This window comes from Pseudomonas putida (assembly GCF_001976065.1).
Taxonomy (GTDB): domain Bacteria; phylum Pseudomonadota; class Gammaproteobacteria; order Pseudomonadales; family Pseudomonadaceae; genus Aquipseudomonas; species Aquipseudomonas serbica.
The window spans coordinates 1-115,343 of record NZ_MNAH01000001.1 but is presented as its reverse complement, the minus strand read 5'-3'; the positions used below and the strand labels follow the sequence as shown (position 1 = coordinate 115,343).

The 115,343-nt window shown below is 58.0% G+C and carries 87 protein-coding genes, 3 tRNA genes, 2 rRNA genes, 1 other RNA gene and 4 pseudogenes (1 of these 97 running past the window's edge); 40 read left to right on the top strand and 57 right to left on the bottom strand.

Annotated features, from left to right (window positions below; genetic code table 11):
* From BKX96_RS00500 to BKX96_RS00485, 4 genes are all read left to right on the top strand, one after another.
* Positions 1-865 carry the 3' portion of a glycine betaine ABC transporter substrate-binding protein gene (locus BKX96_RS00500; RefSeq protein WP_046820594.1) on the top strand. The gene continues 29 nt to the left of window position 1, outside the view, so only the last 865 of its 894 coding nucleotides appear in the window; the start codon falls outside the window, past its left edge; its stop codon occupies positions 863-865.
* Positions 866-877: 12 nt separating this feature from the next.
* Positions 878-1,531, top strand: a complete 654-nt coding sequence (locus BKX96_RS00495; RefSeq protein ID WP_046820595.1) for an ABC transporter permease — start codon at positions 878-880, stop codon at positions 1,529-1,531.
* Complete coding sequence (locus BKX96_RS00490) at positions 1,528-2,685, top strand: osmoprotectant ABC transporter ATP-binding protein OsmV (protein ID WP_046820596.1); 1,158 nt, start codon at positions 1,528-1,530, stop codon at positions 2,683-2,685. The genes BKX96_RS00495 and BKX96_RS00490 overlap by 4 nt, the downstream gene beginning before the upstream one ends.
* Positions 2,686-3,129: 444 nt before the next feature.
* Complete coding sequence (locus BKX96_RS00485) at positions 3,130-4,293, top strand: type III PLP-dependent enzyme (RefSeq protein ID WP_046820597.1); 1,164 nt, start codon at positions 3,130-3,132, stop codon at positions 4,291-4,293.
* Positions 4,294-4,436: 143 nt separating this feature from the next.
* On the opposite strand, the gene BKX96_RS00480 is transcribed toward BKX96_RS00485, so the two are convergent.
* The gene (locus tag BKX96_RS00480) at positions 4,437-5,201 is read right to left on the bottom strand and encodes a tetratricopeptide repeat protein (RefSeq protein WP_046820598.1); all 765 of its coding nucleotides are present in this window, start codon (positions 5,199-5,201) and stop codon (positions 4,437-4,439) included.
* Positions 5,198-5,878: a Fe2+-dependent dioxygenase gene (locus BKX96_RS00475; protein WP_046820599.1), complete on the bottom strand. Its 681-nt coding sequence runs from the start codon at positions 5,876-5,878 to the stop codon at positions 5,198-5,200. Before BKX96_RS00475 ends, BKX96_RS00480 begins: the two co-directional genes overlap by 4 nt.
* A gap of 208 nt (positions 5,879-6,086) precedes the next feature.
* On the opposite strand from BKX96_RS00475, the gene BKX96_RS00470 reads away from it, so the two are divergent.
* On the top strand, positions 6,087-8,420 hold the full coding sequence (locus tag BKX96_RS00470) for a TonB-dependent receptor (protein ID WP_046820600.1): 2,334 nt from the start codon (positions 6,087-6,089) through the stop codon (positions 8,418-8,420).
* A 245-nt stretch (positions 8,421-8,665) separates the two neighbouring features.
* Positions 8,666-11,194, top strand: a complete 2,529-nt coding sequence (locus tag BKX96_RS00465) for a PepSY domain-containing protein (RefSeq protein ID WP_077182432.1) — start codon at positions 8,666-8,668, stop codon at positions 11,192-11,194.
* Between the two features lie 96 nt (positions 11,195-11,290).
* Here the strand turns inward: BKX96_RS00465 and BKX96_RS00460 are convergent, their stop codons facing one another.
* The 4 genes from BKX96_RS00460 to ptsP all read right to left on the bottom strand — a co-directional run bounded on the left by BKX96_RS00460 (position 11,291) and on the right by ptsP (position 18,536).
* Positions 11,291-12,835 carry an alkaline phosphatase D family protein gene (locus tag BKX96_RS00460; protein ID WP_077182431.1) on the bottom strand — a complete coding sequence of 515 codons (1,545 nt, stop codon included), beginning with the start codon at positions 12,833-12,835 and terminating at the stop codon, positions 11,291-11,293.
* Positions 12,836-12,982: 147 nt separating this feature from the next.
* Positions 12,983-14,722 carry a PTS fructose-like transporter subunit IIB gene (locus BKX96_RS00455; protein WP_046820603.1) on the bottom strand — a complete coding sequence of 580 codons (1,740 nt, stop codon included), beginning with the start codon at positions 14,720-14,722 and terminating at the stop codon, positions 12,983-12,985.
* Positions 14,723-14,733: 11 nt separating this feature from the next.
* Positions 14,734-15,675: a 1-phosphofructokinase gene (gene pfkB / locus BKX96_RS00450; protein ID WP_046820604.1), complete on the bottom strand. Its 942-nt coding sequence runs from the start codon at positions 15,673-15,675 to the stop codon at positions 14,734-14,736.
* Positions 15,675-18,536, bottom strand: a complete 2,862-nt coding sequence (gene ptsP, locus BKX96_RS00445; RefSeq protein WP_077182430.1) for a phosphoenolpyruvate--protein phosphotransferase — start codon at positions 18,534-18,536, stop codon at positions 15,675-15,677. Before ptsP ends, pfkB begins: the two co-directional genes overlap by 1 nt.
* 294 nt (positions 18,537-18,830) lie before the next feature.
* Between ptsP and cra the strand changes: the two genes are divergently transcribed.
* Together cra and BKX96_RS00435 are read left to right on the top strand one after the other, a co-directional pair.
* Positions 18,831-19,826, top strand: a complete 996-nt coding sequence (gene cra, locus BKX96_RS00440; RefSeq protein ID WP_046820606.1) for a catabolite repressor/activator — start codon at positions 18,831-18,833, stop codon at positions 19,824-19,826.
* A 3-nt stretch (positions 19,827-19,829) separates the two neighbouring features.
* A complete protein-coding gene (locus tag BKX96_RS00435; RefSeq protein ID WP_046820607.1) occupies positions 19,830-20,606 on the top strand; it encodes a TatD family hydrolase in 777 nt (258 codons plus the stop codon).
* On the opposite strand, the gene BKX96_RS00430 is transcribed toward BKX96_RS00435, so the two are convergent.
* The 6 genes and pseudogenes from BKX96_RS00430 to BKX96_RS00410 form a co-directional block, all read right to left on the bottom strand.
* Entirely contained in the window at positions 20,607-20,996 is a 390-nt protein-coding gene (locus BKX96_RS00430; RefSeq protein WP_077182429.1) for a hypothetical protein, read from the bottom strand. It lies immediately after the preceding gene.
* Positions 20,997-21,116: 120 nt separating this feature from the next.
* A pseudogene (locus BKX96_RS33450) lies at positions 21,117-21,632 on the bottom strand (methyl-accepting chemotaxis protein); the annotation flags it as partial.
* A 342-nt stretch (positions 21,633-21,974) separates the two neighbouring features.
* A pseudogene (locus BKX96_RS33445) lies at positions 21,975-22,178 on the bottom strand (HAMP domain-containing protein); the annotation flags it as partial.
* Positions 22,179-23,698: 1,520 nt separating this feature from the next.
* Entirely contained in the window at positions 23,699-24,535 is an 837-nt protein-coding gene (ampE, locus tag BKX96_RS00420; RefSeq protein ID WP_046820610.1) for a regulatory signaling modulator protein AmpE, read from the bottom strand.
* Entirely contained in the window at positions 24,535-25,092 is a 558-nt protein-coding gene (gene ampD, locus BKX96_RS00415; protein WP_046820611.1) for a 1,6-anhydro-N-acetylmuramyl-L-alanine amidase AmpD, read from the bottom strand. The genes ampE and ampD overlap by 1 nt, the downstream gene beginning before the upstream one ends.
* Positions 25,093-25,155: 63 nt before the next feature.
* Positions 25,156-27,111 carry a DUF1631 domain-containing protein gene (locus tag BKX96_RS00410; RefSeq protein WP_077182427.1) on the bottom strand — a complete coding sequence of 652 codons (1,956 nt, stop codon included), beginning with the start codon at positions 27,109-27,111 and terminating at the stop codon, positions 25,156-25,158.
* A gap of 230 nt (positions 27,112-27,341) precedes the next feature.
* Here BKX96_RS00410 and nadC point away from each other — a divergent pair, with 230 nt between their 5' ends.
* A complete protein-coding gene (gene nadC / locus BKX96_RS00405) occupies positions 27,342-28,190 on the top strand; it encodes a carboxylating nicotinate-nucleotide diphosphorylase (protein WP_046820613.1) in 849 nt (282 codons plus the stop codon).
* 51 nt (positions 28,191-28,241) lie between these two features.
* Here the strand turns inward: nadC and BKX96_RS00400 are convergent, their stop codons facing one another.
* From BKX96_RS00400 to rlmE, 17 genes are all read right to left on the bottom strand, one after another.
* Entirely contained in the window at positions 28,242-28,547 is a 306-nt protein-coding gene (locus BKX96_RS00400; protein WP_046820614.1) for a DUF6388 family protein, read from the bottom strand.
* A 134-nt stretch (positions 28,548-28,681) separates the two neighbouring features.
* Positions 28,682-28,757, bottom strand: a tRNA-Thr gene (locus BKX96_RS00395).
* 181 nt (positions 28,758-28,938) lie between these two features.
* Positions 28,939-31,044 carry a polyribonucleotide nucleotidyltransferase gene (gene pnp, locus BKX96_RS00390; protein ID WP_007915263.1) on the bottom strand — a complete coding sequence of 702 codons (2,106 nt, stop codon included), beginning with the start codon at positions 31,042-31,044 and terminating at the stop codon, positions 28,939-28,941.
* Between the two features lie 209 nt (positions 31,045-31,253).
* Positions 31,254-31,523 (bottom strand): 30S ribosomal protein S15, encoded by a 270-nt coding sequence (gene rpsO, locus BKX96_RS00385; protein ID WP_046820615.1) that lies wholly within the window; start codon positions 31,521-31,523, stop codon positions 31,254-31,256.
* A 117-nt stretch (positions 31,524-31,640) separates the two neighbouring features.
* Positions 31,641-32,558 (bottom strand): tRNA pseudouridine(55) synthase TruB, encoded by a 918-nt coding sequence (truB, locus tag BKX96_RS00380; RefSeq protein WP_020796537.1) that lies wholly within the window; start codon positions 32,556-32,558, stop codon positions 31,641-31,643.
* A gap of 3 nt (positions 32,559-32,561) precedes the next feature.
* A complete protein-coding gene (rbfA, locus tag BKX96_RS00375; RefSeq protein ID WP_008057429.1) occupies positions 32,562-32,963 on the bottom strand; it encodes a 30S ribosome-binding factor RbfA in 402 nt (133 codons plus the stop codon).
* Positions 32,964-33,122: 159 nt separating this feature from the next.
* Positions 33,123-35,648 (bottom strand): translation initiation factor IF-2, encoded by a 2,526-nt coding sequence (gene infB, locus BKX96_RS00370; RefSeq protein WP_077182426.1) that lies wholly within the window; start codon positions 35,646-35,648, stop codon positions 33,123-33,125.
* Between the two features lie 27 nt (positions 35,649-35,675).
* Positions 35,676-37,157 (bottom strand): transcription termination factor NusA, encoded by a 1,482-nt coding sequence (nusA, locus tag BKX96_RS00365; protein ID WP_007988680.1) that lies wholly within the window; start codon positions 37,155-37,157, stop codon positions 35,676-35,678.
* A 59-nt stretch (positions 37,158-37,216) separates the two neighbouring features.
* Entirely contained in the window at positions 37,217-37,675 is a 459-nt protein-coding gene (gene rimP / locus BKX96_RS00360) for a ribosome maturation factor RimP (protein ID WP_007973115.1), read from the bottom strand.
* Positions 37,676-37,813: 138 nt separating this feature from the next.
* Positions 37,814-37,890, bottom strand: a tRNA-Met gene (locus tag BKX96_RS00355).
* Positions 37,891-37,987: 97 nt separating this feature from the next.
* Positions 37,988-38,073, bottom strand: a tRNA-Leu gene (locus BKX96_RS00350).
* A 22-nt stretch (positions 38,074-38,095) separates the two neighbouring features.
* Positions 38,096-38,479 (bottom strand): preprotein translocase subunit SecG, encoded by a 384-nt coding sequence (gene secG, locus BKX96_RS00345; protein WP_017336473.1) that lies wholly within the window; start codon positions 38,477-38,479, stop codon positions 38,096-38,098.
* Between the two features lie 4 nt (positions 38,480-38,483).
* Positions 38,484-39,239, bottom strand: a complete 756-nt coding sequence (tpiA, locus tag BKX96_RS00340; protein ID WP_077182425.1) for a triose-phosphate isomerase — start codon at positions 39,237-39,239, stop codon at positions 38,484-38,486.
* A 66-nt stretch (positions 39,240-39,305) separates the two neighbouring features.
* Complete coding sequence (gene glmM, locus BKX96_RS00335) at positions 39,306-40,643, bottom strand: phosphoglucosamine mutase (protein WP_046820618.1); 1,338 nt, start codon at positions 40,641-40,643, stop codon at positions 39,306-39,308.
* A 16-nt stretch (positions 40,644-40,659) separates the two neighbouring features.
* On the bottom strand, positions 40,660-41,511 hold the full coding sequence (gene folP / locus BKX96_RS00330; RefSeq protein ID WP_046820619.1) for a dihydropteroate synthase: 852 nt from the start codon (positions 41,509-41,511) through the stop codon (positions 40,660-40,662).
* Positions 41,512-41,519: 8 nt separating this feature from the next.
* The gene (gene ftsH, locus BKX96_RS00325) at positions 41,520-43,430 is read right to left on the bottom strand and encodes an ATP-dependent zinc metalloprotease FtsH (protein WP_046820620.1); all 1,911 of its coding nucleotides are present in this window, start codon (positions 43,428-43,430) and stop codon (positions 41,520-41,522) included.
* Positions 43,431-43,632: 202 nt separating this feature from the next.
* Complete coding sequence (gene rlmE / locus BKX96_RS00320; RefSeq protein WP_046820621.1) at positions 43,633-44,262, bottom strand: 23S rRNA (uridine(2552)-2'-O)-methyltransferase RlmE; 630 nt, start codon at positions 44,260-44,262, stop codon at positions 43,633-43,635.
* 101 nt (positions 44,263-44,363) lie between these two features.
* Here rlmE and BKX96_RS00315 point away from each other — a divergent pair, with 101 nt between their 5' ends.
* Complete coding sequence (locus tag BKX96_RS00315) at positions 44,364-44,672, top strand: YhbY family RNA-binding protein (RefSeq protein ID WP_007942889.1); 309 nt, start codon at positions 44,364-44,366, stop codon at positions 44,670-44,672.
* Positions 44,673-44,681: 9 nt separating this feature from the next.
* Here BKX96_RS00315 and BKX96_RS00310 read toward each other — a convergent pair whose 3' ends face one another.
* The 8 genes from BKX96_RS00310 to grpE form a co-directional block, all read right to left on the bottom strand.
* Positions 44,682-45,086: an MFS transporter gene (locus BKX96_RS00310; RefSeq protein WP_077182424.1), complete on the bottom strand. Its 405-nt coding sequence runs from the start codon at positions 45,084-45,086 to the stop codon at positions 44,682-44,684.
* Positions 45,087-45,114: 28 nt separating this feature from the next.
* A complete protein-coding gene (greA, locus tag BKX96_RS00305; RefSeq protein ID WP_046820623.1) occupies positions 45,115-45,591 on the bottom strand; it encodes a transcription elongation factor GreA in 477 nt (158 codons plus the stop codon).
* Complete coding sequence (carB, locus tag BKX96_RS00300; protein ID WP_046820624.1) at positions 45,588-48,809, bottom strand: carbamoyl-phosphate synthase large subunit; 3,222 nt, start codon at positions 48,807-48,809, stop codon at positions 45,588-45,590. Before carB ends, greA begins: the two co-directional genes overlap by 4 nt.
* Positions 48,810-48,927: 118 nt before the next feature.
* Positions 48,928-50,064: a glutamine-hydrolyzing carbamoyl-phosphate synthase small subunit gene (carA, locus tag BKX96_RS00295; protein WP_046820625.1), complete on the bottom strand. Its 1,137-nt coding sequence runs from the start codon at positions 50,062-50,064 to the stop codon at positions 48,928-48,930.
* A gap of 259 nt (positions 50,065-50,323) precedes the next feature.
* Positions 50,324-51,127 (bottom strand): 4-hydroxy-tetrahydrodipicolinate reductase, encoded by an 804-nt coding sequence (gene dapB / locus BKX96_RS00290; protein WP_046820626.1) that lies wholly within the window; start codon positions 51,125-51,127, stop codon positions 50,324-50,326.
* A 10-nt stretch (positions 51,128-51,137) separates the two neighbouring features.
* Complete coding sequence (dnaJ, locus tag BKX96_RS00285; protein ID WP_046820627.1) at positions 51,138-52,262, bottom strand: molecular chaperone DnaJ; 1,125 nt, start codon at positions 52,260-52,262, stop codon at positions 51,138-51,140.
* A gap of 296 nt (positions 52,263-52,558) precedes the next feature.
* The gene (gene dnaK / locus BKX96_RS00280; protein WP_046820628.1) at positions 52,559-54,475 is read right to left on the bottom strand and encodes a molecular chaperone DnaK; all 1,917 of its coding nucleotides are present in this window, start codon (positions 54,473-54,475) and stop codon (positions 52,559-52,561) included.
* Between the two features lie 102 nt (positions 54,476-54,577).
* On the bottom strand, positions 54,578-55,144 hold the full coding sequence (gene grpE, locus BKX96_RS00275) for a nucleotide exchange factor GrpE (RefSeq protein WP_046820629.1): 567 nt from the start codon (positions 55,142-55,144) through the stop codon (positions 54,578-54,580).
* Positions 55,145-55,384: 240 nt separating this feature from the next.
* On the opposite strand from grpE, the gene recN reads away from it, so the two are divergent.
* Complete coding sequence (gene recN / locus BKX96_RS00265; RefSeq protein ID WP_077182422.1) at positions 55,385-57,058, top strand: DNA repair protein RecN; 1,674 nt, start codon at positions 55,385-55,387, stop codon at positions 57,056-57,058.
* Between the two features lie 76 nt (positions 57,059-57,134).
* On the opposite strand, the gene fur is transcribed toward recN, so the two are convergent.
* Positions 57,135-57,539 carry a ferric iron uptake transcriptional regulator gene (gene fur / locus BKX96_RS00260; protein WP_003197684.1) on the bottom strand — a complete coding sequence of 135 codons (405 nt, stop codon included), beginning with the start codon at positions 57,537-57,539 and terminating at the stop codon, positions 57,135-57,137.
* A 97-nt stretch (positions 57,540-57,636) separates the two neighbouring features.
* Here fur and BKX96_RS00255 point away from each other — a divergent pair, with 97 nt between their 5' ends.
* Positions 57,637-58,164, top strand: a complete 528-nt coding sequence (locus BKX96_RS00255; protein ID WP_046820631.1) for an outer membrane protein assembly factor BamE — start codon at positions 57,637-57,639, stop codon at positions 58,162-58,164.
* 59 nt (positions 58,165-58,223) lie between these two features.
* Here BKX96_RS00255 and BKX96_RS00250 read toward each other — a convergent pair whose 3' ends face one another.
* From BKX96_RS00250 to BKX96_RS00240, 3 genes are read right to left on the bottom strand one after another with little or no spacing between them, the layout of a single operon-like run.
* Positions 58,224-58,538 (bottom strand): RnfH family protein, encoded by a 315-nt coding sequence (locus BKX96_RS00250; RefSeq protein ID WP_046820632.1) that lies wholly within the window; start codon positions 58,536-58,538, stop codon positions 58,224-58,226.
* Positions 58,531-58,965, bottom strand: a complete 435-nt coding sequence (locus BKX96_RS00245; RefSeq protein WP_046820633.1) for a type II toxin-antitoxin system RatA family toxin — start codon at positions 58,963-58,965, stop codon at positions 58,531-58,533. Before BKX96_RS00245 ends, BKX96_RS00250 begins: the two co-directional genes overlap by 8 nt.
* Positions 58,966-58,972: 7 nt before the next feature.
* Entirely contained in the window at positions 58,973-60,376 is a 1,404-nt protein-coding gene (locus BKX96_RS00240) for a sodium-dependent transporter (RefSeq protein ID WP_077182421.1), read from the bottom strand.
* 118 nt (positions 60,377-60,494) lie between these two features.
* Here BKX96_RS00240 and smpB point away from each other — a divergent pair, with 118 nt between their 5' ends.
* Positions 60,495-60,977, top strand: coding sequence for an SsrA-binding protein SmpB (gene smpB, locus BKX96_RS00235; RefSeq protein WP_008057382.1), 483 nt, complete (start codon positions 60,495-60,497; stop codon positions 60,975-60,977).
* Positions 60,978-61,103: 126 nt separating this feature from the next.
* Here the strand turns inward: smpB and BKX96_RS00230 are convergent, their stop codons facing one another.
* Positions 61,104-61,871 (bottom strand): GntR family transcriptional regulator, encoded by a 768-nt coding sequence (locus BKX96_RS00230; RefSeq protein ID WP_077182420.1) that lies wholly within the window; start codon positions 61,869-61,871, stop codon positions 61,104-61,106.
* Between the two features lie 263 nt (positions 61,872-62,134).
* On the opposite strand from BKX96_RS00230, the gene BKX96_RS00225 reads away from it, so the two are divergent.
* The 8 genes from BKX96_RS00225 (at position 62,135) to BKX96_RS00190 (ending at position 72,153) form a co-directional block, all read left to right on the top strand.
* Positions 62,135-63,829 (top strand): lactate permease LctP family transporter, encoded by a 1,695-nt coding sequence (locus BKX96_RS00225; RefSeq protein WP_046820636.1) that lies wholly within the window; start codon positions 62,135-62,137, stop codon positions 63,827-63,829.
* 151 nt (positions 63,830-63,980) lie between these two features.
* Positions 63,981-64,805, top strand: a complete 825-nt coding sequence (locus BKX96_RS00220; RefSeq protein ID WP_077182419.1) for a (Fe-S)-binding protein — start codon at positions 63,981-63,983, stop codon at positions 64,803-64,805.
* Positions 64,802-66,256, top strand: a complete 1,455-nt coding sequence (locus BKX96_RS00215; RefSeq protein ID WP_077182418.1) for a LutB/LldF family L-lactate oxidation iron-sulfur protein — start codon at positions 64,802-64,804, stop codon at positions 66,254-66,256. Before BKX96_RS00220 ends, BKX96_RS00215 begins: the two co-directional genes overlap by 4 nt.
* The gene (locus BKX96_RS00210; protein ID WP_077182417.1) at positions 66,256-66,927 is read left to right on the top strand and encodes a LutC/YkgG family protein; all 672 of its coding nucleotides are present in this window, start codon (positions 66,256-66,258) and stop codon (positions 66,925-66,927) included. Before BKX96_RS00215 ends, BKX96_RS00210 begins: the two co-directional genes overlap by 1 nt.
* Entirely contained in the window at positions 66,924-69,734 is a 2,811-nt protein-coding gene (locus BKX96_RS00205; protein ID WP_077182416.1) for an FAD-binding and (Fe-S)-binding domain-containing protein, read from the top strand. The genes BKX96_RS00210 and BKX96_RS00205 overlap by 4 nt, the downstream gene beginning before the upstream one ends.
* 210 nt (positions 69,735-69,944) lie before the next feature.
* Entirely contained in the window at positions 69,945-70,220 is a 276-nt protein-coding gene (locus BKX96_RS00200) for a PA2433 domain-containing protein (protein WP_046820641.1), read from the top strand.
* 95 nt (positions 70,221-70,315) lie between these two features.
* Positions 70,316-70,712, top strand: a transfer-messenger RNA (tmRNA) gene (ssrA, locus tag BKX96_RS00195).
* Between the two features lie 184 nt (positions 70,713-70,896).
* The gene (locus BKX96_RS00190) at positions 70,897-72,153 is read left to right on the top strand and encodes an integrase domain-containing protein (protein ID WP_057025031.1); all 1,257 of its coding nucleotides are present in this window, start codon (positions 70,897-70,899) and stop codon (positions 72,151-72,153) included.
* Between the two features lie 50 nt (positions 72,154-72,203).
* Here BKX96_RS00190 and BKX96_RS00185 read toward each other — a convergent pair whose 3' ends face one another.
* Positions 72,204-73,871 carry a hypothetical protein gene (locus BKX96_RS00185; RefSeq protein ID WP_231988998.1) on the bottom strand — a complete coding sequence of 556 codons (1,668 nt, stop codon included), beginning with the start codon at positions 73,869-73,871 and terminating at the stop codon, positions 72,204-72,206.
* A gap of 96 nt (positions 73,872-73,967) precedes the next feature.
* Positions 73,968-75,131: a dsDNA nuclease domain-containing protein gene (locus BKX96_RS00180; protein WP_179092116.1), complete on the bottom strand. Its 1,164-nt coding sequence runs from the start codon at positions 75,129-75,131 to the stop codon at positions 73,968-73,970.
* An 834-nt stretch (positions 75,132-75,965) separates the two neighbouring features.
* On the opposite strand from BKX96_RS00180, the gene BKX96_RS00170 reads away from it, so the two are divergent.
* From BKX96_RS00170 to BKX96_RS00155, 4 genes are read left to right on the top strand one after another with little or no spacing between them, the layout of a single operon-like run.
* Complete coding sequence (locus BKX96_RS00170; protein ID WP_077182415.1) at positions 75,966-78,155, top strand: coiled-coil domain-containing protein; 2,190 nt, start codon at positions 75,966-75,968, stop codon at positions 78,153-78,155.
* 11 nt (positions 78,156-78,166) lie between these two features.
* On the top strand, positions 78,167-79,873 hold the full coding sequence (locus tag BKX96_RS00165) for a LeoA/HP0731 family dynamin-like GTPase (RefSeq protein ID WP_057025035.1): 1,707 nt from the start codon (positions 78,167-78,169) through the stop codon (positions 79,871-79,873).
* A gap of 7 nt (positions 79,874-79,880) precedes the next feature.
* Positions 79,881-80,558, top strand: coding sequence for a cysteine peptidase family C39 domain-containing protein (locus BKX96_RS00160; protein WP_057025036.1), 678 nt, complete (start codon positions 79,881-79,883; stop codon positions 80,556-80,558).
* Positions 80,559-80,565: 7 nt separating this feature from the next.
* A complete protein-coding gene (locus BKX96_RS00155; protein ID WP_057025037.1) occupies positions 80,566-80,904 on the top strand; it encodes a YkvA family protein in 339 nt (112 codons plus the stop codon).
* A gap of 211 nt (positions 80,905-81,115) precedes the next feature.
* Here BKX96_RS00155 and BKX96_RS00150 read toward each other — a convergent pair.
* A pseudogene (locus BKX96_RS00150) lies at positions 81,116-81,480 on the bottom strand (IS66 family transposase); the annotation flags it as partial.
* Between the two features lie 324 nt (positions 81,481-81,804).
* Here BKX96_RS00150 and BKX96_RS00145 point away from each other — a divergent pair.
* The 5 genes from BKX96_RS00145 to BKX96_RS32755 all read left to right on the top strand — a co-directional run bounded on the left by BKX96_RS00145 (position 81,805) and on the right by BKX96_RS32755 (position 88,820).
* Complete coding sequence (locus BKX96_RS00145) at positions 81,805-84,630, top strand: ATP-dependent DNA helicase (protein ID WP_057025039.1); 2,826 nt, start codon at positions 81,805-81,807, stop codon at positions 84,628-84,630.
* Positions 84,627-86,522 (top strand): tetratricopeptide repeat protein, encoded by a 1,896-nt coding sequence (locus tag BKX96_RS00140; RefSeq protein ID WP_077182414.1) that lies wholly within the window; start codon positions 84,627-84,629, stop codon positions 86,520-86,522. Before BKX96_RS00145 ends, BKX96_RS00140 begins: the two co-directional genes overlap by 4 nt.
* 114 nt (positions 86,523-86,636) lie before the next feature.
* Positions 86,637-87,257 carry a hypothetical protein gene (locus BKX96_RS00135; protein WP_057025041.1) on the top strand — a complete coding sequence of 207 codons (621 nt, stop codon included), beginning with the start codon at positions 86,637-86,639 and terminating at the stop codon, positions 87,255-87,257.
* An 83-nt stretch (positions 87,258-87,340) separates the two neighbouring features.
* Positions 87,341-88,342, top strand: coding sequence for a restriction endonuclease (locus BKX96_RS00130; protein ID WP_077182413.1), 1,002 nt, complete (start codon positions 87,341-87,343; stop codon positions 88,340-88,342).
* 322 nt (positions 88,343-88,664) lie between these two features.
* Positions 88,665-88,820: a hypothetical protein gene (locus BKX96_RS32755; RefSeq protein ID WP_156786506.1), complete on the top strand. Its 156-nt coding sequence runs from the start codon at positions 88,665-88,667 to the stop codon at positions 88,818-88,820.
* Positions 88,821-88,881: 61 nt separating this feature from the next.
* On the opposite strand, the gene BKX96_RS00125 is transcribed toward BKX96_RS32755, so the two are convergent.
* The 4 genes from BKX96_RS00125 to BKX96_RS00105 form a co-directional block, all read right to left on the bottom strand.
* Entirely contained in the window at positions 88,882-91,425 is a 2,544-nt protein-coding gene (locus tag BKX96_RS00125; protein ID WP_082240434.1) for an AAA family ATPase, read from the bottom strand.
* 9 nt (positions 91,426-91,434) lie between these two features.
* Positions 91,435-92,688: a DUF1269 domain-containing protein gene (locus BKX96_RS00120; RefSeq protein ID WP_231988999.1), complete on the bottom strand. Its 1,254-nt coding sequence runs from the start codon at positions 92,686-92,688 to the stop codon at positions 91,435-91,437.
* Positions 92,689-93,058: 370 nt separating this feature from the next.
* Complete coding sequence (locus tag BKX96_RS00110; protein WP_057025044.1) at positions 93,059-94,111, bottom strand: ADP-ribosylglycohydrolase family protein; 1,053 nt, start codon at positions 94,109-94,111, stop codon at positions 93,059-93,061.
* 10 nt (positions 94,112-94,121) lie between these two features.
* Positions 94,122-94,379: a hypothetical protein gene (locus BKX96_RS00105; RefSeq protein ID WP_057025045.1), complete on the bottom strand. Its 258-nt coding sequence runs from the start codon at positions 94,377-94,379 to the stop codon at positions 94,122-94,124.
* 119 nt (positions 94,380-94,498) lie between these two features.
* On the opposite strand from BKX96_RS00105, the gene BKX96_RS00100 reads away from it, so the two are divergent.
* A complete protein-coding gene (locus BKX96_RS00100) occupies positions 94,499-95,374 on the top strand; it encodes a BrxR family helix-turn-helix transcriptional regulator (protein WP_057025046.1) in 876 nt (291 codons plus the stop codon).
* A gap of 51 nt (positions 95,375-95,425) precedes the next feature.
* Here the strand turns inward: BKX96_RS00100 and BKX96_RS00095 are convergent, their stop codons facing one another.
* From BKX96_RS00095 to BKX96_RS00085, 3 genes are all read right to left on the bottom strand, one after another.
* Positions 95,426-96,094, bottom strand: coding sequence for an ankyrin repeat domain-containing protein (locus BKX96_RS00095; protein ID WP_057025047.1), 669 nt, complete (start codon positions 96,092-96,094; stop codon positions 95,426-95,428).
* 45 nt (positions 96,095-96,139) lie between these two features.
* Positions 96,140-99,541, bottom strand: coding sequence for a TM0106 family RecB-like putative nuclease (locus BKX96_RS00090; protein WP_077182412.1), 3,402 nt, complete (start codon positions 99,539-99,541; stop codon positions 96,140-96,142).
* 63 nt (positions 99,542-99,604) lie between these two features.
* Positions 99,605-101,086: a hypothetical protein gene (locus BKX96_RS00085; protein ID WP_077182411.1), complete on the bottom strand. Its 1,482-nt coding sequence runs from the start codon at positions 101,084-101,086 to the stop codon at positions 99,605-99,607.
* Positions 101,087-101,305: 219 nt separating this feature from the next.
* Between BKX96_RS00085 and BKX96_RS00080 the strand changes: the two genes are divergently transcribed.
* From BKX96_RS00080 to BKX96_RS00065, 4 genes are all read left to right on the top strand, one after another.
* A complete protein-coding gene (locus tag BKX96_RS00080) occupies positions 101,306-101,953 on the top strand; it encodes a HEPN domain-containing protein (protein WP_057025050.1) in 648 nt (215 codons plus the stop codon).
* A gap of 187 nt (positions 101,954-102,140) precedes the next feature.
* The gene (locus tag BKX96_RS32750; protein ID WP_077182410.1) at positions 102,141-102,911 is read left to right on the top strand and encodes a hypothetical protein; all 771 of its coding nucleotides are present in this window, start codon (positions 102,141-102,143) and stop codon (positions 102,909-102,911) included.
* A 16-nt stretch (positions 102,912-102,927) separates the two neighbouring features.
* The gene (locus BKX96_RS00070) at positions 102,928-104,424 is read left to right on the top strand and encodes a DUF262 domain-containing protein (RefSeq protein WP_057025052.1); all 1,497 of its coding nucleotides are present in this window, start codon (positions 102,928-102,930) and stop codon (positions 104,422-104,424) included.
* Entirely contained in the window at positions 104,414-106,444 is a 2,031-nt protein-coding gene (locus BKX96_RS00065) for a DUF262 domain-containing protein (RefSeq protein WP_057025053.1), read from the top strand. The genes BKX96_RS00070 and BKX96_RS00065 overlap by 11 nt, the downstream gene beginning before the upstream one ends.
* 415 nt (positions 106,445-106,859) lie before the next feature.
* Here the strand turns inward: BKX96_RS00065 and BKX96_RS00060 are convergent, their stop codons facing one another.
* From BKX96_RS00060 to BKX96_RS00050, 3 genes are all read right to left on the bottom strand, one after another.
* Positions 106,860-107,495, bottom strand: coding sequence for a hypothetical protein (locus BKX96_RS00060; protein WP_077182409.1), 636 nt, complete (start codon positions 107,493-107,495; stop codon positions 106,860-106,862).
* 68 nt (positions 107,496-107,563) lie between these two features.
* On the bottom strand, positions 107,564-108,850 hold the full coding sequence (locus BKX96_RS00055; protein WP_057025055.1) for a hypothetical protein: 1,287 nt from the start codon (positions 108,848-108,850) through the stop codon (positions 107,564-107,566).
* Between the two features lie 522 nt (positions 108,851-109,372).
* Complete coding sequence (locus BKX96_RS00050) at positions 109,373-109,606, bottom strand: hypothetical protein (RefSeq protein ID WP_138233665.1); 234 nt, start codon at positions 109,604-109,606, stop codon at positions 109,373-109,375.
* 913 nt (positions 109,607-110,519) lie between these two features.
* Here BKX96_RS00050 and BKX96_RS00035 point away from each other — a divergent pair.
* From BKX96_RS00035 to BKX96_RS00015, 5 genes and pseudogenes are all read left to right on the top strand, one after another.
* Positions 110,520-110,849, top strand: a complete 330-nt coding sequence (locus BKX96_RS00035; protein WP_077182406.1) for a hypothetical protein — start codon at positions 110,520-110,522, stop codon at positions 110,847-110,849.
* A gap of 77 nt (positions 110,850-110,926) precedes the next feature.
* Positions 110,927-111,895 carry a DUF932 domain-containing protein gene (locus tag BKX96_RS00030; protein WP_057025058.1) on the top strand — a complete coding sequence of 323 codons (969 nt, stop codon included), beginning with the start codon at positions 110,927-110,929 and terminating at the stop codon, positions 111,893-111,895.
* 73 nt (positions 111,896-111,968) lie between these two features.
* On the top strand, positions 111,969-112,973 hold the full coding sequence (locus BKX96_RS00025; RefSeq protein WP_057025059.1) for a YqaJ viral recombinase family nuclease: 1,005 nt from the start codon (positions 111,969-111,971) through the stop codon (positions 112,971-112,973).
* Positions 112,974-113,051: 78 nt separating this feature from the next.
* Complete coding sequence (locus BKX96_RS00020) at positions 113,052-113,978, top strand: recombination directionality factor (protein ID WP_057025060.1); 927 nt, start codon at positions 113,052-113,054, stop codon at positions 113,976-113,978.
* Positions 113,979-114,024: 46 nt separating this feature from the next.
* A pseudogene (locus tag BKX96_RS00015) lies at positions 114,025-114,548 on the top strand (JAB domain-containing protein).
* A 211-nt stretch (positions 114,549-114,759) separates the two neighbouring features.
* Here BKX96_RS00015 and rrf read toward each other — a convergent pair.
* Both rrf and BKX96_RS00005 read right to left on the bottom strand, forming a co-directional pair.
* A 5S ribosomal RNA gene (rrf, locus tag BKX96_RS00010) occupies positions 114,760-114,875 on the bottom strand.
* A gap of 156 nt (positions 114,876-115,031) precedes the next feature.
* Positions 115,032-115,343 (bottom strand): 23S ribosomal RNA (locus BKX96_RS00005); the annotation flags it as partial.

Here is a 115,343-nt window from a genome sequence, read left to right as displayed (position 1 = left end):
CGTCCTGCTGTTCGCAGGATTTGCCCAAGCCGCGGAAAAACCGCTGATCCGCATCGGCGCCCGGGTGTTCACCGAACAGACACTGCTGGCGGAAATCACCTCCCAGTACCTGCGATCCAAAGGTTATGAAACCCAAGTGACCGCAGGCCTGGGCAGCAACCTTGCCCGCAGTGCCCAGGAAAGCGGTCAGTTGGACATGCTCTGGGAATACACCGGCGTGTCGTTGGTGGCCTACAACCATGTCGACGAAAAACTCGACAGCGAACAGTCCTACGCCCGAGTCAAAGAACTCGACGGCAAAAAAGGACTCGTCTGGCTCACTCCGTCGAAATTCAGCAACACCTACGCTCTCGCCCTGCCGAAAAACGTCGCGGATGAGTACCCGCAGATCAACACCATCAGTGAACTGAACACAGTGCTGCGCAAAGAAGCCGAGACCAACAATCTGGTGGCGCTGGATACCGAATTCGCCAACCGTTCGGACGGTCTGGATGGCATGGTCAAGCTCTACGACATGAACCTGACCCGCAAAAACATCCGCCAGATGGACGCCGGTCTGGTCTACACCGCCCTGCGCAACGGCCAGGTGTTTGCCGGCCTGGTCTACACCACCGACGGTCGCTTGAACGCCTTCAAGCTCAAGCTCCTGGAAGACGACAAGCATTACTTCCCCGACTACACCGCAGCGCCCGTGGTTCGCCAGGCTTACCTCAATGAGCATCCGCAACTGGCCGAACAACTCAAGCCCCTGGCTGAACTGTTCGACGACAACACCATGCGCGAGCTCAACGCGCGGGTCGATGTCGATCACCAGAGCCCTTCGGCCGTTGCCGCAGATTTCCTGCGCCAGCATCCAATCAAATAAGGAGGAAAAGCCATGGAATTTCTCAACGCCTTTTCCCACCTCGACTGGGCACAGGTCCTGCACCTGACCGGGCAACACATCACCCTGGTGGGCATCGCCGTGACCCTGGCGATCGTGGTCGGCGTGCCGCTGGGCGTGCTGATGACGCGCTTCCCGACGCTCGCCGGCCCGCTGCAGGCCAGTGCCACGGTGCTATTGACCGTGCCGTCGATTGCGCTGTTCGGCCTGCTGCTGCCGTTCTACTCCAAGTTCGGCCAGGGCCTGGGCCCGATGCCAGCCATCACCGCCGTGTTCCTGTATTCGCTGCTGCCGATCATGCGTAACACCTACCTGGCCCTGACCAACGTCGAACCAGGCATCCGCGAAGCCGCGCGCGGCATCGGCATGACCTTCGGCCAGCGCCTGCGCATGGTCGAGTTGCCCATCGCCGTGCCGGTGATCCTCGCCGGCGTGCGCACTGCCGTGGTCATGAACATTGGCGTCATGACCATCGCCGCGACCATCGGCGCCGGTGGCCTCGGTGTACTCATCCTCGCTTCCATCAGCCGCAGCGACATGTCGATGCTGATCGTCGGCGCCGTGCTGGTCAGCTTGCTGGCCATCTTCGCCGACCTGCTTCTGCAATGGCTGCAACGCTCGCTGACTCCAAAAGGACTGCTCAAATGATCGAACTTCAAAACCTCAGCAAGACCTTCCAAAGCAACGGCAAAGACGTGAAAGCCGTGGACTCGGTAAGCCTGACCGTCAATGAAGGCGAAATCTGCGTATTCCTCGGGCCATCGGGTTGCGGCAAAAGCACCACGCTGAAGATGATCAACCGCTTGATCAAGCCGACCTCGGGCAAGATCCTGATCAATGGCGAAGACACCACAGGCCTCGACGAAGTGACCCTGCGCCGTAACATCGGTTATGTGATCCAGCAGATCGGCCTGTTCCCCAACATGACCATCGAAGAGAACATCGTGGTGGTGCCCAAGCTGCTCGGCTGGGACAAACAGAAATGCCACGACCGCGCCCGCGAGTTGATGAGCATGATCAAGCTCGAACCCAAGCAATACCTGCATCGCTACCCTCGGGAGCTGTCCGGCGGCCAGCAACAAAGGATCGGCGTGATTCGCGCGCTGGCAGCCGATGCACCGCTGTTGCTGATGGACGAACCCTTCGGCGCGGTCGACCCGATCAACCGCGAAATGATCCAGAACGAGTTCTTCGAGATGCAACGGGCGCTGAACAAGACCGTGATCATGGTCAGCCACGACATCGACGAAGCGATCAAGCTGGGCGACAAGATCGCGATCTTCCGCGCCGGCAAGCTGTTGCAGATCGATCACCCGGACACCCTGCTGGCGCATCCGGCGGATGATTTTGTCAGCAACTTCGTCGGCCAGGACAGCACGCTCAAGCGCCTGTTGCTGGTCAAAGCCGAGGATGCGGCGGACAACGCGCCGTCGGTGAGCCCGGAAACGCCGGTGGCCGATGCACTGGAATTGATGGACGAGCATGACCGTCGCTACGTGGTGGTCACCTGCGCCGACAACAAGGCCCTGGGCTATGTACGCCGGCGCGACCTGCACCGTCAGAGCGGCACGTGCGGGCAATACCTGCGCGAATTCAACGCCACGGCGGCGTATGACGAGCATCTGCGCATCCTGTTGTCGCGGATGTATGAGTTCAACCGTTCGTGGCTGCCGGTGATGGATGCGGAGCGGGTGTTTCTCGGGGAAGTGACGCAGGAGTCGATTGCCGAGTATCTGAGTTCGGGCAAGTCCCGTGGGGGCAAGACCAGTATCGTTTCGCCAGCAGAGACTGCTGTGGCCTGATCCCTTCACTGATCGTTCCTACGCTGCGCGTGGGAACGCCTCCCTGGACGCTCTGCGCCCGCCCTTTGAGACGCGGAGCGTCTCTTGATGCATTCCCACGCGGAGTGCGGGAACGATCATTCAGGGGAACATCACACCGTCACACAGGTCCGTTACATCAGTAGTTGTAAGGGACCGCACGACGGATGCGTGCAAAAACGCGACATTTTTTGTTGATCTCAAGCCCCTCACGCCCTAAAGTTCGCGCCGAACGTCCATGCTGGAAACGATCCATCCGGCTCAAGTACTGACGACGAGACAGCAAGGCCAAGGGAAAGCAGCGCTTCCCATGGCCTTTTTGCTTTCGGCGACATGCCTTGGGAAGTAGGCGAACCAAAGTGGGGATACGGAGGACGTTCATTTGCACCCATTGATAATTTCAGTTTGCCAGTAGGAGTTCCCAGCATGTCGATCCAGGTCGAAGACTATTTCGCGCGCGAAACCTTCCAGAAAATGAAGGCGTTCGCCGACAAGCAAGAAACCCCGTTCGTGGTGATCGACACCGCGATGATCAGCCAGGCCTACGATGACCTGCGCGCCGGTTTCGAATTCGCCAAGGTCTACTACGCGGTCAAGGCCAACCCGGCTGTGGAAATCATCGACCTGCTCAAGGAGAAAGGCTCGAGCTTCGACATCGCCTCGATCTACGAGCTGGACAAAGTGCTGAGCCGCGGCGTCAGCGCCGACCAGATCAGCTACGGCAACACCATCAAGAAATCCAAGGACATCCGCTACTTCTACGAGAAGGGCGTGCGCCTGTATGCCACCGACTCCGAAGCTGACCTGCGCAACATTGCCAAGGCCGCACCGGGTTCGAAAGTCTACGTACGGATCCTGACCGAAGGCTCGACCACCGCCGACTGGCCTTTGTCGCGCAAATTCGGCTGCCAGACCGACATGGCCATGGACCTGCTGATCCTCGCCCGTGACCTGGGCCTGGTGCCGTACGGCATCTCCTTCCACGTTGGCTCGCAGCAGCGCGACATCAGCGTCTGGGACGCGGCGATTGCCAAGGTCAAGGTGATCTTCGAGCGCCTGAAGGAAGAAGACGGCATCGTCCTCAAGCTGATCAACATGGGCGGCGGCTTCCCGGCCAACTACATTACCCGCACCAACAGCCTGGAAACCTACGCTGAAGAAATCATTCGCTTCCTCAAGGAAGACTTCGGCGATGACCTGCCGGAAATCATCCTGGAGCCGGGCCGTTCGCTGATCGCCAACGCCGGCATCCTGGTCAGCGAAGTGGTGCTGGTCGCGCGTAAATCCCGCACCGCCGTCGAGCGTTGGGTGTACACGGACGTGGGCAAGTTCTCCGGCCTGATCGAAACCATGGACGAAGCCATCAAATTCCCGATCTGGACCGAAAAGAAAGGCGAGATGGAAGAAGTCGTCATCGCCGGCCCGACCTGCGACAGCGCCGACATCATGTACGAGAACTACAAGTACGGCCTGCCACTGAACCTGGCCATCGGTGATCGCCTGTACTGGCTGTCGACCGGTGCGTACACCACCAGCTACAGCGCCGTCGAGTTCAATGGCTTCCCGCCGCTGAAATCTTTCTACGTGTAAGTACTGCACGCAGAAATCAAAAATGCCCATGCTCTGTCATGGGCTTTTTTGTGGGTGATCTGTAGGAGCCGGCTTGCTGGCGATCAACGATCACGCGGTGGGTCTGGTTAACAGCGGCGCCTGAATTACCGGCAAGCCGGCTCCTACAGGGTCGAGGCGAGTTCGAGTTCAGTGCAGCGTCGGCGGTAATCGTCCGCCAGCACCTGGATGCGCGGATCGGTGGCGCTCATCAGCGCCTCGCTCGCCACCCGCAGAAAATTCAGGTTCCCGGTGATCAGCGCCGTGCGTAGCCAAACCAGCGCTTGATCGACATTGCCTTCATCAGCCAACACCGCTGCAAAGCTGAACTGCCCGCGAAAGTCCCCACCCTTAGCCGAACGCCGATACCAATCGCGCGCGGCTTGCAGGTCTTTCGCGCAGATCCGCCCTTCTTCCAGGTAGCGCCCCAGCAGGTTCATCGATTTTGCATGGCCCATTTCGGCGGCCTGTTGATAAAACCTCAATGCCTGTTGCTGATCCTCAAGCACCCCACGCCCGGTCGCCAGCAGGTTGGCGAAGTTGTACATCGCCCAATCCAGTCCGGCTTCGGCTGCGATGCGATAGTGCCTGGCGGCTTTCGCGGCATCGGCCTCGCAGCCCCAACCATGCTCATGACAGCGGCCGAGCATGTTGCGCGCCATCAAATGCCCGCGCCGCGCGGCGATGTCAAACCAGCGCACGGCCAGCGGCTGATCCTGGGCGATGCCCTGCCCGTCCAGCAGAATCTGCCCAAGCAACGCCTGGGCATCGAGGACATCTTCGCCGGCGGCCATCAAAATGGCTTGGGCCGCACGGGCCGGGCTTTCTTCGAGCATGGACTTGAGCGTATCGCCGTCGAGGATTTCCTCACGGCGCAATTGAAAACTCATACCTCGACCCAGCGCCGCAACAGGTTGTGATAGGTGCCGGTCAGGCGAATCAGCGAAGGGTGATCAGGCACATCTTCGGTCAACTGCCGGATCGCCCCGTCCATCTCGAACAACAGGGCACGCTGGCTGTCTTCGCGCACCAGGCTCTGGGTCCAGAAAAACGAAGCGTAGCGTGTGCCACGGGTGACGGCGTTGACCTTGTGCAGGCTGGTGCCGGGGTACAGCACCATGTCCCCAGCTGGCAGCTTCACGCGCTGGGTGCCATAGGTGTCCTGGATTTCCAGTTCGCCGCCGTCGTAGTCCTCGGGCTCGCTGAAGAACAGCGTGGCCGAGAGGTCGGTGCGCACCCGTTCGATACTGCCCTTGGGCTGGCGCACGGCGTTGTCGATGTGAAAGTCGAAACTGCCGCCGGCTGTGTAACAGTTCAGTAACGGAGGAAACACCTTGTGCGGTAACGCCGCCGACATGAACTGCGGGTTTTTCCACAGCCGCTCCAACATGGCCGCGCCGATCTCCTTGGCCAGCGGATGACCTTCCGGTAACTGCAGGTTGTGCTTGGCCTTGGCCGATTGATAGCCGGCGGTGATCTTGCCATCGGCCCAATCGGCCTGTTGCAGAGCCTCGCGAATGCGCTGCACTTCTTCTTTTTCGAACAAGCCGGGAATGTGCAGCAGCATGGGGGCAAGCACCTGAAAGCAAAGGGGTGCCAATGATATTGATTCTTATTGCCTGTGTAAAACCCGACAGACGAATGAAACAGCAAAAACCGTAAGGTTAAATTGTAAAGAATGTAAATTCAGTGCGAATAGTAATGTTTCGCAATTGATACGAATACGTGTTTACACTATATTCCGCCGCCTCAAATCCTTGGGGAGGGGAATAAAAATGTCACGTCAGCACCCACAACTACCGGTCAGTTCACCACGTCTGCTCGCCTCCGCCATTGGCGTGGCTATCACTGCCGGCTCTGCGGGCCACATGGTTTTCGCCGCTGAAAAAACCAACGAGAAAGCGCCAAGCAACACCATTTCCCTGGGCGCTACCGCAATCACCGGCGAAGCCCAGGACGAGACTTCCTACAACGTCGAGACAGCCTCCTCGCCCAAGTACACCGCGCCGCTGGTGGACACTCCGCGCTCGATCACCGTCATCCCGCAGCAGGTCCTCAAGGACACCGGCGCCCTGAACATGCAGGACGCGCTGCGTACCGTTCCGGGCATCACCTTCGGTGCTGGCGAAGGCGGCAACCCCCAGGGCGACCGTCCGTTCATCCGCGGTTTCGATGCCCAGGGCGACACCTATCTGGACGGCGTGCGCGATACCGGTTCGCAAAGCCGCGAAATCTTTGCCGTTGAATCGATCGAAGTCAGCAAGGGCCCCAACTCGGCCATTGGCGGTCGCGGCGCTGCCGGCGGCAGCATCAACCTGGTGAGCAAGAAAGCGCACCTGGGCGACTCGTTCGACGGTGGCTTTACCTGGGGTTCGGACCAGACCCAGCGCTACACCATGGACGGCAACTACCAGTTCTCCGACACCGCTGCCGGTCGTTTGAACCTGATGAGCCACGAAAGTAATGTCGCCGGCCGTGAAAGCGTCGATTACGATCGCTGGGGTGTCGCGCCATCGCTCGCCTTCGGCCTGGGCACCGACACTCGCGTCAACCTCGACTACTACCACCTGGAAAGCAACGACACGCCGGACTCGGGTATTCCCTACACCATCCCGGCCGGTGGCTCGGCTGCCCGCACCAAGTCCAATCCGGACAAGCCTTACGCCGGTGGCGACAGCAGCAACTTCTACGGCCTGACCGATCGTGACTTCCGCAAGGGTCGTACCGACACGGCGACCATCGCCGTCGAGCACGACCTGAACGACGCGCTGACCGTCAAGAACACCCTGCGCCACGGCAGCAGCATGCAGGACTACATCCTGACCCAGCCGGACGACAGCAAGGGCAACGTCAACAATGGCACCGTCTGGCGTCGGGCCAATACCCGTGTCAGCAACACCGATACGACCACCAACCAGACCGACCTGTTCGGTGACGTCTACATCGCCGGCTTCAAGAACAGCTTCGCCACCGGTATCGAGTTGAGCCGCGAGGAAAGCAAGAAGTCCTCGTACACCGTCAACACCGACACCACGCCTCTGACTCCGATTACACCAGCGACTCCATCAGGCTCCAACTGCAGCCCAGCAACTATCGGCGCGCCAAGTGGCTACAACTGCACCTCACTGTCGAACCCGAACCCGAACGATCCATGGAACGGTTCGATCAGCCGCAACTACGCCGGTACCGACACCACGGGTAAAACCTACGCGCTGTACGTGTTCGACACCCTGACGTTGTCCGAGCAGTGGCTGGTGAACATGGGCCTGCGCTACGACCATTTCGACACCGACTACAAGACCTACAACGCCGCCGGCACCACGACCTCCAAGGGCGATGACGTCAGCGAGTTCGTCACCGGTCAGCTCGGTGTGGTCTACAAACCCGCGGAAAACGGCAGCATCTATGCGTCCTACGCAACCTCCGCGACACCTCCGGGCTCCACGCTTGGCGAAGGTCAGGACGGCAACCCGCTGGGCGGCACCCCGGATCGCAACGGCAACCTGCTCAAAAGCGATTTGGAGCCGGAAACCACCAAGAACTACGAAATCGGTACCAAGTGGGATCTGCTGAACGATCGTCTGTCCTTGACCGCGGATATCTTCCGCACCGAGAAAGACAACGCTCGCGTCCAGGTCGATACCACCACGTACGAAAACGCCGGCAAGACCCGCGTCCAGGGTGTCGAGCTTTCGGCCACCGGCAAGCTCACCGACAAATGGCAAGTCTTCGCCGGTTACGCCTACATGGACAGCGAGCAGGTTGATGGCGGTCCGATGGGCGCAGCCAACGATGGCAACGAACTGCCTAACACCCCGAAAAACAGCGCCAGCCTGTGGACGACCTATCAGGTCACGCCGAAGCTGACCATCGGTGGCGGTGCGTTCTATGTCGACGACGTGTTCGGCAGCGTGGCCAATACCACCATGGTCAACGACTATGTGCGTTACGACGCGATGGCCGCCTACAAGCTGACCAAGAACGTCGACCTGCAGCTGAACGTGCAGAACCTGACCGACGTCACCTACTACGACAAAGCGTTCTCCACGCACTTCGCCAATCAGGCGGCGGGCCGGACTGCGCTGCTGAGCACCAACTTCCACTTCTGATAGGAATTTGCAGGAGCGAGCTTGCTCGCGAAAAACTCAAGGGCGACACGGGCTGCCAGACAGGCCGCGTTATCGTTGACGACCATCGCGAGCAAGCTCGCTCCTACAGACAAACAGACATTGGCGGTGGCCAGCCCCGTTCATCCAGATGAGCGGGGCTTTTGTGTGTAAAGGGAATGTTTCTCGACAACCCACGGCATAATGCGCGCCGTGATGATTATTTTTGAACGAACAAGGCGAGCGACGTGTTGAAGAAAACCCTGTTCCAGTTGCACTGGTTTTTTGGCATCAGCGCCGGACTGGTCCTGGCCCTGATGGGCATCACCGGTGCGACGGTCTCGTTCCAGGATGAGATCCTGTATGCGCTGAATCCTTCCGTGTTGCAGGTCCAGAAGCAAGTCGCCGGCGTCCTGCCACCCGCCGAACTGGTGGAGAAGATCGAAGCGACGACGCAAATGAAAGTCGCGATGCTCTCGGTCGGCATCGACAGCGACACTGCCGCCAAAGTGTTCTTCACCCCGCCGGCGGGTGAGCGTCGCGGTCCCATGCGTTACTTCGACCCCTACACCGGTGAACTGCTGGGCGACGCCACCGGCCAGGGCTTCTTTGGCCTCATGCTGCAACTGCACCGTTTCCTCGCCATGGGCGATACCGGTCGGCAGATCACCGGTGCCTGTACCCTGATCCTGGTGTTCTTCTGCCTGTCCGGCCTGTACCTGCGCTGGCCCCGCCAGTGGAGAAGCTGGCGCGCCTGGCTGACCCTCGACTGGAAGAAAAAAGGCCGCAGCTTCAACTGGGACCTGCACTCGGTTGCCGGCACCTGGTGCCTGGTGTTTTACCTCCTGGCCGCGCTGACCGGGTTGTCCTGGTCCTACGAGTGGTACAACAAGGGCTTGACCCGACTGCTCTCCGATTCGCCGCAGAACGAACGTGTGCGCGGTGGACGCGGCCCGGCGCCAAGCGGCCCGGCGCCGACGGCCAATTACTCGGCGATGTGGAGCAGCATCTACAGCGCCGCCGGTCCCGACCTGAGCTTCTACAACACCCGCATGCCGCCCGTGGCCGGGCAACCGGCGACCGTTTTCTACCTGTTGAAAAACTCGCCCCACGACCGTGCGCTGAACCAGATCAGCCTCGACCCGGTGACCGGCGCGATCAAGCGGCATCAGCGCTACAGCGACAAGAGCCTCAAGGCGCAACTGCTGACCAGCATCTATGCACTGCACGTGGGCAGCTACTTCGGCATCGTCGGGCGCATCATCCTGACACTCACGGCGTTGAGCATGCCGCTGTTCTTCATCACCGGCTGGCTGCTGTACCTCGATCGCCGGCGCAAGAAACGCCAGATCAAGGACGCCCGCAAAGGCCTGGCCCAATCCGGCAGCGACGCCCCGGCCTGGCTCATCGGTTTCGCCAGCCAGAGCGGCTTTGCCGAGCAACTGGCCTGGCAGACCGCCGGCCAGTTGCAGGCGGCCGGTTTGCCAGTGAACGTGCAGCCGCTGGCGGATGTCAGCGAGCAGCAACTGCAGGGTTCGAGCAATGCGCTGTTCGTGGTCAGCACCTTCGGCGACGGCGAAGCGCCGGACAGCGCCCGGGCTTTCGAACGCAAGGTGCTGGGCCGGGCGTTGAGTCTCGATAGCTTGAACTATGCCGTGCTTGGACTCGGCGACCGGCAGTATCAACACTTCTGCGGCTTCGCCCATCGCCTGCACAACTGGTTGGGCGAGCACGGCGGCAAGACCTTGTTCGCCCCGGTGGAAGTCGACAGCGGCGACCCCTATGCCTTACGCCACTGGCAGCAGCAACTGGGCCAGTTGACCGGCCAGGCGCCGATCGACACCTGGCAGGCGCCGCGCTACGACAACTGGACCCTGATCCGTCGGGAGCTGCTCAATCCGGACAGTAGCGGTTCGCCGGTGTACTTGCTTGGCCTCGCCGCCCCCTCCACCAGCAGTTGGCTGGCCGGTGACCTGGTGGAAGTGCTGCCACGCAATTGCCCATGGGCCATCGAGCATTTCCTCGACGGCCTGGGGATCGACGGCCGGGCCACCATTGAACTCGATGGCTTGTCGCAAACCCTGGAACAAGCTCTCGCCAGTCGCCAGCTGCCCGAGAACCGCAGCCATCTGGTCGGCTTGCATGCCCAGGCGCTGGTGAGTGCGCTGGTGCCATTGGCGATGCGCGAATACTCCATTGCCTCGATTGCCGCAGACGGCGTCCTGGAATTGATCGTGCGCCAGGAAGTGCATCCCGATGGCAACCTTGGCATCGGTTCCGGCTGGCTGACCGAACACGCCCCCGTAGGCGGCAGCATCAACCTGCGGGTGCGGCGCAATAGCGGCTTCCACCTGCCCAATGAACCGGTGCCAATGATTTTGCTGGGCAACGGCACCGGGCTGGCGGGCTTGCGCAGCCTGCTCAAGGCGCGCATTGCCGATGGCCAACAACGTCACTGGCTGTTGTTCGGCGAGCGCAATCGAGAGCACGACTACCTGTGTCGCGATGAGCTGCAAGAGTGGTTGATTGCCGGCGATCTCGAGCGCCTGGACCTGGCGTTCTCACGCGATCAGGCCGAGAAGATTTACGTGCAGGATCGCTTGCGTGAATCGGCCAGCGAACTGAAGAAATGGCTGGCGGAGGGCGCGGTGATCTATATCTGCGGCAGCCTGCAGGGCATGGCCGCGGGTGTCGACCAAGTGCTCAACGATGTGCTCGGCGCTGCCGAGGTCGAGCGCCTGATCGAACAGGGCCGCTACCGCAGAGACGTCTACTGACCCCCGCGCCCTGTAGGAGCGAGCTTGCTCGCGAAAGCGGTCTGACAGGCAACACAGATGTTGAATGTCAGTCAGTCTTCGCGAGCAAGCTCGCGCCTACAGGGCTGGTTGTAACGTCTGCTCGAACACCGCCACTCCCTCCAGATCCCGCAACACCACACTCAGCTCCCCGTTCTGCCCGTCGATGTTTACCTCGCCAAAAAACTGGAATCCGCCAAACGGCGACATGTTGTGCACCGGTGGCGCTTTCTCGAACACCACTTCGGGACCGAAGGTCATGTCCAGCGTGTCCGGGCCGAAGCTCCCCGCATTCAACGGCCCCGCAACGAACTCCCAGAACGGTTCGAAGTCCTGGAACGCGGCCCGGTCCGGGTGATAGTGATGCGCTGCGCAGTAGTGCACATCCGCCGTCAGCCAGACAAAATTGCGCACCTGCTGCGCCCGCAGGAAACCCAGCAATTCGGCCATTTCCAGCTCCCGCCCCTGGGCCGGTCCGGGATCTCCGTTGGCCACCGCTTCCCAGCGCATCACGCCGGGGCTGACCTCGCCATCCGGTGCGCCCAGGCCAATCGACATGTCGGCGGCAATGACTCTCCACTGGGCCCTGGACGCTTTCAACGAAGCCTTCAGCCAGTCCAGTTGTTCGCGCCCTAGAAACGGCTTGGCATCACCAAGATTGGCGTCATTGGCCCCGCGATAACTGCGCATGTCGAGCACGAACACATCGAGCAACGGCCCGTAACTGAGCTGGCGATAAATCCGTTTGCCACCCTCGGCGCTCTGCCAACGCATCGGCGCATATTCAAGCCAGGCCTGACGTCCGCGATTGACCAGGCTGTGGATATCTTTGAGGGTGTAGCGCTGATCCAGCAACTTCCCTGGTGACCAGTTGTTCACCACTTCGTGGTCATCCCATTGCCAGATCTGCGGGACCTCGGCGTTAAAGCGGCGGACATGTTCATCCATCAGGTTGTAACGGTAATTGCCACGAAAATCGTCGAGGCTTTCGGCGACCTTGCTCTTCGCCTCGCTGGTGATGTTGCGCCACACCCGGCCGCTCTCGGTGGTGAGTTGCGCCGGTATGGGGCCGTCGGCGTAGATGGTGTCGCCGCTGTGGATAAAGAAGTCCGGCAGGCGCAGGCGCATGGCTTCGTAGATGCGCATGCCGCCGATGTCCGGGTTGATACCGTAGCCCTGGCCGGCGGTGTCGCCGCTCCAGACGAAGCGAACATCGCGGCGGGTCTGGGGCACGCTGCGCAGGTGGCCGAACCAGGGTTCGCTGGCGACGCCGCTCTGGGCGTCTTCGAATTGCACGCGGTAGAAAATCGCCTGGTCGGCGGGCAGCCCGGTGAGTTCGACCCGCGCCGTGAAGTCGCTGCGGGCGTCTGTCAGCGCCGAGACCAATCGCCGGGGGTTGGGAAAGAGGCTGCGGGTGTCCCACTCCACCACCATGCGTGCAGGGCGGTCGCAGCGGCTCCAAATGATCGCTTTATCGCCCAGCAAGTCGCCGGACTGCACGCCATCGGTGAGTTGCGGACGATCCTTGACCGAGGCGATCACCGCCGGAGCCAGGCCTGGCATCAGCAAGCCGGCACCGACGGCTTGCATGACACGCCGGCGACCGAGGTCAAATTCGCTCATGGTGTTCTCCCTGAAAAAAGGAAAACCAAATCACCGCAGATCCTTGTGGGAGCGGGCTTGCTCGCGAAAGCGGCCTTGCAGCCACATCAATGTTGACTGATGCGCCGCCATCGCGAGCAAGCTTGCTCCTACAGGGTCTTGGGGGTGTCAGGCGCTGACGGGTTCTACCGCCAACTCCACCACCTCCGGCCGCTTGACCAGCGCATATACCACCGCCGTCAACAAACTCCCCGCAACAATCGCCAGCAGATACAGCAGCGCATGGTTGATCGCATTCGGGATCGCCAACACGAACAACCCTCCGTGGGGCGCCATCAACTTGCAGCCGAAATACATCGACAAGGCACCGGTCAGCGCACCGCCGGCAATGCTCGCCGGGATCACCCGCAGCGGGTCTTTCGCGGCAAAGGGAATCGCGCCTTCGGAGATAAAGCACAGCCCCAGCACCAGCGCCGCTTTACCCGCCTCGCGCTCGGTCTGGGCGAACTTGCGCCGGGCGATGAAGGTGGCGATGCCCAGGCCGATCGGTGGCACCATGCCGGCGGCCATGGTCGCCGCCATCGGTGCATAACTCTGCGACGCCAGCAACCCGACCGAGAACGCATACGCGGCCTTGTTGATCGGCCCGCCAAGGTCGACACACATCATGCCGCCCAGCAGCACACCGAGCAGAATCGCGTTGGTGGTGCCCATGCTGTCGAGGAAGTGTGTAAGCCCGCCGAGCATGCCCGCCACCGGCTTGCCAACCACGTAGATCATCACCAGGCCGGTGAACAGGCTCGCCAGCAACGGGATGATCAGAATAGGTTTCAGCGCCTCGAGACTCTGTGGCAACCGTGCATAACGATTGATCGCCTGGGCCGCGTAACCGGCGATAAACCCGGCAATGATCCCGCCAATAAACCCGGCGCCCAGGGTGCTCGCCAGCAGCCCGCCGATCATCCCCGGCGCCAGGCCAGGGCGGTCGGCAATGGAGTAGGCGATATAGCCCGCCAACAGCGGCACCATCAGCTTGAACGCGGTCTCGCCGCCGATTTGCATCAGTGCAGCGGCGAGTGTCCCCTCTTCCTTGAACGCGGTGATGCCGAACACGAAAGACAGGGCGATCATCAGGCCGCCCGCCACTACCATTGGCAGCATGAACGACACGCCGGTGAGCAGGTGCTTGTAGACCCCGGTCTTCTCTTGCCTGGCCGGTCCCTTGGCACCGGTCGAAGCGGTTTCCTGCTTGCCTTCGGCCAGCGCTTTTTTCAGCGTCGCCTCGGCCTGCTTGAGGGCAATGCCGGTGCCGCAGCGGTAAATCTTCTTGCCGGCAAAACGTTCGGTGGCAACTTCGATGTCCGCCGCCAGCAGCACCACATCGGCGTCGGCAATCGCTTCGGCGCTCAGCGGATTGCGGGCGCCGACCGAGCCCTGGGTTTCCACTTGCAGGTCGTAGCCCAGACGCTTGGCTGCCTGCTGCAAGGCTTCGGCGGCCATGAAGGTGTGGGCAACCCCCGTCGGACATGCCGTCACGGCAACCAGTCGCGGCGCGTTCTTGGCCACAGCAACCGGCTCGACCACGGCATCAGGCGCGACATACACCTGAGCGTCTTCAGCACCACGGCGCAACACCGCTTCAACATCCTGCAGCGCTTGGGCAGGCGTGCTCTGGAACAATCGTTTGCCGACGAAACGCGACATATCCACAGGCACGCTGGTCACCAGCAACACCCACTCGGCCGCGTCGATCGTTGCCGCCGACAATTGGCGCTCGGGGTGCGCCGTATCAATGATTTCGACGCTCGTGCTCCAGCCCTGACGCTGGGCTGCTGCCTCGAGCAAACGGGCACACAGCACACTGGTGACCATGGCGCTCGGGCAGGCAGTAACAATGGCTAACTTCATGACCAACCCTCTTATTGTTCTGTCAGGGGGCGTACGCGCACCCCCTGCTCGAGCTGCGCCAGTTGCGCCGCATCGCCGATACCGAAACCGATCTGGGTGACCGCCATCGCGGCGATCGCCGTGGCCGTGCGCAACGTCTGTTCAGGCGTGTCGGCACTGACCAGGCCATGCAGCATCCCCGCCAGCAGAGAATCACCCGCCCCAACCGTGCTGGCGATGCTGACCCTGGGTGGCGTGGCGTGCAGCGCCGAGCCGACACTGAACCAGTTCACGCCTTCGGCGCCGTGGGAGATCACCACATGCTCGATGCCCTGAGCGTGCAGACGGCTCGCGGCTTCAGCTTGAGCCATGACCGACACCACCTCGCCACCGAGCACTTCAGCCAGCTCCTGGGCATTGGGCTTGATCAACCAGGGGCCGGCCTTGAGCGCGGCCCGCAAGGCCTGCCCGCTGGTGTCGAGGGCCACCTTCAGGCCCAGGCCTTTCAAGCGCACGATCAACGCCTGCAACCACTGCGGGCTGATGCCCTGGGGCAGGCTGCCGGCCACCACTACCGCGTCATGCCCCGGCGCAATCCGGTCGAGACGTTCGAGCAATGCCTGCTGCGCCGCCGCGCTGACCAGCGGCCCCGGTCCATTGAGGTCGGTGATGCGCCCATCGCTTTCCGCCAGTTTGATATTGCTGCGTGTTTCACCGGGCACCCGGATGAAGGCATCGACAAAACCGCGTTTGGCGAACAGGGTTTCAAACGCTTGCAGATTGTCTTCGCCGAGGAACCCGCTGACCGTCAGTTGATGCCCCAGGTCAGCCAGCACTTGTGCCACGTTCAGCCCTTTGCCGGCGGCATGGGTGTGCATGGCATCGCTGCGGTTGACCTGACCGGGCTCAAGGCGCGACAACTCGACCGTAAGGTCCAGCGCAGGGTTGAGGGTCAGGGTTAAAATCTTGGCCATTACAGGGCCTCCACTAATGCGCGCACTTCATTTGCGCTGCCCACGATCAGGGCTTGTTGGGCCAACGTCCTGGCTTGGGCGAGACTGAGTTCGCGAATCCGCGCCTTGACCTCGGCAATGCTGCGTCCGCCGACACTGAGCTCATCCACACCCAGGCCGACCAGCACCGGCACCGCCAGCGGATCGGCCGCCAGCTCGCCGCACACGCCGACCCACTTGCCATGGGCATGGGCCGCGCGCACGGTGATGTCGATCAGTTGCAGCACCGCCGGATGCAAACCATCCGCCTGGGCCGACAAGGTTGGGTGACCACGGTCGATGGCCAGAGTGTATTGCGTCAGGTCGTTGGTGCCGACGCTGAAAAAGTCGACCTCCCTGGCCAGTACCGGCGCCAGCAGGGCCGCCGATGGCACTTCGATCATGATCCCCAACTGCAGGTCCGCCACCGGTATTTCCAGGCGCAGGCGTTCGGTCATGTCCCGCGCCTGGCGCCACTCGTCGACGCTGCCGACCATAGGGAACATGATCCGCAGCGGACGGTTGTCGGCGGCTCGCAGCAAGGCGCGCAACTGCGCTTCCATGATCTGCGGCCGCTGCAGGGTCAAGCGAATGCCGCGCACCCCGAGGAACGGGTTTTCTTCCTTGGCGATCGGCCAATACGGCAGCGGTTTGTCGCCGCCCACGTCCAGGGTGCGCACCACCAGCGGCCGGCCGGCCAGGCCATCGAGTACGCGGCGGTATTCGGTTTCCTGGGTCGCTTCGTCCGGCGCTTGCGGGTGGGCCATGAAAATCAGCTCGGTGCGCAGCAGACCGATGCCTTCGGCGCCCTGCTCGACCGCGCTGGTGACGCCGGCACTTTCGCCGATATTGGCGAACACTTCGACGGCGTGACCGTCAGTGGTCAACGCCGGTTGATGGCGTTGTTCGGCGGCGGCCTTGAGGCGTTGTTCGCGGGTGTCGCGCTCCACGATAGCGCGTTGCAAAGTGGCTGCATCGGCGTCCACATGCAAGCGACCGCGCTGGCCATCGATCAACAACGGTGTACCCGGTGCCAGCAGCAACACCGCCGCGCCGGCACCCACCAGCGCTGGAATTCCCAAGGCCCGCGCCACAATCGCGCTATGGGCGGTGGCGCCCCCCCGGGCGGTGAGAATGCCGGCGACCCGGGTCGGATCAAGCCGGGCCACGTCGGAGGGGCCGACTTCGTCCATCACCAGAATGTACGGCTGTTCAGGTTCACTCGGGGTTTCGACACCACTGAGTTGCGCCAGCACTCGACGGCCAATGTCGCGCAGATCGGCTGCGCGCTCGGCGAGCAAGGCGTCCTGCAAGGATTCCTGTTGCGTGGCGGCGGCTTCGATCACGGACATCCACGCCGCTTCCGCACTTTCGCCCTGCTTGAGACGAGTGTCGACTTCGTCGGTCAATTCCGGATCGTCGAGCATTTCCTGGTGGGTGATGAAAATCTCGCGGATAGCCTTGGCCTTGCTGCGCTCGATCAAGCCACCGATATCCTGGCGCACATGAGCCAACGCTTGCTTGAGACGCTCACGCTCGATGGCGGCGGATTCTCCGCGCAGCGGGTAATCGATGGTTTGCAGCACCTGGATATGCGCCGGGCCGATGGCGATTCCCGGGGCGGCGGCAATGGCCTGCACCAAGCTGCCGGCTGCCGGGGCGAGCAGCACCTGGGCCACCTCGACAATCTCTTCACGCGCCTGGCTCACCGGTGGCAACGGCTCGACCTCTTCACCGAGACCTTCTTCGATGGCGGCCAACAAGACGGGCAAGGCATCGGCAGCGATGCTTGGCTCGGCGATGATTTCCAACACCTGGCCGCGACGGGCGCCGAGGCTGAGCAGCTTGCTCAAGCTCTTGACCGACACCGCGCTGTCCTGGCCATCGACAATGCGCACACGAATCTCGCCTTCAAAACTTTTCGCCAGTTGCGCCAGGATTTTCGCCGGACGGGCATGCAGGCCGTGGGCGTTGGCCAGCGCAATACGCGCGCTCGGCCAATCGGCGGGCAGTTCACCACCCAGCACTTCAAGCACGGCGCGGCAACTGGTGGCACGGCCCAGTTCATGGCCGCGACCTTCTATCAGCAACGCACACAGGCGCTCGAGCAACGCTTGGTGGGCCTCGCCAAGACTGGCCAGACAAAATAAACCGTTCAGCGGCTGCCCCAGGTAACGCAGCGGTTTGTCCGGGGTGACGAATGCCAGGCCAGGGCGTTTTACCGTTTGTTCACTGTGCAACCACCACAGGCCATCGCCCAGCGGCAGCGCTTCGACTTGCTGCAACACGGCGGAGAATCCGTTGCTGACGCAATCGGCCTGGCGCAGCAAACGCGCGCCGCGCCAGACCAGTTCTTCGAAATCTTCGGCGGCAACGCCCAGGCCGATCATCTGCGCATCCAGCGCCAATTCCTGCGGCGCGCCTTGCAACAGTTTCAGCAAGGCTTCGGCGGATCCGGCGCGGCGCAAGGCCTGGCCCAGATCGGTTTCACCGAGGGCACGGGTCAGCAGTTGCAACAGGCGCAGGTGTTCGTCGGACTTGGCGGCAATACCGATCGCCAGGTAGACGATCTGTCCGTCGCCCCAATCCACGCCATCGGGGAATTGCATCAGGCGCACACCTGTGGAAAACACCTGATCGCGGGTTTCGGGCGTACCGTGGGGGATGGCAATACCTTGACCGAGAAAGGTCGAGCCCTGGGCTTCGCGAGCCTGCAAACCGGCGAGGTAGCCCTCGTCAACCAGGCCATCGGCAACCAGGTGCCGGGCCAGCAGTTGCAGCGCGGCGGACTTATCCACAGCCGACTGGCCCATGGATATCTGCTCTATGGTGAGCTCGAGCATGCTTTCTCCTGTTGGCACCCTTGGGGCGCCAGGTATTGTTTTTGAATGATTCAGCTTAGGCCTTTGTCTTCAAACAATCTTTGGTGGTTTCGCGGCAGAACCGTCCAAAGCAGCCATTAACGTAGAAAATACGCCTGCTGAAACGTTTAATCTAGAGTGATTGGCACGTTACTCGATAATGTTCCATCCTTGAAGTCCAACTTGTCGGATGCGTTGTGACCAAGGTCGCCTGCCTGAATCGGGTAGGATTGGTGAAAATGTCGAGGCAAGCTCGAAAAAACAAGGAATAGCGGGTTGAAACTCAGTGATATAGCCCAGTTGGCCGGTGTGTCCGTCACCACCGCCAGCTACGTCATCAATGGCAAGGCCGAACAACAACGCATCAGCAGCGCCACCGTTGAGCGCGTGCGCGCGGTCGTCGAAGAACATGGCTTCACGCCTAACCCTCAGGCGGCCGGCCTGCGCAGTCGCCACACCCGGACCCTGGGCTTCATTCTGCCGGACCTGGAAAACCCCAGTTACGCGCGGATCGCCAAGCTCCTGGAACAAGGCGCCCGGGCGCGTGGCTATCAGCTGTTGATCGCCAGCTCAGACGATGCACCTGACAGTGAACGGCAACTGCTTCAACTGTTCCGCGCCCGTCGTTGTGATGCCCTGATCGTCGCCAGTTGCCTGCCACCGGGGGACGACAGCTATCGCTTGCTGCAAGCCAAAGGCATTCCAATTATCGCCATCGACCGGGTCATGGAGCCTGAATACTTCTGTTCGGTGATCAGCGACGATCGCGAGGCCAGCCTGCACCTGACCCAAAGCCTGCTTGATCCAGTGCCCAGGCAGATTGCCTTGATCGGTGCCCGACCCGAGTTGAGCATCAGCCAGGAACGGGCCGCCGGTTTCAAGGAGGCCCTGGTCGGGTACGACGGCGAGGTATTGATCGAACACGGTGATTCGTTCAGCCGTGAGTGCGGGAAACAGTTGATGGAAGAATTACTCCAGCGCGTAGGACACTTGCCCGAAGCCCTGGTGACGACGTCCTATGTCCTGCTCCAGGGCGTGTTCGATGCCTTGCACGACTTTCCGCTGAAAACCCGCCCGCTGCGCCTCGGCACCTTTGGTGACACCCAGTTGCTGGATTTCCTGCCGCTGCCGGTGAACGCCATGGCCCAGCAACACCAATTGATTGCCGATAAGGCACTCGCACTCGCGCTGGCGGCCATCGAGCAATCCGATTACCAACCCGGTGTGCAGGCCATCGCGCGGACGTTCAAGCAACGTATTCGCCAGGACTGAGCCATGGACCTGATCGACACCCACACTCATCTGGACTTCCCCGACTTCGACGCGGATCGTCAGGCGCTGATGGCCCAAAGCCGTGCACTCGGGGTGCGGCAGATGGTGGTGCTGGGGGTTTATCAGGGCAACTGGCAGCGTGTCTGGGAACTGGTGCAAAGCGACCCCGACCTGCATGCGGCGCTCGGCTTGCACCCGGTGTATCTGGAGGATCATCGTCCCGAGCACCTCACCGAACTGGGCGACTGGCTGACGCGACTGGCCGGCCATCGCCAGTTGTGCGCGGTGGGTGAGATCGGCCTGGACTACTTCATCGAAACCCTGGACCGCGAACGCCAGCAAGCGTTGTTCGACGCGCAACTGCAACTGGCGGTGGATTTCCAGCTGCCCGCGCTGATCCATGTACGCCGCAGTCATGCCGCGGTGATTGCCACGCTTAAACGCTTCAAGCTCAAACGCGCCGGGATCATCCATGCCTTCGCCGGCAGCGAGGAAGAAGCTCGCGAATACATGAAGCTCGGTTTCAAGCTCGGTCTCGGTGGCGCGGCGACCTGGCCTCAGGCACTGCGCATGCACCGCGTGCTTGCCCGGCTGCCACTGGCGTCAGTGGTGCTGGAAACCGACTCGCCGGACATGGCGCCCGCGATGTTTCCCGGCCAGCGCAACAGCCCGGCGCACTTGCCGGCGATCTGCACGGCACTGGCGGCAATCATGTCGCTCGCGCCCGAACAACTGGCCGCCGCCAGCAGCGCCAATGCCCGTGAATTGTTCAACTGGTAATCAGTCGACGTGGGCCTTGGCGGCCTCGAGAATCAGGGTCATGTGTTGACGCTGACGGGCAATTCGAAGGGCAACGAAGTAGACGAAAATCGCCACCAGCGAAACATTCAGCTGCTCCACGACGCTGAGTATTCCAATCCATTCCAATACCAGCGCCACCAACAATGTGCTGCAAATCGTGACCAACAGGCTTGCCTTCAACATGGCTATCGAGTCCAGGGACCTGAAGCGCCTGATCTGTTTCGGGTCGCACAGTTGCAGGTTTTTCTGACAGTGAGAACAGGTGAATGCTTCGTTGATTGCAATGGCATTGAGTTGCCAGGGCTTGAGTAACAGCGTGCGCTGGCAATGTGCACAGCGCCCCTGGATTCCTAGTGTTGCAACAGCCATGACCGCGCCTCCTCCTTGTACTCAGTGAAGTGGATACTCCTACATTGAAGACGAAAAACCAGAAGCTATAGGAAAACCGGAGCTTTCCTACAAGAACTGGGCAGTATTACTACATACTTTTCAGACCCTGAACGCACTGATCAGCTGCTTCAGCTCCACCACCTGCGCCGACAGCGCGCGACTGGCGTCCTCCGTTCGGTGCGCACCTTCGGCCGTGCGTTCTCCGGCACGATTGATCTCGACAATGTTCTGGTCAATGTCGTGGGCAACGGCAGTCTGCTGCTCCACAGCCGCGGCGATCTGCTGATTTTGGTCGACGATCATTCCTACAGCACCAAGAATATTTTCCAAGGCCTGCTGGACCTTTTCCGACTGCCCCACCGTACCATTGGCCATCTCATGGCTGACGCCCATCGCCTTGACCGCCGCCCCGACACCGCCGTGCAGCTTGGCGATCATCTGTTCGATCTCTTCGGTCGATTGCTGGGTGCGCTTGGCGAGCGTGCGGACTTCATCCGCTACCACCGCAAAGCCGCGCCCCTGTTCCCCCGCCCTGGCGGCCTCGATGGCGGCATTGAGCGCCAGCAAGTTGGTCTGTTCGGCGATGCTCTTGATCACTTCCAGCACACGGCTGATGGACTGACTGTCGCTGGCCAACTGGTTGATCACCTGCACCGACTGATCGATTTCGCTGGCCAGTGCAGCGATGCTGCCCTGCTGCGACTCCACCAGTCCACGACCGCTCACCGTTTCGTCGTTGACGCTGTGGGCGCTGCTGACGGCAGCGGCGGCGCTGCGCGCCACCTCCAGGGAGGTGGCTGACATCTGGTTCATCGCCGTGGCGACCTGCTCGATCTGCGAGCGTTGCCCGGCCACCGCCTGGTTGCTTTGCGCCGAGACGCTCTCGACTTGCCCGGCCTGGCGCTCGACCTCGCCGACGGTCTGGCCGACACGCTCGATCAAGTCATGGATCTTCTTCACGGTACCGTTGAACACCTCGCCCAACTCGCCCAGTTCGTCACGGCTGTGGGCGTTGAAGGTGACCGTCATGTCACCGGCCGCCACCTTGTCCATGACCGCGCCAAGACGCCTGAGGGTGGTGCGGGTGGAGGCGTAGAAGGCACCGTAAAGATAAAAGATCAGCACGAACACCACCGACAGCGCCAAGGCTTGCAGAATCATGTGCGTGCGGTTCTGGTCCAGGCGCTGTTGCAACTGGCTACCGAGAAATTTCAAGGTGGCTTCGTTGAGCTGGTAGGTCTGGCCCATCAACGCCGAAACCTGATCGTAAAAGGCCTGCCACGGTGCATCGAGCGTGTCTGCCATCACCACCTGCTCTTCGAACAGCTCACTGGCCTGCTTCAACGAGGCCTTGCTGCTGTCAGCCTGGGCCGCCAAGGCTTCGCGCGCGGCGTTGCTGGAGCCCGTGGCGTCCTGCAGCTTCAGGCCATACTCGGCATGGAGCTTGTCGATCTGCGCCAGCAACTCATCGAAACGCGTGCTCGACGACGAATTGAGAAAACCCTGGCCCAGCGAAGCGGAGCCCAATGCCCGCCCTTCGCCGAGCAGCTGGGTAATGCGCGGGGTGATGTTGGTGACGAGTTCGCTCAGCTGACGCATATCACTTTGGCTGTCATGGCTGAGGCCGGCCTGGCTGGCGATGACCTGGCCGAAGACCTGGGCATTGCCGACCAGTTTGCCGATCAGTGCGCTTTTACTTTGCAGGGACTTTTCCGTCTGCTGAGCCTTGATGGCGCTGATCATTTCATCGCGCTTGCCATCGAACAGTGCGATCTGCTCCGGGTCAGTGGCCATCGCACTCAAGCCCTGCAAGCGTGCCAGCACGCCCTGTTCCAGCGTGCCGATCTGCGCCTCGACATTCCCCGCCTTGCCGGATTGACCCAGGGCGACGTTGATTTGCACAAGATTGTTCAGGGTTTCCAGATCACGTCGCAGTGCGAGGCTGCTGCCCAACAGGTCGAGGCTTTGCAGTTCGACCCGGGTGCCCTGGAATTCGCGATAGGAGTCACGCACCAGATAGAAGTTGGTGACCAGCATCGGCACCAGGAACAATACGCTGATCAGGCTGAACTTCATGCCAAAACTCAGGCGGTTCATCAACGCGACGGCGGGATAGAGCAAGCTCTTCACTGGAAGTCTCCCTTGGATTTCTTATTTTTATGGTGGGCGCAGCGAGAGAGCAGATAGCCACTATTCGGCGCTATCCCTGTATAGCGTAAATCAGGGGGATGTTTTGTAACTTAAGGTTAACGGTGAAGAGAACGCGTACCACCAAACAATAGGTCGAGCGTTAGCTCGCCTCGCTTTGGTTTTTGATCTTCTTGCCCCATCGTGAGGCCGAGTGGAGGTTCTGCGCAGTGGGTAAACCGGCATGGATGCCGGTTTAGCCGCCCTCGGCCATGGATGGCCGATGGCGGCGGGCCCACGGAGCAGGACCGGAGCGAGGGGATGCCGAGCATTAGCGAGGCACCGAACGCCAGGGGCAAGAGCGTTTGGTTACTTTGCGCTTTTCAAAGTGACCCGCTGTAAGAGCGGAACCCTAGGTGGCCGTTACCGCAGGAATGGATATGTACGCGGCCAACAAATAATAGGTCGGCTGTCAGGTCGCCATCGCTGGCAAGCCAGCTCCTACACTGGGTCGGGTACCTCCGCGAGCATGCGGCGACCCGACAAGCCAGCGCCTACGGCAACACTGTCCACAACGCAAACCCCGCATACCAAAGCACTGCCGCCCGCAGCAGCAACTCCCAGATACGGTCTAGATTGTGGATGCCCTCAGGCCCAACGACCGGCGCTGGAATTTCACCCGCCACCAGTCCGACCTTTTCGATCAGTTGGGCCGCGCTGATATTCCAGTTCAACAGCTCGTGCAACATCACCCGGCTGACCGCGACAAAGTTGCCGACCAGGGCAAAGCTGGCGGCCAACAGGCGTACCGGCACCCAGTCGAATGCATGACGCAATTGCGCCGCGCGTTCGACCACGGCCGGGTTTTGCCCGTGCTCTTCGGCCAGGGCCAGCAAGCGATAGCTCAACGCGGCGACCGGCCCCAGAAGGAAGTACCAGAAAATGATCGCGAAAAAGCTCTGGTAGGCCTCCCACAATAAATGCCCTTCCACCCGTTCCAGCAGTTGCTCGGCATTGTCGGCGCAGATGTCCAGGTCTCGTTTGGCCACATGGGCCGCCGCTTGCAGGTCTTCGCGGCGCCAGGCATCGCGGAAGGGCCCGAGACCGCCGAGCAGATCACCGCGACCCAGACTGTAGATCACCACCAGTAGATGCACCGGCAGCGCCAATAAGCCGTAGGCGACAGGGTCGAGCACCACCAGCAGCAAGCCCAGCAGCGCCACCGGAAACAGCACCAACACAGCCAGGACCAACCACGGACGGTTCACCAGGCGCGGGCTGAGCTCAAGCTTGTGCAGCTCGCGAACCCAGCCAGCGTCGTGTTGAACCCGGTGGCGCAGGGCCGAAAATTTCTCGATCCACACCGCCAACAGCAACACCAGAAAACTCATTATCCTTCCTCTTGTGCCAGGGCTGCGCGGTAGCGTGCCCAGTCGAACGCGGGCCCCGGATCGGTCTTGCGCCCGGGGGCGATGTCGCTGTGCCCGCAGATGCGTTGCGTGGTGATTGCCGGAAACGCCGATTGCAGTTGACGGGTCAGGGTCGTCAACGCTCGGTATTGCGCATCGTCGAATGGCAGATCATCCGTGCCTTCGAGTTCGATGCCTACGGAAAAATCGTTACAGGTTTCCCGCCCCTCGAAACTCGATACTCCCGCATGCCAGGCGCGCTCAAGGCAAGAGACAAACTGAGTGACGGTGCCGTCACGCTCAATCAGAAAATGCGCAGACACCCGCAGGTCGGCAATTCCTTCAAAATAGGGGTGCTCCGTGACATCCAGGCGGTTCTGGAAGAACTCCTGCACCTTGCCAGTTTGGAATTGCGCTGGCGGCAGGCTGATGTTGTGAATCACCAGCAGGGAAATTTCGCCCTCGGGGCGCGCATTGAAGTTGGGCGAGGGGCATACATGCACACCCTTGCACCAACCACTCGCGGGGTCCAGCTGCATACAAATTCCTTCAACGACGACTGTGTTGATGTCCAGTATGCCGCGATAGTCCTCTGGGAGCGATCACTTGACGCGATTGAGGCGCTGCAGCTTGGCGATCACCGATGCCAGGCCTCGGCCAAACAATGCGCCATCGTCAAGCACGCGCACCGCGCCGCTTTGTAACTGTCCTTCCTCAGCCGTCTGCAGAAAGAATGGCTCCAACACCTCGACCAGCACCGACGCCCCCGCAGGCGAATGTCCCGGTTGCTCGAACGATTGAACGTGCAAGCGCTCCAGCTCGCTGAAAAATGCGCTGGTGGAAAAGGGATCGAACGCCGAACGGCTCAGCCCCTCGCGCAACGACTTGAGCAACCCCGGGACCAGCGTCAGCAAATGCTCGGGTGCATCGGGCTGGTCGTGTCTCTGGACGCTCCAGATCAAATTCGCCAAGGCCTGCACATCTGCCTGCCACTGTGGCGACAGATGACCGTGCTTGAGGCAGGTCAACAGCAACACGTTACTCCAGGCGTCGTGCACGAACGCCAGCACACTGTGCGGTAGTGTCTTGCCCAGGAGCTCTTGATTCAACGCCTGCTCCACTCGCTGGCGGGCCAAGGCGGTTTGGGCGCGTCCTTCTTCGGCATCACGAATCCGCTGTTCCAGCAGCTCACTGCGACGGCGCTCGTCACGAGTGAACGCAAGGAACTCCGCCAGCAACTCGGAAAATATCGCCGGATCGTCGCCAAACTCATTCAACAAACGCAGCACCATCTGCTCGATGTACCGATACAGACTGTCGCGCTCATGACCATCGGCCTCACCCCACCCCTGGGCCGCACGGGCGATTTCGTCGAGCAAGCGCCGGGCCGGATGACTGCTGTGGCTGAACAAGTGCTTGTCGAGTACCGCCACTTTCACCAGCGGTATCCGCAGGCGAGCGATCAATGTCTTGAGGCGGTCCGGCAATGTAGCGTCAGCCAGGATGCAGTCGAACAGCATGACGGTGAGCTGGATGGCATCGGCGTCTACCCCCTCGATGACCCACGACTTGCCGCTTTTGACCCAGACCCGGTTCAACAGCTGCTGCAATTGGCCACGCAGGTCGGAGTCGTTCACAGCGAACGGTTCATGCTGCAGGTGTGAGAGCAGGCGCAACAGTTCGCGGTTGGAAATCTGCTGTGTCGGGGGACTGGCTCCAGGGGTGGCGGCAACGCTCGAACGTACCGGCAATAAAAGGTTCTGCAGGTTGGCGAATACCTCGGGCACATGGTTTTCGGCTGCCGGCCCTGCTGGTGCGGCTAGCGCAGCAGCGATGGCGTTTTCCGTCGTATCACTGGTCGGGGCAGGCGCAAGGCCAGGCAGCACGCCAGTGGCCATCAGCAGTTGGTTTGCCTGGGCGTAAAGCTGGCCGGCGCCACTGAGCACGTAGCGATCAAACAGCTGGAGGATGACCATCTTCACCTTGATGTCCACACCCAGGTGGCGCCCGGCCCCAAGAAAAAACTTGCAGAGCATCGTCGGCCCCAGCGGATTGTGCTGCTCGATCAACGTCCTGCCCAGCAATGTGCTGAGGCGGGCGGTGAGCTGGTCCAGGGCGAAACCGTCACGGTAGAGCACCTTGTTGACCATCGCGTCCACAGCAAGGTTGCGCTCCAGCCCGTCATCAGGTAGCGCCGCGCGGGTGCTGGTGGACAATGACCGAGGCAGGACCCTGTAGGCGAGGTGGCATTGGCCCAGGCTGATGAACGCTTCGAAGAATTGCTCGAAAAACAACCGTTCGATGCTTTTGCGTTTCAAGCGCAGGTCGCGCATCGCCTCAAAGAACAGGTTCTGCTCGACATCATCGAGTGCCCGGTCGGCCATTTCGAAGAGGGTATCGTCGGCATTGTCGAACAGCGTCTGCAGAGCTTGCCTGAGCTGTTGAGTAGCCTTGTCGCGAACCTGCAGCGCAATGACAGGCAGGCGGGCGAGTGGCGGGTCCATCGCCTGGTCGAGAGCGACCCTGCGCAAAGGCACCACATTCCCGTCGTTGTGCATCCAGCCTCCTGAACCCTGCAGCCGTCAAAGTCGTGACGTCAAATCCAAGGCGAATTATCGGGTAAAGGTAGTCCTAACGCCACCCCAGTGCTCACCGCGCATGAAAAGAACAGGCTCGCGCAACGCAATCGACCAGATGCAGGCTTCAGGACGGTGGGAACGATGCGCATGCCTTGGGTTGCTCGGTAGCATGGCCCTATAATCGGAGCACTTTGTTTGTGGAGTTCCTTATGCCGAATCTACGTCTCGCCGATCTGAACGCCGAAATCGAAGCCAACGTGCGCCGCGCGTTGCTCGAAGACATCGGCAGCGGCGACATCACCGCGCAGCTGATCCCGGCCGAACGCCTGGCCAAAGCCACCATCATCACCCGCGACGCCGCCGTCATCTGTGGCACTGCATGGGTAGATACCGTGTTTCGGCAGCTGGACCCACGGGTTGCGGTGCATTGGCAGGTCGCCGATGGCGAGCGCGTCAAACCCAACCAGGTGCTGTTCCACCTCGAAGGGCCGGCCCGCTCGCTGCTGACGGGCGAACGTAGCGCGCTGAACTTCCTGCAGATGCTCTCCGGCGTCGCCACTCGCGCGCAGCAACTGGCAGACTTCGTTGCGCAAACCCAGGTGAAACTGCTCGACACCCGCAAGACCCTGCCAGGGCTGCGCTTGGCACAAAAGTACGCCGTGACCTGCGGCGGTTGCCACAACCACCGCATCGGCCTGTATGACGCCTTCCTGATCAAGGAAAACCACATCGCCGCCAGCGGAGGCATCCCCCAGGCCATCGCCGCCGCGCACAAGATCGCACCGGGCAAGCCGGTAGAGATCGAAGTGGAAAGCCTGGATGAACTGAAAGAAGCGCTGGCGGCCGGGGCTGACATCATCATGCTCGACGAACTGAGCCTGGATGACATGCGCGAAGCCGTGCGCCTGAACGATGGCAAGGCAAAGCTGGAGGCCAGCGGCGGGATCAACGAAAGCACATTGCTGCCGATTGCCGAAACCGGGGTGGATTACATTTCGATTGGGGCGATGACCAAGGATGTGAAGGCTGTGGATCTGTCGATGCGACTGAGCCTCTGATCACGCGTCGTTGAACGAAAAACGCCGGCCTCATGAAGGCCGGCGTTTTTGTCAGACCACCAGATTATTCATCTCGCAGTACTCATCCCACTCGACACCCAACACTTCAGCCGCTTCCTTGTGCAGTTTCAGGCGCTCGGCCTCGTACTCTTCGGGGGTTGATGTGTATTTGAGCGTCAGTTCCCACGGCTGCAAGCCCTGGGCTTCGGCTTCATCCTCGAACGCCCACTGGATCTGGTCTTTCTGATCGTCGGCGGGCAGGTCCTTGATCTCATCGGCTAGCTGGGGCGAATCCAGCAAATACTTCTTGAGCGCTTCTTCGTGCCTTTCTTCCTGGGACATCTCTTTAACGGTCATGGCGTTCTCTTTGATCGGGGGAATGGAAGATGGATCTGGATCATCAAGGATCTCTCTGACGCAAAAAAACCGCTTGAAGCCCGGCTTTTCTGGCCTTCAGAACCATTCGGGATCATCTGAAAACAACGTGTCGCTGGTGCCCGAGACAGGAATCGAACCTGCGACCTTCGCGTTACGAGTGCGCTGCTCTACCGGCTGAGCTACACGGGCAGTGGGCTAAACCTAGCACTGACCATGGAGTCAGGCAACTTCCAACACCGTTAAAAAAACAAAAGATCGCAGCCTGTGTAGGCGCTGCCGCAGGCTGCGATCTTTTGATTTTTCTGCGCATAACAAAACGCCCCGAACCAGTCGGGGCGTTTTGTTGTTCAGCGGTCAGGCGCGGGAGTGATTAAACGCCCGAAGCCTTCGCTGCTGCTACGTCCTTGATGGACAGCTTGATACGGCCGCGGTTGTCCACGTCCAGTACCAGCACTTCCACTTCCTGGCCTTCTTTCAGGATGTCGGTCACTTTCTCGACGCGAGCATCGCTCAGCATGGAGATGTGAACCAAACCGTCCTTGCCCGGCAGGATGTTGACGAATGCACCGAAGTCGACGATGCGCTCAACCTTGCCGACGTAGATCTTGCCGATTTCGGCTTCAGCGGTGATACCCAGGACGCGCTGACGTGCAGCTTCTGCCGCTTCCTTGGTTTCGCCGAAGATCTTGATCGAACCGTCGTCTTCGATGTCGATCGAAGCCTTGGTTTCTTCACAGATCGCACGAATGGTCGCGCCGCCTTTACCGATGACATCACGGATCTTGTCGGTGTCGATCTTCATCGCGATCATGGTCGGAGCGTTGGCCGACAGTTCGGTACGCGACTGGCCAATGATCTGGTTCATCTGGCCGAGGATGTTCAGGCGCGCTTCCAGGGCTTGGCCCAGAGCGATTTCCATGATCTCTTCGGTGATGCCCTTGATCTTGATGTCCATCTGCAGCGCGGTCACGCCTTTGGCGGTACCGGCTACCTTGAAGTCCATGTCGCCCAGGTGGTCTTCGTCACCCAGGATGTCGGTCAGGACGGCGAATTTCTCGCCTTCTTTAACCAGACCCATGGCGATACCGGCAACCGGCGCCTTCATCGGCACACCAGCGTCCATCAGGGCCAGGGAAGCGCCGCAAACGGAAGCCATGGAGCTCGAACCGTTGGATTCGGTGATTTCCGACACAACACGGATGGTGTACGGGAACACGTCAGCGGCTGGCAGCATGGCCGAAACCGAACGACGGGCCAGACGGCCGTGACCGATTTCACGACGACCAGCGCCCCCCATGCGACCACACTCGCCTACCGAGAACGGTGGGAAGTTGTAGTGCAGCATGAACGGGTCTTTTTTCTCGCCTTCCAGGGTATCCAGCAGCTGTGCGTCACGGGCAGTACCCAGTGTTGCAACAACCAGAGCCTGAGTTTCGCCACGGGTGAACAGAGCCGAACCGTGGGTCTTTGGCAGAACACCGACTTCGATGTTCAACGGACGTACGGTCTTGGTGTCGCGACCGTCGATACGTGGCTTGCCGTTAACGATGTTTTCGCGAACGGTGCGGTATTCGATTTCGCCGAACGCCGCTTTGACTTCGCTGGAAGAAGGCTGGCCTTCTTCACCGGACAGCTTGGCAACGACCTGGTCCTTCAACTCGCCCAGGCGAGCGTAACGGTCGGCCTTGACGGTGATGGTGTAGGCCTGGGAGATCGCTTCGCCGAACTCGGCACGGATAGCGCCCAGCAGTTCGGTGGCTTCTGGCGCAGGAGCCCAGGTCCAGGTTGGCTTGGCAGCTTCAGCGGCCAGTTCTTTGACAGCGTTGATCACAACCTGGAATTCGTCGTGAGCAAACAGTACCGCGCCCAGCATCTGGTCTTCGGTCAGCTCTTTGGCTTCCGATTCAACCATCAGCACGGCGTCCGAAGTACCGGCAACGACCATGTCCAGGCTCGAAGCAGCTTGCTGCTCGTAAGTCGGGTTCAGCAGGTAGCCGGTGCTTTCGTGGAAGGCAACGCGGGCAGCGCCGATCGGGCCATCGAAAGGAATGCCGGAGATGGCCAGCGCAGCCGAGGTACCGATCATCGCAGCGATGTCCGGATCGGTCTTCTTGCTGGTGGACACGACGGTGCAGACAACCTGCACTTCGTTCATAAAGCCTTCAGGGAACAGCGGACGGATCGGACGGTCGATCAGTCGGGAAGTCAGGGTTTCTTTCTCGGAAGGACGGCCTTCGCGCTTGAAGAAACCGCCAGGGATCTTACCGGCAGCGTAAGTCTTTTCCTGGTAGTGAACAGACAGAGGGAAGAAGCCCTTGCCTGGATCGGCTTGCTTGGCACCAACGACGGTCACCAATACGCTGACGTCGTCGTCAACGGTGACCAATACTGCGCCGGAGGCCTGACGGGCGATACGGCCAGTCTCGAGGGTGACGGTCGACTGACCGAACTGGAACTTTTTGATTACCGGGTTCACGGTGTCCTACCTTCTTTTGTGGCTCTTGGGGAAACTGGGTTCTTGCGAAATTCTTGGGCAACGCCGGGAATCGGCCCGACCGGTTGTCCTGGTTGTACTCACACAGGCAAAACGGATATCCAGATAAAACTTGAGGCTGGGAGCCTGCCATGCACCGGCGCAAATCCGCTGATGCACGACAGACAACCAACCTCTAGCGCAATCGCTTATTAGCGACGCAGACCCAGGCGACCGATCAGAGCGCTGTAACGGCTCACGTCTTTGCCTTTCAGGTAGTCCAGCAGCTTACGACGCTGGTTAACCATGCGGATCAGACCACGACGGGAGTGGTGATCTTTACCGTTGGCCTTGAAGTGACCTTGCAGTTTGTTGATGTTGGCGGTCAGCAGTGCAACTTGCACTTCTGGCGAACCAGTGTCACCAACAGCTTGCTGGTAGTCAGCTACGATTTGAGCTTTTTCTTGAACGTCGAGAGCCATGTGGCAATCCTTTTATCAGGAAACTGTTTCAGAAAAACAGTTTCAACAGGCCAGGGACAAATCCCTGTATCTAAAAAAGAGTAGTGACCGTGCCTGCTAACAGCCACACTCGTTCGGTCATTCTGACCGAATCAGTCGACGCGGCGCGATGCGCCCGTCTTCGCTCACTTCACCGATACCGATGAAGCGACCATTGTGATCCTGTACCCGTACCATGCCGAACTTCGGGGCATCCGGGGCGCGTACCGGCTGGCCGTTGAGCCAGTAGAACGCACTCGCTTCCGAGAACTGCAGCAGTGGCCAATCCAGCAGGCCGCTGTCCGATGGCATCAGGAAGCGGTCGACCGCCTCGTTGCCGCCTTCGGCATGTACCGCTTCCAGCTCTTCGAGAGTAACGGTCTGCGCCAGGGTGAAAGGCCCGGCCTGGGTACGTCGCAGTTCTGCAACGTAAGCGCCACAACCGAGTTGCTCACCGATATCCTCCACCAGGGTGCGAATATAGGTGCCTTTGGTGCAATCCACCGCAAGCCGCGCAGTATCCCCTTCGAAGGCCAGCAATTCCAAGCGCGTAATAGTAACAGAACGCGGTTCGCGCTCCACTACTTCACCTGCTCGGGCCAGCTTGTACAACGGCTGCCCATCACGCTTGAGGGCCGAGTACATCGGCGGTATCTGACTGATTTGCCCACGAAATTGCGGCAATACAGCTTCGATATCGGCGCGACCAACGGTCACCGGCCGCTCCTGCAAAACCTCACCTTCGGCATCGGCCGTGGTGGTGGTCTTGCCCAGCTGCGCCAGGGTTTCGTAACCCTTGTCGGAATCGAGCAGGTACTGCGAGAACTTGGTGGCCTCGCCGAAGCACAGCGGCAACACGCCGGTGGCCAGCGGATCGAGACTACCGGTGTGCCCGGCCTTCTCGGCGTTGAGCAACCAGCGGACCTTCTGCAAGGCGGCGTTGGAGGTGAACCCCAGCGGCTTGTCGAGCAGGATGATGCCACTGACGTTACGACGGATACGTTTAACCTGAGCCACCGATTACTCCTTGGTGTCTTCGGCTTGTGCCGCAACCGAGTGCTGATTGTCTTCAGCCACTGCGCGCTCGATCAAGGCCGACAGATGCGCACCGCGCACGACGCTTTCATCGTAGTGGAAGTGCAACTGCGGAACGCTGCGCAGCTTCATCTCGCGAGCCAGCTGCATGCGCAGGAAACCGGCGGCGGAGTTGAGCACCTTGATGCTTTGCGCGATGTCTTCGTGGCTGTCCTGGCCCATCACGGTAATGAAGATCTTCGCGTGACCGACGTCACGGCTGACTTCCACAGCGGTAATGGTGACCAGGCCGACGCGCGGGTCTTTGACTTCACGACGGATCAGTTGTGCCAGCTCGCGCTGCATCTGATCGCCGATACGTTGGGTACGGCTGTATTCTTTTGCCATGTCTTGTTACCTGTTACTGCCCCACGGTGAAACCCGTGTGGTCTGAAAGCGGCAAACGCCCGGCCTGACAAAAGCCAGACCGGGCGTTGCGTTTAGAGTCCGGGCGATGCGCCGCGCAATTGCATGCGGCTGGCCATCACGGCTCTTGAAGTGCGCGAGTTAGAGGCTGCGAGCAACCTGGACCTTCTCGAAGACTTCGATCTTGTCACCGACCTTGACGTCGTTGTAGCTCTTAACGCCGATACCGCATTCCATGCCGGCACGTACTTCGGAAGCGTCATCCTTGAAGCGGCGCAGGGATTCCAGCTCGCCTTCGAAGATAACGATGTCTTCACGCAGTACACGGATTGGACGGTTACGGTGAACGACACCTTCGATCACCATGCAACCGGCGATCGCGCCAAACTTCGGCGAACGGAACACGTCACGCACTTCGGCGATACCCAGGATGTTCTCGCGAACATCGCTGCCGAGCATGCCGGTCAGGGCTTTCTTGACGTCTTCGATGATGTCGTAGATCACGTTGTAGTAACGCATATCCAGACCTTCCTGCTCGACGATCTTGCGCGCGCCAGCATCGGCACGCACGTTGAAGCCGAACAGTACAGCGTTGGAGGCCAGTGCCAGGTTGGCGTCGGATTCGGTGATACCACCGACACCGCCACCGACCACGCGCACTTGCACTTCGTCGTTACCCAGGCCGTTCAAGGCACCGTTCAACGCTTCCAGCGAACCACGGACGTCGGATTTGAGGACGATGTTGAGCGTCTTCTTCTCTTCCTGACCCATGTTTTCGAAGATGTTTTCCAGCTTGCCGGCGTGAGCACGGGCCAGCTTGACTTCGCGGAACTTGCCTTGACGGAACAGAGCCACTTCACGGGCTTTCTTCTCGTCGGCAACCACACTCATCTCGTCGCCAGCATCCGGGGTACCGTCCAGGCCGAGGATCTCGACAGGGATGGCTGGACCGGCTTCCTTGATTGGCTTGCCGTTCTCGTCGAGCATGGCACGTACACGGCCGTAGTTCGAACCGACCAGGACCATGTCGCCTTGACGCAGGGTACCGTCTTGAACCAGAACGGTAGCCACCGGGCCACGACCCTTGTCCAGGCGGGATTCAACCACGACACCACGGCCAGGAGCCGATGGAGTAGCGGTCAATTCCAGGACTTCGGCCTGCAACAGAACAGCTTCGAGCAGTTCGTCGACGCCAGTACCCATCTTCGCCGAAACCGGCACGAATGGAGTGTCACCACCCCACTCTTCCGAGGTCACGCCGTGTACCGACAGTTCGCTACGGATGCGATCGAGGTCAGCACCTGGCTTGTCGATCTTGTTCACAGCGACAACCAGCGGAACGCCAGCAGCCTTGGCATGCTGAACAGCTTCGATGGTCTGCGGCATCACACCGTCGTCCGCTGCAACCACCAGGATCACGATGTCGGTCGCCTTGGCACCACGGGCACGCATTGCGGTAAACGCGGCGTGACCAGGGGTGTCGAGGAACGTCACCATGCCACGGTCGGTTTCAACGTGGTAGGCACCGATGTGCTGGGTGATACCACCGGCTTCGCCAGCAGCTACCTTGGCACGACGGATGTAGTCGAGCAGGGAAGTCTTACCGTGGTCAACGTGACCCATTACGGTCACGACCGGCGCACGGGAAACAGCCTCGCCTTCAAACTTCAGGGACTCGGCCAGGGAATCTTCCAGGGCGGTGTCGCTGACCAGGGTCACTTTGTGGCCCAGCTCTTCGGCAACCAGCTGGGCAGTTTCCTGGTCCAGTACCTGGTTGATGGTCGCTGGAGTACCCAGTTTGAACATGAACTTGATGATTTCAGCAGCCTTCACCGACATCTGCTGGGCGAGATCGCCAACAGTGATGGTTTCGCCGATCTTCACTTCGCGCACGACAGGGCCGGTTGGGCTCTGGAAACCGTGGGCGTTGCGTTTCTTCAGCTTGGCCTTGCCGCGACCACCACGACGGAAGCCGTCGCTTTCTTCGTCGGTAGTCCGTGGGGCAACACGTGGAGCTGGCGCCTTTTCCTTGACCGAAGCACGATGCGGAGCGTTTTTACGCTCGCCATCGCCACTACCGCGACGATTGTTGTCGTCGGCACGTGGCTTGTCCGGACGACGCTGTTCGTCGCGCTTGCGGGTATCGGCCGCAGGTGCCGGAGCGGCTGCCACGACCGGTGCGCTTTCGCGAACAGGTTCGGCTACCGCAGCTGGCGCTGCAACAGGTTGGGCTGGAGCGGTCGGCGCAGCTGCAGGCTGGCGACGCGCTTCTTCTTCGGCGCGACGCTTGGCTTCTTCTTCAGCCTTCTGACGGGCAGCATTTTCTACTGCGCGACGTTCATCCAGTTCACGCTTGCGCTCGGCTTCGATTTCTTCCGGGCTGCGCTGTACGAAGACTTTCTTCTTGCGTACTTCAACGCTGATGCTTTTGCTGCCAGCAACACGCAGGGTGCTGGTGGTTTTACGCTGCAGCGTAATCTTGCGTGGTTCTTCCACTTTCGCCTTGTGGCTGCTTTTCAAGTGAGTCAGCAACGATTGCTTCTCACTATCAGTCACACTTTCTTCGGCGGCGGTGTGCGGCAGACCTGCCTCACGCATCTGCTGCAACAGGCGCTCTACCGGTGTTTTGACCTCATCGGCCAGTTGTTTCACCGTGACTTGCGTCATGCACTTCTCTCCTCAGGCCGCGCCTAATTACTCGAACCAGTGGGCTCGGGCGGCCATGATCAACTTGCCGGCACGATCATCGTCAATGCCGTCGATGTCGAGCAGGTCGTCAATAGACTGCTCGGCCAGGTCTTCGCGGGTAATTACGCCGCGCACCGCCAGTTCCATCGCCAAATCCTTGTCCATACCCTCAAGCGAGAGCAGGTCTTCGGCCGGATGGGCGTCTGCCAGCTTTTCCTCAGTAGCGATGGCTTTGGTCAACAAACGATCCTTGGCACGAGCGCGAAGCTCGTTGACGATTTCTTCGTCAAAGCCGTCGATGTTGAGCATTTCTTCCAACGGTACGTAGGCAATCTCTTCCAGGCTGGTAAAGCCTTCATCGACCAGCACCTGTGCCAGCTCTTCGTCGACTTCCAGCTCGTCGATGAAGTTGCGCAGGATGTCGCCGGTTTCTGCTTGCTGTTTAGCCTGGATGTCCGATTCGGTCATCACGTTCAGGGTCCAGCCAGTCAACTGGCTGGCCAGACGCACGTTCTGACCACCACGACCGATGGCCTGAGCCAGATTGTCTGCGCCGACGGCGATGTCCATTGCATGGGCATCTTCGTCAACGATAATTGCCGCAACCTCGGCCGGGGACATGGCGTTGATCACGAACTGAGCAGGGTTATCGTCCCACAGGACGATGTCCACACGCTCACCACCCAACTCGCCCGACACTGCCTGGACGCGCGAACCGCGCATACCGATGCAAGCGCCCTGCGGGTCGATGCGTTTGTCCTTGGAGCGCACGGCGATCTTGGCGCGCGAACCCGGATCACGGGACGCAGCCATTACTTCGATCAGGCCTTCGGCAATTTCCGGCACTTCGATGCGGAACAACTCGATCAGCATTTCCGGCGCGGTACGCGACAGGATCAACTGCGGGCCGCGGTTCTCGGTGCGGATTTCCTTGAGCAGCGCACGCAAGCGCACGCCAACCCGGAAAGTTTCGCGAGAAATGATGTCTTCACGGGCCAGCAACGCCTCGGCGTTGTTACCCAGGTCGACGATCACGTTATCGCGGGTGACTTTTTTCACGGTGCCGGAGATGATTTCACCCAGGCGCTCGCGGTAAGCGTCGACAACCTGAGCGCGCTCGGCTTCGCGAACCTTCTGCACGATGACCTGCTTGGCAGTCTGTGCAGCGATACGGCCGAATTCGATGGACTCGATTTTCTCTTCGACAACGTCACCGACCTTGGCGCCAGGGTGCGTCTCAGCAACCTTGCTCGGCCAGGTTTCGATGGCCGGATCGTCCAGGTCTGCTTCTTCGACGACCGTCCAGCGACGGAAGGTTTCGTAAGCACCGGTGTGGCGGTTGATTTCCACACGCAGATCGACTTCGTCCTCGAAACGCTTTTTGGTAGCCGTGGCCAGAGCGAGCTCCAGCGCTTCAAAAATTACGTTAGCCGGTACGCCCTTTTCATTGGATACCGACTCAACAACCAGCAGTACTTCTTTGCTCATCGTACGCCTCGCCTTTCGCAAGCCATTGGATCCGCGGGATCCGCAGTATCTGGCACGCCTCAGTCAAAACTGGGAATAATGTTGGCCTTGTCGATCATATCGATCGGCAACAGGAACTCATGGTCTTCTACCTGCACCACGACGTCCTGCTCTTCTACACCGCGCAGAAGGCCCTGAAAGTTGCGTCGTCCTTCAAAAGGCGAGCGCAGCTTGATCTTCACTTGTTCACCGGCAAATTTTGCAAACTGCTCAAGAGTGAACAGCGGGCGTTCCATGCCTGGCGAGGAAACTTCGAGGGTGTATTCAACGGAGATTGGATCTTCAACATCCAATACACCGCTGATCTGACGGCTGACGATGGCACAATCGTCCACCAGCACACCGCCCTCTTTATCGATATAAACGCGCAACATCGAGTGACGACCCTGAGCCGAAAACTCGATACCCCAGCATTCATAGCCTAGGGCCACGACCACCGGGGCCAGCAAGGCCTGCAACTCTTCTAGCTTGCTCGACACCTGAACCCCCTCGTGCATGTATGTGCATGCTATGCAAAATAAAAAAATGGGCGAAACGCCCATCCTTGAAACGCCGTCGAACAGCGGCGTTGGAAGTGTCCAGCTAACAAAAAGCCCCTTAAAAGGGGCTCCTTAAACTGGTTGCGGGGGCCGGATTTGAACCGACGACCTTCGGGTTATGAGCCCGACGAGCTACCAGACTGCTCCACCCCGCGACAAAGCTGGGGCGGAAGTATACGACCGATCCCCTACAGGGTCAATGTAACCTTCCACCTGCAAGAAAGCCCGCAACAGCGGGCTCTCCTGACTAATTGGTACCGAGAAGGGGACTCGAACCCCTACACCCTATGGGCACAACCACCTCAAGGTTGCGTGTCTACCAATTCCACCACCTCGGCAATACTACGTTTGAAACCCTTCTTACTTCTGCTCTTGAGCTGGAGGCACGTCAGTCGCTGGAGTAGCCGACTTTTGCTCTTGAAGCACCGGGACATCATCAGAAGCCGGTTGTTGCTTTGGAACTTCCAACACTGCCGGGTTTGGCAAACCTACTTGAGTCAGCTGGTGAGCTTTCTCTTTAGCAAAGTAACCTAACCCTAAGCTGGTTATGAAGAAACCTGCGGCAAGTATAGCAGTAAACTTACTAAGAAAGGTAGAGGAACCTTGGCTTCCGAACACAGTATTTGAAGCACCTGCTCCGAAAGACGCGCCAGCGTCCGCACCTTTACCCTGCTGCAGCAAAACCAGAGCTACTACGCCCAATGCACCCAGCAGATGAAAAACGACTACGACTGTTTCCAGCATTTTTTCAGTTTCCCGCGGCGCGACAAATCGCACCGAACTCATCTGCATTCAGGGAAGCCCCACCAATGAGGCCCCCATCGATATCCGGCATGCCGAACAGTTCGACCGCATTGGCCGCCTTCACGCTGCCGCCGTATAGAAGCCGCACACCTTGCGCGACTTCAGAATTCTCTGCCGCTAACTGCGCACGAATGGCTGCATGCACATCCTGCGCCTGTTGTGGCGAAGCAGTCAGCCCGGTGCCAATGGCCCAGACCGGCTCGTAAGCGATTACTGCCTTTGCAAACACACCGACACCCAACTCGTCGATGATGCTGCCCAACTGCTGCGAGACAACCTCAAGGGTCTTCCCGGCTTCACGCTGCTCCAGGGTCTCCCCTATGCACAACACCGGAACCAGGCCACTTGCCTGTGCCGCTGCAAACTTGCGAATCAGCACTTCGTCCTGCTCGCCCATTATCTGGCGGCGCTCGGAGTGCCCGACAAGCACCAGGGAACAACCTGCATCCACCAGTTGACTTGGCGAGACCTCGCCAGTCAGTGCACCTTGCCCCGACTCCACCGCAGAGTTCTGCGCGCCGACCGAAATCGACTTTCCTTCCAGGCCATCAACCACTTGGCTGATATGCAAAAAAGGCGGGAATACCGCGACATCAACACCGCTCGGCAAGGCCAAGTCACGTAGGCCGTTGATCAGCTCAGCGACGCTGGCGCGGGTACCGTGCATCTTCCAGTTACCAGCTACCATAGGGCGACGCATGCTGTACCTCGTCGGTCAAAGTGGGCGCAGATGTTACCCAACACAATCGAGGCTGGCAAGCCGAATTCAGGCAGAAACTTCAGTAACCAGTTTTGCCAGCTCTTCGGCGTAGCCGCGAACCAGGGTTTCGTCTTCGCCTTCGACCATGACACGCACCAGCGGCTCTGTCCCGGACTTGCGCAACAGCACGCGTCCGCGCCCCGCCATGGCCTGGGTGACACGCTCACTGGCTTCCTTGACCGACGCATGCTCGAGCGGGTTTGCACCGCCACCGAAACGCACGTTGATCAACACCTGAGGGCACTTGCGCAATGCCTGGCGAGCTTGTGCAAGACCCTGCGAACGGGTCTTCAGCGCCATCAGCACCTGCAGCGCGGCGATGATCGCGTCACCGGTAGTGGTGTGATGGAAGCAAACGATATGCCCCGAGTTCTCACCACCCACCAGCCAGTTGCGCTCCAGCAGATCCGCGATGACATAACGGTCGCCGACGTTGGCGCGCACAAAGGGAATCGCCAGGTCCGCCAGGGCGAGCTCCAGCCCCAGGTTGCTCATCAATGTACCGACGACACCGCCTTGCAGCTTGTTCTGCTCATGCAGATCGCGAGCAATGATGTACAGCAACTCGTCGCCATCGACGATGGCACCGGTGTGATCAACCATCAGCACGCGGTCGCCGTCACCGTCGAACGCGATACCCAGGTCGGCATGCTCGGCCAACACGGCAGCCTGCAACTGGCCCATATGGGTCGAACCGCAGTTATCGTTGATATTCAGGCCATTGGGATGCGCGGACAGGACCACGACATCGGCACCCAGCTCGCGGAATACGCTGGGCGCTACCTTGTAGGTCGCACCGTGAGCGCAGTCGATGACGATTTTCAGACCGGAAAAGCTGGTGCCGGTAGGCACGCTACTCTTGCAGAATTCGATGTAGCGACCCGAAGCGTCGTTGATTCGCGAGACCTTGCCGATCTTGCTCGATTCGACCACGGTCATCGGTGTATCGAGCAACTCTTCGATCATGTGCTCGACTTCATCGGGAAGCTTGGTGCCCTTTCCGGAGAAAAACTTGATGCCATTGTCATCATGGGGATTGTGCGAAGCACTGATCACGATACCGGCTTCAGCATGAAAGGTACGCGTCAGGTAAGCGATGGCCGGCGTCGGCATCGGGCCCAGGAGCATCACATCGGCACCCGCCGATGTCAGCCCGGCCTCAAGTGCCGATTCGAACATGTACCCGGAAATCCGCGTGTCCTTGCCGACCAACACCTTGCACGCGCCCATTTTGCGGAACGCCATGCCGGCAGCCCAGCCCAGCTTGAGCATAAAGTCTGGAGTGATCGGATACTCGCCGACCCGACCACGAATACCGTCGGTGCCAAAATATTTCTTAGTCATAAGTACTCCATCTTTCTTATTCGGCTGATTCCACTGCGGCGATCATTTTCACCACATCAACTGTTTCAGCGACGTCATGGACACGCAATATACGCGCACCCTTATGCGATGCCAGCGCCGCGAGGGCAAGACCGCCGTAAAGACGCTCACCAACGGGACGATTCAACGCCTGACCGATCATGCTCTTGCGCGACACCCCAACCAACAGCGGGCGCCCCAGGGCATGCAAGGCTTCCATGTGCTTGAACAAGCTTAGATTGTGCTGCAGGTTTTTTGCGAAGCCAAAACCCGGATCCAGGATGATCCGCTCAGCCGGAATGCCCACCGCTGCGCACTGAGCCATGCGCTCGGCAAGAAACTCGCCCACCTCCCGGGTGACGTCCTGGTAGTGCGGGTTGTCCTGCATGTCACCCGGCTCACCGAGCATATGCATCAGGCACACCGGCAAGCCGGTAGCCGCCGCCGCATCCAGCGCACCTTCGCGGCGCAACGAACGCACGTCGTTGATCAGGCCAGCACCCAGTCGCGCCGTTTCGCGCATGACTGCGGGCGTGGAGGTATCGACCGAGATGATCACATCCAGCTCACGGTGAATCCGCTCGACGATCGGCGCCACGCGCTCCAGCTCTTCGAGCGGTGAAACCGCCCTGGCGCCCGGGCGAGTCGACTCACCGCCGACATCGATCAGTGTGGCGCCAGCCGCCACCATGGCTTCGGCATGGCGCAACGCCGCATCGAGCTGGCTGAATTTGCCACCATCGGAGAAAGAATCGGGAGTGACATTGAGAATGCCCATGACATGCGTCTGGGCCAAATCAAGAACCCGGTTGCCGCAAGGCAACCGGGTCGAGGACTGAACAAAAGTCATTTCAAACCTTAAACGTCAGCAGCGGGACCGCCGATAGGTGTTTCCGGACGCTCACCCTGCACCGCCGGAGGCGTGCCAGATGTACCGGTACCGCCCGACCAGTCGCGAGGCTCGCGAGGGGTGCGTCCAGCCATGATGTCGTCGATCTGCTCGGCATCGATGGTTTCATACTTCATCAGGGCATCGGCCATGGCGTCAAGCTTGTCACGGTTGTCCGTGAGAATCTGCTTGGCCGTGCCGTAGCACTGGTCAATGATGCTGCGCACTTCGGAGTCGATCAGCTTGGCTGTCTCACCGGAGAAACTGGCGTTCTGGCCACCGCCGCCGCGACCGAGGAACACTTCGCCCTCTTCTTCGGCATACATCAGCGGACCGAGTTTTTCGGAAAGGCCCCACTTGGTCACCATGTTCCGCGCAATCTGGCTGGCACGCATGATGTCGTTGGACGCACCGGTGGTGACGCCATCGAAGCCCAAGGTCATTTCTTCAGCGATACGGCCACCATAGAGCGAGCAGATCTGGCTGATCAGCGCACGCTTGGACAGGCTGTAGCGGTCTTCTTCCGGCAGGAACATGGTCACACCCAGCGCACGACCGCGCGGGATGATAGAGACCTTGTATACCGGATCATGCTCAGGTACGACGCGGCCGACAATGGCGTGGCCAGCTTCGTGGTAAGCGGTGTTCTGCTTTTCTTTCTCGGACATGACCATGGATTTGCGCTCGGCACCCATCATGATCTTGTCTTTGGCCAGCTCGAACTCTTTCATCTCGACGATGCGCTTGCCGGCACGGGCAGCAAACAACGACGCCTCGTTGACCAGGTTGGCCAGGTCGGCACCAGAGAAGCCAGGAGTACCACGAGCGATCACAGCCGGAGCGACGTCGTCACCCATCGGCACTTTGCGCATGTGGACCTTGAGAATCTGTTCGCGACCACGGATATCCGGCAGGCCAACCACGACCTGACGGTCGAAACGGCCTGGACGCAGCAACGCAGGGTCCAGTACGTCTGGACGGTTGGTCGCGGCGATCACGATGATGCCGTCGTTCATTTCGAAGCCGTCCATCTCTACCAGCAACTGGTTGAGAGTCTGCTCGCGCTCATCGTGACCACCGCCCATGCCGGCACCACGGTGGCGACCGACGGCGTCGATTTCATCGATGAAGATGATGCATGGCGCGTGTTTCTTGGCTTGCTCGAACATGTCGCGAACACGGCTGGCACCGACACCGACGAACATCTCGACGAAATCGGAACCGGAGATGGTGAAGAACGGCACCTTGGCTTCGCCGGCAATCGCCTTGGCCAGCAAGGTTTTACCGGTACCCGGAGGACCGACCATCAGCACGCCGCGAGGAATGCGGCCGCCCAGGCGCTGGAATTTGCCCGGATCACGCAGGAACTCGACCAGTTCGCCGACTTCTTCCTTGGCTTCGTCGCAACCGGCAACGTCAGCCAGGGTGGTCTTCACCTGGTCTTCGGAGAGCAGGCGCGCCTTGCTCTTGCCGAAGCTCATAGGGCCGCCCTTGCCACCGGCTCCGCCCTGCATCTGGCGCATGAAGAACATGAACACCGCGATGATCACCAGGATCGGGAAGCTCGCCACCAGGAGTTGAGTCCAGATGCTTTGCTGCTCAGGCTGCTTGCCTTCGACCACGACGTGGTTGTCCACCAGGTCGCCGATCAGGCCGTTGTCCTGGATCGCCGGACGAATGGTCTTGAAGCTATCGCCATCGTTGCGCTTGCCGGTAATCACGTAGCCATCAACCGCCACGCGCTCGACCTTGCCATCCTTGACCTGCTGGATGAAGTCGGAATAGTTGAGGGTCTGCGGCTCGTTAGGGCTGGAGAAGTTGTTCATCACCGTCACCAGGACTGCCGCGATGATCAACCACAGGATCAGATTCTTTGCCATATCGTTCAATTAACTACCCTCTGAAGCAAGCGCCGCTGTTGGCGCGCGCTTCGCATGATATTCACCGGCCTAACTTACTACATTACCTACAACTCTGGCAGGCGCCGTCTGTAACCCTTTGTGAAACACTTTCTACACAATATTCGTTTATGCACGCGAGGCGAAATACGAAAAACCTATCACCCCGCCAAAAAACCTCGTTTTATTCACTCCGACCGCGATAGCCCCAAGCCAGCATGTATTGCTCGCGGGAGCTGCCACGTGAAGAGTCCGGCTTGATCATCTGGATCTTGTCGAATTTCTTACGAGCGTCCTTCAGGTAAACATCGAAACCTTCGCCCTGAAAAATCTTGATCACGAAATTACCACCGGGCTTGAGGATCCGCTCCGCCAAATCAAGCGCCAGCTCGCACAGGAACATGGCCTTGGGCATGTCCACTTCAGGCGTACCACTCATATTGGGGGCCATATCGGAAATCACAAGGTCCACCTGCGAATTACCCACGGCTTCAAGGATCCGAGCGAGCACTTCGTCCTGGGTGAAGTCACCCTGGATGAAAGTCACGTCCGGAATGCTGTCCATTTCCAGGATGTCCGAGGCGATCAAACGGCCCTGGCCACCGATCAGCCGGCTAGTGACCTGCGACCAGCCACCGGGCGCCGCACCCAGGTCGACAACACTCATGCCCGGACGAATCAGCTTGTACTTTTCCTGGAGTTCCAGAAGCTTGTAACTCGCACGCGAGCGGTAGCCGTCTTTCTGCGCCTGCTTCACATAGGGATCATTGACATGTCTTTTCAGCCACTCAAGGCTTGTCTTGGAACGCGCCATTGGGCACCTCGATGATAAGGGTCGTGATTAGTTGGGCGGATCCACGAACCCTCGGGTAAAATGGCCGCCATTTTACAGAATCCAGACGAAAGGGTCAGATTATGCCGCTCACTCAAGAGCAGAAGAAACAGTACAAATCCATTGGCCACCATCTGAAACCAGTTTTGATCGTGGCTGACAACGGTTTGACTGAAGGTGTGTTAGCCGAACTTGAACGCGCCCTGGCGGATCACGAGCTGATCAAGATCAAGCTCAACATCCTCGATCGCGAATCGCGCCTGGCATCCATTGCCGAGCTGTGCAAGGTTGGCAAAGCGGATCTGGTACAGGTCATCGGCAAGATGGCCCTGATTTACCGCAAGAACTTCAGCGTCAACAAGCAGCTGTCGAACGTCCATCGCTTCAAGTGATGACAAGGGTCAAGGGTGTGCTTCGCGCACCCTGCCACTCCATCCGGGTACCGGCTGCATGATCAGCACCAGGCCCGAGAACCCCAGCACCAGATAGCTGAACACTTGCCAGCGCTGCGCATCAGGCCAGCCGACATGCACGGCGACATACGTCGCACACGCCAACAACGCAATCAACAGCACCTGCCCACGAAAATCCCGCCATAGACTGGCAAGGCCATTGGCCTGTACCAGCACCAAAGCCTGAAAGATCACGCACACGGCGGCAAACCCCACCACCATGCTCTCGAACAAGCCGGCGATCTCATCGATCAGCAACGGTGCCAAGCCAATTCGGCCCAACACCGGCTGCAAACCGAGATGCACCAGCCACAGACCGCCAACCCACAACATCTGGGCCAGCTGCCAGAGCATGGCGCCCGCATGCAGCGGGCGCCTGGCTTCAGATGTGACGGACTTCGACAATCTCGTACTCGATAACGCCGCTAGGCGTTTTCACGGCAACCACATCACCCTCTTCCTTGCCGATCAAGGCTCGGGCCAAAGGCGAGCCGACCGAAATCTTGCCGAGTTTGAAGTCAGCCTCATCCTCACCCACGATGTGGTAAGAGACGCTTTCGTCAGTCTCGACGTTGGCGATTTCGACGGTGGTACCGAAAATCACTTTGCCGGTGTGAGGAATGGTCGTGACATCAATGATGACCTGATTCTGGATCCGGCCTTCGATATCACGAATCCGCGCCTCGACCATGCCTTGCTGTTCGCGGGCGGCATGGTATTCAGCGTTTTCTTTCAAGTCACCCAACTCGCGAGCCGTACCAATGTCCTGGCTGAGCTTGGGACGGACGACCTTGGTCAGATGAGCGTGTTCTTCTTCCAGGGCTTTGGCGCCCAGGACGGTCATTGGGTATTTGATCATGCCTTCAATCCTGCGTGTAGATCCTGCAAGCGGCGCACGGTCTTCTCGGGACCGAACTTCAGCGCTTCACAGATAGCTTCGCCAGCAGCAATGGTCGTGGTGCAGTAAATCTTGTGCTGCAAGGCATTACGACGAATGGAATAGGAGTCAGCGATCGACTGACGGCCTTCGGTGGTGTTGATGATCAGGGTGACTTCGTCATTCTTGATCATGTCGACTACGTGCGGACGCCCTTCGGTCACCTTGTTCACCCGGCGCACTTTCAGGCCTGCCGCTTCGATCAGCTTGGCAGTACCGGCAGTGGCCACCACTTCGAAGCCCAAGTTGATCAGATCACGGGCCACGCCCGCAACCAGTGGCTTGTCGTCATCACGGACGCTGATGAACGCAGTACCGCCGGTCGGCAGCACTTCGCTGGCACCCATCTGGGCCTTGGCGAACGCTTCACCGAAGGTGTCGCCCACGCCCATCACTTCACCGGTGGACTTCATCTCAGGGCCGAGGATCGGGTCAACGCCAGGGAATTTGGCGAATGGGAACACCGCCTCTTTCACACTGTAGAAGTTCGGGATGATTTCCTTGGTGAAGCCGATTTCCTTCAGGGTTTTACCGGCCATCACGCGTGCAGCGATCATTGCCAGGGAAACACCGATGCACTTGGACACGAACGGCACGGTACGCGAAGCACGCGGGTTGACTTCGATGACGTAGATGTCGTCGCCCTGCAGCGCCAACTGTACGTTCATCAGGCCGACCACACCCAGTTCCAGGGCCATTTTCTTGACCTGTTCGCGCATCTCGTCCTGGATGTGCGCCGGCAGCGAGTACGGCGGCAGCGAGCAAGCGGAGTCACCGGAGTGAACGCCAGCCTGTTCGATGTGCTGCATGATCGCACCGATCACCACGTCTTTGCCGTCGCAGACCGCATCCACGTCCATTTCGATGGCGCAGTTGAGGAAGTGGTCCAGCAGCACCGGGCTGTCGTTGGACACTTGAACCGCTTCACGCAGGTAGCGCTTGAGTTCTTCTTCTTCGTAGACGATTTCCATCGCACGGCCGCCCAATACGTAGGACGGACGCACCACCAGCGGGTAACCAATCTTGCTGGCGGCACGAATCGCTTCGTCTTCGCTGCGCACGGTGGCGTTTGGCGGCTGACGCAGGTTCAGGCGCTGGACCATCTGCTGGAAGCGCTCGCGGTCTTCGGCACGGTCAATGGCATCAGGGCTGGTGCCGATGATCGGCACGCCGGCGGCTTCCAGGGCACGCGCCAGTTTCAGCGGGGTCTGGCCGCCGTACTGGACGATCACGCCTTTGGGCTTCTCGACGCGGACGATTTCCAGCACGTCTTCCAGGGTCACTGGTTCGAAGTACAGGCGATCGGAGGTGTCGTAGTCGGTGGACACGGTTTCCGGGTTGCAGTTGACCATGATGGTCTCGTAACCGTCATCGCGCAGGGCCAGTGCCGCGTGTACGCAGCAGTAGTCGAACTCGATGCCCTGGCCGATGCGGTTCGGACCGCCACCCAGGATCATGATCTTGTCGCGACCCGATGGCGCGGCTTCGCACTCTTCTTCGTACGTCGAGTACAGGTACGCGGTATCGGTGGCGAACTCGGCAGCGCAGGTGTCGACGCGCTTGTAGACAGGGAAGATATCCAGCTTGTGACGGTGAGCACGCAGGGCCTTCTCGGTCACACCCAGCAGCTTGGCCAGGCGCATGTCGGAGAAGCCTTTGCGCTTGAGACGGAACATCAGGTCGCGGTCGATGCTGGTCAGACCCAGGGTCTTGACCTTCTCTTCGTCCTTGATCAGGTCTTCCATCTGCACCAGGAACCACGGATCGATCATGGTCATGCCGAAGATGTCTTCAACGCTCATGCCAGCGCGCATCGCGTCCGCCACGTACCAGATACGCTCGGCGCCCGGTACGGTCAGCTCGCGCTTGAGCACGCTCATGCTTTCCGGGTTGCTCAGGTCAACCTTCTCGTCCAGGCCGCAAACGCCCACTTCCAGGCCACGCAGGGCTTTCTGCAGGGATTCCTGGAAGGTACGGCCAATGGCCATGACTTCACCGACCGACTTCATTTGCGTGGTCAGGCGTGCGTCAGCCTTGGAGAACTTCTCGAAGGCAAAGCGTGGCAGCTTGGTCACGACGTAGTCGATGGACGGCTCGAAGGATGCCGGGGTCTTGCCGCCGGTGATGTCGTTCGACAGCTCGTCCAGGGTGTAGCCCACAGCCAGTTTGGCCGCGACCTTGGCAATCGGGAAGCCGGTGGCTTTCGAGGCCAGTGCCGACGAACGGGATACGCGCGGGTTCATCTCGATCACGACCATGCGGCCGGTGTTCGGGCAGATGCCAAACTGAACGTTGGAACCGCCGGTTTCCACGCCGATCTCGCGCAGTACCGCCAGGGAGGCGTTACGCAGGATCTGGTATTCCTTGTCGGTCAGGGTCTGTGCCGGTGCCACGGTGATCGAGTCACCGGTGTGCACGCCCATCGGGTCGAAGTTTTCGATGGAGCAGACGATGATGCAGTTGTCCTTCTTATCGCGGACAACCTCCATCTCGTATTCTTTCCAGCCGATCAGCGATTCGTCGATCAGCAGCTCTTTGGTCGGCGACAGGTCCAGGCCGCGGGCGCAGATTTCTTCGAACTCTTCACGGTTGTAAGCGATACCGCCACCGGTGCCGCCCATGGTGAAGGACGGACGGATGATGCATGGGAAGCCGAGCTTCTCGAGAACCGCGTTGGCCTCTTCCATGCTGTGGGCGATACCGGAACGCGGGCACGCCAGGCCGATGGACTTCATCGCCTTGTCGAAACGCGAACGGTCTTCAGCCTTGTCGATGGTGTCGGCATTGGCACCGATCATTTCTACGCCGAACTTCTCCAGGACGCCTTCGCGCTCCAGATCCAGGGCGCAGTTCAGTGCAGTCTGGCCGCCCATGGTCGGCAGCAGTGCGTCCGGACGTTCTTTCTCGATGATCTTGGCAACGGTCTGCCACTTGATCGGCTCGATGTAGGTGGCGTCGGCCATGGCCGGGTCGGTCATGATGGTGGCCGGGTTGGAGTTCACCAGGATGACGCGGTAGCCCTCTTCGCGCAGGGCTTTGCAGGCCTGGGCGCCGGAGTAGTCGAATTCGCAGGCCTGGCCGATAACGATCGGGCCAGCGCCGAGAATCAGGATGCTTTTAATGTCTGTACGTTTTGGCATGGGTTTGTCACTCAAATCCGCAGGTCAGTCGGCAAGCCGTCTTGTTCAATCTGTGAAGACCCGAGGGGGCCACCGGTATCGGGGCCGCCCTCAGGCTTTGCAACATCAGGGCGAGCGATCAGCGTCGCTTGGCCATTTCGTTGATGAAGCGATCGAACAGGGGTGCTACGTCGTTCGGGCCAGGGCTGGCTTCAGGGTGACCCTGGAAGCTGAAGGCGCTCTTGTCAGTACGCTCGATGCCTTGCAGCGTGCCGTCGAACAGCGATTTGTGGATCGCGCGAACGTTGGCCGGCAGGGTCGCTTCGTCTACCGCGAAACCGTGGTTCTGGCTGGTGATCATCACCACGCCAGTGTCCAGGTCCTGGACCGGGTGGTTGGCACCGTGGTGGCCATGGCCCATTTTCAGGGTCTTGGCGCCGGAAGCCAGGGCCAGCAGCTGGTGACCGAGGCAGATGCCGAATACCGGAATTTCGGTTTCCAGCACGTCCTTGATCGCCTGGATCGCGTAGTCGCAAGGCTCCGGATCACCAGGGCCGTTGGACAGGAACACGCCGTCCGGCTTCAGGGCCAGCACGTCGGCAGCAGGCGTTTGCGCAGGCACGACGGTTACGCGGCAGCCGCGCTCGACCAGCATGCGCAGGATGTTCACCTTGACGCCGTAGTCATAGGCCACCACGTGGTACGGCAGCTCGGAGGCTTCGATGGTCGCGTGGCTGTCGGTTTTCAGATCCCAGACAGTCGAGCGCCACTCGTACTTCTCGGTGGTGCTGACGACTTTCGCCAGGTCCATGCCCTTGAGGCCAGGGAAACCCTGGGCAGCGGCAATGGCGGCCTCTTCGGAAATGTTGTCACCGGCCATGATGCAGCCGTTCTGCGCGCCTTTTTCACGCAGGATGCGCGTCAGGCGGCGAGTGTCGATACCGGCGATGGCCACAACGTTGTTGGCCTTCAGGTAGTCGGACAGGGACATGGTGTTACGCCAGTTGCTCGCCACCAGAGGCAGGTCACGGATGACCAGGCCAGCGGACCAGACGCGGTTGGACTCGGCGTCTTCCGGCGTGGTGCCGGTATTGCCGATGTGCGGGTAAGTCAGGGTAACGATCTGTTGGGCGTAGGAAGGATCGGTAAGGATTTCCTGATAGCCGGTCATTGCGGTGTTGAACACCACCTCACCAACGGTTTGACCGTCGGCTCCAATGGCTTCGCCGCGAAAAATGCTGCCATCAGCAAGGGCGAGTATGGCTGGCTTAGTCAAGAAGACCTCCCGTAAATAAAGCCTGAAAGGGCGATCGCAGGTTGTAAAAAAGCGGAGTGACGTATGGACACGTCACCCCGCTTCTTCACTGAATTATTCTGCGCGCTTTTAGTGGACACACTAAAGCTGTAGCTTACAGAAAAAGGCCTTTTTGGTCTACCGCCAATGAGCCCTAAAGGCTGGAGAATGCGACAGGACGTCGCTTGGCGGAATAAAACCGGGCTCAGACGCTACGCGCGAGCCCGATTTCGGGTGCATCTTAACGCAGATCGAGCACGTCTTGCATGTCGTAAAGACCAGGCTCGCGCCCATCCAGCCACAAGGCGGCACGTACCGCGCCCTTGGCGAAGGTCATGCGACTGGAAGCCTTGTGGGTGATCTCGACACGCTCACCGTCGGCGGCGAACAACACGGTGTGATCACCGACGATGTCGCCAGCACGAACCGTGGCAAAACCGATCGTTTCCCGCTCGCGAGCACCAGTCTGGCCCTCACGACCGTAAACCGCGACTTTCTTCAGGTCGCGACCCAGGGCATCGGCAATCACTTCACCCATGCGTACGGCCGTACCGGACGGCGCATCGACTTTATGCCGATGGTGAGCTTCGGTGATTTCGATATCGACATCGTCACCCAGCACCCGGGCAGCGGTGTCGAGCAGCTTCAGGCACAGGTTTACGCCGACGCTGAAGTTGGCTGCGAAGACGATCGGGATATCCTTGCCCGCCTCTGCCAGCAACTGCTTCTCTTCAACGCTGAAGCCGGTAGTGCCGATGATCATCGCCTTGCCGTGCTTTCGGCAGAAGGCGAGGTTCTTCAGGGTCACTGTCGGGTGGGTGAAGTCGATCAGCACGTCGAACTCATCGACCACACGATCCAGATCACCCGACAACGGCACGCCGATGCGGCCGATCGCAGCCAGCTCGCCAGCGTCCGCGCCGACCAGCGTACTGTCAGGACGATCCACTGCCGCCGTCAGGCCGGCACCCGGTGCTTGCTGCACGGCTTCGATCAGGGTTTTGCCCATGCGCCCGGCGGCGCCCATCACAGCTATACGTCGCATGCCTGTCTCCTTACAAATCGCCGAAGAAGCGCTTCACGCCTTCGAACCAGCCAGTGGTTTTCGGTGAGTGACTGTTGTCGTCCGCCAGGGAGCTGCGGAACTCTTCGAGCAATTCACGCTGACGACGACTCAGATTGACCGGAGTCTCGACCGCCACACGGCACATCAAGTCACCCGCACCGCCGCCACGCACCGGGGCAACGCCCTTGCCGCGCACGCGGAACTGCTTGCCGGTCTGGGTCCCTTCAGGGATTTTCAGCTTGACCCGACCATCGAGGGTCGGAATCTCCAGCTCGCCACCCAGTGCCGCATCAACGAAGCTGATCGGCACTTCGCAGAACAGGTGCTTGCCGTCACGCTGGAAGATCGAGTGCTCGCGCACATTGATCACCACGTACAGATCGCCGGTCGGCCCGCCTTGGGCGCCCGCCTCGCCTTCACCCGACAGGCGAATGCGGTCACCGGTATCGACACCGGCCGGAACCTTGACCGACAGGGTCTTGTACTCTTCGACGCGACCTTCGCCGTGGCAGGAATCGCACGGATCGGAAATGATCTTGCCCTGGCCATGGCAACGCGGGCAGGTTTGCTGCACCGAGAAGAAGCCTTGCTGCATGCGCACCTGGCCGATACCGCCACAAGTCGGGCAGGTGACCGGCGAAGAGCCCTTCTTGGCTCCCGAGCCGTCGCACGGCTTGCAGTTGACCAGTGTCGGAACGCGGATATTCACGCTGGTGCCGCGCACCGCTTCTTCCAGATTCAATTCCAGGGTGTAGCGCAAGTCACTGCCACGCTGGGCGCCGCCACGGGAACCACCGCGACCACCACCGAAGAAGTCGCTGAAGACATCGCCGAAGATGTCGGAGAAATTCTGCCCACCGAAACCGGCACCGCCGCCACCCATGCTCGGGTCGACACCGGCATGGCCGTACTGGTCATACGCCGCACGCTTGCTGGAATCGGACAGCACTTCGTAGGCCTCATTGGCCTCCTTGAACATCTCTTCCGATGCCTTGTCATCAGGATTACGGTCCGGGTGGTGCTTCATCGCCAGGCGACGGTAGGCCTTCTTCAGGTCCGACTCGCTTGAGCCGCGCTCAACACCCAATACTTCGTAATAGTCACGCTTTGCCATAAGTCTCTGCACTCTTGAGGACGTTCGACAAACCTCTCCTGAGCCTCGCCAAACTCGTTGAGCCCCAATACAGGCCCGGACCCAACTCACGTCAATTCAACGATCCTGGTCTTTGATTCGATCGGCACTTTCGGCTCGAAAAGCAGGAGCATTCCCGGCCATGCCATCAGCACGCGAGCGTTGTCGCATGCTGTAAAAATTCGCTAACTCCAGACACGCCAACGCGGGAGCAAGCTCCCGCGCGGCGACATCCTACCAGTCACCGCCGCAAGGCAGTCAACCGGCCGACCAACAACTTACTTGTGGTCTTTTACTTCTTCGAACTCAGCGTCGACCACGTCGTCAGCCTTCTCGGCCGACTCACCTTGCGGTGCCGCGCCTTCAGCTGGCTGAGCCTGTTCGGCGTACATCTTCTGGGCCACTGGAGCGGAGACTTTCGACAGCTCTTCAACCTTGGCTTCGATAGCGGCCTTGTCGTCGCCTTTCACGGCGGCTTCCAGGGCAACTACAGCAGCTTCGATCGCAGTCTTCTCTTCAGCGCTTACCTTGTCGCCAGCATCAGCGACCATTTTGCGCGTCGAGTGAACCAGTGCATCACCCTGGTTACGGGCAGCGGCCAGCTCTTCGAACTTGCGGTCTTCCTCGGCGTTGGCCTCGGCATCACGCACCATGCGCTCGATCTCTTCATCGGACAGGCCGGAGTTGGCCTTGATCACGATCGACTGAGTCTTGCCGGTGGCCTTGTCCTTGGCGCCTACGTGCAGGATGCCGTTGGCGTCGATGTCGAAGGTCACTTCGATTTGTGGCACGCCACGTGGTGCTGGTGGAATCTCGGCCAGGTCGAACTTGCCCAGGGACTTGTTCTGCGCAGCCTGCTTACGCTCACCTTGCAGCACGTGAATGGTCACAGCGCCCTGGTTGTCGTCGGCAGTCGAGAACACTTGCGATTTCTTGGTAGGAATCGTGGTGTTTTTCTCGATCAGCGCAGTCATCACGCCACCCATGGTTTCGATACCCAGGGTCAGCGGGCTGACGTCCAGCAGCAGAACGTCCTTCACGTCACCGGCCAGTACCGCACCCTGGATGGCAGCACCCATGGCTACTGCTTCGTCCGGGTTGACGTCTTTACGTGCTTCTTTACCGAAGAACTCGGTCACCAGTTTCTGAACCAGTGGCATACGGGTCTGACCGCCGACCAGGATCACGTCGTTGATCGCGCCAACGTCGATACCGGAATCTTTCAGCGCGATGCGGCAAGGCTCGATGGTGCGTTGAACCAGGTCTTCAACCAGCGCTTCCAGCTTAGCGCGGGAGATCTTCACGTTCAGGTGCTTAGGACCGGTGGCGTCTGCAGTGATGTACGGCAGGTTGACGTCGGTCGACTGAGCGGAAGACAGCTCGATCTTGGCTTTTTCAGCAGCTTCTTTCAGGCGCTGCATTGCCAACGGGTCACCCTTGAGGTTCATGCCGCTTTCTTTCTTGAATTCGTCGACGAGGTAGTCGATCAGACGAATGTCAAAGTCTTCACCGCCCAGGAAAGTGTCGCCGTTGGTGGCCAACACTTCGAACTGGTGCTCGCCATCGACTTCAGCGATCTCGATCACGGAAACGTCGAAGGTACCGCCACCCAGGTCGTAAACGATCACGGTGTGATCGCCCTTGGCCTTGTCCATACCGTAGGCCAGAGCAGCCGCGGTGGGTTCGTTGATGATACGTTTTACGTCCAGGCCCGCGATACGGCCGGCGTCCTTGGTCGCTTGACGCTGGCTGTCGTTGAAGTAGGCCGGAACGGTGATCACCGCTTCGGTCACTGGCTCGCCGAGGTAGTCTTCGGCGGTCTTCTTCATTTTCTTCAGGATTTCAGCCGAGATCTGTGGCGGTGCCATTTTCTGGCCGTTCACTTCAACCCAGGCGTCATTGTTGTCAGCCTTGACGATCTTGTAAGGGACCATCTGGATGTCTTTCTGTACCACTTCTTCTTCGAAGCGACGACCGATCAGACGCTTCACCGCATACAGGGTGTTGTGCGGGTTGGTCACAGCCTGACGCTTGGCGGACTGGCCGACCAGGATTTCGCCATCGTTGGCGTAAGCGATGATCGACGGCGTGGTACGCGCGCCTTCGGCGTTTTCAATAACTTTGGCCTTGCCGTTTTCCAGCACGGAGACGCAGGAGTTGGTAGTCCCCAGGTCGATACCGATAATTTTGCCCATGTTCACTCTCCCGAAACTTTGGATTTGGTTGCCGCAGCAGTGGTGGCTAACTGCGGTAGCACTTAAACGCTTGACTTCTAAATGGGGGCCTTGCGGCTAATTTCAAGCCTGCTCGTCAATCGAAGGCGAAACTGGCGCAGGCGCCTTGCTGACCACGACCATTGCCGGACGCAGCAGGCGACCATTGAGCTGATAGCCCTTCTGAAACACCTTCAGAACACTGTTCGGCTCAAGGTCAGCGCTTTCCTGCATGGCCATTGCCTGATGAAGAACGGCGTTGAAAGGTTCGCCATGCGGATCGATCGCTTCCAGCTGATAACGCTTCAGGGTGTCCTGGAACATTTTCAGGGTCAGTTCGATCCCCTCGCGCATCGGACGAATGCTTTCGTCATCCGGGCTGGACAACTCCAGGCCGCGCTCCAGGCTGTCGATGATCGGCAGCAGGTCGCCAGCGAATTTTTCCAGCGCGAACTTGTGCGCTTTTTCTACATCCTGCTCGGCGCGACGGCGGACGTTCTGCAGATCGGCGGCTACACGCAAAGCCTGATCCTGCGCACCTGCCAGTTGCTCTTCGAGCACTTGTACACGCGCCGCCAGGTCATCACCCGAAGCCTGGGGAGCCTGGTCGGCGTCTAGATTTTGCGTATCCACTGTCTGTTCGTCAGCCATAGAATTCTCCTTTCAATATCGTCCGCGAGCTCGACTCGCGCTTCTGTCCAGCTATATGGGGCCGCAAAATCCGGCTTCAAGGGGCTCAATGAGATTAACCCTACAAAAAGCTCTGCATTGTCATTCCCCGGCGCGCTAAGGATTTCGTCGGCTCAAGCAAAACGAGCTAACAGAGGGCATTGTCAGCCAGAAACAAAACACTGTATAAATAACCAGACCTAAAGCCTGGGAGCGGCCTTTATGCTGGTGCACCTGTCCGTACACAACTACGCCATCGTTGAACATCTCGATCTTGAACTCGATCGGGGAATGAGCGTGATCACAGGGGAAACCGGCGCGGGCAAGTCGATCATGCTCGACGCCCTGGGCCTGACCCTCGGCGATCGAGCCGACAGCGGCGTGGTCCGCCCCGGCGCAGACAAGGCCGACATTCTGGCAACCTTCGACCTGGCCGACATCCCGGAAGCCAGTACCTGGCTGGCCGAACGCGACCTCGAGAACGAGGGCCCGTGCATCCTGCGCCGCGTCATCACCGCCGAGGGGCGCTCGCGTGGCTACATCAACGGCACGCCCTGCCCGCTGGGCGACCTCAAGGCCCTCGGTGAGCTGTTGATCGACATCCACAGCCAGCACGAACATCAGTCTTTGCTCAAGACCGACACCCATCGCCGCCTGCTCGACGAATACGCTGGTGCAACGGACCTCGCCCGCCAGGTGCAGCTGGCTGCCCAGCGTTGGCGCCAGACTCACCACGAGCTTGAGCGACTGTCCAACTCCGGCGATGAGCAGCGCGCCCGCCATCAGTTGCTCAGCTATCAGCTTGAGGAACTGGAAAACCTTGGCCTCGGCGAAAACGAACTGGAGCAGCTGGAGCAGGAACACAAGAACCTGACAAACGCGGAAACCTTGCTGGGTATCTGTCGACAAGTGGTCGAGCAATGCAGCGAGAGTGATTCCGGCAATGTCCTCAACGCCCTGACGGCGAGCCTCAATCGCCTGTCGAGCGTGAACAGCTCGATTGGCGCATTGGGCGAAGCCAGCAGCTTGCTGACCAGCGCGCAGATCCAGGTTGAAGAAGCTGTAGGCGAGTTGAACCGCTTCCTGGACAATTTCGACGCAGACCCGGCACGCCTTCAATACCTGGAAGAACGGCTCGATGCGATCTACACCATGGCGCGCAAGCACCGCATTCAGCCCACCGAGGTTGCAGAGATGCAGCAGCGCTTGCTGGATGAAATCGAAACCCTGAACGCCAACGATGAATCCATCGAGCGACTGAGTGATGAGCTGGCGTCTTTTGCGCGTCATTACCAGGAGAAGGCTCGAGAGCTGAGCGATCTGCGCCACCAAGCCTCCAGCAGTCTGGCCAACGCGGTGGAACAGGAGATCCAGCGACTGGGCATGCCCGGTGGGCGCTTTGCCATCGAACTACGACCCAACAGCAGCAATGAATTGCTGCCCAACGGACTCGAGCAGGTAGAACTGCTGGTTAGCGCAAACCCGGGGCAGCCCCTGAAAGCGCTGGCGAAGGTGGCATCGGGTGGCGAGCTGTCGCGAATCAGCCTGGCCATCCAGGTCATCACCGCACAGACCTCCCGCGTACCGACCCTGGTGTTTGACGAAGTGGACGTCGGCATCGGCGGCCCCACCGCCGAAATCGTTGGCCAATTGCTGCGCCGTCTCGGCGAGCGTGGACAAGTCCTCACCGTTACGCACTTGCCACAGGTGGCGGCGCAGGGCCATCAGCATTTGTTTGTACATAAAGTGCGCGGCGAGGATGCCACTCGCACGGCCGTATCCAAACTGAGCAAGAACGACCGCGTTGAAGAAGTGGCAAGGATGCTGGGCGGTATCGACCTGACCAAGGAATCCCTGGCCCACGCCAAGAAGATGGTCGTCACCGCAAAAATTTGAGATGAGCAGAAAGCACGAAGGCGACCCTGGGGTCGCCTTCGTTCGTTTCGCGAACCCTGGGGTCCGCGCGACATGCTTACTTTTTCTTGCGTACGTACAACACAAGATTGTGATCAACCATCTCGAAGCCATACTTGTCGACGATGGCCTTTTGCAGGCGCTCGATTTCTTCGTCGAAGAATTCGATCACTTCGCTGGTTTCGACGTTGACCATATGGTCGTGGTGCTTGCCATCGTCCAGTTCGAAGACCGCGTGGCCTCCGTCGAAGTTGTGCCGCACCACAAGTCCAGCTGCCTCGAACTGGGTCAGTACACGGTAAACCGTGGCCAGACCGACGTCCTCGCCAGCTTCCATCAATGCCTTATAGACATCCTCGGCACTCATGTGGCGCTGCTCGGCAGAGTCGAGCATTTGCAGAATCTTGACCCGTGGCAGGGTCACTTTGAGGCCGGCTTTGCGTAGTTCGCTATTTTCAACCATGGTCAGCTTTCTCGCGATGCTGCTTCGCAGCTTCTCTTAATGCGGGTATGATCGGCGTTTACGTTGTCCCAGCCAAGATAGTGGAAGTCGCCCACCGATGCAAAACACCAAGCTCTTGCTAACCAGTTTCACCTTTGTGGGACTGCTCGCACTCGCCGGTTGTTCATTCCCCGGGGTTTACAAAATCGACATCCAGCAGGGCAATGTCGTCACGCAGGACATGATAGACCAGTTACGCCCGGGAATGACCCGCAAGCAAGTACGGTTTATCATGGGCAACCCCCTGCTGACTGATACGTTCCATGCCGATCGCTGGGATTACCTGTATAGCCTGCAACCGGGTGGCGGTGAACGCCAACAAGAACGCATCAGCGTTATCTTCAACCCAAATGACCAGCTTGTCAGCCTCTCTGGCGACTTCATGCCTGGCGTAAGCCGCGACGAAGCCATTCTGGGCAAGGACAGTGCTGCCCCTGTCACCGCACCGGCAGAGAATGTCGAGCCGCCGAAACCGGAAAAGCCAGTCAAGCCAGGTTCGTTGCTCGATCAGATCCAGAAGGAAGTGGACGGTGTCGAAACCGTACCTGTTCCAACTCCAGAACCCCTGGAAACCTCGCCGCAATAATTTGCGACGTAAAAAAACCCGGCATGCCCGGGTTTTTTATTGCCTGGTATTTGGCGGGCTCAATTATTTCGCGCCTTGGCCTCGGCAGCCTTGGCCGCACGCAGTCGACGCACCTCCTTTGGATCCGCCAACAACGGCCGATAAATCTCGATGCGATCGCCCGTTTGAACAGGACGACTCTCGGCATCGACGATCACCTTGCCAAAGACCCCCACCGGACACTGCGCCAGGTCCAGCTCAGGAAAAGCCTGACCCACACCGGACTTCAGCAAGGCTGCGCGAACGGACGTTCCTGCCGGTACCTTCACCGGCAAGAGCACCTGACGATCTACAGCGGCGTAGACCACCTCGATCTCTATCATCGCCTCAACCATGCATTTGCTTGGCGCGCTGGCAGAACGCGTCCACCAGTGTATTGGCCGCCTGATTGAACAACGGCCCCAAGGTCGCGCGAATGATCGGGCCTGCGTAATCGAACGACAGGTCCAGGCTGATCTTGCAGGCCTTCTCGCCCAACGGCTTGAACACCCACACGCCATGCAACTGAGTGAACGGCCCCTCTTCGAGATTCATCTCGATCGACTGGCCGGGCACCAGGGTATTGCGCGTCACGAAATGCTGGCTCAGCCCGCCCTTGGCCACGCCCACGCTGGCGCGCATATGGTCGGCAGAGCTTTCCAGGACTTCGGCCGTTGAGCACCAGGGCAGGAATTCCGGATAACGCGCCACGTCGTTGACCAGGTCATACAGCGCTTGCGCGGGGTACGGCAGCAAGGCCGAACGTGAAATGTGTGTCGTCATGTCAGCGTCACTTCCACAGCTGGGCGGCAAACACTACAAGAATGCCGATGGGCGCCACATAGCGCATCAAGAACAAGGACAGGGCAAACAACATCGGGCTGCGCATCGACAGTTCGTCACGCACCGCGTCACGCCCCATTACCCAGCCTGCAAATACCACGAAACACAATCCGCCCAGTGGCAGCATGATTCGCGAGGTGAAGAAATCGATCACACCGAAGAAATCCAGGCCGCCCGCCGCCCCCCATTGGTAGAGGTGGAACAGCCCGCCTTCGTTCACGAAAAACTTGGCTTCCTTCCAGATATTGAAGGAAAACACCGTGCCCAGACCGACAAACCAGCAGGTGAACGCCAGCCAGAAAGTGACCCAGGCACGACTGACTTTCGAGCGTTCGACCAGGTAAGCCACCATGGGCTCGAGCAAGGATATGGCCGAACTCCAGGCTGCAATCGCCACCAGCACGAAGAACACTACGCCCATCAACTGGCCAAACGCTACGTTGCCAAAGGCAAATGGCAGGCTGACAAACATCAGACCAGGGCCTTCGCTCGGGTTCAAGCCGCCGGCAAACACAATCGGAAACAGTGCCAGGCCGGCCACCAGGGACACAAAGGTATCCAGCAGTGCCACACCCACAACGGTCCCGGAGATCGACGAATGCTTGGGCATGTAGGCGCCGTAGATCATGATCGAACCCACCCCGACGCTCAGGGAGAAGAAGGCATGGCCCATGGCCGGCAGCAAGCCGTCGAGGACTTTTTCCGGATGGAAGTCGAACATGAAATGGACGCCTTCCATGAAATGCCCGGTGGTCATGCTGTAGCCCAGCAGCACGAGGATCATCACGAACAGCAGCGGCATCATGATCCGCAGGCTGCGTTCAAGCCCCGCAACCACGCCCTTGGCGATGACCACCGCCGATAGCAGCATGAAAATCGTGTGCCAAAGTGTCAGGCGCCATGGATCGGCGATGACATTGCCAAAGTAAGCACCCACCTGGTCCGGCGTCGCCCCCTGGAAGTCGCCACGCCCCATGTCGATGATGTAGTCCAGCGACCAGCCGCCGACCACGCTATAGAAAGACAGGATCAGCAACGCCGTGATCATGCCGGCGAATGCTCCCCAGGACCACTTGGTCGAATGCCCCGCTTCCAGCGCCAGCACCTTCAAGGCGTTGGCCGGGCTTTGCCGGGCGCGGCGGCCGATCAGGGTTTCGGCGAGCATGACCGGTACACCGATCAACGCGATGCAGGCCAGGAACATCATCACGAAGGCCCCGCCACCATAGACCCCGACCATGTAGGGGAATTTCCAGATACTACCCAGGCCCACGGCCGAACCGGTCGCGGCGAGTATGAAGACCCAGCGGCTAGCCCAACTGCCGTGGACAGAAACCTTGTCTGTCGACATCGTTATTACGACCAAGCGTTCAAAAAAGAGGCCGCATTGTCCGGGATTCAATCAACCTGCTCAAGCACGCAGCAACACCGTAGCCGACTCGCGCGCAACTCCCTATAATGCCGCCCCTATGGCTAAACAGAAGAAACACCCAACAGGGACCATCGCGCAAAATAAAAAGGCGCGACACGATTACTTCATCGAACATCGGTTCGAGGCTGGTCTGGTCCTGGCCGGCTGGGAAGTAAAAAGTCTGCGGGCAAGCAAGTTGCAACTGGTTGACAGTTACGTACTGCTCAAGGATGGCGAAGCCTGGCTGCTCGGCAGTCACATCACGCCCCTGACGACCGCCAGCACCCACGTCATCGCCGATCCGGTGCGCACGCGAAAATTGCTGCTCAACCGGCGGGAGCTGGAAAAGCTTGCCGCCGCCGTGCAGCAAAAAGGCTACGCCTGCGTGTGCCTGTCCTGGTACTGGAGCAAGCACATGGTCAAGTGCGAGATTGCCCTGGGCAAGGGCAAGAAGGAATACGACAAGCGCGATACCGAGCGCGAACGCGACGCCGGGCGCGAATTGCAGCGCGCGGTGCGCAATAAGGGCAAGGAAGATTAATTCCTGGCCCTGATCGTTCCCACGCTCTGCGTGGGAATGCAGCTATGGACACTCTGCGTCCGCTTTGTGACGCGGAGCGTCACGGGATGCACTCCCACGCAGAGCGTGGGAACGATCGCTGACTGACTACATCCCCTTGCGCCGCTCCGCCCGAGCCACGCGCTGCACTTCCTGACGCACCTCCTCCAGCACCTCCTGCACGTACAGAATGTGTCGACTGGAGACTTCCCGCGCCTGTTCCGCCCGACCTTCGATAATCGCCAGGTACAACTCCCGGTGCTGCGTAATCAGCATGTCGCGGGTTTCCGTGCGCTGCCTGTACATGCCGCCGATGTTCGTCACCACGTTGCGCTTGAGCAGGTCGAACAGCCCTCGAATGGTATGCAGCAACACCGCGTTGTGACTGGCTTCGGCGATCGCCAGGTGAAACTTCGCATCCGCTGCCCCCTCTTCCGCCCGACTGACTTCATCGTGACGCGAATAGCAGTCCTGCAATTGATTGAACGCTGCAGTCAGTCGTTCGCGATCAACGTCGGTGGCGCGTAAGGCCGCGTAATAGGCGCAGGACGCTTCCAGCGTGTGGCGAAACTCCAGCAGATCGCGCTGGGCTTCGGGGTTGCTTTCCAGAAGATGCAACAGTGGATCACTGAATGTCGTGCCCAGGGACTCGACCACGTAATTGCCGCCACCCTGACGACTGACCAGCAGTCCCTTGGCCGTCAGTTTCTGAATAGCCTCGCGCAACGAAGGACGCGAAACGCCAAATTGCTCGGCCAAGGCGCGCTCGGCCGGCAAGCGCTCACCCGCCTTCAGCGTGCCCTCAAGGATCATGCCCTCGAGCTGCTCGACAATATCGTCAGACAAACGGCGTTGCCGAATCTGATCAAACGCCATAACTCAATTTCTCCACCATCCCGACGGTGCGCCGGGGCTCTATTCTGGCCTATCCATGAGGCGCAGGCACCTGCCACGCGACCATTGCCCGAGCCGGGCAGATCCTTCGCAAACCCCTGCCTACGACAAAAGTTTTAGGGCGGCAAATTGACACACCGCCTACAAGACTTTTACCCTAGCCAACAGCGATTGTAAATTGGTCTTGCCAATTAACCAAGAACGCTGATCAGTGCCTGACCAACAACAATTAGGGGCCACCCCATATGCAAACCTGGCAACAGCTCTACAGCCCGCTCGGCAGCCTCGGCCTGTCCGCACTCGCAGCCGTCATTCCCATTGTGTTTTTCTTCCTGGCCCTGGCCGTGTTCCGCCTCAAAGGACACGTGGCCGGCAGCATCACCCTGGCCTTGTCGATCCTGGTGGCAATCATTGCCTTCAAGATGCCCGTGGACATGGCGTTCGCCGCCGCCGGGTATGGCTTTGCCTATGGCCTGTGGCCGATCGCCTGGATCATCGTGGCGGCGGTCTTCCTCTACAAACTGACGGTCAAGAGTGGCCAGTTCGAAGTGATCCGCAGCTCGGTGCTGTCGATCACCGACGACCAGCGCCTGCAAGTGCTGCTGATCGGCTTCTGCTTCGGTGCATTCCTCGAAGGTGCAGCCGGCTTCGGTGCACCGGTGGCGATCACCGCCGCGCTGCTCGTAGGACTGGGCTTCAACCCGCTGTATGCCGCGGGCCTGTGCCTGATCGCGAACACCGCGCCGGTAGCCTTCGGTGCCCTTGGTATTCCGATCATCGTCGCCGGGCAAGTGACCGGCATCGACGCCTTCAAGATCGGCGCCATGACCGGCCGCCAGTTGCCGCTGCTGTCGCTGTTCGTGCCATTCTGGCTGGTGTTCATGATGGATGGCCTGCGCGGCGTGCGCGAAACCTGGCCGGCCGCACTGGTTGCGGGCTTGAGCTTCGCCGTGACCCAGTATTTCACCTCCAACTTCATCGGCCCGGAACTGCCGGACATCACCTCGGCCCTGGCCAGCCTGGTTTCCCTGACCCTGTTCCTCAAGGTCTGGCAGCCAAGACGCGCCGCCGGCCAGCACATCGTCGGTGCCGTATCGGCTTCGGTGGTCAGCGCCAGTGCCGGTGGTTTCGGCCAGAAGCGCACCACCGTGGCGTCGCCCTACAGCCTGGGTGAAATTTTCAAAGCCTGGTCGCCGTTCCTGATCCTGACCGTGCTGGTAACCATCTGGACCCTCAAGCCGTTCAAGGCGATGTTTGCCGCCGGCGGCTCGATGTACAGCTTCGTGTTCAACTTCGCCATCCCGCACCTGGATCAAATGGTGATCAAGGTGGCACCGATCGTGGCCGCGCCGACCGCCCTCCCGGCCGTGTTCAAGCTTGACCCGATTTCCGCCACCGGCACCGCGATTTTCTTCTCGGCGCTGATCTCGATGCTGGTCCTGAAGATCAACTTCAAAACTGGTCTTACCACTTTGAAAGAGACCTTCTACGAACTGCGCTGGCCGATCCTGTCCATCGGCATGGTGCTGGCCTTCGCGTTCGTCACCAACTACTCGGGCATGTCCTCGACCATGGCGTTGGTCCTGGCCGGCACGGGCGCCGCCTTCCCGTTCTTCTCGCCGTTCCTTGGCTGGCTGGGCGTGTTCCTGACCGGTTCCGATACCTCGTCCAACGCACTGTTCAGCTCGTTGCAGGCGACCACCGCCCACCAGATCGGCGTCAACGACACCTTGCTGGTGGCGGCGAACACCAGCGGCGGCGTGACCGGCAAGATGATCTCGCCTCAATCGATCGCCGTGGCCTGCGCCGCGACCGGCCTGGTGGGCAAGGAATCGGACCTTTTCCGCTTCACCCTCAAGCACAGCCTGTTCTTTGCAACGATTGTCGGCCTGATCACCCTGGCCCAGGCCTACTGGTTCACCGGCATGCTGGTGCACTAAGTACTACAGGCGAGAAGGAAAAAACCGACGCCGGGCCACGACCCCGGCGTCAGCTATTCACCACCCGGTCTGCAAGGCTGCTGAAAGCATCTCTGTCTATATTCAGCGGCCTCAGCGGACGGATAACCGGGCCCACCCGGAGACACGCCTGATGAGCGAGCTTTTTTACAACGCTGTGCCGAATGCGACCCGTGTCGCCCCGCCACTGCCCGAGCCTCGGCAATACCCCAGCGAAAAACCGCAACGGGTGTACCTGTTCGGGACCTGCGTAGTGGATCTGTTCTACCCGCAAGCCGGAATGGACGCGATCCACTTGCTGGAGCGCGAAGGCATCCGTGTCGAGTACCCGCAAGGGCAAAGCTGCTGCGGGCAACCGGCCTACACTTCGGGCTACACCGAGCAGGCCAGGACCGTCGCGCGCTCGCAACTGGCGCTGTTCGCCGGGGATTATCCGGTAGTGGTGCCTTCGGGCTCCTGCGCGGGCATGTTGCGCGAACATTATGCCGACCTGTTCAAGGATGAGCCGGACACGTTGAAACAGGTACAGGCGCTGGCTGCCAGGACCTATGAGCTGGCCGAATTCCTGTTGTTTGTCTGCAAAGTGCAGCTCAAGGACAGCGGCACGCCGGTGAAAGTCGCGCTGCATACATCGTGTTCGGCACGCCGTGAAATGAACACCCACCTGCACGGGCGCGAACTGTTGGCGCAATTGAGCAACGTGGAACGGGTCGAGCACAGTCACGAAAGCGAATGCTGTGGCTTCGGTGGGACTTTCAGCGTCCGAATGCCAGACATTTCCGGCGCGATGGTGGCTGACAAGACTCGCTCGCTGAAGCAATCCGGTGCGCACCAGGTACTCAGTGCCGACTGCGGTTGCCTGATGAACATCAACGGCTCGCTGGAGAAACAGAAGGAAGCGTTGCGCGGCCAACACCTGGCCAGTTTCCTCTGGCAGCGTACCGGGGGTGCCCAATGAGTGCCGTCGAGATTATTCCTACGGTTGCCGTAGAAGAAGACTTCCGCACCCGGGCTCACGAGGCCTTGGGTGATGCGCAATTGCGAGGCAACTTCCGCAAGGCGATGGATTCGCTGATGACCAAGCGGGCCGCGGCTTTCAGCGATGCCCACGAAAGAGAACACCTGCGCGCGCTGGGCAATGCCGTCCGCGCCCGTGCGTTATCCAAGTTGCCCGAGCTGCTCGAGCAACTTGAACAAAACCTGACCCGCAACGGTGTGACAGTGCACTGGGCGGAAACGGTGGACGAAGCCAACAGCATCGTCCTCTCGATCATCCGCGCTCACGAGGGGCGGCAAGTGATCAAGGGCAAATCGATGGTCAGCGAAGAAATGGAGATGAACCACGTCCTCGCTGAACAGGGCATTGAATGCCTGGAATCGGACATGGGCGAGTACATCGTCCAGCTCGACCACGAGAAGCCTTCACACATCATTATGCCGGCAATCCACAAGAACGCCGGTCAGGTCGCGTCCTTGTTCCACGACAAACTTGGCGTGGAATACACCAAGGACGTTGACCAACTCATTCAGATCGGTCGCAGGGTCCTGCGGCAGAAATTCTTCGAAGCGGACATCGGCGTCTCCGGCGTCAACTTCGCCGTGGCCGAGACCGGCACCCTGCTGCTGGTGGAAAACGAAGGCAACGGCCGCATGACCACTACGGTGCCGCCGGTGCACATCGCCGTCACCGGCATCGAAAAAGTCGTAGAGAACCTGCGCGACGTGGTGCCGCTGCTGTCGTTACTGACTCGCTCGGCCCTGGGCATCCCGATCACCACCTACGTCAACATGATCTCCGGGCCGCGCAAGGAACATGAGCTCGACGGCCCTCAGGAAGTGCACCTGGTGCTGCTCGACAACGGTCGCAGCCAGGCCTTTGCCGACAGCGAACTGCGCCAGACGCTGAATTGCATCCGCTGCGGCGCCTGCATGAACCATTGCCCGGTCTACACTCGAATCGGAGGTCATGCCTACGGCGAGGTCTACCCCGGCCCTATCGGAAAAATCATCACCCCGCACATGGTTGGCCTGGCGAAAGTCCCGGACCACCCCAGCGCCTCTTCGTTGTGCGGTGCCTGCGGCGAGGTGTGCCCGGTCAAAATTCCGATTCCTGCATTGCTGCGTCGCCTGCGGGAAGAAAACGTCAAGGCGCCCGACAGCCCTCATCAAGTGATGCGCGGCCAGGGCAGCAAGTACTCGCGCAAAGAACGGTTCATCTGGAACGCCTGGGCCAGGCTCAACAGTTCGCCGACGCTGTACCGCCTGTTCGGCCTGGCCGCGACTCGCCTGCGCGCCCTTGCGCCAAAGAATGTCGGCCCGTGGACGCAGAACCACAGTGCGCCCAAACCCGCTGCCCGCTCACTGCACGACATGGCTCGCGAGCATCTGGCCAAACAGGGAGACCGTTGATGAGTGCCAAGCAAAACATCCTCGCCAAACTGCGCAAAAGCCTGACAGGCACCACGCCAGTGGCTGACAACTTCGATGTCGATCTGGTGACACAGCCCTATAGCTACACCCCGGAACAACGCATCCCGCAGCTGCGCAAACTGATGGAAGCGGTGCACACGGAAATCCATCTGACGTCCGGCGAAAAATGGCCGGCGCTGTTGGCGACACTGCTGCAGGAGCGCCAACTGCCCAGCCTGTTGATCGCGCCGACTACGCCGCACGGGCAACGCGTCACTCAGCACTGGGCGACAAATCCCGGGCTGCCGGCGCTCAAGGCCTACGACCGTCCGATTGAAGAATGGAAAGCCGAGCTATTCAACGACACCCCGGCCAGCCTGACCACCACCCTGGGCGCAATCGCCGCCACGGGCAGCCTGATTATCTGGCCGACGCGCGAAGAACCGCGCCTGATGAGCCTGGCGCCGCCGGTGCATTTCGCCCTGCTCAAGGCCAGTACAATCCGCGATAACTTCTATCAGGTCCAACAGGAGTTCGAATGGGCCCAGGGAATGCCAACCAATGCCCTGCTGGTGTCCGGCCCGTCAAAAACCGCTGACATCGAACAAGTGCTGGCCTACGGCGCCCACGGTCCGAAAGACCTGGTGGTGTTGATCCTGGAGGACCAATGAGTCTACCGGCCGCTTTCCTGCGCGATGCGCAGCAACTGATTCCCCGAGAGCGTCGTTTCGACGATCCGCTGTCGACCCTGGCGTTCGGCACCGATGCCAGCTTCTATCGACTGATTCCACAATTGGTGATTCGCGTCGAGTCCGAAGACGAAGTGGTGGCGCTGCTGCAACTGGCGCAGCGCGACCGGGTTCCCGTGACCTTCCGCGCTGCCGGCACCAGCCTGTCCGGGCAAGCCATCAGCGATTCGGTGTTGATCGTGCTTGGGGATAACTGGAACGGTCGCGAGATCCGTGGCCAAGGCACACAAATCCGCCTGCAACCGGGGGTCATCGGCGCGCAGGCCAATGCCTGGCTGGCCCCGTTCGGGCGCAAGATCGGCCCGGACCCGGCCTCGATCAACGCCTGCAAAATCGGCGGCATCGTGGCCAACAATGCCAGCGGCATGTGCTGCGGCACCGCACAAAACACCTATCACACCCTGGCCGGCATTCGCCTGGTGCTGGCTGATGGCAGCCGTCTGGATACCGAAGATGCCGCCAGTGTTGCGGCGTTTCGGGCCAGTCATGGCGACCTGCTGGAGCGTCTCGCGACCTTGGGCCGCGAGACCCGCGCCAACGCCGAACTGGCTGCAAGAATTCGCCACAAATACCGTCTGAAAAACACCACCGGCTTGTCGCTCAACGCCTTGGTGGATTACGACGAGCCTGTGGATATCTTGAGCCATCTGCTGGTGGGCTCCGAAGGCACCCTCGGTTTCATCAGTGCAGTGACCTACGACACGGTGATCGATCACCCCAACAAGGCCTCGGCGTTGATCGTGTTCCCGGATGTGGAAACCTGCTGCAACGCGGTCACCGTGCTGAAGAGCCAACCGGTGTCAGCGGTAGAGCTGCTGGACCGACGCAGCCTGCGTTCAGTACAGAACAAGCCTGGCATGCCCGCTTTCGTACAACAGCTGTCGAACAACGCCTGCGCCCTGCTGATCGAATCCCGCGCGGCAACTTCCTCGTTGTTGCAGGAACAACTGGCGCAGATCATGGCGTCGCTGTCCTCGTTCCCGGTGGAGAAGCAAGTCGATTTCACCGAAGACCCACTGGAAAACGCCCGGCTCTGGGCAATCCGCAAGGACACCTTCCCCGCCGTCGGCGCGGTGCGCAAAACCGGGACCACAGTGATCATCGAAGACGTGACCTTCCCGGTGGAACAACTGGCCCTTGGCGTGAACCGGCTGATCGAGTTGTTCGACAAACATCACTACGACGAAGCGATCCTTTTCGGACACGCACTGGAAGGCAATCTGCACTTCGTCTTCACCCAGGGCTTCAACAGCGCGGAAGAAGTCGCACGCTACCAGGCGTTCATGGACGACGTGGCGCAACTGGTGGCTGTCGAGTTCGGCGGTTCGCTCAAGGCCGAGCACGGCACCGGGCGCAACATGGCGCCCTTCGTCGAACTGGAATGGGGCAGCGATGCATACCAGTTGATGTGGCAGCTCAAGCGCTTGCTCGATCCCAACGGCATTCTCAATCCGGACGTGGTCCTCAGCGAAGACCCGCAGATCCACCTCAAGCATCTCAAACCGCTGCCGGCCGCCGACGAGATCATCGACAAATGCATCGAATGCGGCTTCTGCGAGCCGGTCTGCCCCTCCAAAGGCCTGACCTTGAGCCCGCGCCAGCGCATCGTGATCTGGCGGGACATCCAGGCGAAGAAACGCGCCGGGGTCGACACCCGCGAACTCGAAGCGGCCTATGAATACCAGGGCATCGACACCTGCGCCGCCACCGGTCTTTGTGCGCAGCGCTGCCCTGTAGGAATCAACACAGGCGAGTTGGTGAAAAAGCTTCGTGGCCAGCACGCCACCCATAAGAAAACTGCCAACTGGCTGGAAGGCAATTTCGCCACGGCGCTGCAAGGTGCGCGTTTCACCCTGCACGTGGCCAACGGCGCACGGATGCTGTTGGGTGCGCCACGCCTGGCAAAGTTATCCGCGACCTTGACGCGCTTGTCCAAGGGCCAGGTCCCCCAATGGACCAACGCCATGCCACAGCCGGAAAAAGCCATTCGTTTCAGCCCGACGGTGACCGACGAACGCCCGCGCGTGGTGTACCTGGCCGCGTGCGTTTCACGGGCGATGGGGCCGGCGGCGGGCGACAAGGAACAAATGTCGCTGTACGACAAAACCCGCGGCCTGCTGGAAAAAGCCGGTTACCAGGTGGTCTTCCCGGACAACCTGGACAACCTTTGCTGCGGCCAGCCATTTGCCTCCAAGGGCTATGCCGAACAGGCCGAACACAAACGCCAGGAACTGATCGGCGCCCTGCTCCACGCCAGCCGTGGCGGACTCGACCCGATCTACTGCGACACCAGCCCGTGCTCACTGCGCTTGACCCAGGACCTGGGCGATGTGCGCCTGGACCTGTACGACCCGGTGCGATTCATTCGTACGCATTTGATGGATCGACTGCAGTTCACGCCGCAGGAAGCCCCCATCGCCGTGCATGTCACCTGCAGCACCCAGCACCTTGGGGAAAGCCAGGCGCTGATCGATCTGGCGCGCAAATGCAGCAAGAACGTGGTCATCCCCGAAGGCATTCATTGCTGCGGGTTTGCCGGCGACAAGGGTTTCACCACCCCCGAGCTGAACGCCCATTCGCTGCGCACCTTGAAGGATGCGGTGCAGTATTGCAGCGAAGGCATTTCCACCAGCCGCACCTGTGAAATCGGCCTGAGCCAGCATGGCGGGATCGATTATCACAGCCTGGTGTACCTGGTGGACCGCGTGACGCAAGCGCGCCCCGCTTGAAAACGCACGGTTGAATACGGGGTCACTGGCGTGACCCCTTTTTCATAGGCGTCGACAAGCGCCAGCATTTTCACTACCTCGCAAAAAATAACCGAATTCCTGCGCGCGGCTATAGTCATTTAGCTAGGCCCTTCATAAGGGCTTATAACCACCTCGGACGGCAGCCCGATCTACCGGCAGCACCGAGCCCTCATGCGCAAGGAGATACCCATGAAGCACTCTGCAATGGCTGGATTGTTCATTTCTGCTGCACTGTTGACATCGCCGGTGTTTGCGGCGGACGAGAATCTTTGTGACGGGAACATCGCCAAACTGAAGAACGCCATCACCACCGCGCCTGCCGTATCAGAGAGCGCCATGGATAACGCAAAAACTGCACTGGCGGATGCGGAAAAGGCCAAGGCAGCCGGTAACGACAAGGACTGCATCGAGATCTCCGGCCAGATGCTGGAGAAAATCCAGCAGCGCAGCCCTACCAAAAAGTGATCACAGGCAAGGCCAACCTTCGGGTTGGCCTTCCGCGCCACATTGGCGTAGACTACACCTGCTTGTTGCTCATACGATTCACGAGCAATGAGTTCGGGGCCGTTTAGGATTCGACGCCGGTTGCGAAACTTTAGGTGCATGCCGAGTTGGTAACAGAACTCGTAAATCCACTGTTGCAACTACTTATAGTTGCCAATGACGAAAACTACGGCCAGGAATTCGCTCTCGCTGCGTAAGCAGCCTTAGCCCTGAGCTTCTGGTACCTTCGGGTCCAGCAATCACCAGGGGATGTCTGTAAACCCAAAGTGATTGTCATATAGAACAGAATCGCCGTGCAGTACGTTGTGGACGAAGCGGCTAAAACTTACACAACTCGCCCAAAGCACCCTGCCCGTCGGGTCGCTGAGGGTTAACTTAATAGACACGGCTACGCATGTAGTACCGACAGCGGAGTACTGGCGGACGGGGGTTCAAATCCCCCCGGCTCCACCAATCAAACATCTAAAGACGTCCAAGGACGTCTTTTTTTGTGCCTTAAACCCAGCAAACATGGGGCCTTCAGCGCCATCATGATCTATCAGCGTCCATAGACATCCATGCAAACGTGTATTCCAAGTGGTATTCCAAGCTCTCAGCTGGTAATTTTTGGAATACACAAACAGCATTGGGATACACCATGTGCGCCCAAGCCACGCGCCTTTCAGACATGAAAGTCAAAGCCGCCAAGCCTAAGGAAAAGGACTACACACTCACGGATGGCAACGGCCTCCAAATGCGAGTGAGAGTCAATGGCTCAAGGCTATGGAATTTCAACTATATCCATCCCGTGACCAAAAAACGGATCAATATGGGATTAGGTACCTTTCCCGAGATCAGCCTGGCCCAAGCCCGCAAACGGACAGTTGAGGCTAGGGAGCTTGTCGCCCAGGGACTAGATCCGAAAGAGCAGCGCGATGCTGATCGCCAAGTGAAAAAAGCCGCGACAGAGCACACGTTTCAAAACGTGGCGACGGCATGGTTTGAACTAAAGAAAGACTCAGTGACAACTGCCTACGCTGAAGATATTTGGCGCTCGCTCACGCTCCACATCTTCCCGGACATGGGCTCAACCCCAATTTCCGCAATCAGCGCCCCTAAGGTCATCAATTTGCTCAGACCTCTTGAGACCAAAGGTAGTTTGGAGACTGTTAAACGGCTGACCCAGCGCCTCAACGAGATAATGACTTATGGGGTGAATTATGGGCTCATCCATGCTAACCCCCTTAGCGGGATTCGCTCGGTCTTTAAGAAACCAAAAAAGAAAAATATGGCGGCACTGCCGCCCGATGAGCTAAATGAGCTCATGGTGGCAATTGCCAACGCCAGCATTAAAAGAACAACTCGCTGCCTAATCGAATGGCAGCTCCATACGATGACCCGACCCGCAGAGGCCGCCACCACTCGCTGGGCTGACATCGACTTCGAGAAGAAAATCTGGACGATCCCAGCGGAGCGCATGAAGAAACGTCGCATACACATTATCCCTCTCACGGAGCAGTCTCTGGCACTCCTAGAGGCCATCAAGCCCTACAGTGGAAACAGGGAATACGTTTTTCCTGCAGACCGGAACCCTCGCACTCACTGCAACAGCCAGACCGCTAACATGGCGCTAAAGCGTATGGGTTTCGAAGGGCGTTTGGTAAGTCATGGCATGCGATCAATGGCGAGCACCATCCTCAACGAGCAGGGCTGTGATCCTGAGTTGATCGAGGTTGCGCTTGCCCACGTCGATAAAGACGAGGTACGCAGCGCCTATAACCGAGCGGACTACATAGAGCGCAGACGCCCAATGATGAAGTGGTGGAGCGAGCACATCCAGGAAGCGGCCACCGGCAACCTCTCAGTGTCAGCAATCAAGGAAAACAGGGACAGAAAAGTCGTGTCGATACGTTGATCTACGGCCCGGTGTCGGACAAAACCCATGGTTCTCGGATAGAGAGAACGTCATTGCTCCGACACATCGTCGCTGGACTCCTCGACATCGGATTTCATCGTTGCGTACATCTTCTTGAGCAGTGGCTCAATGATGCGCTCCGCCTCGTCCCAGTAGTCTTCACGAAGCATCGAGTACTTCACGTCCAAGTGTATCTCTCTATCGAAGGGGAAGTCCGTTGGAGTCTCCAGTCCAACAATTAGCTGCATGTCCTCCGGCAACTCTTTAGCGATGAACTGAAGCACAGCGGGAAGATTAATATCGTCTTGAGCCTGCTGGTTCGGCGAGTCAATGACGACTGGTATATCGTACGTACCGGTCACACCTTGGCACGTTCGCCACAATGCGGCGTAGTAGGCCAAAATCGACCGAGGTCCGCCGCTTCCGGATAGGTCTGGACGGCTGGTGAGCTTCATCTTTGATGCGTCCACAGGGGGGAGCTGCAGCGCAACACGACCGGTCACGTAGTAGGATCTGAAGTCTTCCAAGATCGCCCGCGTTCTTTTCACGGCGCGCAGCGACTTCATCTTTTCATCTAATGAATCGACCGCACCTAGAGCCTTGTTGATCGCCTCTTGCAGCAGCTTACGCTCGGCTTCGAACGCCGCGAACGCACTTTCTGCGCCCATGCTACCAACGACGTCCTGGAACTTGAGCTCGCCTTTGCTCGTACCCAACAACGTGGAGATGCGCTGATAGTTCTCGTTAAGTGTGCTGAGTTCGGCCAACGCGGTTCTGCATCGATGCCGTACTTCGTTTGCGTCATCCCTAAGGCGTCCAGCGAGTTCACGTAGTACACGCGCGTCCTCAGCGAAATTGAGCAGATCTAGGAATGACTTGGTGTGCTCGGCGTTGCAAGTTGGGCAAACCAGCGGCTCAGAATCTCCAGTGCGCAGATACTTGGCATCGTGGTCATAAGCCGCGAGAGCATCATCGGCCAGCCGAATCTGTTGCTCCAAACTGGAAAGCAAGTCTTGCTCGCGGACAGCAGCACTTCGTAGCATCTCCTGCCGCTGATTCAGCTCATTGACCTCTTGGGTCAGCAGATCGATCTCATCTGCAAAGTTCTCAGGGTTGAGCTTGGGACCGGATAAGGGCAGCGTACGGCTAAAGCGCTCTATAGTACGTTCAAGGAGTTTGTACTCGCGCCGATGCTCCTCAAGAACCTTGGACTCTTGAACCCTCTCTGCTCTAGCACGGTAGTACTCAGGCGGACACACACCAGTGAAGTACTCCAGAATGGCGCTCCAGGGGGAGCTGAATCTTTTGAGCCCGCCAAAGGTGTTCCACTCAGACTGCCAACTGCCGTCCTGATTTACATAGAAAGGCAAGAAGAAGCACGCAGGGTCCGCCGGCCGAATCTCTGACTCCTTCTTGTCAGTGAACACTAGGTTGAAATCAGTGACGTCACAGAAGGCCTGAGACCACTCTCCAAATTTCGAGGTGGCGACAATCATCTCTCGATTGATGTTGAACAACGCACGCCGCCCGTTCTGGTGAAGCGCGAAGAAGTGACGCCCGTCGATAGAGAATTCAAGGAGTGATGCCGTGTTGTCGTCCCATGATTCCAGCTTCCCCTGAGGCTTGGCACCAAGAGTCTCAAAGAGACTGCGAATCAGACTCGTCTTGCCCGTGTGATTCCTCCCCCTCAACAAATTCTTCTTCGGGTGGAAGTTCACGTGCCTCGCCTTCCTGTCGCGATGCGAGAGCAGCCAGATGTTTTCGAATCGGAAGCTTTTCATAGTTCTTAGTTCTCAAGCTACGAACGAGGAATCTCAGTTCGGGTCCACGCATTTCTTAATAGCCCTCATCGCAAAGCGCGCTAGAAGTTCGGCATCACGAAAGCTGCTGAAATCCTGTCTCAGCGCAGCTAACCCCGCCTCGAAATACGGTCGCAGGCCCAACCCGCGCGCATTGGCGTCGAGCCAGACATCACAAAAATCATGAAGAGATTGAACAACAGGCAGCGTCGCGCCTGTGAGTTGCTCACGCACAACTCGGGCCGCCTCCGCACGCATTGCAGTCACCACCATGAAATCCATTCCTTCGCTCTGCAGTTGCGTGAGCCAGTCATTCAGATATGCAGAGTGATCTGGAATGGTCTCGAGCGCACCCAGCGCAGAGATAAACTCGTGCCTTGCGAACCCTCGCTGCTTAACGAGATCGCCGAAAGATGAGCAAGTATCAGTGTGGCGACCTAGAGGAGAAATCTTAGTAACGAGGGATTCTACGAACGATGCGGCTTGGCCCGCATGAGGAGGGCTCCGCTGCGTCAATAGCTCCAGAGCGGACTTGATGACGTAACTGCTGGGCTCATCAGGGTGGATGGCGACTCTCTTCAGTTTGAGCTTCGTCAAGTCTGGAACAGGTGAGCCATCAGCACTAAGCGAATGCAGAGCTTGAGCCAACAATTGCGAATGCTCAGGGGCGAAATCTGCCAGTGAGCAAGGCATTGACGTTGCAGCATTTCCTCCGGCAGCGAGGGGAATGTCACATCCAGCATTTGAAATGAAGTAGGCCTCGACGGGCAGTTTATTGAAGGCTGCAAGACTGAGCTGAAGCTTTCCTAGTGCACTGTCACTGACCTTTGTAAATGTGGGTGTTACTGCCTTTGATGCAGTTGTCGAGCTCTTTTTCTTAGGAGGCGCCGTTGTCCCAGTGAGAACGGACCACGTCCACTCTCCACGGTCCTTCTTTTTCACCTGATAAACACGAGCGCGCGTAGGAGTATTTACTGAGTTTAGTTCCGTGACATCTTGCACTGTCTCGAAAAGGAGCAAGAAGTCCGGTTCGTTCGCCCGCTCCATTTCCACCATTCGGAGCACCGCCCACCAGCGCTGAAAGTCCACGCCCTTAGCACCATGCCCTCCACCTGTCTCAGTGAGACCTGGTTTGTTCGCGACGAGAAGTAACTCTGCGGCACCAGCCGATATGGACAAGGCATCCTCCCTATGCACTTTCGCCACCAAGGATGGCACGCTGCAATCATCAATCACATTTTGAGGACTGTAAAGGTATTAGGCATTGCCTTACCTCTTCCAAGGATGATGAGGCTGACATAGGCCATTTCGCACGACTGCCTTTATTAAGGCGACTCGTACAAAATAATCACTTGCCAATCTTTTGGAAAAATACTCAGTGCTACATCACCGCCATGATAACCACGTCATTGAGCTCCCAATGTAAATGCAATGCCCTCTCTGTAACGCCAGCAAAATTGCTTCACTCTGAACGACCATAAAAATAGGCGCGACCATTGGTACCGTCGGCGGTGCCGCTCGGGGCTTCAGCGCAACTCTAGCAAGTGGGCCGGATGGTGAGCTCATCGGCGATGTCGGCGGCTGTGCGCGCAGCGCCCAACTGGGCGAGTCGCTCGAACACCACGTTCTGGCTATACGGCTACAGAGGTAAGTAGACATACCTTCTTTAGCCGTTCGTTGAGCTCATGCCGTGCACTGCGCCGAGGTCTGAGCGATATGCAACATGCGCCTGGATTCCAACTCTTCGAAATAAGTGCTCGCCACCACGTTAAAGTTTTTTCTCTGACGGCCGATGTCCAGATGCCAGCATTGTACCAATGACGCGGGTGATCCACTGAGCTAGCAAGGACGATAAGGTGCTCAACCTGCCCGCACTACGCCTCCTTACTTGCCCTCAGTTTGCCACGCTGATTGGGTGCCCCTGCCTGAACACAACTTGCGCAGCCCATGAATTTGGATAGCCAACAGATCGCTGCAGAAAATCGAGCCCATTTAGTCAGATAGGAAGACACCATGACTGCAGCTGAAGACCTCTCCGAAGGCCTCTATCTTAAACTTATCGATCACATCAGCACCTTGCTCAAAGCCTTGGCACGGGGTGCCGACGATCCAAGCCTAGCCTCGGCCCAAGCAGAGGCGCAGAGCAAACTGCAGGAAATCGAACAGGCGCTGACCAAGGCAATTAACGAGTTAAAGGACAACGCTGAACACAAGACCTTCACCGTTGCGTTCTATGGCGAAACCAACGCTGGCAAGTCTACGCTGATCGAAACCTTGCGCATCTTGCTCAGGGAAAACACCAAACGTGAGCAACGTCAGCGCTTCCTCGCCTTGCAGCAGCAGTCGGGGCTGAGCGAAGCGGCGTTGCAGGCACTGGAAACCGAAATCGAGTCGCTGGGAAGCCGCTTGGCTCAGGCCGAAAGTGCAACAGCCGCCACCGATGCTCGCCATGACCAGCGCCAAGTCGAACAGCAGTTGCAAGAAGACGCCCTGCGCACGCGTATCGAAGAGCAGAAACGAAGCGCTAATCTGATCCAGCGCATTCTCAACCTGCTGCGCAAGCTTCCCGAAGAAATCGCTCTGGTGCAGTTGCAGGCCGGCTCCTCCGTGCTGTCCGTACAGCGTGAAACCGAAATGACCACGCTACGTCAGCAAAGCGAAGATATTCAGTCCCTGCTAGCCGAAACCTGCCAACGTCATGCAACGGCACTGGATGGTCTACAGCAACTGGCCGCCTTCGAAGACGGCAGCATCATCGGTGATGGCCGCGCTGACTTCACCCGCCAAACCCAAGCGTATGCCTTTGATTCAGAAGGGCAGCACTTTCAGTTGCTCGATGTTCCCGGCATCGAGGGTGACGAAAGCAAGGTCAGCGAGCAGATAAGCAACGCGGTCAAGCGTGCCCATGCGGTGTTCTACGTAACGTCCAAAGCGGCACCTCCGCAGACCGGTGATGCAGGCTGTCCTGGTACTCTGGAAAAAATCAAGGCGCAATTGGGTGCGCAGACGGAAGTCTGGACGCTCTACAACAAACGCATCACCAACCCAATGGCCCTGCAAAAACCCGCATTGATCAGCCCTGACGAGCAGGCCAGCCTGGATGATCTTGACCAGATCATGCGCAAGCAGCTGGGCGAGCATTACCAGCGCAGCATGACCCTCTGCGCCCTGCCCGCGTTCTATGCAGCAGCCGATTGCCTGGTACCACGCTCCACGATAGCGACCAGCCGCAAGAAATTCCTCGATGCCATGGCGCCAGACGCGCTGCTGGAAAAATCCGGCGTCAAGCAGTTCTATCGGCACCTGACCCGAGACCTGGTCATAAACGTACAGACCAAGATACGCCGCTCGAACATGAACAAGGTTCAACTGGCGGTAACCGATGTTTGCTCAGAAGTGAAAGCCATCCAGGTCGCGCAGTTCGCTCCGTTGGCGAAAAAACTGCACGAGGAAGCCGAGAATGCCTGTCACCAGTTGCAAATTGCGTTTAAGTCCCTCAACAGCCGCCTGAGCAATGCGGGCGAGCAGGCCATCGGCGAGTTTGAAGACGCCGTGCGCAACCGCGTTTACGACAGCATCGACGACGACATCAGCAATGATGATTTCAAAGAAGCACTGGAGCAGGCGCTACAGAGTGAGCAGTCGGCACTGCAGGAAAAACTCCCCACAGCACTCGACAAGCAAGTCGAGCAGTTCCAGAAGAATGTCAGCGAAATCGTCCAGCGTTTCGAGGCTCATGCCAAAGACCTGCTGGCCGGCTACTCACAGATCGGCAAGGCACGCCTGGCCGGAGACTTCAGCCTGAACGTGAACATCGACAACGGGATCAACGTCGTAGGCTTGCTGGCCAGCCTGGCCGGTGGTGCAGTGTTGTTCTGGAACCCCGCCGGCTGGGTGCTGATGTCCATTGGCGTGGCGACGCTACTGGTCGGTCTCGCAAAGGCCGTGTGGAGCTTTTTCGACAGTGACTACAAGAAAGGCCAACAGCGCAAAGCCACCGACAACAACCTCGAAAACGCTTGCGAGGCGATCCGCGACAGTTTCCGCGAAACCCTCGCGCAGGCGCTGCCGCCACTGGAAGAGAAAATCGAACAAATCCGTACCGTTCTTCGGCAACCCGCCCTGCAGGCACGGCACATCAACCAAAAACTCGACGCTGCCCACCTCGGCCTGAAAAAGATAGCCAGCGACCTCAAAGCATAAGGAACTGCACCATGAACTCGACCCTTGAGCTCTTTCTGAACCAAAACAACAAGGCTCTGGCACTGCTGGACAAACTGCGAGTGTTCCTCGAAAAAGGCACGGCACTGGGCGTCAACATCGACCCGACACTGCTGAGCAAGCTCGAACATGCCAGTCAGAACCTGGCCAACGACAAGCTGAAAATTGCCCTGATCGGTGGTTTCTCTGAAGGCAAGACGTCCATCGCTGCGGCCTGGATGGAGCGTCTCGACAAATCCAGCATGAATATCAGCCAGCAGGAGTCATCGAACGAGGTGAAAGTCTACGAAGTAGATGACAACTTCGTGCTGATCGATACCCCAGGGCTGTTCGGTTTCAAGGAACAGTTCAACGCCGATATCAATGCGATGGAGAAGTACAAGGACATCACGCGCAAATACGTCAGCGAAGCACACCTGGTGCTGTACGTGATGAACTCGACCAACCCGATCAAGGACAGCCATAAAGATGACCTGAACTGGCTATTCCGCACGCTCGACCTGCTGCCGCGCACCGTTTTCGTGTTGAGCCGTTTCGACGAAGTGGCCGACGTGGAGGATGAGGCCAGCTATGCGCAGCACCTGCAGGTCAAACGCAGCAATGTGGAAAGCCGACTTCGCGAGTCCATCGGCGCCAGCGACGCGGAGGTGGCGGCACTGAGCATCGTCGCAGTGGCGGCAAATCCGTTCGACATGGGCACCGATTACTGGCTCGAGCGGATCGAGCAGTTCAAGACACTTTCGCACATCAATAACCTGCAACAAGCAACCGCCGGCAAAATCCAGTCCAGCGGCGGCTCTGCGGTAATCGTCGAGCAAGCGCGAAAGAGCGTGATCCTCGACGTGCTGCACAAAGAGTTGCCAGTGGCGGTGGAAAACGACCAACGCCTGGGCGAAGAAGTAGAGCGCCTCAGCGGCGTCAGCCGCACGCTCAGTCGTCAGCTCGATAGTGCCAAGGGTCAGATCGGTGAGGTACGCATTGGCCTGCGCGAATTTGTCACCCGCTATTTTTCCGGGTTGATCATGCGCACTGAAGGGCTGACCCAAGAGACCTTCAAGGAGTTCTTCGAGCGCGAGATTGGGCGCGATGGGGTCATGGTGACCACACGCCTGCAAAACGAATTCGATCGTCAACTCAACGGGGTGAGCCAGGAGCTCAGCCGCATGCGGCTGAGCTTCGACTCCGAAATCGATCACTTCAACACCAACGTGATCAACCTGGGCAAGCAAGGCGTGAACTATGTGATCAAAGGCAACCTGATCAACAATGGCACCATTCTGGCTGCCCGAGACGGCATCGTCAGCGTAGCCAAGACCCTCGGCGTAGATTTGGGCAAGGCACTTAAATTCAAGCCTTGGGGCGCGGTTAACCTGGCGAAAAACCTCAACGGCATCCTGTCGGTTGCAGGCCTGGCACTGGAAGCTTGGGACAGCTATGAGCGCAAGAAACGCGAGGATCAGTTCAGACAGGCCATTGCAGAGATGGTGGACAACTTCAACAACCAGCGTGAAGAACTGTTGAACATGATTCAGGACGTCTCGTTCGAGGAGCGATTCTTCCCTGACTACGCCTCGCTTGATGCCAATGCTGCTGATGTTCAGGTCGCCATCGATACGCAGAAAAAGCTACGTGAACAATTCCGGGAATGGCGCCAAACCGGGGAATTGATCGAAGCCGAATTCACCCGGATCGAGGGCTGAGATCATAATGAACACGATGTGCGTAAGCCGCTGGTTAATGGTTTCCCCAAAGGGCCCCGAAACTTGCGCAGAGAATGGCGCCCTGGTGCATCTGCGCCAGGGCGATGCCGACGGCGCTTGTGGCCCATACGCGCTGATGATGGCGTTGCTCACACTCGGCGTGCTAGAGCGTAAAGAGATCACTGATATGAATCTCTGGGATGGTCGCAGCCGCGAAGGCAAGTTTCGTAGCGCGCTGATCTCCCATGGCGCGCTGATTTCCTCCGGAACCAACGGCGAGGATCTGGCTAGCCTTGCCCAACACTTCCGTGGAAGTGGTATTGAAGTCGAGCACGTGACAGGCAGCAAAAAACAGCTAGTCAGCGAACTACGCGATGCGCTGGACAGGAACGGCATTCCATTGATAGGCGTAAGCTGGTCGAAGCATAGTGGCCACTGGATGATGGTCGTGGGCCATCAAGGCTATGAACACGAAGGTCAATATCAACTGACCCATTTGCTCTGTCTTGACCCTAGTACTGAACCCCCCAGGGCCTCCCTCTGGAACGCAGTGATTGAGGTATTCACTGAAGAGGGCCAGTCAGTGTCGCGCGGTATCTACAGCAGTAATCACTGGGGAATGGACGGCCATACCAGCACCTGCAAGCTTGATGAAGCGGTTGTGCTCGAATGCAATGAGGAGTGATAAAAACATGTCAGACAACGCATTTGAAAAGGACTACTCGGACAATTCCTTCTGGGAAAAAATCAAAAGCCATGCAAAATCCGCAGGCGAGGCCGCCCTCGAGCCAGCGCTGAAGATGTATTACGCCGCAACAGATTCGGATACCCCAACGTGGGCGAAAACTACCATTTATGGAGCGCTGGGATATTTCATCTCGCCGATCGATGTCATCCCGGATATCACTCCAATCGTAGGATACACCGACGACATCGGCGTTTTATGCGCGGCTTTGGCCGCAACCGCGACCCACATCAAGGCCGAGCACGTGACTCGGGCGAAGCAAACACTGAAACAGTGGTTCTCCTGATCGCAACGCGATGCCTCACGCAAGACTGTGTTTGAGTGAGCATCGACAAAACCGGGCCATCACAATCTGACACTCCATGCGTCCCAGACTCCTGGATTACCAGCCCAGCCCCTCAAGACGCGTCACCGACTTGAACGCGACAACCATCACATCAACCTTACACGGCGCGGTCACCATGCGTCCGGCCATCACACCTTGCGTGACTAGACCGTTAGCCAGTATGCGGCAGCAACTGGTCGACTTCACTCACCAGCTGCGTCGGCAGGCGCGTGGGAACATCCTTCAGATACGCGTACGGATCATGTCCATTCAGTAGAGAAACTGGATCAAAAGCATAAGCGCAGCCGCCCGTTTACCGCTGCGCAACGAACCTACAAAGAGCCAGTTCTTGCGCCCAAGTGCCAACGGCCGAATTTGGTCCGCCGCCCAATTATTATCAACAAGTACGGCTCCACCATCGAGGTAGCGCAACAGAGCTGCCCTGCGTTTCAGGCTGTAGTCCAGCACTCTGCTGAAAGCCGAACCTTCGGCCACGAGATAGCGCTGGATGATCATCCAGGCATGCAGTGTACTCATCACCGGCGCGGACACCATGCCCTTAATGCTGGAGTTCGAAAGGTGTGTTCCCGGTACGCTTTCGATAATTTTAGGTTACGCTTCGCACCATACTGCACCAAAGAAAAAACCGAATTAGCCGGCTTGTTTCTGAAGAACAAGGCAGAGCGCTACATGACTCTGTAGGTGACCGCAGGCTGGTGAGACCAACACCACGAAATGGTGAGATTATGGGGGGATGGCGAACAGTTTAACTAAGCTGCTACCCGCAAAACTGTCACAGCAGTCTCCTGTGCGTACAAAATTCTGCATGCCCTCGAGATTGTAGGTGGATAAATACAACAAATGAATTCGAATAATTTTTATCCTCTAAAAGCTCGCTGGCCCCAGCTGTATCAGCATGCATCGTTTGCCGAATTCTACGTGTTTTCAGATCCGCACACGGCGGCCATCAAGATGCGCTGCTTCGCTGAAGTCCTGGTTGGCATTCTCTACAGAGAGCTGAGACTTCCGAGCGAACCGACAGATGGTTTTTTTGAAAAGCTCAAATTGCCGGATTTCCGGGAGGTTGTCGGCGACACCGTCCTCCAAAAGCTCCACGCCCTTCGGATGCTCGGCAACAAAGCCGCCCACGGCAACTCGATGGGTGCCGATATTTCCCTTCTACTGATTGAGGAGGCATACCTTATCGGTCAGTGGTTTTACAAGACCTACAGCGGGGAATGTCTCGACGAGTATCCGCCCTACACTGCTCCGACTAAACCCTCTGAGCATCTCGCAGAGGTGAGCAAGGCAGGAGAAAACCTTGCTAAACAGTTGGCAGCTGCAAAGGATGAGTTGAGCCTATTGGAGGCTGCGGAGAAAGCCGCCCAAGCCGAAATAGCAACCCTAAACCAGACGCTTGACGAGGCTAAACTCCGAGATTTCAAAAACTCGGCCGCGCGGGTCACCGAAACAATCGATTTCAAATCCGCGCGCACGCGCAGGCTGATAAGCACTAACGACGCCTTCGCCGGGTATTCACTGACTGACGGACAGGCGGAGCTGATTAACCGGCTGGAACGATTCCTCAACGGCAATGAGGAAAGCGTGTTCCTCCTCAAAGGCTACGCGGGCACCGGCAAAACCTTCGTCACCAAGGGCCTGACCGAGTATTTTCGCGCGATAGGCCGAAACTACGTTCTTGCCGCGCCGACCGGCAAGGCGTCAAAAGTAATCGCCAGCAAGACAAAGTCACCCGCTTACACGATTCACAAGACCATTTACTCGTTCGACGACATTTCTGAGTACCGCGACGCCGGGATGGACGGAACCGAGACGTTCAAGTTCTACGCTCAAGTGGCGGTGAACAGCCTTTCAGCTGATACGGTCTACATAGTGGACGAGGCGTCCATGATTGCGGATATCTACCAAGAGGCGGAATTTTTTCGTTTCGGGACGGGATACCTGCTTGCCGACTTCCTCAAGTTCGTGAACCTAGACCACAACGATCACAGCAAAAAGGTGATTTTCATCGGTGACGACGCGCAGTTGCCACCGGTGGGCATGAGCTTCTCGCCTGCTCTGGACGCGGATTACCTATTGCGCAAGCATCACACACGCTCGACCGGGTACGAACTGTCGGAGGTGGTTCGGCAAAAATCGGAAAGCGGCGTAATCGCAAACGCAATACCGATTCGAAAGTCTTTGCAAGCCAAGGTTTTCAATCAACTGGTGATCGATTTCGACCATCCCGACGTCCAGAAGGTGGAACACCAGGATCTGATGTTGCGCTATCTCGAGTCCTGCGGCGGCAAGATTAACGGGGAATCCATAGTCATCGCGCACTCAAACTCCGATGTTGGGGACTACAACCGCCAAATCCGAGAGCATTTTTTCCCAGGCTGTCCAGAGGTTATGCCCGGGGACAAGGTCATGGCCGTCTCGAACAGCGACGCCTGCGGGATATTCATCTCGAACGGTGATTTCGGCTTGATCCGGCAGGTAATTTCCTCCCCGGAGAAACGAACCATTACGCTTAAAAGGAAAGTCCCTGACTCGGGGAAACTCGAGGAAACACCGGTTCTGCTGACGTTTCGTGATGTAGTGGTAGGCTTCAAAGATCTGGAAGGCGTTGCTCGTTTTTTCCAGATAAAAATCCTGGAGGATCTGCTCTACAGCAAGGAGCCTGGCCTCTCGTCCGATCAGAACAAGGCACTCTATCTGGATTTCTGCATTCGCAACGAAGGCATTAAGAGGAACAGCGCCGAGTTCAAGCACAAACTGAAAACCGATCCGTATTTCAACGCGCTGAGGCTCAAGTTCGGCTACGCAATCACCTGTCACAAAGCCCAAGGCAGCGAATGGAATCATGTGTTTGTGAAATCCAAGAGCCACCAAAGCCAGCTGACAGCCGACTATTTCCGCTGGTTCTACACCGCAATCACGCGCACGGCAAAAAACCTTTATTTGCTCGACCCGCCGAACCTGCAACCGTGGAGCCGCATTGAAATCGTTTCGAATCCTGCTTTGGACTTTCTTCAATTCCCGAATCCGCTGAAGGATATTCTTGCCATGCCCGCCAGCCCACAGCAGACGTCTGTGGCCCTTGCTCTGCAGAACTCCGACACATTTGGCATTCCCCCGACGGCGTCGTTTCTGCTTTCTCTGCTGGCCGAGGTCTGCAAGCTGATCGACGGCCAGGGCATCGCCATTGAGGAGGTGTTTCACAATCAATACCAAGAGGTTTACCACTTCAAGCGCGAAGCAGAGTTTGCTCGGATAGACATCGCCTACAACAGCAGGAACAAGGTTACCAGCGTCGCTGCCCCCCGCCTTACGGACCTGGGCGCCAAGTTGGCAGCTCTACTCGCTCCGCTCAAAGGCAAGCCACTGTTTGCGGGCACAGACTCCCCGATTATCGAGATGCGCTTCGCCAAGCCATTCCTGAACGATTTCCACGAGAGGGTTCTCAGCCTTTGCGGTGAGAGCGGCATTGCCGTTCAGAAGGTTGTAGAGCAGCAATGGTCCCAGCGATACAGCTTTGCCAAAGATGGCGCGGTCGCCGTTTACGATGTCTGGTACAGCGCGAAAGATCAATTCACGAAGTGCCAGCCACTGATCAGCGCCTGCTCGCCGGGCTCGTTGGTCGGTGACGTCGGCTTACTTCTTACAAAAGGAATGCAGGGGTGATTACAAACAAGGAGGTTTTCGCCAAACGCAAGGAAGGTGCGATCGATGAGGCATATCGGATGGCACTGGAACTGATGGGGGCACCGCAAGTAGATGACTGGGACCGGAAAGCATTCTGCTGGACCCTGATCGACCTCATCAAGCGGGACGCCAAAAGCGGGAACCAAGAGAACCTGCCCCACTACCGCAATCAACTGGAAGGCAGCAAAGTCGACCTCTCAGACGACGTGCTCGCCAAGGGGATTCGTAATGCCCTGGCGCTGTGCAATTCCCACGGGCAGCAGATCAGCCAGGCGAAAGCCCTCAGCAAGGATGGCCAGCATGCGCAAGCAGCTGTCGTTTATCGCACGGTGTGGGCCGACGGCGCCGCCGACAAGGAAACCCAGACTGGCCTTGGATGGGCGTTGTTCAAGCACTCCAAGGAGTTGATGGCTGCCGACAGCGTTAACCTCGGAGCCATCAAGCGCAACCTGCACGACTATCTCAAGCTGGATGTTGAAAAGCCTTCGCTGCTGCACGCATGCGTACTTCAACTTGCCGCGAAACTCGCAGGGCAGGACAAATTGAGCATGCTTGGTTTTTCGCGCCTGTGGAAACTAGAATATCTGCGCTCGGAGGATTTCGAGCGCTATCGAGCGGAGGACGGCAAGGAATACCCGTCCTTGGCGGAGAAGGTCATCCAGCAGGCAGGTAAGGAGGCCAGCGCCTCAACCAACGCCGAAGACCAGAATTACATGCTTCCCCATATCAACGCGGCAATCGAGCGATTTCCCGACAACATCTGGCTGAAACTCGATAAAGCGAAGGTGCTCTTGTCCTTGGGCGCGCATGACGAGGCCTTAGCCTTCGGGCTCCAAGTCGCTAAGGCCAAGGCAAACGACTACTGGGCTTGGGGGTTACTGGGGGACATCGTTTCTCGCACCGACCAGCAAGCGGCGCTCGGCTGTTACTGCAAGGCACTGTCCTGCCCCGCCGATGACAAATTCACGGGAAAAATCAGGCTCAAAGTCGCTCAACGAATGTTGGAATGCAATGACTTGTCTGCCGCCAAGCGCGAAATCGAGACGGTTATCGCCTCCAAGGAGAATGAGGGCCACAAAATTCCCGAAACCGCGGCTCAACTCGCTTCTCAGCCATGGTTTGCCGAATCGCAGGCCAGCGCTTCAAACCGCGCCTTCTATCAGACTCATGCGGCAGCTGCCGAAACTCTGCTATTCAGCAACTTGCCTTGGCAAGATGCCAACATTGGCGAAAAATTTACGGTTCCAGGCAAAGAGGACAAGCCGAAGCGGAGGTTATTCCTGAAAACCTCCTCTATCCCGACAGAGGTGAGCATTTCCGAATCCAAGGTTGGACGCAAGAAGCTGGCTCCGGGCAATGCGGTCAGGATCAAGGGCGAGTTTGACGACAATCAGAGGTTCAGGATTTTCGTGCTGGAAGACAGGCCATCCGAAACGCTTTGGGATGTTTTTCCGGAAAAAACAGGTGTGATCGACCACATCAACAAGGACAAGCACGTCCTCCACTTCATCGTCGACCGCGAGATAGAGGGTGTAATCCCTCTTTCCGAACTGTCCGGTTCTTTCGTTGAAGGGGACTCGATAGGTCTAAGGCTATCCCGATACACGTCAAAAAAAGGCCAGGGGTTCCGTGTGCATCAGGCTTGGTCGACCGACAAACAGCCAGATGCACATGTCAAAAAGGCATTCTGTGAGGAGGTCCGCGTATCCAATGGCATGGGCTTCACGGAAACCGACATCTTCGTTGCGCCCCCGCTTGTGACAGAGCACGGAGTCGAGGATGGCCGGAAAATATCTGGCACTGCTGTGCTGAGCTACAACAAGAAGCGGGCTTGCTGGGGGTGGAAAGCCGTTTCGATTGACGCAGAATGACTAGTGCCGTTGCTGCGGCGCCTCAGGAGGCTGTTGGTCGTGTTGTGGAATGCGGGGTTGGAGTGAGGCGTCTACCAGCGCCTCAGATTTGGCATAGAGAGAAAGGAAGTAGATTTGAAATCGACTCCGATTCAACGGATCTTGGCTCAGGGTCACTTTGATGGGCTGTGTCTGATTTATTCTCTGTTCAATGCGTACAAAGCACTGAGAAGCCCTAGCGAAAAAGCTTCAGATTTTGCGTACAGGAGCTCAAATTTTTGGAGGCGGGTGATTAGTAACACGCCATCCCTTCACAATTTCGTACTGGGCGAAGGTAGTGACTTCGGGAAGCTCAGGAACGCGACAGACGCCAAGGTCAAGCAAGCGTTTATCGCTACCTGCTTCGAGGTGATGACCGATGGATCTGCTGTGTCCTCGGTGGTTACTCCCTCCAACATTGAGTCTCTGGCAACGATGAATTTCACTGACTCGGTGGCGATTCTCTGTGTGAAGGAGAAGGCTGAATTCGAAGAGGGTGGGATGGGGGATCATTGGGTAGCGATTGTTGGACGTGAAGATGACACCGCGGTTTACCTTGTGGCTTGCTCGTACACGAACCATGCCTATGGACTCAATGAGCGAAAGGATGCCAAGACGGGTCGATACTATAATACGACCATCGAAGTGGACCGCATCGCCACATCCACTTCTTACCCCGACAACATCAACGTTATCCAGCTCGTTTCAAGCTCATAAAAATCCCTCGGTGATACTAGAGCTGATGCGGTGCAGGCGTGGTTGGCGCGCTTTTGACGATTTTTCAGTTCAAGGAAGTTGAAATGTCTTACCAATTTTACGGCAGAAATATTCCCAAAAGCATTTCATGCATCAACGTCGAACCATTTTTGGATAAATTATCCGAAATCACCGAAAATTTTACCGCTCTACCTGAACAGTTTTTTAAAATTTGGAACGCGATATGGTGGATTGACGTTACAAGTGGCTTTCCCGAATTTAAAGAGAAACTGGCTGAATATGCATTATTGTGCCAGTTACCGCCTGACCTAGAGCAATATCTAGATTACGACGTTTCTGAGCTTACTATTACCCAACGCTTTCATGTGTTAGTGACGTTGCTAGAAAGTGAAAATGTGGCGGAAACCTTTGAGAAATATACTGAGCCTGAAAGCTTTAAGTGGTATATGGCTAGCTTTAATCTCCACAGAAACGGTGATTTATCCGAAGATGTGCTGGAGCGCATGTCAAAAGGTTTTAGGGATTTTTGTTATGAAATAGGTCACTTCCAGATGGCGCTTCAGTCGATAGTCCCGAAACGGGATTCAATTATTCAGGTCTTTTCTACTCAAAATATCCGGTACGCAACGGGTGAGCTGAATTTCGATAAAATACTGAAGGTTATGAAATCCCAGTTTGGTGAGCCTCATAAAGGATACATCGCATACAAGGGTGTCATTATTGGGCGCTTGCTGAGCCAATCTTCCAAGGTTGTGGTGAAACCAAGCTCGACTGCAGTGGGATTGAGCCTTGAAAAAGCCGTGTTTGAGCTTTATCGGGTCATCGGTTATGCCGTGTCTGAAACGAGCGCAACGGGTGATTTTGGCATAGACATTCTTGCTCAATCGAATACCGAAAAAATCGGAATCCAATGCAAGAACTACGCTGGAACGGTAGGTGTGGAAGCCGTAATGCAGGCGCACTCAGGTGGGCACTACTACGGTTGCACCCGATTCATCGTCTATAGCGCTAGTGGATTCACCCCAGCAGCTCTGGAAATGGCGACCAAACTCAAGGTCGAGCTTCTGATTTACAAAGGTGCTTGATGCGAAAATATATCCGTGCTGGACTGCGCGACAGTCCAGAATGGGAGATCTTAAAGGCTTGATTTTGCGTTTGGGGTCAGCGTGATGACCTCTCTCGGTCTCATTAGTCAAGTCGAATGCAAACGGGTGGTCTCTGGCAGTGCAAATGGGTGGTCAAGTCTGTGCAATTACGCAGATTCCAGCCCCAAGTCTGTCGGTAGGTCCCGGAATTCCTGAGCGGCCCTTTTTCCCATCGAACTTATTTCGCGTCCCGTCCTACCGTACACAGTCGGTATGTTGTCCAGCTTACGGAAAAGGCCGTCCAGTGTAGGGTCACCGCTCCTTGAGCTGCCTGCAACGCGCCGAGCAGGCCGAGGTGGTCGACGGGCGATTCGTATTTCTGTGGATCGCCTTCAATGCTGCCTATGCCACCGACATCGATGAGACCCAACGATTGGCAGCCGAGTACCGCCATTTACCAACACTAAGTTATCGCTAAATGCCGTTGCGCAAATTCGCGCTCTTCGTAATCGGTAATTCAGAAACGCTTCAGAACACTCCTAGTTCTCCGTTGAGTACAGAGTGGCTGCGATGTTCCCAAAGAGTCCCGAATTACGATGAATATTGAGCATTCTAGCGGCTGGCGAGTTGTTTTCTATCTTGAATTTTGCCAGTTTCAGCTTGGCTTCCTCGCTTAGGCATAGAGCTGGATTTCCGAGTAAAGCGAGCTTCACATCAGCGTTGGTATCGTTAGCCAACGTTTCCTGAACCTCGCTGGTAACCTGTAAGTTTTTGGCAAGGTTGATCCGCACCTTGGAGCTGGAGTCAGTAGCTAACTGGACTTGAATTGCTTCGGCAAGTTTCGGGTGCGCGGCAAGGACAAGCTTTAAGGGATTGTCGGCATTTTTCAGCAACATTTGCTGTTCTGCCGCCGTCAACTCTGGACGTCTGGCAAATGCCTGCTTGATCTTGCTTGCGCCCTTCTCAAGGAGTTGAAGTTTTACATTGGCTCCAAGCGATGGATTAGAAACCAGGGCAGCGACAACCGAAATGTTGTCATCCACCGCCAGCTTAAACTGCAGGGATTCAGGCAGAATCAAGTTGCCGCCCACCGCCCTCCTTACGTCAGCATCGTCATCCAACACAAACTTCTCCAGAACTTGCTCGGGAAGTGCCCTATTACTTGCCAAGCCCTGACGAACAAGCGCATCGCTATCGGCTGCCAGCTTCTGCTGAAGAGTTGTCCCTTTCGCCTGGCTTGCCAGCTTGGTGCGCAGTTCTTTGGCAAGAGTACCGTCATTGATCTGGCGAATCAGCAGATCTTCCGGTGCATTGCCGTTCAAGCAGGCCAGCTCGAGTAGCTCCAGATCGTACTGTGGGCTGCTCAGGGGAATATTGATGCGAATCGACAGCAAGCGCTCGGGACAACGCGGGTTTTCGTAAACGGCCTTGATCACTGTGCGCTGCGAATCCATTGCCAACTTCTCTAGCTGATCGTCCGGACAATCCGGGTTACTCGCGACTTCCTCACGTTTCACATGGTTAGGGTCGGCAGCCATCTTGATCATCTGTGCCACACTGAGCCCCTGATACTCAGATGCCGGGCGCAACTTGAGTTTTTCGAACAACTCTTCGTACTTGCCGACCTGATCGCGCAGGGTTTCGCGCAGTGGGATGGTGGACTGGATCGCGTCTTCCAGCAATTTCTGAGTCAATGCGCTGCCGTTAATGAAGGCATTAGCCAAGGCTTCATTGACCGCATTCTCGATGTCAGCACCGCAGTAATCACGACACAGTTTTACGAGCTTCAACATCTCCAGTTCAGCAAATGTCTGGTTCGACTTGCCCAAATGGATCTTCAGGATACTTTCCCGCTCCACGGCATTGGGAAAGCCCACATAAAAGATCTCGTCGAAACGCCCTTTGCGCAGCAGCTCCGGTGGCAAAGCGCTGATGTCATTGGCGGTGGCGATAACGAACACCGCCCCGGTCTTTTCCTGCATCCAGGTTAGGAAGTAGCCCAGCAGGCGCGCCGTCACTTCCGAAGCATTACCGCCGCCCATGCCAACGAAAGCCTTTTCCAACTCATCAACCCAGAGAATGCAGGGGCTAACGGTCTCGGCCATACTCAGCGCACGGCGCATATTGTGCTCGCTTTCGCCGACATACTTACCAAGCAATGAGCCGATATCCAAACGCAACAGGGGCAACTGGAACAGGCTGGCTGCGACCTTGGCTGTCAGCGACTTACCGCAACCTGGCATACCGGCGATCAACACCCCTTTGGGTGCCTTGACTCCCCGTTTAGTGGCCTCGTCCAGCCGACGGATAATGGTGGAGCGCTGCTCCAGCCAATGTTTCAGGTTCTCCAGTCCACCGATATCGCCCAACTCCACCACGCTAGGGACCATCTCCAGCACACCGCTCTTGGCGATAATATGTTCCTTCTCGTGGAGAATCATCTTTAATGCACTCTCATCCAGCGTCGCGGCCTGCCGGGCCATCATCCTTAGCAACTGACCGATTTCGCTGATGGTCAGTCCACTCAGTCCTGAAACCACCTGATCATTCAGATTTTCCGGCACGGACAATTGCCCGCGGGCTGCTGCCTGCGTCAGCAAGGCCTTGATTTCCTCGCGATCCGGCAGCGGTAGGGCGAGCAAGGTTACTTGGGCCTCGATCGGGGCAGGGATACACACCGCCTCCGAGACCAGAATGACTGAGCACTCGCCAGCGTGATGACGTTCGATCAGGTTCAGCAACTGCTTGAGGCGTGCAATAGCGAGCGTGTTGTGTTCTAGAGCGAGTCGAGCGCCTTTGATCAGGATCAGTGACTGCTCCAGGTCCGCGTGCAACAGTGCTAACAGGGCGTGTTCCAGCTCGGTTTTGCCTGACTCGAGATTACTCAGTGGGCGCTTGTTGTCGAAGTCGACCCAACCATGCCCCAGGTTCCACTCGTGGATACGCTTGAGCCCGAGCTTATCCTGAAGTCGGATCAGCAACTGATCGACACGGGCCTCTTCGGCGGACTGGATATAGATGGCGGGAGCGCCAGCCAGAAAATGCTCTTCCAGCTTGATTTCGAAATTCTTTTTGCTTTTCATGAAAAAGCCTCAGCCAAAAACCCAGTTAAACGCGCCTTTGATACTATCTACTACGGCCGAGCCAACCTCTTTAATGGTTTCCGTCACTTTCCGAACAACCTTGCTGGCAACCTCGACAATCTTTCTGCCACCCTTTTCAATAAGCGTGCCCACCGCCTTCCCTGCTAAACCACCGGCAATGCCGCCAACAAGACCACCCACAGCCGTACCTCCAGGACCAAAAACGGAACCTAACGCAGCTCCCCATTTGGCGCCAAGTTGAGTGCCTTTCTGTTCGACTGCTTGCGCCAGCGAGCGAGCCGCCACCATGGTTGTCTGCTCGATGGCATTGATTGCGGTATCGGCGAGGATGTCGCCCTGCCCCAGCTTATACAACGCCTTGGAACGCTCCAGGCCGGTATAGGTAGTAGTCGCGATCACCTCGGTTGGTGTATTGCGGAAAAAACTCAGCCAACCGCTTTTGGCAGCAATCACCACGCCACCGGAAACGGCAACCTGCGCACCGATATGCCGGGTGGACTTCAGCGAACTGTCGAAAAATTCCTGCAGGGCGACACTGACCGGTGCGTTTTCATGGCCACGCATCCAGTTCCAGGTGCGCTGCCCGAGGATGCGGGCACCATGGCAGGAAGCATTCAGCGCCGCATTTAGCAATGCCTGATTGTTGATGTCCTTGGCAATGGCCAAACGGGAGTTTTCGTCCCAGATAGTCGGTTGTTTTTCCGTAGTGACTGTCGTACCGACAATGGCGACGCCGGCTGGTACCGTAGTGTGACGAACATCCCGCTTGAGTGTCTGCATCAGCGATACGTTGGCCGACTCCAGCATGTCCTGCACATGCCCGGCGTACTCGTCCAGATTCAGGTCGGGATTGCCCTGAGCGTCCTGCTCCAGCTCCTTGGCCAGCCAGTTAGCCGTGCTTTTCCCCTTGTCGAGATGTCGTTGCAACGACTCTTTATGCTGATTGGTACGCGTGATCGACTCGATGAGCGTGCTCGCGACACTTTCGACTTCGGCGTTGTTTTCCCAGAGATGCGGATACTTGTTGAATTCATGCGTGAGCCACTGATCCAGGGGCACCTCGTGGCGATGCTGGTCGTAGGAACGAATGAAGCTCCAAATGACCTCTACAGCCTTGGGCGCACTACCGGAGTCAGCGAATGCGACTTGGCTCAGCAGATCTGCTTGGCGCTCGTGCTCTTTTTCATCGTTAAGCATCGGCTCGGAAACGTTCGTCATAGAAAATCCGTCTGATTGGCTCATGGCAGAGTGTCCTTTGGGGTTCAGCAAGGGGTGACAAAAAAAAGAAATGATACCCGGCAAAGTGCCTATGGTCTCGCTAACGAATGGCCTTTTGCCATGAGGCACCACCCAGATATCACTGGACATGCACTTAGAGACGCATAAACAACTCTGCTAACGTCCGCTCAACCCACCCCGCATCGCGCATCTTCAACGATTCGCTCCCGCACTTCGGGCACTGCTTGAACCACTCCCCCGATCCCAGTGCATCACTCCGGGGTGCCACCGTTTTCTTCCAACCACATTCACCACACACAAACGTAAATGGCCTGGGCTTTATAGGCATCGCAGCTCTCCTAAAAATTATCCATAGTCGTCTCCATCAGCGCTCTCAGCCAGCGGGATACGCCAGCTCGATCTGCAAATCGAACTCTCCGCCATACCCACAGTACTCACGCGGAACGCGATCAATGTCCTCGGCGATTTGCACAATTACTTCGCGCAGTTCCAATTGTTCGAACCACCGAGTAGGAATCGCTGCAGCACCATACTGAACACCCAACAAGTGCCCGGCGATGAGCCCGGTACTGTCGCTATCGCCACTGTGATTCACCGCCGTGATAACGCCCTCTTCGAACGAAGGCGCTGCCAGGGCACACCACAATCCGATAGCCAGCGTTTCTTCGGCGACCCATCCGCCACCGAGCTCGCCTATTCGTTGCGGAGTGGGCTGGTAGCCCTCGTAAAAGTAGAAAAGTACGCGCTCAATGAGGCTCCGTATTTCTTCCATACCGGGCACTTGTCCATATTGGGCCAGGCTCTGAGTGACTGCGTGTTCCAGGCTGTCTTGCCGATCGACAATGCGCTGGAGAATATCGGCGAACAGCCCGGCCGCCAGGTAGCCCGTAGGGTGTCCGTGAGTCAGGCGCCCTGACTGGACAGCGTAGTCAAAGGCGTTTGCAAAGAAGGCGCAGGGCGCAACGCGCATCAAGGCGCCACAACCTTTGCTGTTATTTTCGGCCACAGCGCCCAGCCGCGGACTGGCCTTTAGTGCACCTAGGCAAGTAGTGCCAGGGGCGCGCCGAGACCAGAGCTCCGATTGCTTGATCAGCCAGCCGTCCACGCCGATCGGCATCGCCGTAGGGTAGTCCTGGGTTATCAGCCAGCGCAGCAACGCATGATGAATAATGCTGGGGACGTGGCAAGTCCCTCGTGAGCTGCCGCGCACAAACGCCCGCAGCAAGCCCTCTGCGGTGAAAAGCATCATCTGCGTGTCGTCGGTGATGGCGCCGGTGGTACCGAAAGCAGGGGCAAAATCAACGATACCTTGTGGACCGAACTTAGCTTCAATTGCAGACCACTCAAGAAACTCCACTGGGGCGCCTAGCGCATCACCGACGGCGCCGCCGAGCAGGCAGCCCTTGATCCGTTCGAGTCTATTCATGTCCTTTTCCTTATCCCTCTGCAGGGATCAATTCCTGCAGAATCACCAGCTTTCTTTGCAACTGCTGGACGTGCTCTTTCTCGGCTCGCAACGCCGAACGCAGTTCGCGGTTTTCCATCTCCCAGATCCGCGCCCAGCGCACACTCTTCTGGCAGCCCAGAGCCACCTGCCAGAGCTCATGCAACCGCAGACACTGATGCAGAAGCACCAGCAGGATTGCTCCCATCATCAGCAATGCACCTGTCGAAACCGCTTCCGACATACTCATGTCCACTTCCTTTCGTTACTTCAATTCATTTTGAAGACAGTCACACGATATGTAGTGTTAAACGACAGGTCTAGAATGTAGACTTATACAGGTAAAGTATTCGCGCACATGGAGAGGGTATGAAACGCAAGCAGTCCATCGAACAGGTACGCTGGGACCTGGCACTTCGCTATCGTTTGATTGAGACCGTTGCCTGGTGGGAGGGCCGGTTGACCACGGGACACTTGATGCAGAGCTTCGGCATCAGCCGTCAGCAGGCGTCCAAGGACATCAACACCTACATCACAGAACATGCGCCTAAAAATCTTACATATGACAAAAAAATAAAAGGCTACGTGCCCAGCAAAACCTTCACGCCACTGTTCATCGACGACAGCGCCAGCGCCTATTTGCACCTGCTTTACCAGAACAATGAACGCGCTCCGCACATTGATGGGCTCGCCCTGGCCTACGCCCACACCAAGGTGCTGGAAGTCCCGGATCGCCCGATTCGACCGGAGGTCCTGCGCCCATTGCTCAAGGCCTGTCGCGATGGCCTGCGCCTGGAAACCGAGTACGTATCGCTCAATACCCCTAACGTGGAAATTCGCCTCATAGCCCCTCACACGCTGGTCTACACCGGTATGCGCTGGCATGTGCGGGCTTACTGCGAGAAGAACGGCCAGTACCGCGACTTTGTACTCAGCCGCCTGCGGGGTCAGCCGGATTTGCTCGACGAATCGCAAAACACACGAGAGCTGGATGAAGACTGGAATACCGAGATACCAGTCATCTTTACAGCCGATGGGCGATTGAACGCGGCGCAGAAGTCGATCATCGAAACCGACTTCGGCATGATTGATGGCCAGCTAGTGGTGCCCAGTCGCAGGGCTCTGGTGAAGTATGTATTGCAACGCTATCAGATCGACCCGAGAAACCAGGCAACCAACCCCGAAGCACAGCAAATCGTGGTAACCAACCTCAAGGAGCTGCGACCCTGGCTCATGCATGACTAATCCTCAAGCCTCTGATCGAAGGCGTGTTGCCCCCGAGTCAATCGCTGTCCGTCAGTCATTTCGACTCGGCAACATCCATGTCCACCCGGCCGACATCTCGTGCCAGATACGCGCAGCACTTATGTAGTTGTTGATCTCCCGGATCAGCAGCTGCTGCGCTATGTCGTGATGGCCATTGAGGATCGCTAGATTTCGAGCGGTATTGCCCTCGTTGTTCTTCGCGTTCATATCAAGTTCGAACATATTGTAGTTGTCAGTGAAGTACTTGACGGCCTTGAAGTGGCCGCTTATTGCGAGCCAATGGATAGGCGTATTTCCGTCCACATCACGATGGTTGAGACTACCGCCTAGCCGGAAACGCGTTTCAAGGGTTTTGATTTTTCCCTGCCTGGCGGGCAGATGCATGTATTTATCGTGCGGCATGAAGCTGCCGAGGCCTTTCCAGTCCCGCCGTTGCTTGTCCCCCACGGCACCGAGTGCCTCCAGCTTCTCGATCAGGACGATTCGGTTCAGCCGGTAGGCGATGTCCAGTGGTGTGTCCCCTGCAAGATCTCGGTCATTGAACGCCAGCGGGTCAAACGACGACAGATACTGCGTATTGTCGAGAAGCACTGAAGCGTGCCAGTCCCCCAGGTCGAGTCCCTCTATGTCGTCAACGCAATAGCCCGTCGGGGCCAAAGTCTTTTGCAGCAGAGGAAGTAGAGCGGGCGAGATTGGCATTACTTTCTTCCCTGTTCCAGATAGATGACAAGATCCTTGTAGGCGCTAATCACACAGCGCGACAGCATTGGCAGTCGTCCCGTACCTGACAGCCATGCACAAGCCATTGACCAGGCTTATGTCGTGCGGAGTAAGGCAGCGAATGGCAGTCAGATTAGGGCTGGCGACGATACAGGCCAGCGACTTCGCCCGACTGACGGCCACATTCAAGCGGTTTTTCGAGTACAGAAAACCAATGTCTCTGGGCAGGTAGTCTTCATTCGAGGTCGCCATCGAAACGATGACAATCTCCGCTTCTTGCCCCTGAAACTTATCCACAGTGCCGACACGAGCGCCCGCTGGCAGCACCTGTTTCAACAACTGCACTTGCAGGTTATAGGGTGCTACTACCAGGATGTTTTCGATGCATATCGCGTGCTCGACGCCCTTGTTATCCACATAACGCTGCCGCAAGAAGTATGCGAAAAGCGCTTTGACTTGCTCCGCTTCTTCGTCCGAACTCTGGCTGTTGCCATCGTGCGCCACAGGGCAAAACATTAGCCCGCTGTCCGGCACATCCGGTCGTTGGCCATCCAGTAACAACACCCGTCGCTCGGTACCAGGCGCCGAGGAAAGTTGCCCTTCGTACACAGCTTGCGAAATGAATGAGCAAACCTTGGGGTGCATCCGCCAGGTTTGCGCCAGGAACACTCCACGATTAAGCGCGATGATGGGCGTGCCATTCAGCAGATAGTCGAGGATAGAGTCCCCGGAACGGCCTGGATGCACGCCTTGCACCGGTTGCGACAATTGCATCTGATCGCCCATCAGGACGATGTTGCGAGCAGCCATGCCCATCGTGACCAGATTCGCCACACTTACCTGACCAGCCTCGTCGATAAAGAGGTAGTCCAGTTGCTCGGTGAAGGCGGGATCGGCAAATAGCCAGGCAGTGCCGGCCGTCAAGTCAATGTTCGGCCCCCAGGCATCGAGGAACTCACTCTTGTCCTCAATGGAACGAATGCAGCGGCCGGTGAACTCCGTGCCTTCTCCCTCCGAGGACTTTTTCAATCCCTCAAAAGTGAATCCCTCTTCTTGTGCACGACACTCAACGGCCGCCAACAGATTATTGATGGCGTGGTGCGAATTGGAAGTTACGCCGATGCGCTTGCCCGCCTTGAGCAAGTCAACGATGACGTGCGAGCCGGTGTAGGTCTTGCCTGCGCCTGGCGGCCCCTGAATAAACAGCACGCTGTGCTCGAGGTTTCGCACCACCTGCTTGATGGCATCAATCGTCGGCAGGCTTGAATCAAGCAGTGGTGCACCCGGCTTGGCGCCCTTCACCCGCGGGGCGCGTCGATACAGAAAGTCGGTAACCGCCTGGAAGCGCTGCTCGCCAGCCAGGACGTTGTCGGCATATCGATACAGCGCCTCTCGCAGCGATTTAGTCGGAATCGGCTGGCCAGGAATCATGTCGAAGCAATCAGGCGGAGCTTTATTCACGGTGGCCTGGAATGTCGCCAGACACTTTTCATAGTCCAGATGAACCAGCTGTACCGCGTTCAGGGACTCACTGATGGCCCCTTTAGAACCGCTGCGCATTTTGGTTTCCTGAGGATCGAAGCTGTACTCAAACAAAAATGATTTCTTGATCGGTTCAGGCGGCGTTGTTGTGCGCCGCAAACCGGCCAGGCTCTCGATATCATCTAGCAGTTCCTCGGTTGTCATGTCCTGCCGGCTGAAAAGCTGCCACCACGTCGGCTTATCGGCGCGGCGGTGGAAGTCGAGTAGCTGGAAGGTCAGCAACGTGACCTGTTCCTCGTCACTCATGGCCTCTTCGTCGGTGCGCAGACCACCCAGTAAACGATCGTGATAATTCTCCAGAAGAATCTCGATTTCCTTTTGCTCCACGACTGACTTCTCGCCTTCGGCGGCAGCCCCTGAAAAAGCGCCTGCATTTGACGGCGTGATGTCCAGCAACCAGTTGCGCAGAAGGTAGGTGGATAGCACGTCGTCTTCGTTGTAACGCTCGATCTGCTCAAGCAACTTCGAATCGCCGGTCTCTTTCCATCGCTCATAAAACACGATGCTCGCGCCAGCATTGGTGACGTCGCCGTCACGTCGGCCCATGTAGAAATGCTCGATATTCTTGATCGAATAGCTGGGTTCGGACACCCGGATCGCTTCGCGAACGACCTTGTACAGATCGATCAGCTTGCCGTTGCGCAGCAACCAGTCCACTTGAGCTTCACGCGTGCCGTGCTGGCTCATCAGGCGTTTGATGGCCGTCTCTTCGTAACTTGCGTAGTGGTAAATATGAGCGTCGGGGTAACGCTTGAGATGCCCGATGACCCAGTCGATGAACTGCTCGAAGGCGATCTTTTCTTCATTTCTGGTATGCGCCCAGAACGGTTTGAAGGTTCGCTGCCCATACTCGTCGATGTAAAGACCGAAGAGGTATTCCAGCCCTCCCTCCTCCAGCGGATTGCCCTCCATGTCGAAGAACAGATCACCGTCGACCGCCTTGGGCATCCGATGGAAACCACGCCGTTCACCCAAGACAGGCAGGAGCTCGAACAACGGCACGTCACTGGAACGCCCCTGGAACTGCAAACGCGCCTGATGCCGCAACTTGCTCAATGACTCTGTCTGCAGTTTAGGAATGCGCAGGTCGTCAGTACTGTCCGCCAACTGGTGCAATGTGGTCACGCCGGCACTCTGTAACTTCTTGATTTGCGAACGGCTGATACCCGCTACCGCCGAGAGATGATCGTCCTGCAGTCGTTGTTCGTCGCAGCGATCAAGCCAGGCGCAGAACCCACAATGCCCGCATGGCTCCGGGTAAGTAACGGGTCGCTCGGCACTGTTCACGAACGCTTCGAAACGCTGTAGCACATGCTCCAGATAATCGGCGTAGTCAGCGACCCGAAATGCCTGCTCGGTACGCGCAGCATCACCGAGTACGACATACATAAACGTTGGTTGCACACCTTGGATCGAGATCAGCATTCGTGAATAAAGCGCAACCTGTACAAGGAACTTGGCCTTGGCCGTTTTCGCCAGTTTGGTGTCGATCACCTCATAGCTGTGGTCGCCCAGCGCCGACGCCCGCGGCACTTTGCGCAGGAAGTCGGCATGGCCAATAAAGGCGCCTTCCTGAAGCGACGCCTGGAAGATGATATCGACACCGGCCTTCATGGCCTGGATGGTCAGTACCACCCGACGCGCGAAACTCGGATTGCCCTCGGCAATGTCGACAACGTTGGCGTATTGGTTTTTCAGCCGTTCGAAAAAGGCCGCTTCATGGGCCAGACCTTTGTCCTGGATCAAACGGTTCTGCTCGCTTGCCGCCGCTTTTTCCATAGGGCTTACAAGGTTCTGAAGGTCCAGCGCCGTGAGGTGCTGGCACTCAAGAAAACCGCAGATATCTGAGGCAGAGTACAACTGAATTCCGTTCCGGCTTTGCATGGTCGCTTCCAGTACGGTGAAGCGTCCAGGAACGCTTCACGCTGATTCAATGTCGTGTGTGAGTCAGGCGTCGAGCGAGCATCCGCCGAAAAACTGCTCGAACAACGTCGTCGGCAAATGTTCTGCATCGAGCAGCCCGAAGTGCTTGCCCACGTTGCGCCCCAACGCCATCAGCGTCTTGGCAGAGTTCTCGGTACCTGCATATCCGGCGCTCAAGAGGTAGCCGATGCGTGCCTTTTCAGTCGTCGCCCGCAGATACGCATTGCCCGTGATCAACACATCCACCAAACAGACGCTTGCCCGTTCATCACCCAGGGTGAACGGTTCCAATGTCTCGCTCACCAATGCAGCGCACAACCCATCCTTGCCACCGACGACGATACGTTCGAGTTCTTCGAGCGACCGGCCAAACAGGTCGAATTCATCGATGGAAAACGCGAAACAGTAGCCCTGCGCTGTGGCACGCGTGAGCGGGTTCTCGTTGCGCGGGTTGGCCAACAGCCAGGCAATGAAGGACGCTTTATTGTCGAGCGAACCGCTGTGGCGGAAGGCCAGATAGTCCTTTAGGACCTGACTGAAGGGATGCCCGGTTGGCACCCATCCAGTGCTTTCACGTTCACTTTTCTGCGGATCACTCGCTGGCACTGCGGCCTTCGGATCAGTCGCCAGCGTCACATCAAAGCACCGCAGGTCATAGCCGAGCATAAACAGGCTGGCCTCGAAGGCATGGCATCGCGTGGGCAGCGCCCCTTGTTCGGCAAACCAGCCAGTACGTTCGAGCAGGGCGCGGATAATCCAGCCCAACCGCACCTGCCAACGTGCCCATTCGGCATAATCAATCGCCGAAAATTGCGGCGCCGCCAAGCCGTTCAAGAATGCTCCCGGGTTGCGGATCTGGTTGCCACGAGCGGCTCCGGACGGGAACGCCAGCAGAGGTTTGCCGCTCCCCGTCCATTGCTGGCGAAACAATGAATACAGCATGCCTGTCGCTGCGCCGACGCGACTGTCATAGATGGGTGACCCCGACGGATCAAGCAAGGCGTGAATCTTGGTCAGGCCAGCATCGAAACGCTCGACACTGATCGCGTCGAGATCATTCAGATCATTGTCGCCGTCGAGCGACATGAGCCCGGCCATTTCCCGCAGATAGCTCGACAGCTCGCCCTTTTCGGCCAGCCGGTGCAAAAATGGAATGGCTCCCCGGACACCACCCCAACGAAGAATCTGCAAACACGCCTGAAGCGCTTGTTGTTCGTCCCCCCGGTTGACCGCACTCGTCAGCCACTCGCGAAGTTGTCCGAGAGAGCGTTGAGTTTCAGCCCAGGTTTGTGAATCCACCGAATTTTGATGGGTATCTTGCCAGCTTGCTTTCCAGCGGTATTGCTCAAGAATCTGCTCGAAACCCTGGACATCAGCGGTTAAACCGCCCGGCACAAATTTGCTCGCCTTGAAGCGCAGCTTGAACGTCAACGTCGGCAAGTTCGTTGCGAGCCATGCGATGAAGGACTCAACTTCAGGTTGCGCCAGGAACTGTTCGCGCTTCATGCAGACCACCTTGCAGGTAATATCGAATGGCCATACCCTAAGCAAAACCACAGCCCCCGTCCATGTTGTTTGTCCGTACAGGTAAACAAATGGAGCAGGTTCTCAGGCCCTCGATAGAAACTTCTCTACCCATGCCTGGGTTTAATCAAAAATATGTAAAGTTTTCAGACGCTCCCAATCTGTTGACGTACTGCCCATGACCTCAAGGATCGGCACCCCATGGACCATCAAGCACTCAAGACCCGTCATCGACAGGAACGTGAAAGTCATCATCCCAACCTCACCTTGCGTGTTCATCGGGCGCTGAGTTGGCTCAATCGTGCCGAGCAAGCTGACGATGTCGATGGGCGTTTTATCTTCCTGTGGATCGCCTTCAACTCGGCCTACGCCACCGATATTGACGAGCAGTACCGCCTTTCCGAGCAGTCCACGTTCAAGGCGTTCCTGGACAAACTCTGCGCGCTCGACACGGCCAACCTGATCGAGAATCTGGTCTGGTCCGCGTTCTCCGGCAGCATTCGCGCGTTGCTGGACAACCCCTACGTGTTCCAGAGCTTCTGGGATTACCAGAACGGCAAGATCAGCGAGCAACAGTGGACCGAGCGCTTTGCCAGCGGTCGGCGAGCAGCGCAGCAAGCGTTGGCCAACCGCAATACCCCAGCAGTGCTCGGCGTTCTGTTCAATCGAATTTATACATTGCGAAACCAGGTCATGCATGGGGGCGCAACCTGGAACAGCAGTGTGAACCGGGATCAGCTGCGCGACTGCTCAAACCTTCTCGGCAAGTTGGTGCCGGTGATTATTTTGCTGATGCTGGATAACCCGGAAACGCTATGGGGTGATGCTTGTTATCCGGTTGTTTCTTAGGTCGTGGGACTTTCCAATCACGCGATCACAAACGAAGTGATTCCGCTGGCTGTTCATCCTCATCACCTAACTTGCCACTGTCGAGCATGACATCTTCGTCCTCAATCAGAGGGATTGCGAAAAAGCGGGGACTTTGGGCGCAAACTGCGCCCGTTCCCGCCCACGAACTGTTCAAGGAAAGAATGCAATGATCAAGAAATCGGTATCGGAGCTCTCGTTCGTCAACAAAGGGTCGCCATTGCCCACTGTCGAGGTCGACTCGCACTCCGTCGAAAATGCGGGCTTTAGTATCTACCGCACTGTGATGCAGGTACTGACCCAGTTGGCCGAACAGGACGCATCACTTCGCGCAACCCTTTACATGTACGCTTCTGCCAGCGTCAATTTCCGTGAGCAGAGCTGGTCTGAATTCCTGTTGGTTGCCGGCCCTAATAAGGTTCTACTGGCCTTGGGCGCTGGCTTCGAGCGGTTGCCAGCGGTGAAGTCGCGGTTCAGCGATTACGTTTCGTCCTCCATAGCCCTGCGCACCTTTCATGTCGAGGATGGGCTGGTATGGGAGCAGGAGGACGCCTGCACTTGGTATTCCAATGGTCAGAGCCTGGCTGACCTGACCGCTGAGGCCGAAGAGGCGGAAGAGGCGGAAGAGGCGGAAGAGGCGGAAGAGGCCGATGATGATCCGGAACTTATAGAGGGGGATGAAGAGGACGAGGACTGGGATGTCGAGGAACCAGATGCCGAGGATGAGCAGGGTGCAGACCAGGCCGTGGCCACTGCCGAGCGAAGGGCGGCGCGCTATCGGGCCGCACGTTCGGATGCGAAGGTCAGCAGCATTCGGGCAGCCATCGAGGAAGTCTTTGGTCTACCGGAAGGTTCGGTCGCGCTCTGTGGACCGGATCGGCGTGCGCTGCGGGGAGATGCCCGGATCAGGACGTTGCGCAAACGCTGGGAAGAGAGCTGAGCAGGGGAGCAGATAAATGACGCATGAATCTCCTGTCCGGGTCAGCACCCTGGCATTCGACGATCTGCTAAAGGTAGGTTGGCCATTGGCACTGGACAGTTATCAGCGCGGCTTCGTGTGGGGCCCGGACAAGCTGTTGCAACTGACCAGTGATCTCGCAGAGTTCGCAGGCCAGCCGGACAAAACCTTGCCTTACTACATTGGCGCGGTATTGCTGCATCGCGATGTGCACCAATCGAGAAGGTTCATCATCGATGGTCAGCAGCGCATCACGGCGTTGTCGCTGCTGTATCACCGCGCGACCGGTGCACTGCCAGCGGGCCAGGTGCTCAGCTATTCGGGGCAGTCCGCACGACATATCCGTGAAGGGATTCAGGCGTTGAAGCAGCAAGAGCCGATTGCACCGGAGATCATCGGAAAGCTTCGTCTGACGGTGATCGAGGTGGACAGCAGCGACCTTGCCTTCACCTTTTTCGATACCCAGAACAATCGCGGCGTGCCTCTGCGGGCCACCGACCTGCTCAAGGCCTATCACCTGCGTGCGATCGATCACGCAGACGCTGAGGGCGATCTGAAGACAGCCCTGCAGCAGCACTGCGCCGAGCGCTGGGAGGCGCTGCAACGTCAACCCGCGATACTGTCGCCCGGCCAGGATTTTGCCCCCAACCTGTTCAATCGTTTTCTCTGGCGTGCGCGGCGTTGGCGCGGTGCGCAAACTCCAGCGGGCAGACACGAGACGCTGCTGACCGAGTTCCAGTGCGACACATGGAACCACGTTGCGGACAGCCGCAGCAGCGTCGACAGCGTGCCGCTCTACGCCACCCGACACAATCGGCTGGCAACTGCGTTGACGCTGACGGGCGACGGAGAGCACGTACTGCACGGCAGTCAACTGCGCATCAGCCACAACCCCGCGAACTTGCCGATGGCACTGCGCCAGCCCATTCATGAGGGCGTGGGCTTCTTTCTCTACGCAGACAAGTATGCCGCCCTGCTGCAGAGGCTGATGAACGATCCTGCGCCGTGCGCGCAGGTGAGTTTTTTCCGCGCGATATATCGACAGCTGCTGTGCAACAACCAGGAGTATCTGCGCGAAATTTTCATGCTCTGCAGCCTGGTGTACATGGATCAGTTCGAAGTCGAGCAACTGACCGCGTTTGCCTTACGCCTGGAGTTTCTGCTGGGCGCAATTCGCCTGGAGAAAAAACAGGTCAAGCAGGAAACCGCCGCCAACTTCTTCAGGTTGGCCGAGCTAAACCTGCTGGATGTGATCGCACAAAGCTACCATCCGAAACAGGTGCTGGACTTTCTGCAAAAGCGCCAACAGGCCGTGGCATCGTTGTATGCCGATGAAACGATTGAAGTGGGGAATGGTGTGCAAGGTCGATACAAACGGGCTGTTCTGGCGTTCTACAAGGTGCAGGCGGATCCTGAATGCCGCAACCTTGCGGACAAATCGCAATGGCTTGAGGTGTTTCTTAAAGCCTCCCATGGAGGTCGCCATGAGCATTGATTCCAGCCTCTGCACTCTGCAACAGCTGGCCAACAGGAAAGACGCTGCGTGGTGTTTCAATGTGCCGATCTACCAGCGCCTGTATGTGTGGGGTGATGAGCAGATCAAAACACTGCTGACAGACATCGCCAATGCTTTCGATCGAGGCGACACGCAGTTCTTCCTGGGCGGCACGCTGTTGGTGGAAAAAACCACCGATGAAGATCGCAATCAGGGCATGCGCCGCTTCGACCTGATCGACGGCCAGCAGCGTTTCACCACGTTGTGGATGCTCAGCACGGTGCCGGTATGGAGCCAGGTGATGGAGGACTTCAGTAGGGTTGTGCTGAAGGAAAGGACGATTCCGCGTCTGCACTTCTCAATCCGGGAGCAGGTGAACGACTTCCTTGCCAGCATGATGCCGGGGGGGAAAGCGACGAGCAGCGAAATCATCGACACTCAGAGCATGAGAGAGGCTCAGCAATTGATGGCCTCCTTCGCGCAGACCTACAAGCGTGCGGACGGCGGGCCTGTTGATGATGAATATCTCAAGGCGCTGGCCAGCTTTGTGTATCGCAATGTATCGCTGGTGCTCACGCAAGTACCTGAGGGCATGGACCTGAACAAGCTGTTCGAAGTCATCAACAACCGTGGTATCCAGCTACAGCACCACGAGATCCTCAAGGCTAGGTTGCTGCAGGACATCCCCGCGGAAAGCCGTTTCCGTTTCGCGGCATTGTGGAATGCCTGTGCCGACATGAGTGGCTTTGTCGAGCGCAATCTGTGTCTGGAAACCCAGCTGGAGGCGCACCGACTGGGGGATCTCTATAACAAGGGGCAACTGCTCCATGCAGGCGCCGTACACGGGTTGCTCGATCGAAAGACCGACTCCGCGCAAACGGATGGCTACGACCGCCTGACCTTGCAGGCCATCGTTGACGGCTCTGTTACCGATATCGGCGCGTCTCCGGCAGCAATCGCCGAGGATGACGGAGAAGCCCCCTGGGCGCGGAGCATCATCGGCTTTCCACTCTTCTTGCTTCATGTGTTGCGTATCTGGCTGAAGGAGCAAGGGCAGGCGGATCTGCCGCGTGTGCTGGATCGGCAGTTGCTCGCCCTGTTTGAAGCCCACTTGCTGGCGCCAGCGGATTCGGCGCAGCGTGTGGCGAGGGCGCAAGGGTTCATTGATCTGCTCTGGCGCATGCGTGTGCTGTGGGACGAGTATGTGATCAAGTGGGTCGATCAGGGCGATGACGAAATCCATCAGGTCTGCCACACCTCGATTTCCGCCAGTGAAGACAAGCGTTACATCAATCGCAGTCGCGACAATGCCGTGCACCAGGGCCTATCGTTGCTGCAGAGCATGCTGTATCACTCGCAGGAAATCACCACCCATTACTGGCTGACCCCCTTCCTGTACTTTATCCACAAGCATGCGCACACCGTGCGGGGTGGTGGCGGTGAAATCGAGCGGTACTACGGCTTCCTATGCCATCTGGATAACCAGCTGCTTGGAGAAGTGACGGATGCTGCGCTGGTCGTACGTAGCCGCCGGTTCATGGACGATCCCTGGCGTACCGCTTCGGCGCTGCAGTTCGAAGCTGTGCTGACGGAGGACCATGGCGTCAGATTTGCGCATTACTGGTTCTATAAACTGGACTTCGTGCTTTGGTATGAACAGCAACGTGATCATGAGTTCTGGGGCAATTTCCGTTTCACCGCGAAGAACTCGGTAGAGCATATTTCGCCGCAGACCCCACAGGCGATCGATACCAACACGGTCTCGCGGGATTGGCTGGACCGCTTTGGCAATCTCGCGCTTGTCTCGCGCAGTATCAACTCGGAGTACGGTAATCTGCCCTACAACGAAAAGCGCCAGCGATTCCTCAACAAGCGGGCGTACGAGAAGCGACCTGACTCCCTGAAAATGGACTTGATCTATTCGAAGGAAACGTGGGGAGAGGTCGCGGCCGATGCTCATCAGGCTGCCATGCTGGCGGCAATGCAATGCCATTACCAAAGGGTTTTCACCATCGACTAGGGTGACGGTGAAGCAAGCGTTATCAGCGCTATCCATTAAGCGCAACGACGGGTGATAACCCTGCAGCGATGTCGCCCGATGAATCCACAGCCAGGAGCGACGGTTCAGCATCTACGGCGTAAGCAGGATTACACTGCGAACCACTGAGATGATGCCATCGCGTGCAAGCCCGCTCCCGCAAAGCTTGGAGCCCAATCCCTTACTACCGTCCATTTGGGTCGATCTCAGTCTGCCACGACCGGCTAATGACGACCCAAAGTTCCCTGTCGCAGCAGCTAGAAAATCAGGGGAGATTTAGCGTGCCAGATGGGTCTGAGCATATGTTCACTGAGAAGAGCCAAAATTCATTAAAAAGCTGGTCACATAGGCCTGGCAAGACGTGGCCCGAAAACGTGTGTATGGATTAGATTACCCGTCATTTGAGAAGCGCGAAGAGTACATCCAGTGAAATTTCCACATTGGTGTCTGGTTCGTAGAAACAATCATCTAACGGATCCGTCCAAACCAACTCCCCGGTCAAAGGCCGTCGCATGCAGTTACTCAGCCGCAGGTCCATCGACTCAATCCCCGGAAACTCCGCCGCCAGCGCCAGCGTTTCCATCAACCCAGCATACTGCCTGTGAGCGCGCGCCAGTTCACGACATTGCTGTGCAACAACGGGTAAGTCCCTCGAGCCAGGCTGCCCCTCTTCATCGAATCGCGCAAGCCAAGCCTCAAGAACAGGCTCGCTGCCCACTTCAATATCAACCAGGCGCTCGACCTGCGCTAGCCAGTAGAACTCTACCTCAGGGCCAGACTCGTAGGTGTCCGATAACGCCACCGCACCATAGTTGTGCAGTACCCTGACCACGTTTGGGTTACCCGCAGCCGATTGTTGCGCCAGGAAGTTATGGCCACTGCCTTGCAGGGTTAGCCGCAGCAAACTGTCACCCTTCTCGAAGATAGTTGAACTGGAACCGGTCTTGAATACCTTCGCGCCTTTGAGTGGCAAGGTTTCCAGCAGCCGGTCGAAATTCGGGGTCGGGAAACGCACGCAGATGTGTTCGCTCATTGTGTTCTTCCATAACAGATTGATGGGCCTGCCAAGCGCAAACTTCGGCTCATTTTGACAACGACAATTCAGCTTGTAGCCGGTTTTATTTCAAGCAGGCCTTCCACCACAGCATTGACGTCTGCCAGGCCGCCAATGCTCACAAGCCAGCCATAAGTGATGGGTTGCTTGCCATTATGCAATTTCGATGGAAACTTCGACATGCTTGAGTGGTGTCGATGGCCTGTGCTGACGGCGATTTCCGCCAGCAGATCTACCAAGTGCCCCCTGATGATGTTGGGGTGAACCATCAGACAGATGTTGTTGATGCGGGTCCTTGCTTTCAATAAATAGACCGTCTGGCCGGCAGCGCAAAACTCTGCAAGGTATTTGCTCTCCCTAACGAGCACGTATCCGCTCTGTTCAATCTGCTTGATCACCTTATTGGTGAATTCATCGCATGGGACAGCTACGGTCTTGCGGGCTGGCTTGGCCGGAGGCGGTGGGGCAAGGGCAGCTTGGGTACTATCCGGTAGAGGGACGGCGCGTGGCGGTTCCGACATTGGCGCAGCGCCGCACAGAAGCAACGCAGTTGCGCCAGCCATTCGCGCATAGGCCCGATCGAGTTTCGCAACTCTGTGACGTACAGGGTCTGCTGGCTTCAGGTCACTGAGTGTTTTATCTCTGATATACACACTCGGTGCGCTGCCGCCACTGGTTGAAGGATGGCAGAAAGAACCCAGAAACTGCCGGGCGTGCAGATACCCGTTATCGACGCACCATTGCAACGCGTCTTCGGGGCAATCGCCCAGGCCGATATACAGGGCGTCTGGGTTAATTTCGCGGAGTGTGGAGACGAAGCAGTCCATGAAGCACTCTCGAAATAAAGGGGAAGCCATCAGGTAGGCAAATGAGCCCGCAAACATGGATTCGCCGCCCTCAGGCGTTGTTGTAAAGGCCGCGTGAGGTATGACCGAGGTTCCGTGGAACAAGTCGGCGTTTTCTTCCCACAGGGACTCTACATTTGGAATGCGCAGGATCTTGTCGAACTTGAAGTGCCGCAGATAGCGCAGCAAGTTTGGGCGCATGGCGCTGCCACCGAATGCACCAAGTTTTTTCACTTCATGAAGCAGCGTTGCAGTCGGGATGCCAACGGCCATTAGTCGCTGGACTTCGCCGTACGCCAATCGCAGCTGGTTGGGGCCTGGGGTGATGCCCACGATGACCAACTTGGCATCAGCGTTGACGTGTTCGAAAGGGATATACCTGAGGATGTCTCTGCCTGTGTTTTCAATCACGAGCTCGGGACTGTTGGCGCCCGCCGTGCCGAGCCTGCGGATGGCAGGTGAGTAGCGCTCGAAAAGTGTGTGGTCCATCGAGTTGTTCTCCTGATCTGTTCGAGCTCGTTCCGTTAGTAGGGCAGTTGCTCAGCGGTGCCGGTGTTGGGCCGGTATTTTCTCGGTCCGAATCAGTCGCTCGCGCTCTTCGACTCGTCCGCCACGGTTGATAGGGGCCTACCTGTATCCTGCCGACGGAATCGGCTCTGGGAGGCGCCTGGGTTACTCGGCGCGCAGCGTTAGGGTTGTTGTAGTTATGGGTTACCAGAGCTGCTCGTCGCGAACTGCTGCTTCTGGCCATTTGTTGCCCTTCCTGACAGGCAGCAATCGGCCAATTCTGTTGAAAACAGTCGGCCATAGTCTCCACGGCAGAAAAGTACGTACTTGAAATTGAAATTTTTATTTTGAGCAGAGTACTCCGGCTCAGATTTCGCGTAACTGCGCGCTAAAAAAGACGTTTTCAGCCGTCAGCATGCGGGCAGTCTGGAAGGACTTACTTTTTCACCAGAATCGGCCAATATCGGTCACTCTCGAAGGCCCGCGATGCAGCATGGAAGCGGATCAAGCTTCTGTTTTCTCCTGTGCGCTAGCTGGAATATTCAACTCACTCAGCGAATCAATAAGGACTTGGATTTCCTCAGGATGCTTAGGCCGGGGTCTGCGCACAATTTCCTTCTTCTCCGCTACCGTTCGTTTTTTATTAGCCGTAATGAACTCCATGAGCCCGCCAAAGATAAAGAACAGTGAAAACCCCAGCGTAAATGGGGCCAGCACTATTCCGATGAATATTCCCAAACATCCGTCCGCCGCTTGATTTGAGTCGTACTCGCATGCCTCAAGTGTCGTCACTTCCTGAGGAGCATAAAGAGCAGCATCGAGCCCGGGAATGTCGGACGCGAAGAGCTCAGACTGCCCCCTTCCGCTTAGAGGCTGGGACGGGTTATTGCTGTACTTTCCAAAAGCGCGATGCTTACTGAGGTGGTCCAGCAGTGTTTGCTCAACATCCCATGCATCCTAGAGCTGCGTGAAGAAAAACACTTTATCGATAAGTTTTTCATCGCCGTGACCACCATACGCCATGCGATCGACCAGGCTAGCCTTGGTCGTGAAGCCAATTTTGTAAAAAAGACCCTGTGGAGTGGTTAGCCGTGCGTAATAGACGTTACCTGCAGGGTTACTAGGCCTGCGGAACCAGCGCTTGAATCTCGTATACAGTGATGCATGTGGCTTGGCCATTCCCTTTATAATTCCCGATAAGTCCGCAGCTGGGACATCCTACAGTGGCGGCATTAAGCCTCCCACCTCAGCCTTGCATCTCCCAGGGCTCGTGAGACGGTAGCTCCAGTTGGTGCTGCCGACTAAGGTCTGCTGTACCTACCTTGAATCGCGCTCAAATTTGTAGTCATTCCATGACTACTTCTGGCCGATTCTATTGAAAAAATCCGGCTGGGTTTTCACGGCAGAAAAATACGTGCCTGAAATTGAGACCCTAGCTTTGAGCAGAGGCTTCCGGACTCGGATTTCACGTTGTAGCGTGCGAGAGAGATGTTTTCACCCATCAATATTCGAGCATTTTGGGCAAACCGACTTTTCAACAGAATCGGCCGATTGCTGCACTTAATCGTCATGGAGGCCGATTACGATTCGACTCAAAAAAAATTCAGTCCTACATCACTGCCATGACATCCACCCCATGGAGCTTAGAACCATGTCATTGCATTGCCCTCTGTGTAACTCCCCCAAGATCGCATCTTTACAAACAGCCATGAAGATTGGCGCAGCTGTTGGAACCGTAGGCGGAGCCACTCGTGGTGCGAGCGCCGCTCTGGCAGCAGGCCAGGTGGGCGCCTATGTCGGCGCTATTGCCGGCCCTCTTGGCATCACCCTCGGCACAGTTTCTGGTGCCATCCTCGGCGGGCTCGCTGGAGGTGCAGGCGGCTGCGCCCTCGGTGCTCAGCTTGGCGAAAAACTCGATCGCCATGTGTTCGCCAACAACCTTTGTCTCGCCTGCAATCATCGCTTCAACCTACCAGCCTAATCCTCTTACAACATTCTTCGGTAAATGCTGCGCGTGCGCAGCATTTATTCCGGCACGCACCCAAAGGAATTACTCCCATGGCTCATCTCGTCGAACAAATGGCATACGTTGGCGCTACCCCTTGGCATGGTTTGGGTAACCACCTGACGCAAAAACAACCGCTGGAAGTTTGGCAGCGCGAAGCCGGCATGAACTGGCAGATTCAGGAAAGTCCAGTTCACTTCAAGGCCGACACTGTCGGCAACCTCGGCACGATTGACTCCTTTCCGGAACAGAAGGTGCTGTATCGCTCCGACACCAAGGCCCCGTTGTCGGTGGTCTCCAACCGCTACCAGGTTGTGCAGCCCCGTGAAGTTCTGGAGTTCTACCGGGATCTGACTGAGGTCTCCGGCTACGAGTTGGAAACAGCTGGGATACTCAAAGGTGGCCGCAAGTTCTGGGCTCTGGCCAGGACCGGGCAGACAACCGTGCTGAAGGGTGACGATCAGGTCAATGGCTATCTGCTGCTAGCCACCTCCTGTGACGGTACGCTGGCCACCACCGCGACCCCGACCACCGTGCGTGTAGTTTGCAACAACACCCTGACCATCTCCCTGAACGGCGCTACCCGCGCAATCAAGGTACCGCACAACACGCGCTTTGATCCGCAGGCCGTGAAGAAACAACTGGGCATCGCCGTCTCGCAATGGGATGAGTTTATGTACCGCATGCGCGCACTGTCGGAACGCAAAGTGCAGTGGCATGAGGCGATGGGCTTCTTTATGAATGTGCTGTGTGACGTAGCCCCCAATAGCCAGCTGCCGGAAGTGCTGCCGAATGAGCGAGCCCTGCGCAAGGTGCAAGGGCTGTACGAAGGCCAAGGTCGTGGAGCGACGCTGGAGTCAGCCCAAGGAACTGCGTGGGGTTTGCTCAATGCTGTGACTGAGTACGTCGATCACGAGCGACGTGCCAGGAGTACTGAATACCGCATGGACTCCGCGTGGTTTGGGGCCGGTGCCAGCCTCAAAGAGCGTGCACTGAACGCCGCGCTGCAACTCGCCGCCTAGCCCCACTCATCTACTCAAAGCGCCTGGTCAGCTTCTGCTGGCCGGGCGTTTTTATGCCGCATAGGAAAACATCATGGAAACGCAAACGCTGCAACAATCCCGCAGTAAACCCCGCCCTGCCTTGCGCCTGGTGGGGACCAAACAACTTCCCCGAGAAGACTGGCTGACTGTGCGCAAACAAGGCATCGGCAGCTCGGATGCCGCCGCTGCCATAGGCCTTAACCCTTACAAATCCCAGTTGGAGCTGTGGCTGGAGAAAACTGGTCGTGACACCTCACTGCCCAAGCTAGATCTCAATGATGAAGAGAGCCCTGCTTACTGGGGCAACATCCTCGAACCGATTGTCGCATCGCATTACACCAAGCGTAGTGGTCACCGGGTACGACGTATCAATGCCGTGCTGCAGCATCCTGATCCTAAACTGCCCTGGATGCTGGCCAACATCGACCGCGAGGTCATCGGCGCCGACGATGTACAGATCCTTGAATGCAAAACTGCCGGCATAAACGGTGCACGCCTCTGGAAAGAGGGCGTGCCCGAGTACGTGCAGTTGCAAGTGATGCACCAGTTGGCCGTGACCGGCAAGCAGGCTGCCGATGTGGCGGTACTGCTGGGTGGCCAGCACCTGGAGATCCATCGCATCGATCGGGACGATTCGATGATTGCTCGGCTGATCGATCTGGAGCGGTTGTTCTGGGATTACGTGGTCAGTGACACCCCACCACCGGCTGATGGCACAGCTTCTGCGGAAGCGGCGCTGCGCTGCCTCTACCCAGAGGATAACGGCCAGACCCTGGATTTCAGTCAACACACGGATCTGGCCAGCACCTACCTGGAGCTCAAGTCTGTTCGCCAAAGCATGGCTCAGCAAGAGACGCGCGAGGCGCAGCTCAAGCAAGCCCTGCAGCAGGCCATGGGCGCAGCCACCCGCGCGGAGTTTGCCGATGGCTACATCAGTTGGAAGAAGTCCAGGGACAGCACCGGGCTGGATGTCGAACAGATGCTCAAGGACAAACCCTACCTACAAGCCCGCTACCCCAAGATCAAAACAGGCAGTCGCCGCTTTTTGATTAGCTGAACCATACCCCGTCTCCCAAACCACCTGGACCGTTTCCATCCTGGTGGCTTTTTTATTTCCAGATCAAGGATAACCAACATGCTCAAAGGTTTAGCCATTACTCCTCCGGTACTCGGGCGTATTTCCATCGGCAAGGTCGTCGAGAAAAACGGCAAACGTTTGCCGGAGAAAGATGATCAGTTCACTATTACTTCGCAGGTACAGAACCGCGACGGCTGGCTGCTGCACCCGCTCAATGAGGAACTGCGCAATGGCCAGGACGGCAAGCTACGCAGCATTCCGATCCGTTTGTTGTTCAACGAGCCGGACCTCAACTTTCGGGCTGACTACAGTCTGTTCGACCGTAACACCGGTCGGCCGGTGTGCGTCGGCAATGGTGAGACCTGCAAGCGCTTGACCAAGGACGGAATCCAGTCGTTGCCCTGCCCTTCACCGGATGGCTGCTCACTGGCCCAAGGCAATGCCTGCAAGCCTTACGGCCGGCTGAACGTGGTAATTGGTTACGATGATCCGCTAGGTAGTTTTGTCTTCCGCACCACCGGTTTTAACAGCATTCGCACTCTGGCGGCACGCCTGCAGTATTTCCAGGCCATCTCCGGCAACCGCCTGGCCTGTCTGCCACTGGAGCTACGCCTGCGCGGTAAGTCCACCCGCCAAAGCCATGGCACTCCAATCTTCTACGTGGACATCACCGTGCGCAGAGGCTTAAGCATGGAAGACGCCTTGCTGGAAGCCAAGCAGCTTGATGAAACCCGACAAGTCTCTGGCTTTGACCAGACCGCATTGGATCGCGTGGCACGACAGGGCTTTAACAACGGCGCCTTTGAAGACAGTGAGGAGGACACCGGCGCCATCGTCGAGGAGTTCTTCCCCGCAGCTGAAGATCAGCCCGGCAAGGAAGAAGTCACCCCCAAACCAGCAGCCCTTACCAAAACATCACTGGCACAAAAGCTGGAATCTAAACCCCTCCAAAGCAGCAGTGACCACTCCGCTCGCGCCCACTGATCAAACTTCCAACATGACCAAGGTATTCCAATGCAGGAGAGTCCCCATGAAATATCACAAGCTCATAGCCGGTGAAGAGACCGGTACTTATGTAATGGAATCACCAGTCACCGAGGCCGACATCCTGCAGATGGCTCAACAACTCGCGATGAGTCGTCTATCTAAAGGACGAGCCTTGACTGAGCCGAAGCAAGTATTCAGCCATCTACAAACACTGTTGCAGTACCACGAGCATGAGGTCTTTGCGTTATTGCTGCTCGATACCAAGCACCGGGTGATTGGTTTCCGAGAGCTATTCAGAGGCACCCTGGATGGAACCAGCGTGTCCCCAAGGGAAGTGGTCAAGATCGCCCTGGAACACAACGCTGTCGCCGTGATCCTTGTTCATTTTGTGGCGCGCCACAAAATGACACATAACCATCCCTTCGGATCCCCGGAGCCTAGTCAAACCGATCGTATGCTGACCACAACTCTCAAGAACGCTCTCAACATGATCGGCACCCGGATTTGGATCATGTTGTCGTGGGGTATGAGGGCTTTGCCTCGTTTGCCGAACGGGGTTACCTGTAACCCAAAAAAGCTGGTTTAGTTACTCCGTCCAACAGACTCGCCCTGGTCAATGCCGAAGCGGTAATTGGCACGGTAAGCTCCCATTTCATTGGAGCTTATTTTTTGTCATGCCCCCTAGGTGACTTCGCCGGACGGTTACTTGCAGATGCTTTTTCCTGCGGACAAAACAAAACCCCTATCTGCATGCGCAGATAGGGGTTTCGGAATTTAATCTTGACGATGACCTACTCTCACATGGGGAAACCCCACACTACCATCGGCGATGCATCGTTTCACTTCTGAGTTCGGGATGGGATCAGGTGGTTCCAACGCTCTATGGTCGTCAAGAAATTCGGGTACTGAGTCGTGGCCGGTTGGCCTCGCTTCAGCAAATTGGGTATGTGACAGCTTGGTGTTTTGTGAGTATCTCGAACTTTCGGTTCGTTTCGTCTTCACACACCGCAATCTGGCCTCTCTCGAGTTCGCAAATTGCTTGGGTGTTATATGGTCAAGCCTCACGGGCAATTAGTATTGGTTAGCTCAACGCCTCACAGCGCTTACACACCCAACCTATCAACGTCGTAGTCTTCGACGGCCCTTCAGGGGACTCAAGGTCCCAGTGAGATCTCATCTTGAGGCTAGTTTCCCGCTTAGATGCTTTCAGCGGTTATCTATTCCGAACATAGCTACCCGGCAATGCCACTGGCGTGACAACCGGAACACCAGAGGTTCGTCCACTCCGGTCCTCTCGTACTAGGAGCAGCCCCTCTCAAATCTCAAACGTCCACGGCAGATAGGGACCGAACTGTCTCACGA

Excerpts from the sequence above, each read along its gene's own strand:
- BKX96_RS00125 (WP_082240434.1), bottom strand. The coding sequence starts at position 91,425 with ATGAAAAGCAAAAAGAATTTCGAAATCAAGCTGGAAGAGCATTTTCTG.
- BKX96_RS00170 (WP_077182415.1), top strand. The coding sequence starts at position 75,966 with ATGACTGCAGCTGAAGACCTCTCCGAAGGCCTCTATCTTAAACTTATC.
- BKX96_RS00245 (WP_046820633.1), bottom strand. The coding sequence starts at position 58,965 with ATGACGACACACATTTCACGTTCGGCCTTGCTGCCGTACCCCGCGCAA.
- dapB (WP_046820626.1), bottom strand. The coding sequence starts at position 51,127 with ATGCGACGTATAGCTGTGATGGGCGCCGCCGGGCGCATGGGCAAAACC.
- BKX96_RS00090 (WP_077182412.1), bottom strand. The coding sequence starts at position 99,541 with ATGCAAAGCCGGAACGGAATTCAGTTGTACTCTGCCTCAGATATCTGC.
- tpiA (WP_077182425.1), bottom strand. The coding sequence starts at position 39,239 with ATGCGTCGCCCTATGGTAGCTGGTAACTGGAAGATGCACGGTACCCGC.
- BKX96_RS00080 (WP_057025050.1), top strand. The coding sequence starts at position 101,306 with ATGGACCATCAAGCACTCAAGACCCGTCATCGACAGGAACGTGAAAGT.
- BKX96_RS00240 (WP_077182421.1), bottom strand. The coding sequence starts at position 60,376 with ATGTCGACAGACAAGGTTTCTGTCCACGGCAGTTGGGCTAGCCGCTGG.
- BKX96_RS00095 (WP_057025047.1), bottom strand. The coding sequence starts at position 96,094 with ATGCCAATCTCGCCCGCTCTACTTCCTCTGCTGCAAAAGACTTTGGCC.
- BKX96_RS00085 (WP_077182411.1), bottom strand. The coding sequence starts at position 101,086 with ATGAAGCGCGAACAGTTCCTGGCGCAACCTGAAGTTGAGTCCTTCATC.
- dnaK (WP_046820628.1), bottom strand. The coding sequence starts at position 54,475 with ATGGGCAAAATTATCGGTATCGACCTGGGGACTACCAACTCCTGCGTC.
- BKX96_RS00250 (WP_046820632.1), bottom strand. The coding sequence starts at position 58,538 with ATGGTTGAGGCGATGATAGAGATCGAGGTGGTCTACGCCGCTGTAGAT.
- fur (WP_003197684.1), bottom strand. The coding sequence starts at position 57,539 with ATGGTTGAAAATAGCGAACTACGCAAAGCCGGCCTCAAAGTGACCCTG.
- BKX96_RS00055 (WP_057025055.1), bottom strand. The coding sequence starts at position 108,850 with ATGGACCACACACTTTTCGAGCGCTACTCACCTGCCATCCGCAGGCTC.
- infB (WP_077182426.1), bottom strand. The coding sequence starts at position 35,648 with ATGACGCAAGTCACGGTGAAACAACTGGCCGATGAGGTCAAAACACCG.
- greA (WP_046820623.1), bottom strand. The coding sequence starts at position 45,591 with ATGATCAAATACCCAATGACCGTCCTGGGCGCCAAAGCCCTGGAAGAA.
- BKX96_RS00070 (WP_057025052.1), top strand. The coding sequence starts at position 102,928 with ATGACGCATGAATCTCCTGTCCGGGTCAGCACCCTGGCATTCGACGAT.
- nusA (WP_007988680.1), bottom strand. The coding sequence starts at position 37,157 with ATGAGCAAAGAAGTACTGCTGGTTGTTGAGTCGGTATCCAATGAAAAG.
- BKX96_RS00020 (WP_057025060.1), top strand. The coding sequence starts at position 113,052 with ATGCTCAAAGGTTTAGCCATTACTCCTCCGGTACTCGGGCGTATTTCC.
- BKX96_RS00410 (WP_077182427.1), bottom strand. The coding sequence starts at position 27,111 with ATGCACAACGACGGGAATGTGGTGCCTTTGCGCAGGGTCGCTCTCGAC.
- BKX96_RS00475 (WP_046820599.1), bottom strand. The coding sequence starts at position 5,878 with ATGCTGCTGCACATTCCCGGCTTGTTCGAAAAAGAAGAAGTGCAGCGC.
- BKX96_RS00400 (WP_046820614.1), bottom strand. The coding sequence starts at position 28,547 with ATGACCGTTAAAGAGATGTCCCAGGAAGAAAGGCACGAAGAAGCGCTC.
- recN (WP_077182422.1), top strand. The coding sequence starts at position 55,385 with ATGCTGGTGCACCTGTCCGTACACAACTACGCCATCGTTGAACATCTC.
- BKX96_RS32750 (WP_077182410.1), top strand. The coding sequence starts at position 102,141 with ATGATCAAGAAATCGGTATCGGAGCTCTCGTTCGTCAACAAAGGGTCG.
- BKX96_RS00470 (WP_046820600.1), top strand. The coding sequence starts at position 6,087 with ATGTCACGTCAGCACCCACAACTACCGGTCAGTTCACCACGTCTGCTC.
- BKX96_RS00130 (WP_077182413.1), top strand. The coding sequence starts at position 87,341 with ATGTCTTACCAATTTTACGGCAGAAATATTCCCAAAAGCATTTCATGC.
- BKX96_RS00225 (WP_046820636.1), top strand. The coding sequence starts at position 62,135 with ATGCAAACCTGGCAACAGCTCTACAGCCCGCTCGGCAGCCTCGGCCTG.
- BKX96_RS00200 (WP_046820641.1), top strand. The coding sequence starts at position 69,945 with ATGAAGCACTCTGCAATGGCTGGATTGTTCATTTCTGCTGCACTGTTG.
- BKX96_RS00210 (WP_077182417.1), top strand. The coding sequence starts at position 66,256 with ATGAGTGCCAAGCAAAACATCCTCGCCAAACTGCGCAAAAGCCTGACA.
- BKX96_RS00480 (WP_046820598.1), bottom strand. The coding sequence starts at position 5,201 with ATGAGTTTTCAATTGCGCCGTGAGGAAATCCTCGACGGCGATACGCTC.
- carB (WP_046820624.1), bottom strand. The coding sequence starts at position 48,809 with ATGCCAAAACGTACAGACATTAAAAGCATCCTGATTCTCGGCGCTGGC.
- BKX96_RS00100 (WP_057025046.1), top strand. The coding sequence starts at position 94,499 with ATGAAACGCAAGCAGTCCATCGAACAGGTACGCTGGGACCTGGCACTT.
- BKX96_RS00205 (WP_077182416.1), top strand. The coding sequence starts at position 66,924 with ATGAGTCTACCGGCCGCTTTCCTGCGCGATGCGCAGCAACTGATTCCC.
- folP (WP_046820619.1), bottom strand. The coding sequence starts at position 41,511 with ATGACTTTTGTTCAGTCCTCGACCCGGTTGCCTTGCGGCAACCGGGTT.
- BKX96_RS00460 (WP_077182431.1), bottom strand. The coding sequence starts at position 12,835 with ATGAGCGAATTTGACCTCGGTCGCCGGCGTGTCATGCAAGCCGTCGGT.
- BKX96_RS00110 (WP_057025044.1), bottom strand. The coding sequence starts at position 94,111 with ATGAATAGACTCGAACGGATCAAGGGCTGCCTGCTCGGCGGCGCCGTC.
- ptsP (WP_077182430.1), bottom strand. The coding sequence starts at position 18,536 with ATGCTCGAGCTCACCATAGAGCAGATATCCATGGGCCAGTCGGCTGTG.
- BKX96_RS00065 (WP_057025053.1), top strand. The coding sequence starts at position 104,414 with ATGAGCATTGATTCCAGCCTCTGCACTCTGCAACAGCTGGCCAACAGG.
- ftsH (WP_046820620.1), bottom strand. The coding sequence starts at position 43,430 with ATGGCAAAGAATCTGATCCTGTGGTTGATCATCGCGGCAGTCCTGGTG.
- BKX96_RS00230 (WP_077182420.1), bottom strand. The coding sequence starts at position 61,871 with ATGGCGTTTGATCAGATTCGGCAACGCCGTTTGTCTGACGATATTGTC.
- BKX96_RS00030 (WP_057025058.1), top strand. The coding sequence starts at position 110,927 with ATGGCTCATCTCGTCGAACAAATGGCATACGTTGGCGCTACCCCTTGG.
- rpsO (WP_046820615.1), bottom strand. The coding sequence starts at position 31,523 with ATGGCTCTCGACGTTCAAGAAAAAGCTCAAATCGTAGCTGACTACCAG.
- BKX96_RS00120 (WP_231988999.1), bottom strand. The coding sequence starts at position 92,688 with ATGAGCCAATCAGACGGATTTTCTATGACGAACGTTTCCGAGCCGATG.
- BKX96_RS00430 (WP_077182429.1), bottom strand. The coding sequence starts at position 20,996 with ATGGCTGTTGCAACACTAGGAATCCAGGGGCGCTGTGCACATTGCCAG.
- BKX96_RS00315 (WP_007942889.1), top strand. The coding sequence starts at position 44,364 with ATGCCGCTCACTCAAGAGCAGAAGAAACAGTACAAATCCATTGGCCAC.
- dnaJ (WP_046820627.1), bottom strand. The coding sequence starts at position 52,262 with ATGGCAAAGCGTGACTATTACGAAGTATTGGGTGTTGAGCGCGGCTCA.
- BKX96_RS00495 (WP_046820595.1), top strand. The coding sequence starts at position 878 with ATGGAATTTCTCAACGCCTTTTCCCACCTCGACTGGGCACAGGTCCTG.
- ampE (WP_046820610.1), bottom strand. The coding sequence starts at position 24,535 with ATGAGTTTTCTGGTGTTGCTGTTGGCGGTGTGGATCGAGAAATTTTCG.
- glmM (WP_046820618.1), bottom strand. The coding sequence starts at position 40,643 with ATGACTAAGAAATATTTTGGCACCGACGGTATTCGTGGTCGGGTCGGC.
- BKX96_RS00490 (WP_046820596.1), top strand. The coding sequence starts at position 1,528 with ATGATCGAACTTCAAAACCTCAGCAAGACCTTCCAAAGCAACGGCAAA.
- BKX96_RS00155 (WP_057025037.1), top strand. The coding sequence starts at position 80,566 with ATGTCAGACAACGCATTTGAAAAGGACTACTCGGACAATTCCTTCTGG.
- ampD (WP_046820611.1), bottom strand. The coding sequence starts at position 25,092 with ATGCAGCTGGACCCCGCGAGTGGTTGGTGCAAGGGTGTGCATGTATGC.
- BKX96_RS00455 (WP_046820603.1), bottom strand. The coding sequence starts at position 14,722 with ATGAAGTTAGCCATTGTTACTGCCTGCCCGAGCGCCATGGTCACCAGT.
- BKX96_RS00145 (WP_057025039.1), top strand. The coding sequence starts at position 81,805 with ATGAATTCGAATAATTTTTATCCTCTAAAAGCTCGCTGGCCCCAGCTG.
- BKX96_RS00485 (WP_046820597.1), top strand. The coding sequence starts at position 3,130 with ATGTCGATCCAGGTCGAAGACTATTTCGCGCGCGAAACCTTCCAGAAA.
- BKX96_RS00220 (WP_077182419.1), top strand. The coding sequence starts at position 63,981 with ATGAGCGAGCTTTTTTACAACGCTGTGCCGAATGCGACCCGTGTCGCC.
- BKX96_RS00165 (WP_057025035.1), top strand. The coding sequence starts at position 78,167 with ATGAACTCGACCCTTGAGCTCTTTCTGAACCAAAACAACAAGGCTCTG.
- BKX96_RS00160 (WP_057025036.1), top strand. The coding sequence starts at position 79,881 with ATGAACACGATGTGCGTAAGCCGCTGGTTAATGGTTTCCCCAAAGGGC.
- BKX96_RS00435 (WP_046820607.1), top strand. The coding sequence starts at position 19,830 with ATGGACCTGATCGACACCCACACTCATCTGGACTTCCCCGACTTCGAC.
- BKX96_RS00190 (WP_057025031.1), top strand. The coding sequence starts at position 70,897 with ATGTGCGCCCAAGCCACGCGCCTTTCAGACATGAAAGTCAAAGCCGCC.
- smpB (WP_008057382.1), top strand. The coding sequence starts at position 60,495 with ATGGCTAAACAGAAGAAACACCCAACAGGGACCATCGCGCAAAATAAA.
- BKX96_RS00035 (WP_077182406.1), top strand. The coding sequence starts at position 110,520 with ATGTCATTGCATTGCCCTCTGTGTAACTCCCCCAAGATCGCATCTTTA.
- grpE (WP_046820629.1), bottom strand. The coding sequence starts at position 55,144 with ATGGCTGACGAACAGACAGTGGATACGCAAAATCTAGACGCCGACCAG.
- BKX96_RS00060 (WP_077182409.1), bottom strand. The coding sequence starts at position 107,495 with ATGAGCGAACACATCTGCGTGCGTTTCCCGACCCCGAATTTCGACCGG.
- rbfA (WP_008057429.1), bottom strand. The coding sequence starts at position 32,963 with ATGGCAAAAGAATACAGCCGTACCCAACGTATCGGCGATCAGATGCAG.
- BKX96_RS00105 (WP_057025045.1), bottom strand. The coding sequence starts at position 94,379 with ATGAGTATGTCGGAAGCGGTTTCGACAGGTGCATTGCTGATGATGGGA.
- BKX96_RS00310 (WP_077182424.1), bottom strand. The coding sequence starts at position 45,086 with ATGCTCTGGCAGCTGGCCCAGATGTTGTGGGTTGGCGGTCTGTGGCTG.
- pfkB (WP_046820604.1), bottom strand. The coding sequence starts at position 15,675 with ATGGCCAAGATTTTAACCCTGACCCTCAACCCTGCGCTGGACCTTACG.
- secG (WP_017336473.1), bottom strand. The coding sequence starts at position 38,479 with ATGCTGGAAACAGTCGTAGTCGTTTTTCATCTGCTGGGTGCATTGGGC.
- nadC (WP_046820613.1), top strand. The coding sequence starts at position 27,342 with ATGCCGAATCTACGTCTCGCCGATCTGAACGCCGAAATCGAAGCCAAC.
- BKX96_RS00215 (WP_077182418.1), top strand. The coding sequence starts at position 64,802 with ATGAGTGCCGTCGAGATTATTCCTACGGTTGCCGTAGAAGAAGACTTC.
- BKX96_RS00025 (WP_057025059.1), top strand. The coding sequence starts at position 111,969 with ATGGAAACGCAAACGCTGCAACAATCCCGCAGTAAACCCCGCCCTGCC.
- rlmE (WP_046820621.1), bottom strand. The coding sequence starts at position 44,262 with ATGGCGCGTTCCAAGACAAGCCTTGAGTGGCTGAAAAGACATGTCAAT.
- BKX96_RS00255 (WP_046820631.1), top strand. The coding sequence starts at position 57,637 with ATGCAAAACACCAAGCTCTTGCTAACCAGTTTCACCTTTGTGGGACTG.